We start from the raw sequence: 115343 nt of genomic DNA on the forward strand, positions 1-115343 counted from the left end.
TATAGATGGTACAGAAGATACTAAAACCTTAGTAAAACACTTCTTAGACCCAACAAGACCTTTAATTGTAACGACTATTCAAAAATTAAATGTTGCCATAAAAAAAACAGCATTTAAAAATCAAATTGAAAAAATTAAAGACGATAAAACCATTTTTATCTTTGATGAATGTCACCGTTCGCAATTTGGTAAAACACACCAAGAAATCACAAAATTCTTTACAAATCATCAGTTATTCGGATTTACCGGTACACCAATTTTTGAAGAAAATGCATTAAGTGTAAAGAGTATAAAGCAAACAACAGCAAACCTATTTCACGACTGCCTACATAAGTACGTTATTACTGATGCTATTAGAGATGAAAATGTATTAAAATTTTCAATAGAATACTACAATGTATTTAAAAAGAAAATTCAAGATGAAGAAGATACTAAAGTAGAAGCTATAGATACGCAAGAGGTTTATGAAAGTGACGCATATTTAGAAACCATTACCAATTACATACTTAAAAATCACGCTAACAAAACCAATAATAGGCAGTTTACTGCAATGTTTTGTGTAAGTAGTGTAGATATATTAATTAAATATTACGAACTGTTTAAAGCTAAAAAAGAAGCAGGAGAACACAATTATAAAATAGCAACAATATTTTCGTATGCTGCAAATCCAGAAGTAGAAACGATAGATGGTAATATTTCAGAAGAAGATGTAACAGATGATGCACCAGTAAACCAATCGGTAAGAGATAAATTAGACGAGTTTATTGTAGATTATAATACTATGTTTAACGAAGCACATTCGGCTAATGATGCTAAAGCCTTCTTAAACTATAAAACCAATATATCTAAAAGAGTACGTGATAAAGAAATAGATATTTTATTAGTAGTAAATATGTTTTTAACAGGGTTCGATAGTAAAACATTAAATACCCTGTATGTAGATAAAAACCTTAAATATCACGGTTTAATACAAGCCTATTCACGTACCAATAGAATATTAAACGATAATAAGTCACAAGGTAATATTGTAACCTTCCGTAACTTAAAAAAGAATACAGACGATGCAGTACGTTTGTTTTCTAATCTTTCAGCAAAAGAAACCATCACTATAGCACCATATAAAGAGCAGCTAACGTTTTTTGAAGAAGCATACGCAAGATTAATGGCATTAACACCTACACCAAATAGCGTAAATGAGTTAGTAACAGAAGAAGATGAATTAGAATTTGCGAAAGCATTTAGGGCTATAATGCGTTTAAAAAACATATTAGATTCTTTTACAGAATTTACTTTTGATGATGTACCAATGACAGCTCAAGAGTTTCAAGATTTTTCATCTAAATACTTAGAGTTAAACGATAAAATTAGGTTCAATACTCAAAAACAAAAAGTATCTATATTAAACGAAATAGATTTTGAAATAGAGTTACTTCACAAAGACGAGATTAATGTTACTTATATTATGAAGCTATTGGCACAATTAAAAGATGCCAAACCAAAAGACCAAGAAAAACAAAAAAAGCAAATTTTAGATTTATTAGCTGGAGATGTTACTTTACGTAGTAAACGTGAATTAATAGAACAATTTATAGAAAATAACTTACCTAAAATAAGTAATAGCGAAACCATAGAAAGTGAATTTAAAGACTATTGGAAAGTAGAAACTAAAAAAGCTTTGAATAATTTAAGTAAAGCAGAAGCATTAAAACCAGATAAAGTAGAAAATATAATAAACGATTTTCTTTTTACAGGTAGAATGGCAACCGAAGATGAGGTAATTGAAGCATTAGAAAAACAACCAAGTGTCTTACAAAGAGAAACTATAAGTAATAGAATAACCGAAAAAATAAAAGATTTTGTAAAAACCTTTATTAATGGAGTTGATAGTTAAACAAATAAATACATATTTTTTGTATTTTAAAGGTAGTATCTTTTTATTTTAAAATTAAAGGTCTCTTATAAAATCTATAGCCTGTTACCCTAGCTTGTTAAAAATTAATGGTGGCATTAAATATTTTCTAAAAACCTTGTTTTTTCTTTATTACTAATTTCAAAAGGTGTTTTACAATAATATAATTCTAGGTTACGACTGTCTATATTTCTAATGTAATTGGTATTAATTAAGGTACTTTGATTGATTTTTCTAAAACCAAACTTATAAAGATTTAATTCCAAATCATTAATCGTTATTCTTATAGATTCAAATTCGATTTTATCATTTTTTCCATAAAAATGTACATGATTACTTTGTGGTTTTTCTGCCTTTACTTTTTTATTGTCTATTATTTTATGCCCAGAACTTATTAAAGCAGAACTAATAAAATAGATTTCTTCTGGGTAGATACCAATATTTTTGTTTTTAGAGATGGCTAGCATAACCAAATCGCCTTTTTTATACGGTTTTTGGTTGTTTACTTTACCAAGAATCTTCTCTTTTAAAATGGCTTCAAATTCTTCTATTTCAAAAGGTTTGCTTAAGAAACCAGAAATATCTAAACGGTTAATTACTTTTTGCTCATTGTTAATGGTAGAGGTTAAAAATATTACTTTTTTATGAGTAGCTACTTTTTTAGCCAATTCTAAACCATTATACACAGGCATATCAAAATCTACAATCAACAAATCAAAATCATGTTCGTTTATATCTTCAAAAGCCTTTCTAGAACTATCATAGCTTTTAACGTGTTGTAGGGCGTAATCCTTAGCAATAATGTCAATTTTTTCTCGAACTCTTTCTAAAGTTTGTGGGTCGTCATCCACCAAAATATAACGTATCATTTAATGCAGGCTTAGTGTTAATTCAGAGAGATATTGGTTGTTAGGTAGTGCTTTATGTTCTAATTTACTTTTTGGGTAATAAGCGTTTAACAATTGTTGCAAGGCATTTAAACCAAAGCTAGTTGGTGTTGTAACTTCTGTAGTATAATTTAATCGTTGCTCTGCACTATTTACCAAACAATAGCTTAATTGTTTGTGTTCGTTTTCTTTTAAAATAATACTAATAAAAGAATGCTTATTATTTAAGTTACCATGTTTTAATGCATTTTCTACAAACGGAAAAAAGAGTGTGGGTTTAATTTTAATAGTGTTGTTTTGCTCTCTTTTTAATGTATTGTTAAACTGAATGTTTGTATTTGGTTTTAAGTATTTAATTAGGTCTAAAAACATGTGTATGTGTTCTAGTTCTTCTTTTAAAGAAGTGTTTTCTTTGTGTAAAGCAGTAACATTATAATCTAATAATTTAAAGATGTTTTTTAAAGCCTTAATTGGGGGTATTTTTCTTTTGGTATTTTTAACACTAAAGCTAATGCCTAAAAAGGTTTTGTAACTTTTTTCTGTTTGCTCTATATCATCATATATCTGGCTAATAACATTTTTAATAAAATGTGCACCCAATCTAGTGTTGTTTGCTTCTACTGTTTTAAAATTAACATATCTTTCATACGTTCTTTTTTGATGCGTATTGGTTTCTTTATGTTTTGCTATTTCTTGTTCTTTTTTGTTTAAACTTTCAAAATAAATCTTTTTCGTTTCAGTAAGTTCTTGTTTTACTTTTAATAATTCATTTTTATTTGTAAGACTTTCTTTTTCTAAATGCTCATAGCTCTTAAGCTTTTGCTGGTTTAAGTTTTTTTCTTCTTGTAACTTGTTATTTAAGTTTTCTAATTCGGTATTTTCACTTTTATAATATCTTTTAATAATGTAGTTGTAAAGGTTACGAAGTATTAATAATGCTAAAATAATTAAGAAAAAAGGGGCATTATCCATAAGATATTCAAGTTCATTTAAGAACTTATCATAAAGCTTTTTCATTAGGGTGTGTTTCAATTTTTTGGAAAACTAAAATACTAATATTTGTAGAAGTTTAATTAGAAATCACAAAAAAGATAGCTTTTATCACAAATAATAGTACTTCGTCACAAACAAGAAATATTAACTATAATCTTATGCATCTTTGAAGTGTAAAAGGAAGTAAAGTACTTCTTAAAACTTTAAATAAATTATTATGAGTAAATCAAAATCAATGTCAAGTGCAGCAGCTTCAAGAATTCAAAGTAGTACTGCAGGAGCATCAAAATCTGGAGGTGTAACTAAGGGGGGTTTTGCAGCAAGAGCACAAAGTGCAGCCGCAAAGAATTCTAAAAAGTAATTATTGGTAATACCTCGACTTTATTTTAAAGGCGAGGTATTACTAAATTGTAGTGAAAGGTAAAAAATAAGGTTTTGTAGGCACAGTATCTACATCACTTTACTAGCCAAGTACTTTTGTACTTCGTACACATTAATGCTTTTGTTAAACTTTTTGCTTACGGAAGGGATGTTTTCACTCGAAATCCAAATTTTTAATTCGGCATCCAAATCAAAAGTACCAGAAGTTTCTAAAGAAAATCTAGAGATGCTTTTGTAAGGCAACGATTTGTATTCAACTTTACTACCGGTAATGCCTTGTATGTCTACTAAAATTAGGCGTTTGTTGGTAAACATAAACGTATCTCTTAACAATTTAAAACCAAGTTCTATTTGTTCGTTATCGACCAACAATTGTTGGTACTTGTCTGTTAGTTTTTCGGTAGAAATTTCGCTGGCATTGCCTAGTATTTTATTAAATAATCCCATGGGTTGCTATTCAAGTTTAAAAACTGAAAGTTACTAAATCTCTATGAAGTCGCCATAAGCTTAAGTACTAAAATCTTAAAACAGTATTTAAACAAGTTAAGTTTTATCAGTTCTAAGAAACCCACTATCTTTATAGAAACAAACTTTATATAGATAACTATGGATATCAAACTAGCAGTATTAATAGACGGAGATAACATACCTTCTGCCTACGTTAAAGAAATGATGGAGGAAATTGCCAAATATGGTAACCCAACCATCAAACGTATTTATGGAGATTGGACCAAGCCACACTTGTCTAAATGGAAAAACATGTTGCTAGAAAATGCCATTACACCTATTCAGCAATATGGCTATACTACCGGTAAAAATGCCACAGATTCTGCCATGATTATCGATGCTATGGATATTTTATATTCAGAAAAAGTAGATGGTTTTTGTTTGGTGTCTAGTGATAGCGATTTTACACGTTTGGCAACACGTTTAAGAGAAGCTGGCATGAAAGTATATGGTTTGGGAGAAAAGAAAACACCGAACCCGTTTATTGTAGCCTGCGATAAATTTATTTACATCGAAATCTTAAAGCAAGAAAACGAAGACAACGAAGATAACGAGCAAGAGACAACAACAACGGCTCGCGTACCAAAAAACAAGTACGATACCATTACCCAAAAAGAAATACGATTTATAGCAAGTACCATAGACGATGTTGCCGATGATGATGGTTGGGCATTTTTAGGAGATGTTGGTGGTTTGTTGCAAAAGAAACAACCTAATTTTGATTCTAGAAATTACGGTTTTCAAAAATTAACCCCTTTGATAAAATCGATACCAGCTTTTGAAATTGAAAGAAGAGATACGGCAAACGGACGCTTAAAATTAATTTATGTACGCATTAAAGAAGTAAAAGTAGCGATAAAGTCGAAAAAGAAAACATCGATGTAACAGTTGCAATATACAGGTAATGCTTCTACTGTAAACCATAGTTTGTATTGATAGTTGTATTGCAAGAATTAACAGATTCTTAGCGCCAACAACTAAAAAGGTTCTGTAACTTTGCGGTCCCCTAAAAAGTAACAAAGAGTTATTTACAGATAAACGCTTACATATAATGAACGCTAAGAATACCTTATATTCGATATTAGATTTGGCTTTGATATCGCAAAATGCCACCTTAAAAGACACCTTTGCAAATATTGTTGCATTAGCACAAAGTGCAGAAAAAGCAGGTTTTACAAGATATTGGTTGGCAGAGCACCACAACTCAGAACACATAGGTTCTAGTGCCACAGCAATTTTAATAGGGCACGCTGCACAGGCAACCAACACCTTACGTATTGGTTCTGGCGGAATTATGTTGCCCAATCATTCGCCTTTAATTGTGGCAGAACAATTTGGTACATTGGCAGCATTGCACCCCAACAGAATCGATTTAGGGTTGGGTAGAGCACCAGGAACGGATAGGGCAACAGCGGCAGCGATTCGTTCAGACTTTATGTCGGCAGCCCAAGATTTTCCTAGAGAAGTTGCTAAAATTCAGCAATATTTTTCGAAAGACAATAGGAATACCGCAGTAAGAGCGCCAGTGGCAGAAGGGGCTGCAGTACCTATTTATATTTTAGGATCTAGTACAGATAGCGCACATTTAGCCGCCAAAAAAGGCTTACCGTATGCATTCGCAAGTCATTTTGCAACCACCTATTTAGCAACAGCCATAAAAATTTATAGAGAAGAATTTCAGCCTTCGGATGCCTTAGAAAAACCCTATGTAATGGCAGGTGTAAATATTATCATAGCAGATACAGATGAAGAAGCAAAGCGAATTGCAACCTCTTTAATACAATTAATTGTAGGCTTGCTTACAGGTAAGAGAAGTGGTGTAAAACCACCCACAACATTTACAGAAGAGCATCAAGAAATTTTAGAACATCCGCAAGTACATCAAATGTTAAAGTATTCTTTTATAGGAAGCAAAGCTACTGTAAAAGCACAAGTAAAAACGTTTTTAGAAGAAACCCAAGCAGATGAATTGATTGCGGTAACCAATATTTATGACATCGAAGACCGCATTAAATCGTACCAATTATTTGCAGAAATTATGCAAGAACTACATACAGCATCCTAAAGATGTTATACTTAAAAACCCCAAACATTTGTTTGGGGTTTTTAATTGAAAAGCGAAGTGTTTTGAATACTATTTTTTTAGAATTTTCATAATTTTATGAAACACCTCGTTGTTTTCATAAACTCCCTGAAATTCGTGAGACATTGGCCCGTAAGCAAAAATAGGTACCATAATAGCCGTGTGGTCATACGAAGCAAAATAACCTTCTATTTGGTGTTTTTTTACATTACCCTGCGGAATGCTAAAGCCAGAAGTTTCGTGGTCTGCGGTAATAATTACCAAAGTATCTGGATGCGTATCTGCAAACTTTAAAGCCTCTGTAATGGCTTTGTCAAAATCGATTGATTCGGCTAAAATACCGGCGGTATCATTTGCATGACCTGCATGGTCTATTTTGGCAGCTTCTACCATTAAAAAGAAGGGTTTGTTTTTTTTATGCAAAAAGTCTAAGCCTTTTTTTGTAGCGTTGGCAAGTAGGTTTCCTCTACCGTTCATAACGGTTTTTAAACCATGTGCAGCTGTAAATATACCCACTTTATCTGCCGTTGTATTTTCTAAATTGTCTAAAGAAGGCAAAATGGTAAAATTACTAGCCAAAGAGGTGTTTTTAAAATTAGCACCGCCACCACCAATAAATAAGTTGAGCTTGCTATTGATAAGATGCTTAGAAATGATAGCATCATCAGACCTGTCGATGGCATGTGCATAAAAAGAAGCAGGGGTAGCCCCGATAATATTGTCTGTTGTTATGCAAGCCGTAGAAAAGTTAGAACTGCTTAAAATTTCTGTAATATTCTGAATCGGTTTTCTAAACGGATCTGTACCAATGGCTCTGTTATTTGTTTTGATACCCGTAGCCAAAGCTGTACCTGCAGCAGCAGAATCTGTTGTAAAATCATCTGCAGCTTGTGTTTTTATAAAACCAATACTTTTTAGTTGCGTTAAAGATAACTTGCCATTATTTGCCAAAGTTGTGGCAGATATTTGAGCCAAACCATTGCCATCACCAATTAATAGAATAATATTTTTTACTGGTAAATCTTTTTGATCTGCACTGTAAGATGGTTGGTATACCTTAGAAAACGTTGTTGCCGTAATAGCTCTATTTGGCAAAGATTTAAAGTAAGAGGCACATAAAAATGGCTTGTCTGTATTTATAATGTCTACCCCCATATCAGCCAAAGTTCTCCAAGCTCTTTTAGAATCTGGACTTGCCCAAAAACGAAAAGGCTTTTTAGTTTTTTTTGCTTTTGCTATGATGTTTTTAACTTTGGTAGCATCATCGTGCGTCAATCTTCCTTTACCGTTCCATTCAGAAAAACGCTTAAAACTTAAACTTACCATTCCTATTTTATCCCATGCTTTTTTTGATACCTCTGTACCTAATTCTTGATAATCAAAATATATATAAGAAGGGTAAGTGTTGTAGGTGTTTGCAGGAGGTCTGTTACCAGAAATTACAATTTTGATGTTGTTACTATTGTGTATGCTAGGATATTTTTTTAGTACAGAAATTACTTTGTTTAATGTAGATACCGCTTCTGATTTGATATCGATTAAAAGCAAAAGTTTTTTACCTTCTTGATATTGTAAGTTTAAAACAGTTTTTAGCGGCTTTGCATACAGTGTTTCAAAAGTGTTTTTAGGTTGTATTTCTGATTGCGTATGCGCCACAAAAAGTTGCTTGTCTTTTAAAAAAACATCGGCTTCAAAAGAAGTAGCGCCGTTAGAAAAAGCGTTCCAGAAAGGAACAGATTGTAAGTAATCATTATGAGAATGAATGATGGGCTTTTGTTGCCCAAAAAGCGTGCAATGCACTACCAAAGTAAGTAGGAACAAAACGCGTGTTATTTTAGAGTTGTATTTCATTATTTTTATTTGTTGTGAATGGCTTTTAAAATTTTATGATAAATTTCATTGTTTTCATAAATGCCTTTAAAAAGTGGTGCGCCTGGACCTTTTGCAAAAACAGGGATTAAAGTACCGCTATGTTGGTCGTTGTTAAAGTTGATAGAAACATTAGTTACTTCTTCTTGTTTCTCGCCTGTAGCTTCATCAATAACATACGATTTCCCAATACTTACGCCTCCTGTTTCGTGGTCTGCAGTAACTACCAAAAGTGTGTTTGGGTGTTTTTTTATGTAGTTTAAAACAACCCCTAAAGTTTTATCAAAATCTAAAACTTCTTGTTTTAATAATTCGGCATCCATGGCGTGTCCGCCCCAATCGATATAAGAACCTTCAATCATTAAAAAGAAAGGTTTCTCTTTTTCTGTTAAATAGTCTAAACCCAGTTGTGTAGCATCTTGAAAAAAGCTTTTTCTACCTTCTAATTTAGATGGCAAACCATCATTTGCTAATAAATACCCATTTCTTTTGTGAATATTATAAGGAGATAATGCTACAGAATCTAGTTGGTAATTTTTAGCTAGCAATGCAGCATACAAATCTTTCTTATCTTTTCTGCGTTTTAAATATTTTAAACCACCACCTGCAAAAAAATCGATATTCGCATCGATAAGGTCTAAAGCGATTTCTTCGTGCGAATCTCTATCTTTTACATGGGCATAAAAAGCCCCAGGTGTAGCATGGGTTATGGGTGTTAAGCTTACCAAACCAGATTGATAACCTTTTTGTTGCAAGGTCTCTATTATGGTAGGTATAGGCAAACTGTCTTTAGAAACACCAATGGCTCTTTTATATGTTTTTTGACCTGTTGCAAATGCAGTTGCACCTGCGGCAGAGTCTGTAATTGTGTGGCTTGTACTTTGTGTTTTTATAAAACCGATTTCTTTAAATTGCTCGAAATTTGGTGCGTTTTTTCCGAAATAAAATGCTGTAGAAACTTGGGCAAGACCCATACCGTCTCCTATCATCAAAATAACATTTAAAGGTTTTTTAGATGTTTCTTTTTTACAACCTATGTACAAAATAGATAGCAAAACCAATAGTGCGTTTTTCAAAATGTTTTTCATGCTATACTTTTAGTGAATCTGATAAAAAAAGGGAGCCCTCTTATTAAGAAAGGCCCCCATACATCAAACATAAAATCTAATATCCTTTATTTTGTTCTAAGTAACCTGGTGTGTTAGAAGCACCATCGATGGCAACTTGTGGTATTGGAAACAACCTGTTATTTACATTGGCATCTGTTTTTTCTGTCCACGAATCTTCGTAATGACTAAAACGGATTTGGTTTGTTCTTCTTAAACCTTCCCAATAGAACTCGAAACCTAACTCTCTGTATAAAATATCTAAATTGATACTGTTTAAAGCAGTTGGTATTGGTGCACGTGCAGTTCTAGACGTTCTTACAATGTTTACATCTGCTAAGGCAGCCGCATTGTCTCCTTTTCTTAGTTTAGCTTCTGCACGCATCATGTAAATTTCTGCATAACGCATTAATACTAAATCTACGCTACTAAAGTTGTTTCCGTTAGGAGAGGCGCGACTAAATTGATATTTAGACACACGAAAACCTGTATGATGCGCTCTACCTTCGTTGGTAAAATCTACTTTTTCTGTAAGGTTTACATAGGCTACATTTTTATCTTTTCCGTTTCCTTTTATTTGTTTTACCGGGTAAATTCTGTATCCATCGCTACAAGTATAAAATGCACCATTTTCATCTTTTCTTGCAGCCCAAGGCACACCTCTTAAAATACCTCTATCAATTTCGAAGTCTTTGGCAGCTACGCAGTAATAGTTATTCTCGTCGTTTAAAGGAGAAAGACCTGTAAGATCTGCTACACCATTGGCAGCTTCTTGTGTGTTTTTTTGTAAAAACCTAGGATCTGCATCTGCTGGGTCTACACTACCATACGCAGCTACCCAAGTTTGATAAAAATCTGATGTAATTGCTGGCCCATCTGTACCGTCTGCACTTAAGTGCTCTGGTCTTGGGTACATAGAACCAGGAATAGACCAATACGCCCAACGACTGTGTTCTCTTTTTAAGACACCACGTTGGTCTAAAGCAAATATCAACTCTGCATTACTATTGTTATCATCATTAAACAAGTCGAAATATTCTGGTGATAAAGAAAATTGCCCTGAATTGATAATGTTATTGGTATATGTAATAACCTTATCCATATCTTCTGTCGTAAAATTTGGTGTTCCGTAAGGATCTCTATACACAGCAGCATTTAAGTGTAATCTTGCTAAAAATCCCCAAACCGCAGCTTGTGTCATTCTACCCGGACCTTTATTATTATTTATAAGGTCTACAACAGATAATAATTCGCTTTCTATATAATCTACAGCCTCTTGATTTCTTAAGATTTCTGAATCTTGACTAGACAATTCTTTTTTAAACACCAAGCCCCAACTGTCTAATGTTAACATATTTAAATAGGCTCTTAGCGCAATCATCTCGTACAAAGCACCTGCCGCCTCTGTATTACCTGCATCTGCTAAAGGTCTTAAAACTTCGATGGCACTTACGGTTCTAGAGATATTGATAGTTAGTTCTGTCCAAGCACTCTTAACCAAATCATTTGTAGGAGTGATAGAGTGCGTATGTGCAGCTAAAAATTTACCACCATCATACCAGTCTGTACCACCTCTGTAAGGTAAAATAGCCTCATCACTAGGTATCAATTGCAAACCGTAGTAGTTTGTGTGTCTCCAAGTCCAAGAAACTTGCCCGTATGCCGGTGCAATAGCACCACTTATGGCTTCTGCTTGCCCGCTACCAGTTAAAGATTCATCTAAAACCTCTTCATTTAAATCGCTACAGCTACAGATACATAAGAAGCTGAATGCTATGAGTGTACTTTTTATTATATTTTTCATTATTTTTTTATTAAAATTCTACGTTTAAGCTTAAAAGAATTGTTTTACTTTTTGGGTAACTAAAGTAATCGATACCAAAAGTTTGGATACCACCTAAAGGACTACCTGTATTAATTTCTGGATCGAAACCGCTGTAATCTGTTATTACAAATAGGTTTTGACCTGTAACTGATAAGCGTAAATTTTTAATGCTTTCGCCAAAACCGATACTTTGTGGAGATAAATTATACCCGATGGTTGCATTGTTTAATCTTAAGAAACTACCATTTTCTAAGTACCTTGTAGAGACTAGGTTAGAGTTTGTGGCAGCTTCATCTAAAAACTCGACAGCTCTGTTTGTCGTATTAAAAGAGTTGGCTAGGTTACCTTTGTTAAAAGAAGACATGGCTACATGGTTGTATATTTTGTTTCCGCCAGCACCGTTAAAATTAAAGCCTAAATCGAAGTTTTTGTAAGTAAAGTTTAAGTAAAAAGCATATACATAATCGGGTAGGGCATTGCCAACTACAGCTCTGTCATCATCTAAAATTTCACCATCATTATTAGAATCTTTAAATTGATTTAAGCCATCTGCACCAATACCTGTAAACTCTTGCATGTAAAAAGCACCAATAGATTCGCCATTTAAAACTCCGTTAATAGTAGCACCTGTTTGTCCTGCACCTCGAGCAGCTCCTGTGGTTAAAATTTTGTAAGGGGAGTTGTTTACAGTGTTTTTTGTAAAAGAAATATTACCTCCAAAATTATAAGTAAAACGATCGTTTACATAGTCTTTATAATCTAAAGCGATTTCTACACCATTGTTTTCGATTTCCATATTCGGAATGTTCGTCCAGTAAGTAGAAACAGGAACAATAGGATCTGTAGGAGCAACTTCTAATAAAATGTTGTCTGTAACTTTATTAAAATAATCGATAGTACCTGTTAATTTATAATTAAGTAAACTAAAGTCTAAACCAATGTTGGTTTGTGTAGCAACTTCCCACTGAATATTTGGATTGGCTAAACGTGTAAAAATAGAACCGTAAGGGTAACCACTTAAATCTGTAGCACCACTATCTAAAGGATATGTGTCGTTATTAGAGTTGCTTTCTGTATAACTTGCTTTGGTAATTTTAGAAGGTATTTCTTGACTACCTGTTTGTCCCCAACTTGCTCTTAATTTTAAGTTGTTAATTGCAGTAGAATTTGCTAAAAAGTTTTCGTTGCTTATATTCCAACCCAATGCAACCGAAGGAAAATATCCATATCTGTTATTCTTACCAAACTTAGAAGAACCATCTGCACGCATTGTTGCTGTTACTAAGTATTTATCGTCGTAAGTATAATTAAGTCTTCCGAAGAAAGATTGTAACTCGTTTTTAGTTGCAAAAGCCGATTGCGTTGTTTGTTGATTTGCAGTTTCTAATTGATACCTTGGTTCTACACCATTGTCTGGAAAACCTTCTAAGAAAAATTGTTTTTGACTAACTTCTGTTTGCTGGTAAGTATGACCTGCTAAAAATGTAAAACTACTTTTATCACCATACAAATTGTAAGTTAACGTGTTTTCTACAAGTGTATTGCTGTTTTTTGTAGTAGCTGTATTTACACTACCCAATGTTGTATTGGTTTCTGTAGCATATGGTAAGTTTTGCACATCTCTTTCTGTGATAGAGTAGTCTACACCCATGTTTAACTTATAAGTTAACCCTTTTGTGATTTTATAAGAAGGTGCAATGTTTGCTAGAATACGATTGTTATTTGTAAAGTCTCCGTAAAGTGATTCTGCAATAAACGGATTTAAAATATCGTTGCTTAAATTCCCTTTTAACGTACCGTTTTCATAAGGTGTATCCGTAGGATTTAAACTTAGCATATTACCAACAACTGCATTAGAATTTGGTCTTGTGTTGTCTAATTTGGTAGCCGTTAAATTAAAAGTTACGTTTAATTTATCGTTTATTGCTTTTTGTGATAAATTTAAACGACCAGAATAGCGTTTTAAATTACTGTTTCTTAAAATTCCTTCTTGGTCATCTAAACCAATAGAAGCAGCATAAGAAGAATTTTCTGTACCACCACTCATAGAAAAGTTAATGTTATTAGAAATGGCAGCTCTTGTAAGTTCTTTTTGCCAATCTGTAGCACCACCACCATCTGCCAAAGTACCGTTTACGGCATTTACATTAGCTCTAAACTCATCAGCAGAAAAAACGGCTATTTTATTAGCAATCGTAGCATAACCACTAGAAAGTGTTAGGTTTATTTTTGTTTTTCCTTTTTTTCCTTTTTTAGTAGTAATTACAATAACACCATTGGCAGCTCTAGAACCATAAATTGCTGCAGAAGATGCATCTTTTAAAACTTCTATACTTTCGATGTCTTGAGGATTGATAAAGTTTAATGGGTTAGAAGCAACACCATTATTTGTGTTGTCTAAAGCAAAACCATCTACAATGTAAAGTGGTGTTGTACCAGATCTTAAACTACCAACTCCTCTAATAATTACATCTTGTGTAGCACCAGGTTCACCACTATTAGAGGATACATTTACACCGGCAACTTTACCTTGTAATAATTGTCCTGCATTGGCAACAACCCCTTTGTTAAAGTTTTCGCTTTTTACAGAAGATATTGCACCAGTAACATCTGATCTTTTTTGAGAACCGTAACCAACAATTACAATTTCGTCTAAAGAACTTGAAGTTTCTTTTAAAGTTACCTTTAAAACTTGATTACCGTTAAAAGCCATTTCTTTTGTTTCGTAGCCTAAAGAAGAAAATACTAAAGTACCTGTTTGATTGTTTAGAGATAATTTAAAATTTCCGTCAAAATCTGTAGCAGTTCCTTTACTGTTATTCCCCTTAACAGTAATAGATACATTTGGTATAGGGAGGTTGTCTGTATTGGAAACTACACTCCCTGTTACCTTTACTTGTGCGCCGGTATATGCTATACACCCAAAGACAAGAATTAATAATAAGTAAAAATTTTTCATTTAAATTGTGTTTTTAGTTTTGATAAAAGTAGTTGGGCAAAATGCTCGGTAGGTGTAAAATTGTTTCTAAGAGGAGTATAAATCGTTCAAATTGGTATATAAAAGATACAGATTGGGTGTAGTTTTGTTACAGTAACAATTCTCTAACATTTAGAAAATCCTACAGTAACAATACTTTTAACAAAACTGTTGTTTAAATTCTTTAGGACTTTTACCATAATGCTTCTTAAAAGCTTTGGCAAAATATTTAGGATCGTTATAACCACACTCAAAACTTATTTCTGATATATTTAGTTTTTGCGTTTTTAACAATGCTTCTGCTTTTTGCAGTCTTAAAGACATGATTACATCTGATGGCGATTGTTTTAAACGCTCTTTAAATAATCGATAACATTTTACCCTAGAAATATCTAAAGTATCTACCAACATTTCTACATTAAAATTGGGGTTGTGAATTTCACTTTTAATAATATGTAAACTCTTTTTTAAGAGCTTGTCATTTGCTGTTTGCAATTGCTCTTTATCCGTTAAAATATCAAATATTTGTTGTTGAAATTTATGGTCTAAGGGTGCGTTGCTTTTAGTGTTTATTAAAGAGGCTATCTTTTTTTGTACAAACGAGGTACTTGCTGGTAATTGAATTATAGTATCGATACCAAACTCTACAGACTGTTCTCTTAATTGTGTATTAAAATCTTCTGATATATAGATAAGCGGAATTTTTCTATTTTTAATTTCATCAGAATTTTTAAGAAAGTACAAGAGTTCTTTAGAAAAAGCAACGTCATATAATACAATGCTATGTATTGTAAGTTGTTTTGTAGCTGCATTTAAATTACTAGCGGTATTTTCGAAAATTAAATTATAGTTGTTTTCTAATACAATTTGATTTGCAGCGCTAGTGTTTTCTCTATCACAAAAAACCAATACATTTTTTTTGTCTGATGCGAGGTTGTCTTGTTCGTTAAAATGTTTCCAAGAGATGGTTTCTATTTGTGCATCTTTGGTATTAATTTGGGGTATGGGTATTTGTAATGATACTTTAAAAGAACTTTCTAAGTTAAAGTTGTAAAACTCGCCATTTAAATCTTTTATTAAAGTTTGAAACGCTTTAAAATAAGGACTGTAATGCATTACACGATGCCAACTATTTAAAAGTAAACTACTGTTAGAGGCAATTTGTACATTAAAATTACCTGCGTTGTATTTAATTTGTAATTCTAATTGACTGCCTTTATCAGAATATTTTTGAATATCATTAAATAAATATTGAAGCATTAAACGAAAACGTAAAACATCTACTTCTACCCAATTTGGTGTTTTGTTAATGTGAAAACTAAAATCTACTTTGTGCTGTTGCAATGCGTTTTCTAGTTTGTTAACACTATTTTTTACGATAGGTAATAAATCTACTACCGAGGTTTTTATTGCGCCAATATCTTTAATTTGACTTAAATAATTCCACTCAGAAATTACTGTAATTAGTTTGTTGGCTTGTGAAAGAATACTTTTTTTGTTTTCTGAATTTTCTGATAAATCGCTTGCTTTTTTTATGATATTAGAAACAGGTTCTTGAAATTCTGATAGCACAAAGGTTTTAAATTTTTCGATTTCAAAATCTTCGTTCTTCAATTGATTGTGTAATTCTAATAGTTTTTCTTTTTGAAGCAGTATTTTTTTATTCTTTTCATCGAGTTTAGAGTTGATGTCTTCTAAATCCTTTTTTTGATTTTCGATAACTTTGGTTCTTGCAATTATTTTTTCTTCTAATTTTTTCTGTTGTCTAATTGCAGCTTTATTTTTGATGTAAATAAAGACAACGGCGCTCATTAAAATGAGCGCAATTACTATTATAAAAAACAGAAAGGTTTGGTAAAAAGGTTTTTTAATTTCTAAATTAAAAAGTAGTTTTTGATTGCTGTTTTTACCTTCTTTAACTAAAAAAGTATACTTACCAGGTACAAGGTTGCTATAACTTATTTTGTTGTTAAGATTTAGTAAAATCCATTCTTTGTCTTTGCCTTCTAATTTGTAATAAATATTTTTTTCTACTTTTATAGGAAATCGAATAGGAATCAAATCGATATCGATGTGGTTTTGGTTGTGCGTTTTTACAATATTTTTTGTGTAGTTTTCATTATAATCTACCCATAATTTAAGTTTTACTTCTGTGTTATTAAATTGAATATTATCAGGATTAAAATAGTTTAGGCCGTTTATACCTCCAAAATATAAATCGCCTTTCGCGTCTTGATAATAAGCACCTTCAGAAAACTCAGAAACCTGCCAACCACCCTTTGGATAAAAAGGTTTTACAGAGAAATTAGTTTTATTAATAATTGCAATTCCTTTGGTTGTGCTTATCCAAACATCATTTTTATTGGTTAAAATACCATATACAAGCTGACTTGGTAAACCTTCTTTTTCAGTAATATTTTTAATAATGCCTTTTTCCTTATCAAAAATGGTCAATCCGCCTAAAGTTGCTACCCAATAATACCCTGTTTTTAAATCTTTATAAACGGCATAGGTACTGTTGCTTAAGATTCCGTTTTTGGTAGTTATCGTTTGTAGTTCACCATTTTTTAAATCCAATAATTTTATATGGTTACTACCAGAAGTAACACTTTTATCTTCTTTATGAAAATTAGAAAGACCTTTTTTAACAGGAATGGTTTGTAGCTTTTCTTTATGCACATCAAACAAGCGTAAACCATTATTTTCTGTAGCTAAGATTAACTCGTTGTCTATAAAAATTACATCTCTAACATGGTACTTTTCTAATAAATGTTGCCCTTTGTAGCTTTCAAATTTATTTGAATTTAAATTAAATTTGGCAACACCACCCCAACATGCAATCCATAAGTGTTTGTTGGTATCTTCATAAATGCTATAATTTCTATTGTTAGGGAAATTAGCGGTTTTTGTAGCATCATATAAAATGTAATCTCCGTTTTTCTTTATTCTGATAATTCCGGCATAAGTTCCTGCCCATATTGTACCATCAGATGCTGTAAATAGTGTGCGAATGCGTTTCCAATCTGGTTGTTCTTTTGCTTCTTTAATTGCAAACTTTTTATAATTTTTACTATCAGCATTATAAGAATACAAGCCTTTGGTATAATAGCCCAACCAAAGTTTACCGTGAATATCTTTGGTGATTGCGCGTAGCGTTTCGTTTGGGATATTAGGGGTATCTATAGGATGCGGAGCTATAGAGAGAATTTTATCAGAATTTGTATAAGCCATACTTATACCACCATCTTTAGCACCCAACCAAATATTACCAAAGACATCTTCATGCAAGGTTTCTATTTCGTTACTATTAAAACTTGTTAGAGAATAAGGATCTTTAAGATAGTTTTCTATATGGTATTTATTAGATTTATTTAGTTTGTTTCTTATGATAAACAAACCATTTTTACGTGTAGCATACCAAATATTACCTGTTTTGTCTTTTAAAACATCATTAATAACTAGGTTTGGATATTTAGTGAGTAAGATATTTTTTAATCTTACATTTTTATCGTTGGGTAAGTGTGTTGGTCTGTTTTTAAATTGGCCTTCAATAAATTCATAACAATTATTTTTGGTGTAAATAATGATGTTTTCTTTATTCGATATTGAAATGTCTATAGGTTTTTCTTTAAAAGAGTAATTTTTAAACTTTTTATTACCGATGTATCTGCTTACTTTAAAATCTTCGGTAAGTATCCAAATACGACCCTTGCCATCCTTTTTAATTTTAGATATAAAATTACCTGCAATCGTATTTTTATCATCGATATCATTTTTAAAAATTTTAAAGCTGTAGCCGTCAAAATAATTTAAACCATCCCATGTAGCTACCCATAAACCACCATTATTGTCATTTTCGATATCTTTAACAGAATTGTTAGATAAGCCATTGTTAACAGAAAAGTTTTCGAATTTTACTTCTTGACCTAGGGTTTGTAATAAAATAAAAAAAGCAAAGAAAGTGACTCTAGTCATGTTGTAAATTTAAACTTACAAGCATATAACTATAAGATTATTTAAACGTGAATAGTGTGTTAAGTAAAAGCAAAAAAGAGAGGCTAATTGTTATTTAAAGTTGTTGAATTTTAAAGAATAAATAATATTTTATATAAGCAAAAAGAGAATATTTTTAGGTATGCCATACGGCTCTCTAAAGATATCCTCTTTTAAGTATTCTAAAGGATGCGTTTATAATTCTTTAACCACTTCTTTAAAAATAGTAATCATCTTAGGTTCTGCAGCACCAGCAATGGCAATAATTTCTGCAATATCTACAGGTTGTAAATTCTTAGGATCACACTCATCTGTTAATACAGAAATTGCAGCACATGGCAGGTTTAATTGTTTGGCAACAATTACCTCTGGCACAGTACTCATACCAACGGCATCAGCTTCTAAAATTTGCAACATTCTATATTCTGCCCTCGTTTCTAACTGTGGACCAAGAACACTTGCGTACATACCTTGATGTAATTGAATTTTATGCGCTTTTGCGATGTCTTTTATTTTTATATTGATTGCTTTTGAATACGGTTCTAGCATATCGGCAAAAATATTACCAAAGGCATTTGCACCGTTAAAAGCTAATGGCGAACTACCTTGAAGATTGATGTGGTCTTCTATCAACATTAAATCTCCTTTTTTATAATCTAGGTTAATAGCACCCGCAGCATTAGAAATTAATAGATTTTGAATGCCCAAACCGTGCATCGCTCTAATGCCGTAAGTTACTTCCCATGGCGTATAACCTTCGTATAAATGAAATCTACCCGCCATTACGATAACTTTTTTACCAGACAAATCACCATAAATTAATTTTCCAGAATGAAACTCTACAGTAGCTACCGGAAAGTTAGGAATGTCTGCATACGGAATTTCTTTTTCGATGGTAATTTCATCTACCAACTTACCCAAACCTGTACCTAAAACAATACCTGTAGCAGGATTTGTAATACCTTTTGCTTTTAAAAAATCGATGGTTTCTTGTAATTGCTGTTGTTTCATAATTTTAGTTTGGTCTATTTTTATAATAAATGTTCAAAAGCAGGATGGTTTGCTATATCTTCATAAACATCTACATCATTCAATTCGTGTAACAAATGTACTTTTTTATCTTGTAAATCTTTTAAAGTTGCGGCTCTAACCGTTTCTGTGCCCCATTCTTTGTTTTGAAACACTTTTTCGTGCAAGCGATTCATCCCTAACAAATAATAACCACCATCTTCTGCAGGCCCAATAACTGCATCATTAGTATCTAATTGATGAAAAGCATGGTCTACCGTTTCTGGTGTTAAATCGTACAAATCGCTACCAATAATTAAAACCTTGTTATAGCCGGCTGTAAAACCATTGTAAAAAGCATTTTGCATTCGAATACCTAAATCTTCGCCAACTTGTTGGTGTTTTTGAAAAACATTAGCATCCCAAAGATCGTTTTCTCTAATTTTAACGGAATAGTACACCGCTTTGTCGGCGTTTACTTGGCTTGCAATAGTTCTTGTTCTATCTAATAGAAACTTGTAAATTTCTAAAGCTTTTTCGTCGCCAACTGTTTTTGCTAAACGTGTTTTTGCTTTTCCTAATTCTGGATTTCTAGTGAAAACAAGCAATAGGTTTTTATGATTTTTAGCCATCGTTTTTTATGAGTTTATTCGTAAACTTTTGTTCCTTTATGCAACCACTTGCCCCAGTTTTTGCTGAAAGCATGAACTTTTTCTGTGGGTTTGCCTAAGGTATCTACTACTTTAAAATTATTGTTTTTCCATTCGAAAATACCACCATATAAATTGTAAACATTGGTATAACCTTCTTGAATTAATTTGTGCGCAATGGTTTCTGAACGGATGCCTAAAGAACAATACACTACAATTTTAGCGTCTTTATCTTTGGGCAATTTTGGAAGTGTTTCTTCGAGTTGAAATTTATCGTATCCAACGTAAATGGCTTTTTTTAAATGGCTTACCTCAAACTCTGCTTTTTCTCTAGCATCTAATAAAATAGCATTGGTTTTTGGCAATGCTAAGGTTTCTACGGATATATAAGGTACGTTTCTAGTATTCCATTTATTTAATAGTTTGTCTAGTTTTTTTTGTGCAAATGCAGTAGAACTGATTACTAAAAAAAGGATGCAAAGTTTTTTCATTATTTGAGGTTTTATATCATTTTAATGCTTTTAAAAAATAGCAGCTAAAAGCTTCTATTAACAACAGCCGCCACCATCGTAGTGATATGTAGATTCTGAAAAGAAAATATCATCTCTACCCAATGCTTTTAAGGCAGCCGCAGTTTTATCGCAAATTGCCAACGGTTGATTTTTTAATAAAGTGTGGCCAGCCCCATCGTCAAAAAAGTCCTCATCACCATAATAAATGGCTGCTTTACCCGTAAAAATACAAGGACCATCTGCTGGCATTGGATCTTTAATTGCGGCAACTTCTATCGATTCTATATAAATTAACTCTTCTGTTGGATAATTTTTAGGGTCTAAAATTCGATACGGCTTTCTAGCTCTAATTTCTATCGTTCCAAAGCCAGCATCTGTTAAGGCTTTTACGTAATCTGCAATCGACAAACTTCCACTTAAACATAAGGCACGTAAACGCTCATCATTACGTAATTCGTTATTCATTTCTTGCTCGCAAGTTGGGTCGCTCATTACCAATTTACCATGCGGTTTTAATACTCGGTACATTTCTGCAATGGCTTTCTTTAAATCATCTGACTTAAAAATATTAAACAAACAGTTTTGTGCAGCAACATCAATAGAATTATCTTCTACTGGCAATGCCATAGCATCTCCTTTTCTTAAATCGACAAAATCACTTTGAAACCAATCGTTTTGAGCTTCTGCCTCTTTAAAGTTTTTACGAGATGCTTCTAACATTTCATCTACAACATCTAAACCAATAACACCACCTTTGTTTCTGTTAAAATACGCAAATTGTAGCAACTCCATTCCACCACCAACGCCAACATATAGCATTTTTGGGTTGTTGGTTAAATCTCTAGCATGCACAGTAGAACCACAACCGTAGTTCATTTCTTGCATAATTCTTGGTATTTTTAAACCAGGAAGTTCCCAAATAGGGTTGGTAGTACAACACAAACCAACGTCTGGTGTTAATGCTGCTTCTTTGTATACATTGTGTGTTGTTTCTAAATAGCTCATTTTTTCTTTTTTTATGTTATAATTGAATTCCTAATCCTTGTAAACCTGTTTCTATGGCAGGTAATATTTCTGTATTGTCCCAAATACCCGTAACAATAGTTCTAGAGTATTCTTCTGGCAGCAAACCGTTTTGCATTAATTTGCTTGTTAATTTATAATTATAATTTAAAGTATGATGTGTATAATTAAAATTTTCTTTGGCATCGTCTAAAATTGCATACCAAACACTTGGGTTACCATCATTTGCGGGCATGCCAATTACACCAGGATTTAGCCATAGTTGCCCATTTTGTTGATCTTGAAATGGCAAACCACAATGGCCCGCAACAATTACATCGCTATTGGTAGCAGTAAAATTTGGTGCTTTTTTAGACCAATCGGTAGATTTAAATATAAATTCTGATACATTAAAATAAGAACCATGGACTACAGTTGCCTTTTTTGAAGCATACTCAAACTGAATTGTATTGGGCAAAGTTTTTAAAAATTCTAAAGAGTTGCTAGATAATTTGCTTTGTGCATACGGATACCAAAGTTGCGAAAAACCATCGCATCTAGAGCCTTCTCTAAAATCGCAACCACAATCTGCTGCATTTTCACGCAACTGAATTTCTACGTTGCCTACAATACTTTTTGCGCCCCACAATTTAAATAATTGCACCGTTTCTTCTGGTTGTGCACAATAACCAACAATATCGCCTGTACAAATACAGTTTTCTGGCGGAATGCCTTCTTTTTCGGCAATTTGTTTTAGCGCTTCTATAGCTTGTAAATTGCTATAAACACCACCAAAAAGCAGTGTCTTACCAGATAGTTTGCCTAAATTTTCTATTTTCTGATCCATGATGGTATAAAGTATAATAAAATACAACTTAAAATGCCCCAAACATTTACCCAAAGTAAATCGGCATATTTTCCTGTTGTAAAAATGAGTGTTTCTGGAAAAGCATTAAATAGTAGCAAAAACCCAAAGAGCAAACCACAAGATACGCTTAGGTAGTAACTAATTTTAGGTACTTGCGCTTTCCAACAAATAAAAACAGGAGTCAAACCAATAACCATTGTACCCGATATAGTGGTTGCAGATAAGATTTCTGCATTTAAAAATACAGGAATCGTACCTAAAACGGCTACGGTAATCATCGTAATTCTTCCAAAAGAAACCGACTTTCCTAAATTTAAATCAATTGCTAAAAGTTTAGAAAAAGAAGAAAATGTAGAGTCTAAAGTTGAGGCTGCAGAGGTAATCATTATAAAATTGATAACTAACAATAATACAATACCTAAGGCTTTACCTACTTCTACAGCTGCTTGCCCAGACATTCCTTTGGTTTGTGCATAGACACCAATTAAACTGAATAAGACAATACAAATTGCACCTAAAATACTTGCCCATAAAAAACTTTTACGCGTTACTTTTGGTGATGAAATAAAGCCTCTATCAGTTAAAACAGGGTCGTGAAATGGATAACTAAACGATTGCAATAACGCCGCAAAAAAGAGGTTTAAACCCAATTCGAAACTCCATGTTCCAGAACTTATAATTTCTTCGGATGAAAAATCATCCGTAGTAAAAATGGTGCCTAAGATAATTAGCAATAAAACCGAGAAAAGCACCATTTGAATTACGTCTGTAAAAATAGAACTGCTTAAACCGCCTTTTAATGCGTAGGCAAGTGTTAGTAATGTAAATACAATTATTGCGGTAAAATAAGGTGTGCTACCTTGTGCGCCGAAATAGCTTCCAATTACCATGGTGTTGCTCCATACTTCATTAAAAAGTCGAAAAGCAATTAAAATCGAAAAGATTGCCATGGCTTTTTTACCAAATTTTGATATTAGAAATTGATGAATACTTGTAAAACCACCAACAGTTCTTAATTGATAAATAATAATACCAGCAATGGCAAAAGAAAGGTAATAACCTGCGTACGCAACACCACCAACCAAACCAAAAGCCAAACCTAAGTTGGCTGCATTGGTAATGCTTTTCGCAAAAATCCAAGAAATGATTAAACTACCTGTTAATACAGCTGTATTTGGCGCTTTCTTTTTATGGACTGCTTTAAAAAACTGCGACGTTGTTTTTGCATACGGCGATAATAAGAACAAGATAAGACTTGAACTTATAACCAATAACCATTGCCAATGTATTACATCCATACTTTATTCGTTCCACCAAACTTTAGCATCCAAACTGTTGCCGTTTGTAGCCGCTGCTGCTTTGTTATAATTTTCTGAATTTAAACTTGCTGCTTCTGCAGGATACGGCATTCGTACCGGAATTAAACCTGCGTTTAAACTTGCAGACACATCTTTTAATACCGGAAAACCAGTACGTCTATATTCTATCCAACCTTCGTAACCATTTATTAGTGATGCAATCCATTTTTGGGTAATTATTTGGTTTAACGGCGTGCTGTTTGCTGCGTTGTAATTTGCATTTGTTGCTAAATAAGTTGCAGGTAAATCGGTGTTCCAAAACTCAAAAGCTTGCGTTACACCTCTGTTGTACAACGTTTCTGCATCAGCATTTATAAATCCTTTTGCTGCAGCTTCGGCTAATAAAAAGTTGGTCTCCCAAGCAGTCATAAAATTAGCATCTAAACTAGATGTGTCTTCTCTAAAAGCAGTACCAGCCAAAGAATAATCTGACAAAGCAACCGATGTTGAGGATGCATCAATACCGTTTATCAATCCGTTATAATCATTACCCGTTGCGTTTGCAAAAGGTCTAAAAAAGGTATTGATTCTGGTGTCTTCTAAATCGGTTAACACTTCTTCCATCGTTTCCGAAAGTACAAAGTTGTTAAAATCTCCAACTCTTAATTGCGCCAATCTAAAACTGTTTGGTTCTGAATTTGTGAAATCGAAAACAGCATTTTCTGAATTGGATTGAATGTAGTTACCATTGTTAAACAAAGCTTGTAATTGTGCAGCTACATCTACTTTTGCAGAAATACGGATGAGGTATTTTATTTTTAGCGAGTTTGCAAACTGAATCCATCGATTTAAATTACCATTGTATATAATATCACCTTCTAAAGGTATTGAACCTGTATACGCATTTATTGCTGCGACTCCTTTGTCTAAATTGTCTAAAATTCCGTTTTCATTTTGATAAATGTCTTCTTGTAAATCGTAAACAGGGGTTACCGTTCCTTCGATACCATTAAAAGCTTCAAAATAAGGCACATCGCCAAATAAGTCTGTTAATCCGGCAGCCATATATGCTTTTAAAATTAAAGCAGGACCTTCATAAACCGCAAAGGCAGGTGTTTCTTTGGATTGTTTTAAAATGATTTCGTTGTCGCGTAAATTGGTGTAAAAAATACTCCAAGGATTACCACCTAATTGCGGACTTTTTAAATCGTGTCTATCAAACAAATTAAAATCTAAAGCTGTACGGTGTTGTGCCAGTAAATCTCCCGCAACAAAACCTTCGTAACTCATGTTTTCGCCAAAATTATAAAGTACTTGTCTTAACAAGAGGTTTGGCTGTACCGCAACTGGTGCGTTTGGATTGGTATTTATTTCTTCAAAATCTGTGGTGCAACTTGCAAAGATTATCGCAAAAATTGCAAGGATGTATATGTGTTTTTTCATGGTGCTTTCTTAAAAATTAAATCCTACTTTAAAACCGAAACTTCTACTTGTAGCATAACTCATGTCTTCTACACCGCTTACAAAACCATTGCCTTGAACTGCCAATTGTTCTGGATCGAAATGCGGATTTTCTGTAATAACAAATATGTTGTTACCGATAAAAGAAAAGTTCATGGTAGAAGTGTCTTTTAAACCTAAAAAGCCTTCTGCTAAATTTAAAGTATAACCAATAGAAAACTGACGAAGTTTTAAATAAGAAGCATCGTATACATTGTTTTCTTCATGATTTCTATCATAATATTGTCTGTAATAACTTTCTGCAGAAACAGCAACAGTGTTTGGTTGGCCAGTATTTACATTAACACCTTGCGCCACAATACCTGCATCTGGTCTAAAAGAAGTTTCTGCCAATTGGCCACCAACATTACCCAAAGCGCTAGTTCTAGACACAATTTCGCCACCTTGTCTCCAATCAAATAAGAAATTGGCATTCCAGTTTTTATATGCAAAACTATTGTTCCAACCCAAAGTAAAATCAGGATTGTAGTTTCCTAATTTTATCAACTCGTTATTGGCTATGTAACGCCCATTATCATCAATTAAAAACTCACCATTTTCATTTTTCTGATAACCCGTACCGTATAAATCTCCTACTTGTCCGCCTTCTTCTACTTGAAACCATACGGTTTGGTTGGCACTATTGTAAATTCTACTATACGCCAATGTTAGTCTACCTTCATCTTGTGGCAAATCTTTAATGGTAGATTTGTTTGTAGCAAAGTTGAAAGTGGTATTCCATTTAAAATTGGCTGTTTTAATTGGGGTTCCGCCTAAGATAATTTCGATTCCTTTGGTGTTTACTTTTCCGCCATTGATTACTTGTTGATTGTAACCTGAAGAAATTGCAATCGGTAAAGAAATAATTTGGTCTTTGGTAGTTGCGTTGTAATATGTAAAATCAAAATTTAAACGATCTCTAAAAAAACGGATGTCTGCACCAATTTCATAAGACGTAGTTAATTCTGGTTTTAAGTTTGCGTTTGGTATAAAATCTTGATTGCTAAAAGTAGGTTGCCCATTAAAAGTAGTCTGCGACACAAAAGCACCAGAAGTTTGGTATGGATTGGTATCATTACCAACCTGTGCAACACTAGCTCTTAGTTTTGCAAACGAAATACTTTCTGGTAATTCTGTATAATTCGAAAGTATAAAACTAGAGGATACAGAAGGATAAAAGAAAGAAGTACCATCTACAGAAAAAGGAGTTGCCAATGCGCTAGACCAATCATTTCTACCTGTAATATCTAAGTATAAAAAGTTCTTATAACCAAATTTTGCAATTCCGTATAACGAATTAATTCTCTTTTTAGAATCAAATTGAAACACTTCTATCGGAGAAGCGGCATTGTTTAAACTAAAAATACCAGGTTGTGCCAAATTGGTTGTTTGCGATTGTTTTGTTGATGCCGTTTGATCTAATCTGTTACCACCAAAAGAAGCATCAAAAGTAAAATTACCAAAGGTGTTTTTGTAGTTTATTAAAAAATCGGTATTAATTTCTCGATAAAAAACATCATGTTTTGCATACGCTCCGTTTTTAAAACGATTAGAACTAAAATTACGTTTAAATTGTCTTTTTTCTGATGAATAATCCATTCCAGAACGCAAAGAAACACTTAAGTTCTCTGTAAAATTATGGTTGATGGTGACATTACCAAAAACACGATCTCTGTTAAAAGAATTGGTATTTTCTTTTAAAATAAAATACGGATTATCGAAATAGGTATAGTTAAATGAATATTGTTGCACGCCTTCTAAACCTGGTTGCCAATAATTTTTTAAACTGTTGATGTCTAGAGAACGAGGTCCCCAAGCTACTAAAGAATAATTTACGTTTTCACTACCGTAACCATTAGCTGGTCTATTATCACTGCTAGAATTTACATAATTTACACTACTCGTAATTTTTGTATTTTCTGTTGGACGAAAGGTCATTTTTAACGCTGCCGTTTTTCGTTCTAAATTTACACCAGGTATAATAGATTCGCTATCTAAATCGGTTAGTGATAATCTATAAGAACCTGTATCAAAAGTATTGGTTATAGCAACATTATTTACGGTTGTAATCCCTGTTTGATAAAAGTCTTTTAAATTATCTGGGTTCGATTTAAATAACGTAGGCGTTATATTTTCGCTAGAATACAGCGATGTATCTCCACCTCGCACAACAGTTCCGTCTTGTAAAGTTACAGGCGAATCGAACTGAGCTATAAAATTACCAGCATCTAATCGAGGTCCCCAAGAGTAGGTGATTAAATCGTTAGTACCGCCACCTAAGCCATCTACATATTCGAAGTTGCCAGCATTTCCTTGACCATATTCATTTTGAAAATCTGGCAAACGAAAAGCATTATCAAAAGTAATAGAAGAGTTAATGCTTACGCCCAAACCTTTCTTTTTGCTACCATCTTTTGTCTTGATCACAATAACACCGTTAGAAGCTCTTGTACCATATAATGCTGCGGCACTTGGCCCTTTTAAAACGGTTACAGATGCAATGTCATCCGCATTTACTTCCATAGCACCATTTCCGAAATCTATTTCTTGGAATCCGGCAGCGGCTTCATTGGTAAAATTGAAAACAGTATTGTTGTTAATTGGCGTTCCGTCTACCACGAATAACGGATTGTTGTTAGAAAAAGAAGCCTCACCACGAATGGTAATTTTAGAAGAAGAACCAACGCCAGTTGCGCCTTGTGATACCGTAACACCTGCTAATTTACCAGATAAATTGTCTAAAAAGTTAGGTGTTTTTACTTCGTTAATATCCTTAGATTTGATTTCTTGAACCACATAACCTAATTCTTTGGTTTGCCTGTTTACACCTAAAGCAGTTACAACAACTTCATTTAAACTAGTTGCAAGTTCTTCTAAAGCGATATCTATTGCAGTGTTATTATTAATGGCTACTTTTTTAGGTTGGTAACCTAAGTAGCTAAATGTTAAAAATTGGGTGTTTTTAGAAATAGTTATGGTATAATTACCATTTAAATCTGAAGTTGTTCCGTTTGTATTTATAGCTTTAATGCTAACGTATGGTAACACTTCGCCAGAACTTTTATCAGTAATAGTTCCTGTAATTTTTTGTTGTGCAAAACTTATGCTTGTAACAAGCATAAGTATACACATAGTAATGTATTTCATCGAGTGAATTTTTGTGTAAAATAAGGTTGATTTGTATTGTTAAACAATACTAAAATTATAGATACGCAAAAAATAGGGGAGAACCCTTGTTGTAGTTTTTAGTAAATGAAGAGGTTTTATAAAACGAAACCTTGCTAATATTGTATATTTTAATAGCAAAAATTGTTTTCTTTAAAAGTAGTAAAACATCTAAAGAAAGTGTTTTAAAACTTTGTAAAATCGTTTTAATATCTTCTTGCGCATCAATGTCTATTAACAACTCTAAAAAAGAGATTTGTTCTTTTTTAATTGTCGAAATCGCACCAATAGACGCTTGTAGTTTATTAGTTTGCCATGGTAATTTTAAAAAGGTTTCTTTATTAAAATGTGCCTTTTTAAGTCCCATTAAATAAAATCCACCATCTTTAGAAGGCCCTATAACAAGTTGTTTTTTTGTTAAAGATGTATTCGCATCTAATAAATGCTTTGTTTTTAAATGAGGTGTATCATTACCAATGGTAATAACATTATCAAACCCTTTTTTAAAAATTAAATCGATAGCATTGGTAAAACGTTCACCAAAAGAAGCTCCTGTTTGTTCTTTTTCTGAAATAACAAAATAAGGGAGTTTCGATTTTTTAGCCGTTTTTAAAGTCTGCTTGTTTAAAGCACTAAAAATCTCTGCAGATAGAAATTCTTTTCTTTCTACTTCTTTAGCTGCTGAATTTGCAAAAATTAATAAGGCGGTTTTTTGATTCATAGATTACGCTACAACTCCTTGGCAACTACTTCCTGCACCGGCGGTACAACCATAACAATGCTGATTGATAATAATATTTCTATTTTGTAATAATTCTTCGTTATAATCAGAAACGTGCTTTACTTTACTAGCAACTTTTAAATTTAGCATTTGGTTAAAATCACAATCATACAACCAACCGTCCCAACTTATAGAAATTGTGTTTGTACACATTACATTTTCTACAGCCGCAGGATTGTAAGCATCTAATAAAGAATGCATATAATCTTCGTAATTATCTGAAGCAATTAAGTAATCTAAAAAACGACTAATTGGTAAATTTGTAATGGCAAACAAACTATGAAAATCAATGTCAAAATCGGCTTTTAAAGCTTTCTTAAAATCGTTTTCTAATGCCATTTGATCTCCTGGTAAAAAGGCTCCTGATGGATTGTAAACCAAATCTAACTTTAAATTAGAACCCGGCATACCATAACCTACAGCATTTAATTCTTGTAAAGCTTTAATTGATTTATCAAAAACACCATCACCACGTTGCTTATCTGTTTTTCCACGCGTCCAATGTGGCATCGAAGAAACAACATGTACATTGTGTTTTTTGAAAAACTCTGGTAAATCGTAGTACTTTTTATTAGCTCTAATAATTGTTAAGTTAGAACGCACAATAAAATCTTTAATTCCGGCTTTAGAAGCTTCTTCTACAAACCATCTAAAATTAGGATTCATTTCTGGTGCACCACCAGTTAAATCTAGCGTATGTGCTTCTGTTTTTTTAATAACATCTAAACACTGTTGCATGGTTTCTACCGTCATGATTTCTTTACGATCTGGACCAGCATCTACATGACAATGCTCGCAAACTTGGTTACACATATAACCTAAGTTTATTTGTAAAATTTCTAATTTTTTAGGACGTAAAGGAAACTGATTTGTTTCTTTAATTTTAGCAGCAAAAGTTGGTAATTCTCCGTTAGCAAATATGCCGCTAGAAAGAATTTCCATTTGACGAGACGTATTAGCAATATCGTTATTTCTTGCTTTTAATGATTTTGTAGCCATTTATTTTTTAATATTCTTTAGCAGTTGCAGTTTTCAGTTGGTTTTTGGTTACCTTTATCTGTAAACCGTTTGCATGTTTCGCTTTATTTTAAATAAAAAATTGTTCGTAGTATTTACGAAGAAATTTGTTTTTCGGTTTTAGATTGATAAAATATAAATGTTTTTAGATGCATGCTTGCGCGGAAATAAGCAATTCACACAAAAACGAATGAACATTTTTGGCACTCTATTTACATTTCTAATTTGTTTACTTTATTCATCATTTGCACACCGTGTACTAAAGTCGCACCACTTTTAATGGCAGCACCCACATGTATCGCTTCCATCATTTCGGGTTTTGTAATCCCACGTTGCAAACCATCTTTAGTGTAAGCATCTATACAATACGGACATTGTTCTGTATGTGCAACGGCTAAGGCAATTAAAGATTTTTCGCGAGCAGTTAACGCACCCTCTTCAAAAACTTTACCGTAATAATCAAAAAATTTATTTCCTAATTCTTCGCTCCATTCCGTTATTTTTCCGAATTTTCTTAAATCTGATGCGTCGTAATATGTTTTTGACATTCTTTGTTTTTTTGAATTGAAATTGAAAGATACAAATAGTTTTCAAACAAAAATAGCATTTTAGAAATGCTATTTTTCGTTCAAGCTCCAATCGTAATTTAAGTAACTGATTTTTGCTTTTTTATTGATTTTGATATCAGCATATTTATTTAAATAATCGATAACAGACCCTTCTTTTGTAAAATCATCTTTAAACCAATTAAATATTGAAGAAATTTTTACTTTTTTTTCTGATAACTTGTTTCTAGAGCTATCATTTACAAACGCTGTCATTAATTTTTCTAAAGCGGAATCAATATTTTGCTCCGTAAAAGCCATATTTGCTAATTTAGGACAAGAGCCCGATGCACAATTAACACCCACATGAATTCTTGGGTCGAATAAATTTTTACGTAAAATTTCGTGTTCTATATGGTCTAAAGTATAGGTCTTTCCACCAACTTTGGCAAAGGGAATTTTCCAAGCAGTTTTTCCATCTTCTTTAATATCGGTAATACTTTTTAATGGGTAATTGTCTAAAATTATTTTTAAAGTATAAGCATTATAGGCATTTATCCAAAAAGCTTTTTGTTTAGCAACAGACCAAGAAGAAGTTGGTTTTGTTTTTTCTAAGTAAGAAATGTATGTATTTAATTTTGCCTCGTCTGCTTTAAAGTTTTTATAATTTACCAAACCTTGTTTAGAAACGTGTGTTTCTAATAAATTATTAAAAATAGAAGTTTGTGCTTGTAATTGCATAAAGCTAAAAGATACGAAAAGGAAGAATGCTAGTTTTTTCATTTTTATAAATTGTTTGTACTCTTTTAGACGTAGTAATTTTAATTCAATTACAAAATTTCTTCTCCAATTTTTAAATGAAACCTTTTTCGAAATAAATAAACCAAGCCATATAAAATCGGAGTATCTAATGCTGCTACAATAACTTTGAATAAAAAGCCACTAATTAGTAAGCTAGTAAATATAGACCACGGTAAAATTTTAAAAGAAGATAATAAAAATAGTACTGTAAAAGTGTCTATAAATTGCGAGGCAAAAGTAGAAAAGTTATTGCGTAACCAAAGATGTTTGCCGTTGGTTTTCTTTTTCCAGAAATGAAAAATTTTGATGTCTACAAATTGCGCACACAAATAAGCCATCATCGAAGCAAAAACAGCAAGCGGAGAGAGACCAAACACTTTATGAAATTCATTATTATTAATAGGAGAGTTCTCTATTGCAGGTGCAAAATCTGCTACTAAAATAATTAGCATCGAAAAAAAGGAAGCGAAAATACCAGCAATTACCACTTGATTCGCTTTCTTTTTACCATAAATTTCTGATAAAATATCTGTAATTAAAAAAGTAATAGGATACGGCAAGATACCAACAGAAACCTCAAATTTATAAAGACCAAAGGGTTCCCAATAAAAGAATTTTTGAAAAATCAAATTAGAAGCAACCAAAGAAGCAATAAATAATGCCGCCAACGTAAGGTATATTGTATCTGCTAATTGTCTGTCTTTTTCTCTCATAAGAACGAAGGTACTAAATATTAGTTTTGTTTCATGAAAAAACTAATGTATTAAACAAAGTTAATTTAGTACATGAATAATTATATGCTTTTTTTGATAAAAATAGTAGTTTTACAGTCTCTAATAAAAAGGTTATTTTTGCGCCACAAACAACAAAAAAAGAATAAAAATGAAAGCATATATTTTTCCGGGACAAGGAGCACAGTTTACAGGAATGGGATTGGATTTGTATGAGAAATCTGCATTAGCCCAAGAATATTTCGAAAAAGCAAATGATATATTGGGGTTTTCTATTACTGATATTATGTTCGAAGGTACTGCAGAGCAATTAAAAGAAACAAAAGTTACACAGCCTGCTATTTTTTTACATTCGGTAATTTTAGCAAAAGTTTTAGGAGATTCTTTTAAACCAGAAATGGTTGCAGGACATTCTTTAGGGGAATTATCTGCTTTAGTTGCTAACGGAGTTTTATCTTTTGAAGACGGATTGACATTGGTTTCTAAAAGAGCTTTAGCAATGCAAAAAGCCTGTGAAATTGCACCGTCTACAATGGCAGCAGTTTTAGGGTTAGCAGATGAGGTTGTAGAAGATACTTGTGCAGCTATAGATGGAGTAGTAGTTGCTGCAAATTACAATTGTCCGGGACAATTAGTTATTTCTGGAGAAATAGAAGCAGTAGAAAAAGCCTGTGAGGTTTTAACAGAAAAAGGAGCAAGAAGAGCATTGTTGTTACCTGTTGGTGGTGCATTCCATTCACCAATGATGGAGCCTGCAAGAGAAGAATTAGCAGCAGCAATTAAAGCAACTACTTTTAGTGAGCCAACCTGTGCTGTATATCAAAATGTAGTAGCAAAAGCAGTTACTAATCCAGAAGAAATTAAAGAGAATTTAATAGCACAACTAACGGCACCAGTAAAATGGACGCAATGTGTACAAGCAATGATTGCTGATGGAGGAACAGAGTTTATAGAAGTAGGGCCAGGTAAAGTATTACAAGGATTAATGCGTAAAATAGATAGATCTGTTACTGCAAGTGGAGCTGTTTTAGCAGAATAAATAAAGGAATTTTCAAATAATAAAAATCCCAATTTCAATACTTTTGAAATTGGGATTTTTTATTCTAATAAATTAAGACTTTAATTCTTAATTTTCTTTTGTCTTTCGTTCAATAAAATAGGTTCACCATACCCTAATTCTTTCATACGATTTAATTGTGTTTCTGCATCACCAACAATTAACCAAATCATTTTATTAGGATTTACATATGTGTTTGCCAATTCAGAAATTCTTTCTTTGGTCATGTTATTCACGGTTTCTTCTCGATCGCTTATATAATCTGCTTTCATACCGTAATTTGCAATATTAGATAACATTCTTAATTTAGCACCAGCAGTTTCGAAAGCTCTGGCATTACTTTTAATTAAGAAACCTTTGGTTGTTTCTAAATCTTTATCAGAAAATGTTGTAGGATACTCTTCTAAAATTTTCTTAACTGCTTGTGCAGATTCTAAAGTAACATTAGATCTTACACCACTAGAAATTGTAAAAGTTCCTTTTGCTTTTGTTCCTGAAAAACCAGAACGAATACCGTAAGTATAACCTTTTCCTTCTCTTAATTCTTGCGTTAAACGAGACGCAAAACCACCACCACCAAGAATATAATTCATAACAGAAGCAGCGTAGTAATCTTTATCTGTTGCCGCTAACGCTGGTGCGCCAAATTGTAAAACAGATTGTTTTGCATTTGGTATATCATAAAAATAAACAACAGGTTTGTTAGGAGCATCTGGTGTTTTATATTCCGGAATTGTAACAGCTTTTGAGTGCCAGTTTGTGTTTAAAGAAGCCAGAGAATTTACCACAGTTTCTTCTGTAATGTCACCAACAACTAACATTTTTGCAACAGAAGGAGAAATGTAGTTGTTATAGTATTCTTTTAAATCTTCTATAGAGATATTTTCTACTGATGAAATTGTACCCAATGTGTTTTTAGATCGGATGTTGTCTTCACCATAAATTAGAGTTTTGTATGCATTTCTTGCAACCGAGTTTGGACTTGCTTCTTGTTGTCTTAAATTAGAAATAGTCGCTTTTTTAAGTAATGCAAATTCTGTTTCATCAAATCTTGGTTCTAACAACATTTCCTGCGCTAAAGCCAAAGTTTTGGTATAGTTTTTAGCTAAAGTTGTTCCGCTTAAAGTAATGTTTTCTTTAGTTGCGTAAATGTAGATAGAAGCACCTAATTCTTGAATAGCTTCTTCTAATTGTTGTACGCTTTTGTTTTTAGTTCCTTTATTTAACAAGTCCGCAGTTAAATTAGCGACACCCAATTTATCTAAAGATTCTAATAACTGTCCACCATCAATAGTCAAGTTAAAACGCACTAATGGAACTTCGTTATTTTCGATCCCGTAAATTTTTAAACCATTTTCTAAACCTGCTTCGTAAACTTTTGGCACTGCTAATGAGGGTGCTTTACCATATTCTGGTTCTATACTTCTATCGAAAGAAGATGGAGTTTTCTTATAGGTAGCTGCAATTTTAGGGTCAAAAGTTTCTTCTGCGCCATTAACAATTTTTTCTTCTATAACATTTGCCAAAGTAGAACCTTTAAGGGCAAGTTCTGCGCTGTTTTTAGGAACAAAACTAGTAGCAATGTAATTTTTATCTTTAATATACGTATTGTAAACACGCATTACATCGTCTTTAGTAACTGCCAGTGTTTTTTTGATATCTTCTGTAGCAAAACCAGGATTTCCTAAATATGTATTATTAGAAGCTAAGTTAGATCCTTTCCCTAAAACACTCGATAAACCTAAATAAAATTGAGTTTCTTGTCCTGCTTTTATTCTTTGTAAATCTTTATCAGAAATACCTTCAGATTCAAACTTTGCAAAACCCTTTTCGATACCTGCTTTTACTTCATCTAAATTTTTACCGTTAAAAGCTCTAACAATTAATTGAGTTTCACCAGCCAATTCAGATGCGTAATTATACATCACTGTGTTAGATGTTAATTTTAAATCGTCTACTAAAACAGTGTTAAGTGGTGCAGATTTTCCGTCTGATAAATACTGAGTTAAAACTTCTAAAGCATAAGAATCTTCGTGATACATTTCTACACTTGGCCAAACCATTGTTAATTGTGGTACTCTGGCAAAATTGTCTTCGTAATATAAAAACTTTGTTTCTTTAACTTCACCCGGTTTTTTCTCTAAAGCCGGAATTTCTTCTCCTTTAGGAATTTCATCAAAATATTTATGAACCCATTTTGTTGCTTCTTCGATATTAATATCTCCAGAAAGTACTAAAGTAGCATTATTTGGCACATACCATTTCTTGTAAAAATCTTTTACATCTTGTAAAGTTGCATTTTGTAAATCTTCTAAAGAACCAATTACTTGCCAATTGTAAGGATGATTTTTTGGGTACAAGTTTTTACCGATTACGTATTGATTGTGTCCGTATGGTCGGTTATCTACACTTTGTCTTTTTTCGTTTTTTACAACTTGTTTTTCTTTTGCTAAAACAGGTTCTGTAACCGTATTTATAAAATACCCAAGTTTGTCTGCCTCTGCCCAAATCATTTTTTCTAAAGCATCTTTTGGTACTGTTTGTAAGTAGTTTGTTCTGTCTCTAGAAGTAGAACCATTAGCCCCAGAACCACCAATTCTTGCACTCATTTTATCTAAACCACCTTTTCCTAAGTTTTCTGATTCTAGAAATAGTAAGTGTTCAAATAAATGAGCAAAACCTGTTCTACCTTCTTTTTCTCTTGCAGAACCAACATGAACCATTAGTTCTACTGCAACAACAGGATCTGATTTGTCTACATGAAAAATTACATCTAAACCATTGTCTAATTCGATTTTTTTGTAATTAACACGAAGCTCTTTTGTTTTTTCTTTGGAAGAATTGTTACAAGCTATAAAACTTGCAATTGCTATAAAAGCAATACATATTTTTTTCATTTTAGTTGATTTTAAGACTTTAAAGTTACTAAAATAGAAAGTGAAGATTTATTGTTTTGCTGTTAAATTATAACTAAAAAAAAATCTCAAAACATTTGTTTTGAGATTTGAACTTTTATTTAGCTAAAATACAATCGCTACAATCTTTTATTTGACCGTAATATGTTTCTCTATATTTATGTACCGTTTTAATAGGTATTACATTTAGAATTGTTTTTTTAATGTAAGTTACGTTTGTGTGAAGTCTACCCATTTTTGGTGTGTAACGCTTTTCTAAACGTGTTTTTCTTTTAATTTTAATCAGTTTCATGTTTTCTAGTATCATTGTAATTAATATGCTGCAAAGTTAGAGCGATAAAAAAGCGATGTCAATTTATAAGTGTTAAAACCCTAAGATAAACGCTAGAAATAAGAATCTGAAAATAGAAGTTGGTTGCAATTGTAAATATGATAATGCTAGCGGAATATAATTGTCATATAAAAACTCATTTTTGGTTAATTTTTGATAAAAAACACAAAAAATCACCATAAATTAACATAAAATACGTCAATTTATAGTGATTTCTTCTAGAATTTGTTTTTTTAAAAAAGCTATTTATTTTGTTGCTGTTGCCATTTCCAGGCAGATGCTAATGCTTCTTCTAAAGATTTTTCTGTCTGCCAATTTAATTCTTTATTGGCAATAGTTGTATCTGCATAAGCAGCTGTTATATCGCCTTCTCTTCTGCCAACAATTTTATAATTTAAAGATTTTTTAGCGGCTTTTTCAAAAGCTTTAATTACTTCTAAAACAGAGCTTCCAGTACCTGTACCAACATTAAAATACTCAAATTTTTCTTTGTTGATTTTCTCTAACAGACGTTGTAATGCTGCAATATGTGCTTTGGCTAAGTCAACCACATGAATATAATCTCTTACTGCTGTACCATCTGTTGTATTGTAATCATCACCAAAAACTGATAATTCTTTTCTTATTCCTGCTGCGGTTTGTGTAACATACGGAATTAAATTTTGAGGAACACCAATAGGTAACTCACCAATTTTAATACTTTCGTGCGCACCAATAGGATTAAAATAACGCAAAGCAATTGCATTTATGCCATGTGCTTTACAGGTTTCTTGTATAATTTCTTCTCCTATTTGTTTGGTATTTCCGTAAGTAGATTCAGCTTTTTTAACAGGTGCATTTTCGGTAATTGGTAATTCATCTGCTTGCCCATATACAGTACAAGAAGAAGAAAAGATAAAGTTATCGATATTTCTATCTCGCATTTCTTGCAAAATGTAAACCAAACTACCAATGTTGTTTTCGTAATAATCTAAAGGATTTTGAACACTTTCTCCAACAGCTTTAAAAGCTGCGAAATGGATAATTCCGTCAACTTTATTGTTTTTAAAGAAATTATTTACATCACTTTTAATACGTAAATCAATTTGATGAAACTCTGGTTTAGTACCAGTTATATCAGCAATATTATCTAAAACACTAAGCGTAGTGTTCGATAAGTCGTCTATAATAACTACTTCAAAACCTTTTTCTTGAAGTTCTACAACTGTATGCGAACCAATAAAACCTAAACCACCTGTAACCAATATCTTTTTCATAGAAAGTTGTTATTTAATAAAGTTATTTATTGTATTTGTTATAAATTCTAATTGCTCTGTATCTAATTCTGTGTGCATTGGTAAAGAAATTACCGTTTGAATTAGCTTGTTAGTAACAGGAAAATCCGTTTCATTATATCTATCGTCTTTATATGCTTTTTGTGCGTGTAAAGCAACAGGGTAATAAATTGCATTAGGAATACCGTTGTCTAACAAGTGCTTGTGTAGTTCATCTCTTTTGCCATTTGTAATTTGCAATGTGTATTGATGAAAAACATGACAATCACAAACATCACAAATTTCACCGCAACTGTTAGTCGCGTTTGATTTTGTGGTTGGTGTAATAATATTAGGATTGTTTGCAAATGCTTTGTTGTAAAACCTAGCAGCATTTCTTCTTGCATTACAATAACTATCTAAAAGCGGTAATTTTGCTTTTAAAACACCAGCTTGTATAGAATCTAATCTAGAGTTTACGCCAACAACATCATGGTAATAACGTGTGTACATTCCGTGATTTACAATTCCTCTAATTGTATGTGCAAGTGCATCATCATTTGTAAAAATAGCACCACCATCTCCGTAACAACCTAAGTTTTTAGAAGGAAAAAATGAGGTTGTACCTACATTACCAATAGTACCAGCTTTTTGTTTTTTACCGTTTTTAAAAGTATAATTAGCACCAATTGCTTGTGCATTATCTTCAATAACAAACAAATTATGTTCTTTTGCAATTTCCATTACTGCATCCATATTGGCAACTTGTCCAAATAAATGAACTGGCACAATAGCTTTTGTTTTTGGTGTAATTGCTTTTTTTAGTGCATCAATATTAATATTAAAAGTATCTTCATCTACATCAACTAAAACTGGTGTTAGTTTTAATAGTGCAATTACTTCTACAGTTGCAGCAAACGTAAAATCTGCAGTTATAACTTCATCACCTTGTTCTAAACCTAAGCCCATCATTGCTATTTGCAATGCATCTGTACCATTTGCACAAGGTATTACGTGTTTAACACCTAAATATTTTTCTAAATCTGCTTGAAATTCATGAACCAAAGGACCATTAATATAAGCCGATGTATTTAGTACTTGTTCTATAGAATTATTTACAGAGTCTTTAATTTTTGCATACTGACCTTGAAGGTCTACCATTTGAATTTTTTTCATGAAGTATGATTTAATAATCAGTTTCAAAAATACAACTTAAATCTATTATCTTTGGATTTATGAAACACATTTCGATGAAAATTATCAAAAAAATCGCAGCTATTTTAATTGTTATAGTAATAAGTTTAGGAATAGCAAGTTGGATTTATTTTAATAGTTTAAAACCAACATACAATGGTGAAATACAATTAAAAAATACAACAAAAGATGTAGCGGTTTATTTTGATGAAATAGGTGTACCACACATAACTGCAGAAAACCAAAAAGATGCTTACTTGGCTTTAGGTTATGTGCATGCGCAAGATAGATTGTGGCAAATGGAACTGATAAGAAGAATTGCTGCCGGAAGGTTGGCTGAAATTTTCGGAGAAAAGTTAATTCGAACAGACAAACTATTTTCTGGTTTAGGAATCGAAGAAGCATCAGAAAAAACAATACAAAATTTAGATAAGAATTCTGAAGCTTATAAAATGGCTACGGCTTATTTAGACGGTATAAATCAATATATAGAAAACGGAACAACACCGATAGAATATCGATTGGTTGGTGTAAAAAAAGAAAAATATACGCTAAAAGATATGTATAATGTTTTTGGTTATATGGCTTTTAGTTTTGCGATTGCGCATAAAACAGATCCAATGCTTAATGAAATTAAAGAAAAATTAGGCAGTACATATTTTAATGAATTGATTGGAGTAGAAGATAAAAACTTAACACTAATTCCTAACGAAAAGAATGCAGAAATTACAGGTGCTTTTTCAGAAGCAATGCAAAATCTTACAGCAGTATTGCCAATAGCTCCTTTTATTGGAAGTAATTCTTGGGTTATTGGCGCAGATAAAACAAAAAACGGAAAGGTAATTTTCGCAAACGATCCTCATATTGGTTATTCGCAACCTTCTGTTTGGTATCAAGCACATATTAAAACTCCAAATTATGAAATGTATGGTTTTCATTTGGCATTAGTTCCTTTTCCTCTTTTAGGACATAATAAAGATTACGCATATGGTTTAACAATGTTCGAGAACGATGATATCGATTTTTATGTAGAACAGAATAATCCAGAAAATGAAAACCAATATTTGTATAAAAATGAAGTCCTAAACTACAAGAAAATTGAAAAAAGATTAAAAGTTAAAGACGCTAAAGATTCTTTATATACAATAAAAGTTAGTAAACATGGGCCGTTAATGAACGGAATTATAGACCAATTACAAACAGAAAAACCAATAGCAATGCAATGGATTTATACCAAGTTAGAAAACCAAATAATGGATGTTGCTTATGAAATTTCTCATGCAAAATCTTTATTAGATTTTAAAAAAGGTGCAAGTAAACTGCATGCGCCTGGTTTAAATATGATGTACGGAGATGCTAAAAATAATATTGCATGGTTTGCTTCTGGTAAATTGTATAATTACAGAGATTCTTTGTACACAAAAACATTTTTAAACGGATCTTCTGGTACAGATGAGATTTTAAATTATATAGATTTTGATGATAATCCGCAAGCCATTAACCCTATAAGTAATTATGTATATTCTGCAAATAATCAACCAGATTCTATTCAGAATAAATTATATCCTGGTTATTATTTAGTAGAAGATAGAGCCAAAAGAATAGAAAATTTGTTAACTCCTAAAAACGATTGGTCTAAAGAAGATGTGGCAAAAATGCTTATGGATGTTACATCGCCTGTTATACCAGAAATTTCTAAGGATTTAATAGCGGCATTAGATCAACGTGATTTTTCTGCAAGTGAAAAAACAGCAGTAGTTATTTTAAAAGAATGGCAAGGTAATTTTGACAAAGAAGAAGTTGCGCCTACAATTTATAATAGATTTATTTACGAGTTTCAAAAAAATACTTTTGCAGACGAAATGCAAAAAGGATATTTTCAATTTATTAACACGCCTTTTGTAGAAAAAGTGTTGCCCGTTCAAGCAAAAAGAGAAAATTCTGTTTGGTGGGATAATGTGAATACTGTTAATAAAATAGAAACCAAGCAAGAGATAGTAACTACATCATTTAAAAAAGCATTTCAGTTTTTAGAAAATCAATTAGGAGCCAATGTTGCTGGCTGGAAATGGGAAAGAGTACTAACCGTAGAACACAAACATGCTGTTGGCGAAGTAGCTTTGCTTAGAAAATACTTTAATGTTGGCCCGTTTACAACCAATGGAGGAGACCAAGTAATAAACAATCAAATTTACGATATCGATTCTACAGGATATTATAAAGTAAAAGCAGGACCATCTACAAGAAGAGTTGTCGATTTTTCTGATGTAGAAAATAGTTTATCTATTATACCCACAGGTCAATCTGGTCGTGTATTTAGCAAGCATTATAAAGACCAAGCTCAAAAATACCTAAATGGCGAGTACGTAAAAATGATGCTAAATCAAACGGAAATTAAAAACAGTAAAAATCTTTTAATCTTAAAAGCGCAGAAGTAATTAGTATAACTAATTTTAAAATGTACTTTTGCTGCATAAAAAATAAATAATGAGTTTACAACAAGAATTAGAAAGCAGAAGCGGTAACAAATGCGAATTATGTGCTGCAACAAATAATTTATCAATTTACGAAGTAAAACCAACTTCTACAGGTGGTGTAGATGGTAGTTTGTTAGCTTGCGAAACTTGTATAACTCAAATAGAAAATCCAGAAGCTACAGATGCCAATCATTGGCGTTGTTTAAATGATTCTATGTGGTCTGAACACAGAGCTGTAAAAGTTGTCGCTTGGAGAATGTTGTCTCGCTTAAAAAACGAAGGTTGGCCACAAGATTTGTTAGATATGATGTATTTAGAAGATGACGATTTACGTTACGCTAAAGAATCTGGAGATCATTTAGACGAAAGTGAAAAAATTATTCATAGAGATGCCAACGGTGCTATTTTGCAAGCCGGAGATTCTGTTGTTTTAATTAAAGACTTAAAAGTAAAAGGTTCTAGTATGGTTGCCAAACAAGGTACAGCAGTTCGTAGAATTTCTTTAGATCATGAAAATGCAAAATATATAGAAGGCAAAGTAGGACCAACTCAAATTGTAATTATTACAGATTACGTTAAAAAAATGGCAGAAAAAGAGTAAACAGCTTCGAGTAAATTTCTTAAAGAAAATTATATCGAGAAGTTGGGCGTTACCTTTCAGGTCGCGCTTTACACTATATCTTTTTTTCGTACCTCAAAAAAGGATGCCGTTGCAATCGCTAACGCAACTACCTGCCAACAAATAGCATTACAACATTTTTTGTTGCTTTTTATAAAAAGAATCGGCTTGCAATTTCATTAAATCGCGAGCCATTTTTTGTTTGTATTTATACAATTCTTCTTCTTCGGCCATATCTTTATAGACTTTATTGTTCAAGTCTATATCAGTAGCCAACATTACTTCTCTTTGGTGTACTTGTTGTTGCACCCAAGTTTTAATAGCAGATTCTTGTTCTTCTAGTTTAAAATCATATTCACCTTTCGGAGCAATTAACTTTGCAAAAATAGGAGATGTTTCTATGGCTAAAAACAACAAGAAAATAAAAAAGGATGGCAACCAAGGCAATTTGTTTAATGCATTTACTCGAGCCATTAAACCGTCAAAATTTGCAATGATAGGTTGTGTTTTAGTCTCATTTAATTTCTTATTTTCAATTAAAGCGGCAATTGCTAATTCTTTGGTTTCTATTTTTGCAGCATTGTCTTTTTTAAGTTGGTTTAATTCAGCCAAAGCAATATCGTGTTTTTCTCTCTTTTCTTTATACACAGGTCCTTTACCTAATAGTTTGGTTCCTTTTCTTCCTTCTGCTTCGGCAATATAAGTGTCATATAACGCATTAGTAGTAATTTCTTTTTCGACGATTTCAGTTTTTAAAGCATCGATTTCGTTATTAATTTTAGCGATTTCCGGATTAAATTGTGCGGCTATTTGAGTTTTGTTATCTAAAGTCATCTGATTTTTTTCTGTTAACAAAACCTGATTGATCTCTTTTTCGAATAACTTTAACTCTAATGGTTTAGAAATAACTATTGCAATAATAATTGCCAATATAATTCTTGGTGATGCTTGTAAAAACTCTTTCCATTTAGAATCTCTTTTTTTAATTGTAGCTACTATAAATCTGTCTAAATTAAAAATTAGCAAACCCCAAACTAATCCAAAAATAAGAGCAGTAAAAATAGTATCGAAAACAGTATATAACGCATAACTTGCAGAAATTGTAGCCATAATTGCTGTAAAAAATACAGTTGCACCAATACCAACATATTTATTTTGTTCTCCGTCGGCACAATTATTTAGAAGATTTTTATCTGCACCAGAGCAAATAATAAAGAATTTTTTAAGCATAAGATGCAATTTAGTTGTTGATGGAAAATTTTTATCAATTTTTTTCTCGTTGTCGTAAACCATCAACGCTAGAAAAATGAATTTATTTTACTTTTTAGAAACTTTTAGTCTGTAACAAAGAGTGTTAGATGTCGTCTTCTTAGTATAAATCAATAAAACCAAATACCATGAAATATTTACAATCAACTACCGTATTAGAAAGAGGAATTTTAACTTCTAGTTATAAGAAAGAAATAAAAAATAGTATTTCTAGAGAAAAAGGAAAGTCTATTTCTAAAATAAAAAGCTTTGTTTTTAATCATCAAACAAGACAAGAAAGTCAAACTGCAGTTATTTTACAAGTTTCTTTATTTGTATTTGCATTGGTTATGATTTCTATTTAATAACTTATTTAAAATAGTTGGCAAGTATGCATGCGTGAAGGATTGCAGCATTTGTTTGAGCTCTTTTGTGAAGTATGAACAAAAAGCGAGTGCAAAAGCCTGACCTGAAAGGGCACGCTAAAACAAAAAAAATCCATCTTAAAACAAGATGGATTTTTAAATAATTTATGTTTTGCTTTTAACTTAAAGCTTCTTTAATTCTTTTAATTGCTTCTCTTAACTGCAATTCTGATGCTGCATAAGACATTCTAATACAATTTGGCGCACCAAAGGCTTCACCAGTTACTGTTGCAACATTTGCTTTTTCTAGAATAAATAAAGAAAAATCACTTGCATTTTCAATGGTAACACCGTCTATTGTTTTGCCAAAAAATGCAGAAATATCTGGGAAAACGTAAAAAGCACCTTCTGGTACATTTACTTTAAAACCTTCTATTTCTCTTAACAGACCAACAACAAGATCTCTACGAGTTCTAAACTCGTCTACCATATATTGTATTTTAGAAACTGGCGCTAATACAGCTGTAATTGCAGCTCTTTGCGCAATACAGTTTGTACCAGAAGTAACTTGTCCTTGCATTTTAGTACACGCTTTTGCAATCCATTCTGGGGCACCAATATAACCGATTCTCCAACCTGTCATGGCAAATGCTTTTGCTAAACCATTTACAGTTATTGTTCTATCGTACATGCTTTCTATGGCAGCAAAACTAAAAGGCTTTGCACCGTAGTTGATGTGTTCGTAGATTTCATCTGATAATATATAAACTTGCGGATGATTTTCTAATACAGCTGCTAAAGCTCTGTATTCTTCTTCGCTGTACATAGAACCACTTGGATTGTTTGGCGAATTAAAGAAAATCATTTTTGTTTTTGGCGTAATTGCACGTTCTAATTGTGCTGGCGTAATTTTAAAATCGTCGTCTATTGAAGACGGAATTTCAACAAATTTAGCCTGACTTAATATAGATATTGCAGAATAACTAACCCAATATGGTGCAGGTAATAAAACTTCGTCACCTGGGTTTAACAATACTTGAGCAACATTTGCAATAGACTGTTTTGCACCTGTAGAAACTACAATTTGACTTGGTTTGTAATTAATATTGTTATCACGTTCAAATTTTGTGCAAATTGCTTCTTTTAACTCTAAATAACCGTCTACCGGCGTGTAAGAATTATAGTTTTGATTTACAGCTTCTATTGCCGCTTCTTTTATAAAGTCTGGAGTGTTAAAATCTGGTTCTCCTAAACTTAAACTTATAATATCTTTTCCTTCTGCCTTTAACTCTCTGGCTTTAGCAGCCATTGCTAATGTTTGCGAAACAGGTAAACTGTTAATTCTGTCCGATAATGGATGTTTCATTGTGTACTACTGTTAGTTGTGTGTTTTTGTTATGCTATTTCTGGGTTTTTTCCTAAAACTCCTAAGTGTCTAAAATGTTCTATAATTGCTTTACGCATAGTATCGTATTCATTATAAGGTAAATTAAACTCACTTGCAGTTTCTTTTACAATTTTAGCTAATTTATTATAATGTACATGAGAAATATGCGGAAAAATATGATGTTCAACTTGATGATTTAAACCACCCGTATAGAAGTTTACCAACCAATTGCTAGGAGCAAAGTTAGATGTGGTATATAATTGATGGACTGCCCAAGTGTGTTCTAAATTACCGTCTTTATCTGGTAACGGCATGTCTGTATTTGGTACAATGTGTGCTAATTGAAAAACCAAACTCAAAATCATACCAGCAGTATAATGCATTACAAAAAAGCCAATAATTACTTTCCACCAAGAAATATCTAATACTAAAATTGGTAAAGCAATCCATAGTGCATAATAGGCTATTTTAGAGATTACTAATTTTGTCCATTCTTTTGTAGGATTCGGAAATTTACCATAAGATAATTTTCTTTTTAAATACCTACGCATTTGTTTTACATCTGTAGTTATTGCCCAGTTTATTGTTAACAAACCGTACAAGAAAATAGAATAATATTTTTGAAATTTATGAATGTTAAACCATTTAGAATGTTGTGAGAAACGTATTATTCTACCCGCATCAATGTCTTCGTCATGACCTTCTACGTTTGTAAATGTATGGTGTAAAACATTGTGTTGCACTTTCCAGTTATACACGTTACCAGCTAAAATATAAATGCTGCTACCCATTAGTTTATTTACCCATTTTCTTTTAGAGAAAGATTCGTGGTTCGCATCGTGCATAACATTCATTCCAACGCCTGCCATACCAACACCTGTTAAAACCATTAATAAAGCCATTGCCCATTGTGGCATTGATACAGTTAAAACTAGTATAAAAGGAATTAAAAATAGAGAAAACATAATAATTGCCTTTGAGTACAATTTCCAGTTTCCGGTTCTTTTGATGTTATTTTCTTTAAAATAAGTATTTACTCTTTTATTTAGAGTTCTAAAAAATTTAGCTTTATCGACTCTAGAGAAAGTTATTGTTTTCATTCAGTGTTTTAATATTGATTTGCAAAAATAATCTTTTTGAAATTGCTTTTTATGATAAACGTCAGGTTTTGTTACTAATTGTTTGTTAACAATAACTATTTTTGCAATTCAAACATTACAAAGATGGATATCATTCACAAATATTTTAAAAATTTATCAGAAACACAAATAGCACAATTTAGCAAGTTGCAAGAATTGTACAAAGATTGGAATTTAAAAATTAATGTTGTTTCTAGAAAAGATATAGACGAGTTGTATTTACGTCACGTTTTACATTCTTTAGGTATTGCAAAAGTTATGCAGTTTAAACCAGGTTCTAAAGTTATGGATGTTGGTACTGGTGGTGGTTTTCCTGGAATTCCGTTAGCAATTTTATTTCCAGAAACTCAATTTCATTTAGTAGATTCTATTGGTAAAAAGATTAAAGTTGTAAATGAAGTTAAAGAAGGCTTAGGTTTAGAAAACGTAAAAACTTCGAATTGTAGAGTAGAAGAAATTAACGACACCTACGATTTTATTGTAAGTAGAGCAGTAGCACAAATGGAAACTTTTGTTGGTTGGACAAAAGGTAAAATTGCTAAAAAGCAAAATCACGATTTAAAAAACGGAATTTTATATTTAAAAGGAGGTGATTTGTCTGAAGAGCTTAAATTATATACTTCTGCAACAATTTATGATTTGCCAGATTATTTTGAAGAAGATTTTTTCGAAACAAAAAAAGTAGTGCATTTAGGCATGAAGTTTAAAGGCTAATCACCTAACAAATCATTAGTAAACGAGTTTGCCCTTTTTCTTTTGGCGCTCTGTGTATACAAGGTAAAACTTTGCTTGTAGGATGATCTACAGCTAATTTCCAGAAATTTCCAATGCCCAAATTTGTAATTTGTGCGTTGGGATTTGCTTGGTAATGCAAATCAAAATAAAAGTCTGATAAAAAAGTTTCAAAACCTTCTTCTTTACCGTTGTGTAATTTTAATAATTCTTTTCGTATTTCCGGAATCAAGATTTTTTGTGTTGCTTCAGAGTTCGAAACAATTTCACTTGCTTCGCCGAAATAAGTACAAAGATAAGTTGCCGTTGGTATCGGCGATTTGTCTACGTGAAAAGAATAAACATCCGTAGGAAAAAAAGGGTAACTATCATCTGCATCATAATTTTTTATGATATTTAAAACGGGTGCAGCTCCTTTTTCTTCTAACATTTTCATGTCATTTAAAAGCAATTCTCTGGCTATATTTCCCTTTTTAGTCAATTTTAAAGCTGCTAAATCTTTTGCACTGATTACTGTAATTTTATCAATACAAATTATTTTATCTATTATTTCAGCAAAATTACCCTGTAAAGAACGTTGCAAACAAATTGCATTTACATCATCTTTAAAAGTAGTTTCTAAAAAAGAATCAAAACTAAAAACTTCTTTAACGTTTTTGTTAATTTTTAAAGATGTACTCATAGAAATTTAAATATGTATTAGTACTGTTAAAAAATAGAAGAAGCTGTTTTTGTTGTAAAATTTTCTAAAAATAACATTCCTTTAAAAGAATTTCCTTTTTCATTTAATTTAGGGCTCCAAACAGCAATACAATATTTATCTGGATGAATCGCTACAATACCACCACCAACACCAGATTTACCTGGCAAACCAACACGAAAAGAAAACTCACCAGATTCATCATAAAAACCACATGTAAGCATTATTGCATTAATTCTTTTTGTTTGGCTTTCAGTAATAATCGAATTACCTTTATGAGTTGTGTAATTATCTTCTGTTAAGTACATAAAGATTTCTGTTAACTCTTTACAAGTTAGCTCTAAAGAACAGATATGAAAATAGAAATCTAAAACATCATCTACATTGTTTTTAATGTTACCAAAAGATTTTATAAAATTACAAAGTGCAACATTTCTAAAACCAGTTCTTTTTTCTGATTCAGCAACTTTTTCGTTGTAATTAATATCGTAATTGTTTGCAATTTCTCTACAAAAATCTAAAAAATCTTCTTTCGGATTTTTTAAATGACCAATTAATACATCGCAAACTACAATTGCACCAGCATTTATAAACGGATTTCTTGGTATACCTTTATCAGATTCTAATTGTTGTAAAGAATTAAATGGATTTCCAGAAGGCTCTACATCTACACGTTGCCACAAGTTTTCTCCTTCTAATTGATAAGCTAGTGTTAATGATAAGATTTTTGAAATACTTTGGATAGAAAACTTTTTTTCAAAATCACCAACACCATAATTTTGTTTTTCAATAGTTGTAATGCTAATACCAAAATTTTCATCAGAAATACAACCTAACTCTGGTATGTAGTTGGCAACTTTACCTTCGTCTTTAATGTCTTTTATTTCAGCATAAATATTGTCAATTATGGTTGGATATTTTTTCATCTATTGTATTATATTTTTGTGAGACCAAACTTAGCTAAAATGAAAGTTACAATACCTATTAAGACCAATAATATAATTACTAATAGTAATAAACCAATTAAAAATCTAAAAAATTTTAAAACCGATTTACCTACAGAAAGGTTGTATAATTTTTTAAAAGCATATAAATAATATAGAATGTATGCAATTACACTATAAAAGTAAATTGAAGGATGAATTAACATCGCAGCAATAAAAGCAATGATAGAAAAGTAAGTTGTTAAACCATATAAATAAGAATTCATTACAATATGTTCACCAAAATTATGTGGTTTTCTATAAGTCCATTTACTTAACAATGCATAAAATGGTAAAAACAAAAAGGTTAAGAGGTTGTAATAATGAAGCATAAACTGCATCATGTTTTCTGAAACCTCTAATTGTTTCTGAGCCATTTTCTTATTTGTCTCCATTTTTTGAAGTTCTTCTTTAGATACGTTTTTAAATGCAGATACATCTAAATTTGCAGTTTCTTTAAGTTTACTTATATCTTCTGATCTAAAGTTACTTTGCATGTTTATAAAGTCGTCTGCAAAATAATTAAATATAATAAGAGATAAACCAGCACCAATAGCTAAAAAAGCAAACGGATTCACGTATTTTTTACGAACACCTGTAAGGTATTCTGTTAGAACTTCATCTGGGCTAGTAATCATTTTTTTAAGAGTCAAGAAAAACTTACTATCAATACCAAATACATTAATAACTAACTCTGTAACAAGTTGTTTAAACGTAATTCTATTAACAATAACTTTGGCGCCACAATTATCACAAAACTGGGCATCGTTTTCTAGCTTTTCTTCACAATTTTTACATATCATAAATCAAATATAAATAAAAAAGGAACTACATTTCTGTAGTTCCTTTTTAAAATTTTATGTTTAATTAGAAGTTTTATAAAGCTTCTACAAACAAACCTTCGTCTGTTTTGCTCACTTTTGCAACTTCTTTTTTAGTTAAGCCTTTAATTGTTTTATCCCATTTTTTATTAGATAAGCCAGATTGTGCTTTTAAATCGTTTAAATCTATTTTTCCTGCTTTTTCAATCATAGCTAAAACCGCTTTTTCTTCGTCGTTTAATTCTATAGAAGGCGCTTTTTTCTCTGGTCTCATTTGAGGAAAGAAAAGTACTTCTTGTATCGATTGATTGTTTGTTAAAAACATAATTAACCTGTCCATACCAATTCCCATACCAGAAGTAGGTGGCATACCATATTCTAAAGAACGTAAGAAATCATGATCTATAAACTCTGTAGCTTCATCGTCTCCTTTTTGTGCCAATTTAAGCTGATGTTCGAAACGTTCTCTTTGATCAATTGGGTCGTTTAATTCTGAATATGCATTTGCAATTTCTTTACCGCAAACCATTAATTCGAAACGTTCTGTTAATTCAGGATTGTCTCTATGTTCTTTACAAAGCGGCGACATTTCTTTAGGATAATCTGTAATAAATGTTGGCTGAATGTAGTTTCCTTCACATTTTTCACCAAAAATTTCATCAATTAATTTTCCTTTACCCATTGTTTCATCAACAGGAATATTCATGCCTTTAGCAGCTTCTCTAATTTCATCTTCTGTTTTTCCTGTAATGTCGAAACCAGTAAAATGCTTAATAGAATCTGCCATTGTAACTCTAGCATACGGTGCTTTAAAATCAATTTTATGTTCACCAAAAGTAGCTTCAGAAGTACCGTTAACCGCAATAGCACAATGTTCTAATAATTTCTCACAGAAATCCATCATCCAGTTGTAATCTTTGTAAGAAACATAGATTTCCATAGCTGTAAATTCAGGATTGTGTGTTCTGTCCATTCCTTCATTTCTAAAGTTTTTAGAAAACTCATAAACACCATCAAAACCACCAACAATAAGTCTTTTTAAATATAACTCATTTGCAATTCTCATGTATAACGGTATATCTAAAGAATTGTGATGTGTAATAAATGGTCTTGCCGCAGCACCACCAGGAATGGGTTGTAAAACTGGCGTTTCAACTTCAAAATAACCAGCATCATTAAAGAAAGAACGCATTGCATTAAACAATTTTGTTCTTTTAATAAAAACTTCTTTTACATGTGGGTTTACAACTAAATCTGCATAACGCTGTCTGTAACGCATCTCTGGATCTGTAAACGCATCATAAGTAACACCGTCTTTTACTTTTGGCATTGGTAAAGGCTTTAAAGCTTTAGATAATAACTTAAAATCTTTAACCATAACGGTTTTTTCACCAACTTTGGTTGTAAAAAGTGTTCCGGTAATTCCTACAAAATCTCCTAAATCTAATAATTTCTTAAAGACATTATTGTATAAAGATTTGTCTTCGCCAGTACAAATTTCATCTCTATTAAAATAAAGCTGAATTCTACCTTCACCATCTTGTAACTGTGCAAAAGAGGCTTTACCTTGTATATTAATTACCATTAATCTACCTGCAATAACCACCTGTTTATCTTCCGCAAAGTTCTCTTTAATCTCTTTCGAATTGGTATCTACCGGAAATAATTCTGCAGGATAAGGGTTGATACCCAAATCTCTTAATTTTGTAAGCTTTTCTCTACGTACAACTTCTTGTTCTGATAATTGCATTTCTTATATATTAATGATAAATTTTTAAAGACTGCAAAGATACAATCTTTCAAGAATTTAACAATTGTAGATTTCAAGAAAATAATAAATATTTCTTGTAGATATCATAAAACGTTGTATATTTGCCCGCTACTTTTTGTTGAAGTAGCATTTAGTTGTGTTGTTTGGCACTTTATAAAAAGTGTCGTGGTTTTGTTAACCAATGGAAAGCTTCCCTTAAATGGGACGCTTTTTTTTTGCTCTAAACTCAACAAAATTTCTTTTTTTGAAGCTATTCCTGCTTTACGCACTCGCTTTTTTTTATTCAGAAAAAGAATAAAAAAAGAGCTCAAACAATGCTGCAATCAGGGCTAAGTGTATTTGTAAGCTTTTAAAGAACTCTAATTTATGTCGTAATTTTTTATAAACTTCTATCTTTTATCAAAATTAGAATTAGAAAAAAGAAGCTTTGTATTCCCAAAATTTCATCAGAAATAGAATTACAAAAACAAAAGATACCGAAAACTTTATAGTTGCAGAAGCTAAAATTCCTATAAATGAACCGAAAGAAGCCTTTAAAGCTCTGTTTGTATCTTTACTATCATACATAAGTTCGCCAATTAATGCGCCAAAAAAAGCACCAATTAACAAACCAAAAGGAATCGGAATAAAAAACAAACCTATAAATAAACCTATTGTTGTGCCATAAACACCATTTTTACTGCCACCAAAACGTTTGGTTCCTATTGCCGGAATTATATAATCTAATACCCAAATTAGAATTGCAATTGCCAATGTAATTCCTAAGAAAGTCCAATTAGTTGCTATTACAGATGTAAAATGTAAGATTAACAAACCCAACCAACCTGTTAAAGGACCAGGTAAAACAGGTAAAAATGAACCTACAATTCCTAAAAGAACCAGTAAGAAACCTATTATTAGTAAGAAAATATCCATAAGTACTTTTATTGTAAGACGAAGTTATAAAGCGTTTGTTACATCAATTTATAACTAAAAAATTAGTTTAAACTAATTTTTTAGTTATATTTGTATTATTGAACTAAAAACTTAGTTATAATATGAGTAAACAATTAACAAAAGCAGAAGAGCAAATAATGCAAGTATTGTGGGATTTAAATGAAGCCTCTGTAAAAGAAATTATAGCTGTTTTACCAGAACCTAAACCAGCATACAATACTGTTTCTACAATAGTAAGAATTTTAGAAAATAAAGAATTTGTAGCGCACAAACCGTTAGGTAGAGGTTTTATGTATTACCCAATAATAGACAAAGAAACTTATAGCAACCAGAGTTTACATAAATTAATGAATGGTTATTTTAATGGGTCTTTTAAAAGTATGGTTTCTTTTTTTGTAAAAGAAAACAAAATGGATGTTAAAGAGTTAGAGTCTATTTTAAAAGAAGTTAATAAGAAAGAATAAAAAATTAAATGCTATGATTAATTATATAATTCAAGTAATCTTATTTCAAATATTGTTTTTAACTATTTATGATTTCTTTTTAAGTAAAGAAACCTTTTTCACTAAAAACAGATGGTATTTGTTAAGCACACCAATACTGTCCTTTTTATTACCATTAATAAAAATACCAACATTTCAAAAAGCGGTTCCGCAAGAATATATTGTGTACTTACCAGAAGTCGTTATTTCTCCAGAAACTGTTATTCAAAAATCAACGTGGTATCAATCTTTAAATTATATCGATATCATATTTGCCATTGGTGTTATTGTTTTTACAGTGGTTTTTTTATCAAAATTAATACAGATATTCAAGCTTATAAATTCTTATAAACTTGTAAGAAAAGTAGGGTATACTTTGGTTTTAATTCCGAATCAATCAAAAGCATTTTCGTTTTTTAATTATATTTTTTTAGGAGAAGAAATTCCAGAAGATCAAAAAGAACAAATAATTGCGCATGAGTTAGTACATAGCACTCAAAAGCACTCTTTAGATTTATTATTGTTTGAGTTTTTAAAAATTATAATGTGGTTTAATCCGATGATTTTTATTTACCAAAAAAGAATTACGCTAGTGCACGAATATATTTCTGATGAAGTTGCCACCAAAAATGAACCCAAAGAAAATTACATAAATAAATTGCTATCAAGTTTTTTTCAGGTTGAAGATATTGCATTTATCAACCAATTTTACAAACAAACATTAATTAAAAAAAGAATTATTATGATGAAGAAAAAACAATCTAAAAAAATGAATCAGTTAAAGTATTTGGTATTGATTCCGGTATTAATGAGTATGCTTTTTTATACTTCTTGTTCTGAAAATGAACTAAAAGAAATTTCAATTTCTAAAAAAGAAGTACAAACAATGTATCGAAATCAAGAAGGGGTTCTTGTAAGTAAAAAAGGAAAGGAAGAAACATATTTAGATAATTTTATAGGAAGAGAAGCACCAATAGGAGCAAAGAAAATTTCAATAAATGATTTATCTAACAATGAAAGAGAAGAATATGAAATAATGAAAAATATAATTGACGAAAGAGGAAAAGATAGACCTGAGTTTGCTGAAATATTTAGTTTTCATCTTTATAAAATGCCAAACGGAAGAAATGCTAGTGCAATGTTAATGAAATTGGATAGGACAACAAAAAAGACTGAAAAGCGAAGTTCTAAAGATAGTTCTGTAAATATTTTAAAAATAGAAAAGGCTCCAACTTTTCCTGGGTGTGAGGAAGGAGATAAAAATTGTCTTCATAAAAGTATTAAACAACATTTTAGTAAAAATTTTGATACAAACTTACCAGATAATTTGGGCTTATCATCAGGTAAAAAAAGAGTTTTTGTTGGTTTTAAAATTGATAAAGAAGGGAATATCGTAAATGTTAAGGCAAGAGCTCCGCATCCAAAAATTAAAGATGAAGTTATCCGTGTAATGAAAACTTTACCTAAAATGATTCCGGGTGAAAATAAAGACGGAAAAGTTGTGGTTAGTTACAATGTACCATTTACTATTTTGGTAAACTAATTTAAAATAAATGAAAAAGAGAATTTTAATTGTATTACTATTTGTGGTAGTAAAAGTCGGGGCGCAAACCTCGGCTTTTTCTGCGATAGATAGTTTATCAGATAATGGTAGATATCATTTAGCATTAAAAAAACTAAAAGCGATAAAAGATCAATCGTTTTTGTCAAACTATAAAACTGCTGTTATTTACGAATCTATCGATAACTATAAAGAAACAGCGAATTACTTAGAAAAAGCTTTAGATTTTAAAGAAGACAAAAAAGCGAGTTTAAAATTGGCAAAAGCATATCAAAAGTTAAGTAAATCGAATCAATCAATTGCTATTTATGAGAAATTATTGGCAAAAGATTCTTTAAACTTAATTTTAGAATATCAATTGGGTAAATTGTATTTACAGTATAGAAAAAGCAAAAAAGCCATTTCTTTATTTAAAGATTTAATAGAAAAAGATAGTACAAATGCTCATTATTCTTATCAATTAGGTTTAGCATATGCGTACACTAAAGATAGAGATCGTATGATAAATAGCTTTATCAAAACTTATAAAAAGGATAGTTTACATGTAAAGTCAATTTCAAAATTGGCTCTTAGTTTTTTTAAGTTAAGAGAAAAGGATTCTACTTATTTGTTTATTAATAAAGGTTTAGCAGTTGCACCAAACCATATCAATATAAATAAGGTGAAGGTAAATCAATTTTACAGAGAGAAAAAGTATAAAGAGATTGTACCCATTTTGTTAAAGCTAGATAGTATAAAACCTATGGATTTGTTTACAAACACAATGTTAGGTAAAGTGTATTACAATTTAGAAGGTTTTGACAATGCAAAAGTAAGATTTGAAAATGCAGCAGAAATAGATGCAACTAATTTTAAGACTTTTACCTATTTAGGCCATATAGGTATTAAAAAAGAAAATTTTTCTAAAGCAATGTTTAATTACTTAAGAGCAGCAACTATTGGTAAAGAAAAACGAGACGAAGAATATTATGGTTTGGCATCTGCATATTATAAAATGAAACGACCTAAAATGGCTTTGCGTTTTTATGAAAAAGCATTTGAAGAAAACCGTAAAAATCACAATGCAAAATTTCAGGTAGCTAAAATAACAGACGATCTTTATAAGGATAAAAAAATGGCTTACAAACAATATAAAAGCTATAATGAACTTTTTAAAAATTTAGATAAAGTAGAAAGCGAATATGTACAAAAAAGAATATCTGAAATTAAAAAAGACTACTTTATGAGAGGAGAGAAGTTAGAAGAGTAATTCATTAAATTTTAGTAGTTTTACAATGCAAATAAAACATTGTTTCAATTACTCCTAAAAAATGAGATTACTACTAACATTATTATTACTAATATTTTCTTTTTCTATACAAGCACAAGATAATAAAGACTTGGCAAGAGTTTATTTTAATAAAGCGCTTAAAAGTTTTGAGACGTTAGATTTAGAAAAAACAACCAAATATTTACAAAAAAATAGAGAATTAAATAACGGAATTACTCAAGAGAAAATAGCCATTTTTGGCTCTAAATTTTTTTATGATTTAGGAGATTACATAAAAGCAGAAGAATATTTTAAAGCTTTTTTTAAGTTGAATAAAAACAAATCTTCACAAAGCTATAAAGATATGCTTGTGGCATATACTAATAACTTAGATGCTAAAGATTCTCCTAATAAATCGGTAAATAAATTAAAAGTTTTAAAACAAAAAAAGGAAAAGCAAGATGCTTTAGATAATGCAAAAAATCTAGCATTAAAAAAACAAGAAATTGCACGGTTAAAAAAGGCTATCTTATCTTTAGAAAAATCCCTTTCTTATGTATCTAATAAAAATTCTGATCAATATAAAAAGATGAAGTCCTCTTTAGATAAAATGAAAGAAAACTTAAACTCTTTAGGCGGAACATTAAATACTTCTGATACAAATGTTTCAAAAAACAAAACTGTTGATACAAGTAATATTTTTACAGAATTAACTAAAAAATCATCAAAACCAGTATCTTTTACTATTATAGAAACACCGCCAATTTTTCCTGGTTGTGAAAAAGGTTCTTCAAAAGAAATTAAAAATTGCTTTAGTTTAGGTGTTAAAAGACATTTTGTGAAAAATTTTGACGCAAATCTTCCAAGTAAATTAGGATTAACTGTTGGTTTAAAAAAGATTATTATACTTTTTAAAGTAGATGAAAAAGGTAATGTAATTAATATTGATGCAAGAGCGCCGCATCCTAAAATTAAGGAAGAAGCTATAAGAATTGCGACTTCTTTACCTAAAATGACACCAGCAACTCAAAGAGGTAAAACCGTTAAGGTTGCTTATAGTTTTCCGTTTTCTATAATGGTAGAATAAAAATTATTATTTATTTAAATTACGTTAACTTTATATAATGGTATTTCGAACAGTTTTTCTGATGCTTTTTATTGCAGTATTTGCTTCTTGTACTAATTTTTCTTTTGGTACAAAAAAGCAAACACAGGCATTAGATACAATTGTTAATTTTTCTTCGGTAGATACTTCGCCTTCTTTTAAAGTTTGTGATTCTCTAATAGCTAAAGAAGAAAAATCGAATTGTTTTAGAAATACAATTCATAATAAAATAGGAGAGGAGTTACTAAAACATGAGTTTGCTGTAGATAAGGCTGTTTCAGAAATAGTTTTTGTGGACTTAGTAATAGATTCTAAAGGAACTATTTTATTAAAAGACATAGAATCATCCGAAGCAATTAAAAACAGTTTACCACAGTTAGATAGTATTATACTACTTTCTGTAAATAAAATACCTAAAATATATCCTGCTATTAAAAGAGGAATTCCTGTAACAACAAAATATAGGCTGCCCATTTTAATAGAATTAAAAGAATAAAAAAGCCATTTTAGAAAATATAGATTCTCTAAAATGGCTTTTTAAATTTGTTTTAAAACTGATTTTTTTAATTCAGCATTTTCCAAAGTTTGTCTTTTAATTCTTGTAAACCTTTTTGAGTAACCGAAGAAATAAAGATAGCTTCTACACCTTTTGGTAATTCGGCTTTAATTTCTGCTTGTAACTCTTCATCTAACATATCTGTTTTAGAAATAGCTAACAATCTATCCTTATCTAACAACTCTGGATTGTGTTTTTTAAGCTCGTTTAAAAGAATTTCATATTCTTTATTAATGTCATCACTATCTGCAGGAACTAAGAATAATAACGCAGAGTTTCTTTCGATATGACGTAAAAAACGATGACCTAAACCTTTACCTTCTGCAGCACCTTCTATAATACCAGGAATATCTGCAATTACAAAAGATTGATGATTTCTATATTCTACAATACCTAAATTTGGTTTTAGTGTTGTAAAAGCATAGTCTGCAATTTTTGGTTTTGCAGCAGTTAAAACAGATAGTAAAGTAGATTTACCTGCATTAGGAAAACCAACCAAACCAACATCTGCTAATAATTTTAATTCGATTCTAAACCAACCGTCTTGACCATCGATACCAGGTTGAGCGTATCTTGGTGTTTGGTTTGTAGAAGATTTAAAATTCCAGTTTCCAAGTCCGCCTTTACCACCAGGTAATAAGATTACTTCTTTTTGATCTTCTGTGATTTCATGCAAAATTTCATCCGTATCTGCATCTCTAATAATTGTACCCAAAGGTACATCGATATAGATATCTTCTGCATCCTTACCAGTACTTCTACTTGCACTTCCTGCTCCACCACCTTCTGCTCTAAAATGACGTTTAAACTTTAAGTGAAATAATGTCCACATGTTTTTATCTCCACGCAAAATTATGTGTCCTCCACGGCCACCATCACCACCATCAGGTCCTCCTTTGGTAATGAATTTTTCTCTGTGTAAATGCACAGAACCTTGACCTCCTTTACCAGAAGATGCGTAAATCTTTATATAATCGACAAAATTTCCTTCAGTCATGTTTTCTAATTAAATATAAAATTAAATGCTTAATTACATTTAATTTAAAAATTTATAAAGTATCAAATACTTTAGAAATTCTTTGTGTTATTTCTTCTATAGAACCAACACCATTAATTCCGTAATATTTATTTTGAGCTTCAAAATAATCTTTAAGAATTGCAGTTTTTGTGTTGTATTCATTAAAGCGGTTTCTAATTTTACCTTCGTCGGTATCGTCTGTTCTTCCGCTTGTTTTACCTCTTTCTAATAAACGAGTAACTAATACGTCTTCTGGCACTTCTAAAGCAACCATACCATTTATTTGTTCTCCTTTTTCCGCTAAAAATGCATCTAAAGCTTCTGCTTGAGATTCTGTTCTTGGAAAACCATCAAAAATAAAACCTTTAGCATCTGTATTTTTTTCTACTTCTGCTTTTAGCATGTTAATAGTAACCTCATCTGGTACTAAATTTCCATCATCCATATATTTTTTAGCCAACATACCAAGTTCTGTTTGGTTTTTGATGTTAAAACGGAATACGTCTCCAGTAGAAATGTGTACTAAATTATACATTTCCTTTAAATACTCTGCTTGTGTTCCTTTTCCAGCTCCTGGAGGGCCAAATAATACGATGTTTTTCATTTGTGGTGTTGTTGATAATTGATATATTTCTGGGTAATTTCTTCCTAAACCATTATAATCTAAACCATAACCAACAATAAATTTATCTTCGATACTTTGACCGATATAATCTATGGGTAGTTCTTTTCTAAAAACATCTGGTTTAAAAAATAATGTAGCTACTTTTAGTTGCTTTACATTTTTATCTTTAAAGATATTATAAATTTCTTGAAGCGTTGTACCTGTATCTATAATGTCTTCTAAGATGATAACGGTTCTGCCAGTTAAATCTTCGTTAATACCAACTAACTGTTTAACATTATCTGTACTACTTGTGCCATTGTAAGAAGCTAGCTTAACAAAAGATACTTCACAATCGCCTTGATATTCTCTAATAAAATCTGCTGCAAATAAAAAGCATCCGTTTAAAATTCCTACAAAAATAGGAACTTCATCTTTTGGTAAATCTGCTTTTACAGCTGTTGCTAAATACTTTACAATTGCCGAAATTTTATCCTTGTTAATATAAGGTTTAAAATAAAGGTCTTGAAGTTTTATAATACTCATAAGTTTGCAAATATAACTGCTATTAATGAAATGAAAAAACCGTTTTCTTATGTTTAAGCACAAGAAAACGGTTTTTGTTAAGTTAAGTTAGAACTATTTGTTCTTTTCTTCTTTTTTTGAGGTATCAAACATTATTGGTGTTGCCACAAATAAAGATGAATATGTACCAACAGCTACACCTACAATTAAGGCAAACATAAATCCTTTAATAGAATCTCCACCAAATAAGAAGATTGCTAACATTACTAATAATGTTGTTAAAGAAGTGTTGATTGTTCTTCCTAAAGTAGAACTTAATGCTTTGTCTACAACTTCGCTGTATTTCCAGTTAGAATGGATACCTGCGAATTCTCTAATTCTATCGAATATTACCACGGTATCATTTAGCGAATAACCAACAACGGTTAATATTGCCGCAATAAAAGATTGACCAATTTCCATGTCAAAAGGCATAAAGCTATAAGTAATAGAGAATACACCTAATACGATTAATACATCATGGAAAACTGCAATTACAGCACCAATAGAGAAAGATACTTTTCTAAAACGTAATAAAATGTATAAGAATACTACTAATAAAGAACCGAATACTGCATATAATGCTGATGTTTTAATATCATCTGCAATTGTTGGTTCTACTTTAATATAACTCATTACACCAGCACTTTCTTTTTCGAAACCTGGTTTAAAGTTTTCGTAAGAAGTTTCACCTAAATAAGATTGTAAACCTGTAAATAAAGTACTTTGTACTTCTTCGTCTACTTCTTGTCCTTCGTCTTCTATTTTATAAACTGTTGTAATTTTTAATTGATTTGGCGTACCATAAGTTTTTACTTCTGGTGCAGTACCAAATGCTCCTTTTAAAGTTTCTGCAACTTCTGTAGCATTCATGTCTTGATCAAAACGAACAACATAAGATCTACCACCTTTAAAATCTACACCTTGCTTTAATCCGATAGAAAAAATAGAGATTAAACCTCCAATAATAATTGCACCAGAAATTACATAAGCAATTTTACGTTTCTTTAAGAATTCTACATTAATATTTTGGAACCATCCTTTAGAGAAAGAAGTGTTAAATGTTAATTTAGAATTTTTATTTACAGCACCGTCAATTAATAAACGTGTAATAAATACTGCAGTAAATAAAGATGTTGCAATACCAATCATTAATGTTAAAGCAAAACCTTTAATTGGTCCTGTACCAAAAACATATAAAATAATACCTGTTAATAATGTAGTAATGTTTGCATCAATAATTGCAGATAATGCTCCTTTTACAGAGAATCCTTCTTCTACAGATTGCTTTAAACCTTTCTTTTTAGATAAACTTTCTTTAATTCTTTCGAATATAATTACGTTGGCATCTACAGACATACCTATTGTTAAGATAATACCAGCAATACCAGGTAAAGTTAATACAGCATTAAATGATGCTAAAATACCGAAGATAAATAAAATGTTTACTGCTAATGCAATATCTGCATATAAACCAGCTTTACCATAGTATAAAACCATCCAGATTAAAACTAATAAAATAGCTAAACCAAATGAGTTGATAGAAGCGTTGATAGATTCTTGACCTAAAGAAGGCCCAACAACTTCTGCTTGAATAATTCTTGCAGCAGCTGGTAATTTACCTGCCTTTAATACTGTAGCAATATCTTCTGCTTCTGCAACAGTCATGCTTCCACCAGAAATAGAAGTGCTACCACCTGTAATTGCATTATTTACTGTTGGTGCTGTGTAAACGTTATCATCTAATACTACAGCAATAAATTTGTTTGGTTGTGCAGCTAAATCTGTTGTTAATTTTGCCCAAGCTTTTGTTGCACCACTATTCATTGTCATGCTTACTTCTGGCTTGTTTAATTGACTGTATACTTGAGACGCATCTAAAATTACATCACCTTCTAAAGGAGCAACATCATTTCTGTTAGATTTTATAGCGTATAAAGCAACAATTTCATCAGCTTCAAACTCATCATCTGAAGTTGCATTTCTTTCTGTAGAAAAAGATTTATAATCCCATAAGAATTTTACATAACGTAACTCGTTTGGTAATAAATCTCTAATTTCTTTTCTCTTTAATAAATCATTTACTTTTGCAGTATCAATTACTTTAGAATAACCAATTGTAGAGCTTATTTGTGCTTGCATTGGGCTTAAGTAAGAGAAAAGCATTTTTTGATTTACTTGTGTAGAATCGATAGATTCTCCTAATAAATCATCAATATCATCTTTTTTAGTAGTGTCCTTTACTTTTTCAGTTACAGATGTATCTTTTAATAACTCGATAGACTTAGAGTTTGCTATAGATAAATATTGTAAAACCTCTGCATTTGTGTAAACTTCCCAAAACTGTAATTCTGCTTTACTTGTAATTAAAGAAGTTACACGTTCGATGTCTTTAGCACCAGGTAATTCAATTTGAATTCTACCAGAATTACCAATTCTTTGAATGTTTGGAGAAGAAACTCCAAATTTATCAATTCTACTTCTTAATACTTCAAAAGCAGTACCAATAGAACTGTTTATTTCTTTTTGTAAAGTTTCTCTAACAGAAATATTGTTTTCGTTAAAAGAGATTTTATCACTTAATGCTTTCGTACCAAAAATTGATGGATCGCTTAATTTAGTATCTCCAGCAAGTAATTCGAATTCTTCGAAAAATAAATCTAAATAGTTAGAATTACTACTTTTTTGCTTCTCGTCTGCAATTTCTAAAGCCTTGTTAAAAGCTTCGTTTTTAGAATCGTTAGATAAATTCTTTAAAACTTCTTTTACAGAAACTTGTAAGATTGCATTAATACCACCTTTTAAATCAAGACCAAGATTCATTTCTTTGTCTCTTACATCGTTATAAGTGTATTCTGCAATACCTAAATCTACAATGTTTTTATTAGCAACACTGTCTAAATATTTTTTTTCTGTTGTTGCTTTTAATCTAGCATCATTATCCGTTACTTTTTCTTCTGCATATACTTTTGCATCATCTTCTACCTTATTGGCTAAAAATGTAAATGATAGTTGATATAAACTCACTATTCCGAAAAGGATAGCGAATACTTTAATAAGTCCTTTGTTTTGCATGTTTTTTATTTTATTGTCTGCTTTTTTTTGTTAAAAACGAGCAAATATATAGTTTCTCGAATTATCAGACAATTAATTTTTTTGTATGTTTTTTAGCTTATGAGTATGGTTCTCATAAAATTGAAGTGTATTCTTAAAAAGTGTTTAAAAATACTTTTGTTAAGATAGATAAGACTTTGGGCCAGCCCTAACTTCTGGTTCTTTACAAGAAGCTTTATCTTTTGTAAAAGGATTGTCCTTATTTACTTTGTAAGCAGTTTTATACAATTGTTCTGCTGTACTACTTTCTAAGTTTTTAATTAAAGCACTATAGTTAACAGTAGTAAAACGATCTGAATTGTATTTAATTTCGAATACAAACTTTTTATCTACATTAGATAATTGTGTTGCATCATTTAGTTCGTAAACATCAAAATTATAATTTGTTGAGTTCTTATAAGGAGAATTTGTATTTAAAAGTAATTTATTCTCTTTAGAAAGAATTTCTCTTATGTTTTTAATATCAACCTTACTAAAATAAGAGATCTTTAATGTGCTAGTTTCAGATTTATGAATTACAATATTTGTAATCCCAACTTTTAATAGTTTTTCTTTAACTTCTGCAATAGAGTTTTCAATATCTTTTTCATTAATATTTGCATCAACAAATTCTAGAACAATTTCTTGGTTTGGTAAAGAAACTTGCTCTTGGAATGCGCCAAAGTATATAAATATTAAAAAGAAAGTACTAAAGTACCATTTTGCTTGCATGCGCCAAATATATAAAAAAATGTTGTTTTACTTTCTAAATATATAATCTTATTTAAATGAGTTTGTTAGAGTGAAAATTATTTATATGTTAAAGTTTGTTTCGATTCTGATTATCGTTTTATAGAATATGAAATTTAACTATATTTATTTTTCAAAAATGATAAAATAATACTCAGATTATATAAAAATGAAACACCAAACAGATATTGCAATTGCTCAAGCAAAAAAGTTGTTACATATAAGAGAAATTGCAGCAAAAATAAATGTGAAAGAAGACGATTTAGAAATGTATGGTAAATACAAAGCTAAATTGCCATTACATTTAATAGATGAAACCAAAGTGAAAGAAAATAATTTGGTTTTGGTAACTGCATTAACTCCAACTCCTGCCGGAGAAGGAAAAACAACAGTTTCCATAGGATTAACTGAAGGATTGAATAAGATTGGGAAACAAGCGACAGTGGTTTTGAGAGAACCTTCTTTAGGGCCTGTTTTCGGAATTAAAGGTGGTGCAGCTGGCGGTGGATATTCTCAAGTTGTGCCAATGGAAGACATTAACCTGCATTTTACAGGAGATTTTAATGCAATCGAAAAAGCCAATAACTTACTATCTGCTTTGATTGATAATAACCTTCAAAGTAAAACAAATAACTTAAACATCGATCCTAGAACTATTCTTTGGAAACGTGTTATAGATATGAATGATAGAGCTCTTAGAGATGTAACTATTGGTTTGGGAGGAACAGCAAACGGAATACCTAGACAAGATGGCTTTAATATTACTCCGGCATCAGAAGTTATGGCAATTCTTTGTATGGCTTCTGATTTAGAAAATTTAAAAGAACGATTGGGTAACATTTTTATTGGTTTTACTTTCGATAAAAAGCCAGTATTTGCAAGAGATTTGAAAGCCGAAAATGCGATGGCAATTTTATTAAAAGATGCTATTAAACCAAATTTGGTACAAACTTTAGAAGAAAATCCTGCAATTATTCATGGCGGACCATTTGCAAACATTGCACAAGGTACTAACACTATTATTGCAACTAAAATGGGACTTTCTTTGTCTAATTATGTTGTTACAGAAGCTGGTTTTGGAGCAGATTTAGGTGCTGAAAAATTTCTAAATATTAAATCTCAGTTTGCAGATTTAAATCCTAAATGTGTAGTTTTAGTAGCTACAATTAGAGCTTTACGTCATCACGGTGGCGCGTTAAAAGATGCTTATGATACTGCAGATTTGGTAAAAGTAAAAAAAGGTTTTGCTAATTTAGAGAAGCATATAGAAAATATTAGAAAGTTTAATATAGAACCTGTAGTTGCAATAAATTTTTTTATTTCTGATTCTGAAGAAGAAGTTAATTTTTTAATTGAAAGTTGTGCAAAATTAGGTGTAAAAGCGGTTCTCTCTAAAGGATGGGCTAACGGAGGAGAAGGTACAAGTGATCTAGCAAAAGCTGTTGTAGAAGTGGTAGAAACAAAAGCAACACAATACAAGCCTTTGTATAATTGGCAATCTCCTATAAAAGATAAAATAGAAATAATTGCTAAAGAAATTTATGGTGCAGATAAGGTTGTTTACGATAACAAAGCGCTATTAAATCTAAAAAGAATTGATAGGTTAGGTTTTAATGATTTTGCTGTTTGTATGGCGAAAACACAAAAATCATTTTCTGATAATGATAAATTAATAGGTAGGCCTAAAAACTTTGTAATTACAGTTCGTGAAATTGAGATAGCAGCCGGTGCACAATTTGTTATTCCTATTCTTGGTAAAATGATGAGAATGCCTGGGTTGCCTTCAAAACCTGCATCAGAAAATATGTTTATCGATAAAAACGGAGTTATTTCTGGATTGTCATAATTTAAAAGTTTTAAATTATAGTAATAAAAAAAAGTCTAGCTTTTTAAAGCTAGACTTTTTAATTATAATTTAAATAAGAATTTCTTATAATTCTAATAAACTGTTTGTTTTAGAAACACCCGCAGCAGATTCTTCTAAATGAGATTTTTCTGCATCGCTTAAGTTGATTTCTACAATGCTTTCAATTCCGTTTTTACCTAAAACAACAGGAACTCCGATACATAAATCGTTTAAACCAAATTCTCCTTCTAATAAAGTAGAACATGGAAAGATTTTTTTAGTATCACAAGCAATTGCTTGTACCATACCAGAAACTGCAGCACCAGGAGCATACCAAGCAGAAGTTCCTAATAAACCAGTTAATGTTGCACCACCAACTTTAGTATCTTGTTTTACTTGTTCTAATCTTTCTTCTGAAATAAATTCTGAAACAGGAACAGAGTTTCTAGTAGCTAATCTAGTTAAAGGAACCATTCCTTTATCTGAATGCCCACCAATTACCATTCCGTCAACATCAGAAATAGGAGCACCTAAAGCTTCTGCTAATCTATATTTAAAACGAGCCGAGTCTAATGCACCACCCATTCCGATAATTCTATTTTTAGGTAATCCTGTAGTTTTATGAACTAAATACGTCATAGTATCCATAGGATTCGAAACTACAATGATAATTGTGTTTGGAGAATGCTCGATTAAACTAGCAGAAACCATTTTTACAATTCCGGCATTAATACCAATTAATTCTTCACGAGTCATCCCTGGTTTTCTAGGAATACCAGAAGTAATTACACAAACATCAGAATTTGCAGTTTTAGTATAATCATTTGTGCTTCCAGTAATTTTAGTATCAAAACCATTTAAAGAAGCTGTTTGCATTAAATCCATTGCTTTACCTTCTGCAAAACCTTCTTTAATGTCTAAAATAACAACTTCAGAAGCAAAATTTTTAATAGCAATGTATTCTGCACAACTAGCACCTACTGCACCTGCACCAACAACTGTAACTTTCATATTTATATGTTTTTTATTTGTTTAAAATATATCCCGCTAAAATACAATTTTTTAGGCGAATTTTTAACTATTTTAAACCAAAAAAGACATCTTAACGAGATGTCTTTTTTTTGTTGAATATTTAAATAAAAATTATCTAATGCTAATTGCAATACCTAAATTAGCAGTGTTATATTCTTGTAGTGTATAACTACCAAATATTTTAAAGAACCCTAAGCTTAATCTTGTACCAAGTGTTGTTCTAAATCCGCTAGCGTTAAATTCAGAATCTATAGGATCTGTAATAGTTCTTGTTTGTCCACCGTAAGATAATTCATAGTCTCCTAACATTTTTAACGTAGAGCTACCAGAACCGTAACCAAAACCACCATATAAATTAATAAAAGGGAAGTTTAATGAAGCTATAGCTTCTACATTGTATGAGTTTAATTTAAATTGAGCAATTCCATCAGTTACATCTACAGCGTTACTGTCTTCAATGTTATAATCAACATTCATAGTTGTATATGCGGCTAAAATAGAAACATGTAAAGGTGTTTTGTCTAAAGGGCCAAACCAGTTTGTGATTTCTTTTTTTAATCCAATACCAAATAAATCTCCTTTTACATTGTCAGAACCAACTTTAGGAACCAACCTTAAGCTAACTTCAAATTTAGCAGGTAAACCTAAGTTTAATTGAACTGCAGGTGCAGGAACAGCATTAAGAGGTAAGCTTTCTTTTACACCACCTGGTGCTTCAAAAGATGTTGTATAAGTTATTGCAGGATTATTTGGGTCTTGAAAACTAACAGCTGTTAATGGAGTAAAGTCTTCTGAACCAGCAACAGTTGCAGCAGATATAGAACCAGTATTTATAGAGTTTAAACCAGATAAGGTAAACATTTCATCTTCTTCTGGAACTAAAGAGGCATTTAAACCAATAGAAAGGTCGAATCCGAAAGGGCTATGAACTTTTGCTGTGTGGTACCAACCATTATTCATACTATGTATTAATCCTTTCATTGCAGGATTTATATAAGCATTTATTAATTTACCACGATCTTGATCACTTGCTAATAAGTAGCCTTCAAAACCGTCTTGAGCATTGGTGTTAAAGGCCAATGCAATGGCTCCTAAGAAAATTAAAATAGATTTTTTCATGTTTAGTTATGTTTTAGTTATGTTTCTATAATTAACGGGGAAACTTAAGCGAATATATAAAATTATGTTAATAGACTGCTAAAATATTAACCGTTTTGCTACAAAAAAGGGGAAAATACCTAAAGATAGGTACAAAAAAAGCCTCAACAAATAGTTGAGGCTTTTACTTTTAAATTCAATGTTTTTTAAACATCAATTTTAGCATATTTTGCATTACGTTCAATAAAGTCTCTACGTGGTGGTACTTCGTCTCCCATTAACATAGAGAAAACTCTATCTGCTTCTGTAGGACTATCAATTACAACTTTACGTAAAGTTCTAAATTCTGGATTCATTGTTGTATCCCATAATTGTTCTGCATTCATCTCTCCAAGACCCTTATATCTTTGGATGTTTACACCGCCACCTAATTTCTGAGCAATCAAATCACGTTGATTATCATCCCAAGCGTATTCTCTTTTTTGACCTTTTTTAACTAAATATAAAGGTGGTGTTGCAATATAAATATATCCTTGCTCTACCATTTCTCTCATATATCTAAAGAAGAATGTTAAAATTAAAGTTGCAATATGCGATCCATCTACATCGGCATCACACATAATAACTACTTTATGATATCTAACTTTAGATAAGTTTAAGGCTCTAGGATCTTCTTCTGTACCAATAGAAACACCTAAAGCAGTAAACATATTTTTGATTTCTTCGTTTTCAAAAACTTTATGTTGCATTGCTTTTTCAACATTCAAGATTTTTCCACGAAGTGGTAAAATTGCTTGAAAGTTTCTGTCTCTACCTTGTTTTGCTGTTCCACCGGCAGAATCTCCCTCAACTAAAAATATTTCACACTGAGCAGGATCAGTTTCAGAACAGTCAGATAATTTACCAGGCAAACCACCAATACTCATTACAGTTTTACGTTGCACCATTTCTCTGGCTTTACGTGCTGCATGTCTTGCGGTTGCTGCTAAAATTACTTTTTGTACAATTGTTTTAGCATCGTTAGGGTTTTCTTCTAAATAATCGGTAAGCATTTCTGAAACCGCTTGAGAAACTGCAGAAGTAACTTCTCTGTTACCTAACTTAGTTTTAGTCTGTCCTTCAAATTGAGGTTCTGCAACTTTAACAGAAACGATTGCGGTTAATCCTTCTCTAAAATCGTCTCCTGCAATTTCAAACTTTACATTTTTTAATAAACCAGATTCATCTGCATATTTTTTAAGCGTACTTGTTAAACCACGTCTAAAACCAGATAAATGTGTTCCACCTTCATGCGTATTGATATTATTTACATAAGAATGTAGGTTTTCTGCGTAAGAAGTATTGTAAACCATAGCAACTTCAACCGGAATTCCGTTTTTCTCACCTTCCATAGAAATCACAGAAGCTGTTAGTTGCTCTCTTGTAGAATCTAAATACTTTATAAATTCTGGTAAACCTTCATCAGAATGAAAAGTTTCAGAAACAAAGTTGCCTTCATCATCTGTATTTCTTTTATCTGTTAAAGTAATTGTAATTCCTTTATTAAGATACGCTAGTTCACGCAAACGTGTAGCTAAAGTTTCGTAGTTGTATTCTGTAGATTGCTGAAAAATTGACTTGTCTGGTAAAAAAGTTACAATGGTACCAGTAAAGTCTGTTTCGCCAATCGTTTTTACAGGATATAAAGCTTTACCTCTTTCGTATTCTTGCTGCCAAATTTTACCTTCTTTGTGTACAGTAGCAGTTAAATGGTCTGATAATGCGTTAACACAACTTACACCAACACCATGCAATCCTCCAGAAACTTTATAAGAATCTTTATCGAATTTACCACCAGCCCCAATTTTTGTCATTACAACTTGTAATGCAGAAACACCTTCTTTTTTGTGAATTCCTACAGGAATACCACGACCATTATCTTTTGTTGTAATAGAATTGTCTTCGTTAATTGTAACATGTATAGTGTCACAATGTCCTCCCATTGCTTCATCAATAGAGTTATCTACAACTTCGTATACTAAATGGTGTAAACCACGCACACCTACATCACCGATATACATAGAAGGACGCATTCTTACATGCTCCATACCTTCTAATGCCTGAATACTATCGGCAGAATAATTATGTTTTTTTTCTTCGCTCATTATATATAAAGTGAATTGTTAATTTTAATTTTTGATGAAAATCGCAATTATAACTACGAATTTCACTAAACTCAAATTTACAATTTTCAGTCTAATTTTCAATAGTTTTTAGCGATTTGGTATGAAAATTATCAACATTTGTTGATTTCTTAAAAGTGTCTTAAATCGCTTAAAAATGGCTTTATTTTTAATTTTGCTGATTTTTAATTCTATTTTAAAAATAAAATTATCAAAATAAGCTTAAAACTGATGTTTTGTAAGGATGAAACAATCGTGGTTTTAGTTTTTTAAGAAAATTAAAGCTTTTTAGAGGTGAGTTTATGGTTAGATGTTAATTAAAATAAATAGATAAAAAAGTATTAAAAACAAACTTAGATTTCTTAATAATTTGTTTATCAATTGATAGCTCTTTACGAATTAGTAATTAGTATATCTAAGGTTTAATAGTGTGAAAATTTGATGTTATAGTATTGTAAATTATATGTAAAAAAAGACTTTTTATTTTTGAAATAGTAACCATTGTATCATTTTAGGTTAACATCTTTATGGCTGATAGGAAATAAATTTGCCGTCTAATTTAACCTAAAAATAAAAATAAATGTACTTTAAATCTTTACTCACTTTTTTAATGCTTTTTACTATCGTTAATATAAATTCACAAAATGTTGGAGCCTTAAAAGGAGTTGTAACTTCTGATAATGGAGAGGCTATTATGGGAGCAAATGTTCACATCAAAAAGTTGTCTAAAGGAACAACTTCTGATGAAAACGGAAAATTTATGTTAAGTAAAATTGCTTATGCAACTTATATCGTAGAAGTATCATATTTAGGGTATAATACGGTTTCAAAAAAAGTTGAAATAAGTAATATGGTCACCACTCAAAATTTTGTTTTAAAAGAGAGCTCTTTTATGTTAGAAGGGGTTGTAATTACTTCACAAAAAAGAGAACAAAAAAACAAAGATGTACCAATTGCTATTACATCTTATGGTACAGATTTTATAGAAAATCAAGGAACATTTGAATATGATGCCTTGTCGGAATATGTACCGGGTTTTCAAGTACAAATTCAAAGTGTTAACAATCCTGGAATTGTTATTAGAGGTATTACAAGTGATAGCGGAGACTCTAGAGTAGAGCCAAGAGTTTCTATTTTTCAAGATGGTGTATCAATTAGTAAATCTAGAGGTTCTGTTGTAGAACTTTATGATATAGAACGTGTAGAGGTACTTAAAGGTCCGCAAGGAACATTATTTGGTAGGGGCGCTCAAATTGGTGCAATGCACATTATTCAAAACAAAGCAAAAAACGAAACATCTGGTTCTTTAAAGTTAGGTTATGGTAATTTTAATCAGTTTTTAGCAACAGGTCATTTCAATGCGCCTTTAGTAGAAGATAAGTTATTTTTTAGAGCTGCTGCCATTTATAATAAAAGAGATGGTTTTATAGAAAATATTTCTGGAGGAGATTTAAATGGGAAAGAAACACTTGCTTTTAGAACGTCTTTTAAATATTTATTAAATAACGATACAACTTTAGATTTTATTGCTAATTGGCAACAAGATACACCTCCTGGAACATCTTTTAAAAGTGGAACGTTTGCGCCTGTAGGAGGAGATACAAATCCGAACACTTTTGCAGATTTAGAAAGAGGAGAAGAATTAGGTTTAGATAGAACTGTTTGGGGTGCTACTGCAATTTTAAAACATAGTTTTAATGATATTTGGGATTTAACATCTACAACTGCTTATAGAGAGTTTGATTCTAATGAGGCTTTTGATGCAGATGGAACTGTTGCACCAGCATTATTTTTTAGTGAAATATCTAAAGGGAAACAATTTAGTCAAGAATTTAGATTTAATTTTGATACCGATGATAAATTTAGAGGTTTCTTTGGTGCAAACTTCTTTTATGAAGATGGTTCGCAAAATGTACCGTGGGAGTATGATGAAAGAAGTGTTGCAATGTTACTTTTAAATTCAGATTTTTTAGTTTCTAACGGAGTAGCGATTTTAGCACCTTCTTTACCAAATGATCCTAATGTATTTGGTGCACTTGCTGGTGCTCCTTTAAATTCTTTTAATAAAGAAACTTATACAAATTTTGGAGAAAATTACTCTGGAGATCTTTTTGTAGATGCTTCTTATGATGTTTCAGAAAAATTGTCTGTTACAATGGGGTTAAGAGCAACATTAGAAGAAATAAACGCAGGCTTTCAGGTAATAGATTCAGAAAATCCATCAGTCTTAGGATATTTGTCAGGAAATTTTCCAAATGTATTATTTGCTTCAACTAATCAAGAAAAAATAGAAGCTAATGAAAGTTTTTTATCTGCAGTTGGTCGTTTTGCAGTAAATTATGATTTAAATGATAATATTACGCTATTTGGTACAACCTCTAGAGGAAGAAGACCAAATGTTATTAGAGTTACAGCAACAGAAACAACAGTTTTATCAGACGAAATTGTTTGGTCTTATGAAGTAGGTGGAAAATCATTATTTTTTAATAATAGTTTACAATTTGATGCCAATGCTTATGTGTATGATTATTCTAATTTTCAAACAACAATCACAAAGTTTGAAAACGGTGTTTTAACTTCTGTGCCAGAAGATAGTGGTAACGCTAGTTCTTTTGGTTTTGAATTAGCTATGCAATATGCGTTTTCTAAAACATCTAGTTTTTTTGCTAATTATGGTTACATAGATACGTCTTTCGATGATAAAGACTCAAACGGAAATGATCAAATACTTGCAGGAAACACTTTTAGATTAACTCCTAAAAACTCTTTTTCTGCCGGATTTAATTTTAATGTGGATGTTAATGAAAATTTAGGATATTTTTTTAGACCAACTTACACATATAAATCTAAAGTGTTTTTTGAAGAAACTAATTTGCCAAACATATCGCAAGATGCGTACGGTATTTTAAACTTTAAAACAGGTTTGGTAATTAACAAAGATTATGAACTTACATTTTTTATGAATAATGCATTGGATAAAGAGTATATTATCGATGCGGGTAATACTGGTGGTGCTTTTGGTATACCAACTTTTATAGCCGGTGCTCCTCGATTTTTTGGTGTTCAATTAAAAGCAAGCTTTTAATTACTTAAACAATAATCAAAGGTTTCTAAGATGTCTTAGAAACCTTTTTAAATATTTACAATGAAAAAAAATATATTAACGTTTTTTTTATTAATTTTCTATGTAGCTATTTTTAATTCTCAAGAAGTTTTCGATTTAGCTAGTTTAGAAAATAGTATTAAGAATAAAGAAGTAAGTGTGAAAGGAATGAAACCTGGTAATGAAGCTAGAATTATCTGGTCTAATAAGTATAAAGAAAAACAATCTCCAATTGCATTTGTGTATTTACATGGTTTTGGTGCAAGTGGTAGAGAAGGAGAGCCTGTAATGAGTATGCTTTCAAAAAAATACGATGCAAATGTTTACTTATCTCGTTTAAAAGAGCATGGTTTAGATAGAGATGATAGTTTTATTAATTTAACACCAGAAAATTATATAGCATCTGCAAAAGAAGCTTTAGAAATAGGAAAAAAAATTGGTAAAAAGGTTGTTATAGTTAGTACGTCAACAGGAGGTACATTGAGTTTAAAACTAGCATCAGAAGATACTTCTGTTTTAGGGTTGGTAATGTATTCTCCGTTTATCGGTTTAAAAAATCCTGCATTTAGAACAATTTTAACTCCCGAAGGAAAAGCAGGTTTTGTAAAAATGAATGGTAGTGAAATTATAAAACAAAAAAGGCCTGCAGAGCAAGCGAAATATTGGTCTACAAAATATCACGTTAACGGTTACGAGGCTTTAATAAAAATGCTTACGAATAATATGACCCTAGAAACTTTTGCAAAAGTTAAGATTCCTGTTTTTGTTGGTTATTATTATAAAAATGAAAAAGAACAAGATCAAGTGGTTTCTGTAGCTGCAATTCTAGAGATGTATAATAATTTAGGTACTTCTTTTGATAAAAAGAAAAAAGTAGCTTTTCCAGAAGCTGGTAATCATGTAATTGCTTGTGATTTAAGGTCGAATGATTGGGAAGGTGTATACAATGAAACTGTATCTTTTATTGATCAAATAATTTTAGAGAAAAACAATCAATATAATTTTGAATTACAAGGGCATAGAGGCGCTAGAGGTTTATCACCAGAAAATACAATACAAGCTTTTGAAAAAGCATTAAAGTTAGGTGTAAACACATTAGAATTAGATGTTGTAGTTAGTAAAGATCACAAAGTAGTTGTTTCTCATGAACCTTGGTTGAATAACGATATTACTTTAGATGTAGATGGAAATCGTTTAAGTAGAGAAAATGCTATTGCTTTTAATATTTATAAAAACAAGTATAAAAACATAAAGAAATACGATGTTGGTTCTTTAGGGAATTCTAAATTTCCTGAGCAAGAAAAAGTTGCTGCTTATAAACCTTTATTATCTGAAGTAATTTCTTTTGCAGAGCAAAAAAACGCTAATATTCTTTATAATGTTGAAATTAAAAGCACACCAACAGATGAGAAAAATGGATATCAGCCATCTGTAAAAGAGTTTTCAGATTTAGTGGTTAACACATTAAAAAAGACTAAGGTGTCTTTAAATAGAATTGTGATACAAAGTTTTGATCTTAGAGTTTTAGAGTATATCCACGCTACATATCCTGCTTATAAATTAGCTTTTTTAACTTATAAGGATGATTTTAAAACAAACATGAAAATGTTAAGTTTTATGCCAGAAATTTATAGTCCGTACTTTTTATTACTGAATAAAGAAGAGGTAAAAAATATTCAGAAGAATAATATGAGAGTTATTCCTTGGACAGTTAATAAAAAACAAGATATGATTAATTTATTAGAAATGGGAGTAGATGGCTTAATTACAGATTATCCTAATATCGCAATTCCCTTAAGAAAATAGTTTTATCAAAAATTTCGAATTTTTAATGTTACAGCTTTCTTTTAATCTTTTAAAAAGTAATTTTTATTTAAATACGCTTTGTTTTTTTGTCATATCGGTAATTAAACATCAATATATTGTAGATTATGTAAAGGCTAGATAAAATGATAAAAAAGAAGGTTTTGTAACATAAATTCTACGTATATTTGTCAATATCAATAGATAATATGACAATTAATAACAATAATCGTAATTTCAATAATCCTAATATATAGGAAAGGAAGGTTGTTGTCAAAAAAAAATATATAAAGCCTTCCAAATTTTTGGAAGGTTTTTTTTTGAATCTAAATTTAAAGAGATGAGTAAAATAATGACGGTAGACATTTTGTCTAGTATTAAAGGAGCAAAACCATCAGAATCGGTTAATAAATTATTCGACGTAATTAAAAATGCCAATAATAATACTACCAATGTCAATTATAATAATGTTGTGTCTTTAGATGATTTAAGAGAAGACGTTGTTATAGAGAGTTCATTAACAGAAAAAGAAATAATTAAAGAAAACTTTCCGAAAGAAAAAGATGGTTTTTTAGTAGTTGCTAAAGTGATAGAAGATTAATATGAGTTCGCAAATAAAAAAAATACATCAGCAATTGGTGTCTAAAGAAATTACTTGTACAGCTTTTGTACAAGCAAAGTTAGATTTGTTAAAGCAGAATTCTCATAATACTGTAAATGCGCTATTAGATGATATTGCTTTAGGTTTAGCAAAAAATGTAGATGATAAGATTGCAAAAGGAGAAAAGATAGGTCTTTTAGAAGGAATTCCGTTTGGTATAAAAGATGTTTATATGTTGCAAGGAACCTATACAACGGCGAGTTCTAATTTGCTTAAAAAATACAAATCGTCTTACACAGCAACTGCAATTCAGAAATTGTTAGACGCAGGTGCAATACCTTTAGTTAAAGAAAATTGTGATTCTTTTGGGCATGGATCGTCATCAGAAAATACGATTTTCGGAGCAGTAAAAAACGCTGTAAATCCTGATTTAGTTGGTGGAGGTTCTAGCGGAGGTTCTGCAGTAAATGTTGCAAAAGATTATACAGTTTTTTCTATTGGAGGCGATACAGGTGGTTCTATTAGACAACCTGCCGGTTACAATAAAGTATATGGTTTAAAACCTACGTATGGCAGAATTTCTCGATACGGTTTAATGGCTTATGCGTCCTCTACAGATTGTGTTGGCCCGATTGCAAAATCAATAGAAGATATCAAAATTATTCTTAATGAAATTAGTGGTAAAGATGTAAAAGATCAAACTACTTATACATCAGAATTAATTTCTGATGAAACCAAAAATGATGTAAAATCTGTTGGTTATTTTAAGAGTTTTATTGAAACAGATGCAATCTCTAAAGAAATAAAAGATGATTTCTTAGCTACTTTAGATAAAATAAAATCGAAAGGAATTGAAGTTAAAGAATTAGATTTTTTTGATGCAGATATTTTAGTTTCTACATATTATACGCTTGCAATGGCAGAAACCGCATCTAATTTATCTAGATTAGATGGTACAAATTATGGAGATAGAGTAGAAGGAGAAAATTTAAAAGATACGTATTCGATTACCCGTTCAGAAAAATTTTCTGAAGAAACAAAAAGAAGAATTGTTGGTGGTAATCAAGTTTTATCACAAGGTTTTTCTGATGAAATTTACTTAAAAGCACAAAATTTAAGAGATCAAATTTCAGCAAGATTTAGCAAAGATTTCGAAGCTGTAGATATTATTTTATCGCCAGTAACACCTCAAGATCCGCCTAAAATTGGCGATAGTTTAAACAATCCTTTGGCAATGTATTTGTCTGATGCTTATACGGTTGGTTTTAGTTTAGGAGAATTGCCAACACTAACAATACCAAAAGGCACAAATACAGGTTTACAAATTACAGCAGATAAAAAAAATGATGCAGAAGTATTACATTTTGCGAACTTCTTAAACGATATTTTATAATGGAACTAGCGCAATTAAATGATGCTTTAAAAGCACACGATTTAGAATTGATAATTGGTTTAGAAACACACGTTCGTTTAAACACAAAGACAAAATTATTTTGTTCTTGTCCTAATGAAGAAACAGAAATACCAAATACCAATATTTGCTCTGTTTGTACAGGTCAAATGGGTGTTTTACCAGCAATTAATAAAGAGGCTATTACAAAAGCGATTTATTTTGGTAAAGCTGTAAACTCTACATTTTCTAATGAAGTTATTTCTTGGGATAGAAAACATTATGAATATCCAGACAATCCTAAAAATATACAAATAACTCAATTTCATAATCCTGTTATACCAAATGGACAAGTTTCTTGTTTTAGAAACGATGGTTCAGAATTTACAGTAGATTTAACACAAGTGCATATCGAAGAAGATGCTGCAAAATTAATGCACGAAAAGAAAGTTTCTTTGGTAGATTTTAACAAAGCTGGTGTGCCGTTAATAGAAATTGTTACAGAACCTTGTATTAGAAATATAGAAGATGCCTCTACCTACGCGCAATATATTCAAAGAATTGTGCAGAATATAGGTGTTTCTGAAGCCAACTTAGAAAAAGGAGAGTTTAAATCTGATGTTTCTGTTTCGTTAAGAAAAAAAGGAACGACTATTTTAAATCCTAGAACCGAAATTAAAAACTTAAATTCTTTTAAGTTTATGGTAGAGGCTTTAAAAGAAGAAATTGAAAAACAACTTAATTATTTTACAGAGAATAAAACGTTTAGACCAGATCAAACCACGGTTTTATGGGATGCAGATTTAAAGCAAACCAAAACAATGCGTAAAAAGGAATTTGAAGCAGATTATCGTTTTATATCAGAACCAGATTTACCTTTTGTAAGTATTAAACAAGTAATAGAAAGTATAAATGTAGATATTAGTTCTTTACCTTTTGCTGTAGAATCTATTTTGATCAAAGGCGGAGTTTTACCGCAGGATGCTAAGTTTTTTACGGCAGATTCTTTGCGTTCTAAAACATTTGTATCTCTTAATAATGCTATTAAAGATCCTTCTTTTGTTGCTAAAACCTTAGTAAATAATATTGCTGCAGATGAATACGAAAACATTCATGATGTAAATGATTTAATAGAAATTTTTAAACTTTTTAAAGAAGATAAAATCACTTCTGTTTTAGTGCAAAATGGAATTTCATCTTATTTAAAAGATGCAAGTTTTGATTATAAAACCTATTTTGAAAACAATACAATTTCAGAAGATAAAATTAAAGCTGCTGTTTTAACAGTAATATCAGAAAACGAAGCAATTGCAAATGATATTAAAAACGGAAACAAAGGAAAAGCTGGAATTTTAGTTGGTAAAGTAATTGCAATTATTGGTAAAGGAGCTTCAGGAAAAGTAATTCGTGAAGAGATTCTTAACGCTGTTAGCGAAAATTCAGCCCTTAGCAATTCGCCTTTAGCAGTTAGCGAAAAGCTAAAGGCTAAAAGTCAACAGCCAACTGCTAAAAGCGAGGAAGAGTTGCAGAAAACTCCTATTATAATTAAAGAAGAATACAGAACACATAAAATATCAGATTTATCAGAAGCAACTATTTCAGAAAATGTAGTTTTATCTGGTTGGGTAGCAAGTGTTAGAGATCACGGTGAGTTAATGTTTATTGATTTACGTGATTCTAGTTATCAAATTTTTCAAGTTCGTTTAAGTAGAGAGACTTTTCCTAATTTAGATGAATTGGTAAAATTAAAACCAGAAACGGTAATTTCTGTTGGAGGTGTAGTTGTAAAAAGAAATGAAGATGATTATAATGCTGGTTTAAGAACCGGTAAGTTAGAGTTAGAAACTGCAACTTTAGAGATTTTAAACTTATCAAAAACATTACCTTTTGAAATTAAAAGAGCAGCAAAGAGTAATGAAAAAGTTCGTTTTGAATACAAGTTTTTAGATCATAGAAATGATGAAGTTCGTAAAGCAATAGTAAATAGACATAAAGTAATTAAGTTACTTAGAGATATTTTAGATGAAGAAGAATTCTTAGAAATTGAAACGCCAATTTTAACTGCGGGTACAGATGAAGGAGCTAGAGAATTTATTGTACCTACTAGAAAACAGGCGGGTTCATTTTATACATTGCCACAAGCACCACAACAATTTAAACAAATGTTAATGGTTGGTGGTTTTGAGAAATATTTTCAAATAGCACGTTGTTTTAGAGATGAAGATTCTCGTGGAGATAGACAACCAGAATTTACGCAATTAGATATAGAAATGGCATACGCAAGTATGCAGCAAATTATCGATTTAAATACTAAGATGTTTAATGAAGTTGTGAGAAAAATTTATGGTAAAAAATGGATTTTACATCCTTTTGAAGTAATAACTTACAAAGATGCGATGGATAAATATGGTTGTGATAGACCCGATTTGCGTTACGGTTTGCAAATGCAAGATATTACCGAAATTGTAAAAGACACAACTTTTCAGGTTTTTAGTAAGCCAATAGAAGAAGGCGGAATTGTAAAATGCATTAAAGTTTCTGCAAAAGAGCAAGGTAATAAACGTATGTCTAAAGGGCAAATTGAAAACTTAACTGCCATTGCACAACAAAATGGTTTAGGTGGTTTAGCGTATATTATTGTTAATGAAAACGATTTACAATCTCCAATAATTAAGTTTTTAGGAGAAGAAATAGCTGCAAAGATAATAAACACTACAAAGGCTAAAGTTGGTGATATTGTATTTTTCTCTGCAGCAGATTATGCCACAGCAAATAAAGCCTTAGACGCTGTTCGTCAAGAAATGGCAAAAATATTAAGATTGATTAATCCGAAGGAATTAAGACCAGCTTGGGTTGTAGATTTTCCGATGTTTGAAAAAACAGATGAAGGAAGATGGACATTTACACACAATCCTTTTTCGATGCCAGCAATTTATGATTTAGAAAAGCATATGAACGGAGAAGGTGAAGAAATAGGAACAATTATTGCCCAACAATACGATTTAATTTTAAATGGTTATGAAATTGGCGGAGGTTCTGTACGTGCACACAAATCTGAAATTTTAGAAGCAACTTATAAAAATATGGGTTACAATAAAGAAGAAATGATGAAAAGCGTTGGAACAATGTATAAAGCTTTTCAATATGGTGCACCACCACACGGTGGAATTGCATGGGGTGTTGATCGATTAATGATGATTTTAGAGAAAAAAGCTTCTATTAGGGAAGTGATGGCTTTTCCTAAAACTGGTACATCAGAAGATTTATTGTTTAATGCGCCATCAATTTTATCAGATAAAAAGGTAGAAGAAATGAATGTGAAAATTATGAGATAATAAGATTTTGGTTTTTCTAGAATCGTTATTGTATTCATTTATTAATAGTTGCAAAAACATTAAAAAAAATAGTAAAATAACTTCATTTTGTTTAGCTTTTTTTGCGTATATTTAAACATAATTAACAGTTTTAAATAAAGCCCGTAAAAACAGTTGTCTATGAAAAAAATAGTAGCATTAATTTTTTTGTTTTTAAGCATACATTCATTTTCTCAAGAAATCATTCGTAAGAATATTAAAGGAAAGATTATTGTTGAAGGAAATGATTTAGAAGGAATAACGATTTTTAATTCTTCAACTAAGAAAGGTGCAGTTTCAAATGAAATAGGTGAATTTGATTTATTAGTTGGAGAAAACGATAGCATAAAAGTTAGAGCTCTAGAATATCAAGATTTCGATTTTACTATTAATTCAGATATTTTAACATCAAGAAAAGTTACTATTTTTTTGTTAGAAGAAATTAATAAATTGGATGAGATTGTAGTTTCTACTAGAAAATTAACCGGTAACTTTCAAACGGATGTAGAGATTACGAATAGGTTTATAGAGAAAAAAGATGTTATTTATTTTGGCGCGAAAAGAAATGCAGAATTAACTACAATAAAGAATGTTGAGGTAGATAAAATGCATTATCCTAAACAAACACTTGTAGATGGATTGAATATTGTAAACGTTGTAGATCAATTATTAATCCCTTTATTTAGATCAGAAGTAAAAAATAAAAAAGAAGCTGGTATACCAGAGGTTCCTGTAAAAGCTATAAAATATTATTTAGCCTCTAATTTTTTAATAAATAATTTTAACATTCCAGAACATAGGGTAGAAGAGTTTGTAAGGTTTGTAGAAGATGATACATTTGATTTTAAACTATTAAATTATGGAAATGAAATAGAATTACTAGAAATCTTAAACCAAAAAAGTAAAACATTCTTAAAAAAAATATAGAGTAATAAGCTTTAGGTTTCGTAAGAAAAACAAAAACATAATAAAGGTTGCTTATTTTAAAATTCTATCTTATTTTTGTTGCAAGTATGAAAAATAACACAAACAATACATGGTGGTGGAACTCTCTTATCTAATAAGTGAGAAGAAACCTATATGTATATAACATAAAAAAAAGGCTTATCTCACGATAAGCCTTTTCGCTTTTTATTAAGCATCATTTCGAGAAGTTAATGAAACATTTATTTCTCTTTAAACAAACAAATTGTTACCGTAAATTTTACGAGACAATTACATATTATCAATATGAAGAAAATACAATTTAAGACTACTTTTAAGACAAAAATTGCAGATACAATAACACCTGTAGGTTTGTATTTACGTTTTAGAGATACATACGCAAATACACTTTTATTAGAAAGTTCAGATTATCATAGTAAAGAAGAAAGTTTTTCTTTTATAGCTATAGAACCTGTTGTAACGATTAAAGCAGAGAATCATCATTTAAAATTTTCTCATAAAGGAGAAGAATTGGCTAACCAAGAAATTGGTAGAGATTTTAATGCGATTTTTGAGAATTATAGCAAAGCAATCGATTTAGATTGTCCGGCAGAATTAAAATCATTTAATGGTTTATATGGTTATACAACTTACGACTCTGTACAATATTTCGAAAACATAGATTTAAGTGTTAAAGAAGCGCCATCTGCAATACCATTAATGCAATATAGTTTTTACAGATTTATTATTGCAATCAATCATTTTAATGATGAAATGACATTGATTGAAAATATTGAAGAAGGTTCTGAGTCTAGAATAAAAGAAATTCAAACAATTATAGATGCACAAACTTTTAATACACAAAGTTTCGAAATTGTTGGAGACGAAACTTCGAATGTAAAAGGCGAAGAATTTATAGAGTATGTTAAAAAAGCAAAATCTCATTGTAAAAGAGGAGACGTTTTTCAATTAGTTTTATCACGTCAATTTCAACAAAAATTTAAAGGAGACGAGTTTAATGTGTATAGAGCTTTACGTTCTATCAATCCGTCGCCATATTTATTTTATTTTGATTATGGTTCTTTTAAATTGATGGGATCTTCACCAGAAGCGCAAATTAAAATTTCTGCGGGTAAAGCAACCATTAATCCAATAGCCGGTACGTTTAGAAGAACTGGCGACATGGCAAAAGATATTCAATTAGGTAAAAAATTATCTGCAGATAAAAAAGAAACTGCAGAGCACGTTATGTTGGTAGATTTGGCACGTAACGATTTAAGTAAGCATGCAGATAAAGTTGAAGTAGAGGTTTTTAAAGAAGTACAGTATTTTAGTCACGTTATTCATTTAGTTTCTACAGTTTCTGGACAATTAAAAGGAAACCCTATAGAAATTGTGGGCGATACTTTTCCGGCAGGAACTTTAAGTGGCGCACCAAAATACAAAGCAATGCAGTTAATAGACACTTATGAGAATCAATCTCGTGGATTTTATGGTGGTGCAGTTGGTATTATAGGTTTAGACGGTTCTGTAAATTTGGCAATTGCAATTCGTAGTTTTGTAAGTAAAAACAATGTGTTGTATTACCAAGCAGGTGCAGGAATCGTAATTCATTCAGATGAAGAAAAAGAGTTACAAGAAGTTAATAATAAATTAGCAGCGTTAAAGAAAGCGTTGTTTTTAGCAGAAAATATATAATTGGCTGTTCGCTTTTTGCTTTTAGCTATTTGCTGAAAGCCAAGAGCCAAGAGCTAAAAGCTTTAATTATGAAAATATTAATATTAGACAATTACGATTCGTTTACCTATAACTTGGTTCACATGGTAGAAAAAATTACAGGAAATTTTCCTGCAGTTTTTAGAAACGATGAAATAAGTATTGCAGATGTTGCAAATTATGATATGATTATGCTATCTCCAGGACCAGGAATTCCTGATGAAGCTGGTATTTTAAAAGAAGTAATTAAAACATATGCTGGTGTAAAACCAATTTTTGGAGTTTGTTTAGGTTTACAAGCAATAACCGAGGTTTTTGGCGGTAAAATTATCAACCTTAATGATGTTTTTCATGGCGTAGCAACAGAAATGAATGTAACAGATAAAAATGCGACTATTTTTAAAGATGTCTCAGAAACATTTTTAGCAGCACGTTATCATTCTTGGGCAGCAACAGATGAAGGTTTTCCAGAAGAATTAAAAGTAACTGCTAGAGATGAAGATGGCTTAATACAAGCAATTGAACATGCTGTATATCCTATTTCTGCTGTACAATTTCATCCAGAATCTATTTTAACAGATGTTGGCGAGCAGTTGGTTACTAATTTTATCAATGCAAATTCGTAATGAAAGCAATTTTAAACAAATTATACAATCACGAGAGATTGTCTAAATCTGAAGCCAAACAAATTCTGATAGATATTGCATCAGAAAAATATAATGATGCCCATTTGGCTTCATTCATGACGGTTTTTATGATGCGACCAATTACCGTAAACGAATTATCGGGTTTTAGAGATGCATTAAAAGAATTGTCTATTAAAGTAGATTTTTCTGACTTTAATACGATTGATATTGTTGGTACAGGCGGAGATGGAAAAGATACATTTAATATATCAACTTTAACATCATTTATAGTTGCAGGTACAGGACAAAAAGTAGCAAAACATGGTAATTATTCGGTTTCTTCTCAATCTGGTTCTTCAGATATGTTAGAAAGTTTTGGTTATAATTTTACAAATGATGAAAATGTTTTAAAAGAACATTTAGAAAAAGCAAATATATGTTTTTTACATGCACCTAAATTTCATCCAGCAATGAAAGCTGTTGGACCAACAAGAAAGGCGTTAAAATTAAAAACGTTTTTTAATATGTTAGGGCCTTTGGTAAATCCGAGTTCACCAAAAAACCACATGTTGGGTACATTTAATTTAGAAGTTGCACGTTTGTATAATTATATTTTACAAGAAGAAAATATCAATTACGGTATTATTCATGCACTAGATGGTTATGATGAAATATCATTAACTAGCGGATTTAAATTGTTTACTAAAAACGGAGAGCAATTAATTAATCCAGAAGATTTAGGTCAGAAAAGAATACAACAGTCAGAAATATTTGGAGGGAATTCTGTTGCAGATGCAGCAAAAATATTTAAAACTATTTTAGAGGGAAACGGAACTGAATCTCAAAACAACGTAGTTTTAACAAACGCAGCATTTGCTTTAACAATTGTTGATGAAACTAAATCATTTGAAACAGCTTTTGAAGAAGCCAAACAATCATTATTTGGTTTAAAAGCAAAACAAACATTAGAAAAATTAATTAGTATTTAGCATTTATATTTTTAATAAAAATAATGGCAAAAAAGAAAAAGAACTTATTTCTAATTATACCTGGTTTTCTATTTATTGGTTTGGCAATAGGTATTCAGACAAAAGAATTATTTAAGCAAGCAGCTGTTGGGTTAATTGTTGGATTAATTGTTTATTTTTTTCTTAGATATAGAAATAATTTGAATAAGTAATTATTAATTACGAGTTAGAAATTACGACTGATGAAAAAGGACAATATAATTCAAATCAAAAGCTATAATTTCGCAATTAGAATTGTTAAACTATACAAACATTTATCTCAAGAAAAAAAAGAGTTTGTGTTGAGTAAACAGTTGTTACGATCAGGAACATCAATTGGCGCAAATATAGAAGAAGCAATTGGAGGCCAAAGCAGAAAAGACTTTTTTGCTAAACTATCAATAGCTTATAAAGAAGCAAGAGAGTCTCATTATTGGATTCGTTTATTAAAAGATACAGATTTTTTAACACAACAAGAATCAGAATCATTATTAAAGGATATTGAAGAAATTTTAAAAATAATCGGAAGTATTCAAAAAACAATTAGAAACACAAATTCATAATTCTTAATTTAGAATTCATAATTATAAATATGACAATTTTAGATAAAATAATCGCATTTAAAAAGAAGGAAATTGCTAAGATAAAAGCAGAAATTCCAGTAAAGAAATTAGTAGAAAGTCCTAATTTTGGTAGAACTGTTTTTTCATTAAAAAAATCGTTATTAGAAGTTGGTTCTACAGGTATTATTGCAGAGTACAAACGTCAATCTCCGTCAAAAGGAATTATAAACGATAAAGCCACAATTGCAGAGGTTACCAATGGGTATTTAGATGCAAATGTAGCAGCACAATCTATCTTAACAGACACTTCTTTTTTTGGTGGTACGATGGCAGATTTAATGGAGGCAAGAGTAATCAATCAGCAAAAACCTATTCTTAGAAAAGATTTTATTGTTGATGGTTTTCAAATTGTCGAGGCGAAAGCAATTGGTGCAGATGTAATTCTTTTAATAGCTTCTTGTTTAACTGCAACAGAACTAAAAAACTACGGAAATTTAGCAACAGATTTAGGATTGGAAGTTTTATATGAAGTACATACACAAGAAGATTTAGATAAAATTAACGATTTAGACAATAAAATTATAGGTATTAATAACAGAAATTTAAAGACGTTTGAAGTAGATTTAGATCACTCAATTAAACTTTCTAGCCAAATACCAGATACTTGTTTAAAAGTTTCTGAAAGCGGAATTTCTGATCCAAAAATTATTACAGGATTAAAAGAATTTGGTTTTCAAGGTTTTTTGATTGGAGAAAATTTCATGAAAACAGAAAATCCAGGAGAAGCTTGTCAAGAATTTATCAGTCAAATTAGATAGGTATGAAACTGAAAGTTTGTGGAATGAAGTTTACAGAAAATATTCAGCAATTGGCTGATGTAAATCCAGATTACATGGGTTTTATTTTCTATGAAAAATCAAAAAGAAATTTTGAAGGTATTATTCCCGAATTTTCTAATTCTATAAAAAAAACAGGTGTTTTTGTAAATGAATATATCGAGATTGTAATTTCTTTGGTAGAAGAATATCGATTAGATGCAGTTCAATTACATGGTGATGAATCCGTAGATTATATTACCGAATTAAAAAAACAATTAGCAGAAAGAAGGCTGTTGTTTATTGATGAAAATAAGCAGATTAAAAAGAAAAAAAATCAGCATTATATTTCAAAAAATGAAGTTGAAATTATAAAAGTTTTCGGAATTAAAGACACTTTTGATTTTGATGTTTTAAAACCATATTTAGACGTTGTAGATTTCTTTTTATTTGATACAAAAGGAAAAGAAAGAGGTGGTAATGGTACAAAATTTGATTGGTCTGTTTTAGAAAAATATCCTTTTGATAAGCCTTTCTTTTTAAGCGGTGGTATTGGTTTAAATGATTTAGAACAAGTACAAATAATAGCAAAGTCTAATTTACCTATTTATGGCTTAGATGTAAATAGTAAATTTGAAATAGAACCAGGATTAAAAAATATTAATGAAGTTAAAAGCTTCAAGAACAAAATATAATATGAAATCAAAATTTCAACCAGATAAAAACGGATATTTCGGACAGTTTGGAGGTGCATTTATACCAGAATTGTTGTATCCTAATGTAAAGGAATTAGAAGATAATTATATTCAAATTATCGAATCTAAAGAGTTTCAAGACGAATATAAATCTTTACTTAAAGATTATGTTGGTAGACCGACGCCTTTGTATTATGCTAAACGTTTATCAGAAAAATATGCAGCTCATATTTATTTAAAAAGAGAAGATTTAAACCATACGGGTGCTCATAAAGTAAATAATACAATTGGTCAAATTTTAATTGCACAAAAATTAGGTAAAACTAAAATTATTGCAGAAACTGGTGCCGGACAACATGGTGTTGCAACAGCAACTGTCTGTGCTTTAATGGGGTTAGATTGTACAGTTTTTATGGGCGAAAAAGATATCGAAAGGCAAGCGCCAAATGTTGCTAGAATGAAAATGTTAGGTGCCAAAGTTGTGGCAGCAACTAGCGGAAGTAAAACGCTAAAAGATGCAACCAATGAAGCAATAAGATATTGGATTCAGAATCCAGAAACATTTTATTTAATTGGATCTGTGGTTGGTCCGCATCCACATCCAGACATGGTTGCACGTTTACAAGCTGTAATTTCAGAAGAAATGAAATGGCAATTAAAAGAAAAAACAGGTAAAGAAAATCCTGATACAATTATTGCTTGTGTTGGTGGTGGTTCTAATGCTGCCGGAGCATTTTACCATTATATGGATGAAAACGAAGTAGAATTAATTGCTGTAGAAGCTGCTGGTTTAGGTATTAATTCTGGTGAAAGTGCTGCTACTTCTCAACTTGGTGAAGTAGGTATTATTCACGGAAGTAAAACTATTTTAATGCAAGATGATTATGGGCAAATTGTAGAGCCATATTCGATTTCGGCAGGTTTAGATTATCCGGGAGTTGGGCCATTACATGCTTTTTTATATGAAAGTAAAAGAGCTAAATTTATGAATGCTACAGATGCAGAAGCGTTAGAAGCAGCATATGAATTGACAAAAATTGAAGGAATTATTCCTGCTTTAGAAACGGCACATGCTTTGGCAGTTTTACCAAAAATTGAGTTTAAAGAAAATCAAGTTGTAGTAATTAATTTATCTGGAAGAGGAGATAAAGATTTAGAAACTTATATAAAACATTTAAAAGAATAATGAATTCTAATTTAAAGTTTATAGAAACAGAATTAATGCCCTTAAGAATTAAATTAAGAGAGCACGATTTATATAAAACACTTAGTTCTTTAGAAGATATTAAGTTTTTTATGGAAAGCCATGTTTTTGCTGTTTGGGATTTTATGTCGCTTTTAAAAGCTTTACAAATTAATTTAACTTCTGTTTCTTTACCGTGGTTACCAAAAAAGAACACCAATCTTGTTCGTTTTATAAATGAAATTACATTAGCAGAAGAGAGCGATGTAAATAAAGATGGTGTTCTTAAAAGTCATTTTGAAATGTATGTTGATGCTATGAAAGAATTGAGAGCAGATACATCTCTTATAAAAACATTCTTACAAAGTATTCAAGAAGGTACAACTGTAAACAAATGCTTAGAACTAGTTTCTGTATCAGATGCTGTAAAAGAGTTTGTAAATTTTACTTTTGATATTATCAACTCTAAAGAAACACATAAAATTGCTGCTGCTTTTACTTATGGTAGAGAAGATATTATACCAGATATGTTCTTAAAAATAGTGGAAGAAACTTCTTCAAAAGAAAATATTACTTTTGATAATTTTACATATTACTTAGAAAGACATATAGAGTTAGATGGTGATGAACACGGACCGTTGTCTTTGCAAATGATAGAAGAATTATGTGGAGACGATAAAACAAAATGGCAAGATGTTTTAGATGTTGCAAAAAGAGCCTTACAGGTAAGAATTAATTTATGGACGGCAGTGAAGCAAAAATTAGAAAGTAAAAATGAACCAATTTTAGCATGAAAAATTTAGAAAGTATTTTAGAAGAAAAAGATAATTTATTATCTATTTATTTTACATGCGGTTATCCGAAATTAGATGATACAACGCAGGTAATTTCAGAATTAGAAAAAAGTGGTGTAGATTTTATTGAGGTAGGTTTGCCTTATTCAGATCCGCTTGCAGACGGGCCAACGATTCAAGATAGTAGCCAGAAAGCTTTAGCAAATGGTGTAAATTTAGACATTGTTTTTGATCAATTAATGTCTATTAAAGATTCAAACAAAACTCCATTGGTTTTAATGGGATATTTGAATCAGATGCTAAAATATGGTGAAGATAAATTTTGTCAGAAAGTAATAGATTGTGGTATTAATACGGTTATTTTACCAGATTTACCTATGGTAGAATTCGAAAATCATTACAAAGATTTATTTGATAAATACGGAATTACAAACGTATTTTTAATAACTCCTCACACATCAGAAGAAAGAATTCATAAAATAGATAATTACACAAAGTCTTTTATTTATGTAGTTGCTTCTGCTTCTATTACGGGTGCAAAAGGAGAGATTTCTAATAATCAAATAGCTTATTTCGAAAGAATAAAAAATATGAATTTGAAAAGTAAGCTGATTGTAGGTTTTGGTATTTCTGATAAACAAACATTTAATACGGCTTGTAATTATGCAAACGGTGCTATTATAGGTTCTGCATTTATAAAGAACTTAGGTGCTAATGGTGTCTCTGGAATTAAGGATTTTATATCACCAATTATATCATAAAAAAAAAGCGAAACTATTAAGTTTCGCTTTTTTTTTAATTTACACTTATCAATTTAATATCAAAAATTAAAACAGCACCACCAGGTATTCCTGGTCTACCATTTAAACCGTAACCTAAATTATAGGGTACTAGTAATTTTCCTTCTCCGCCTTCTTTAAAATACGTAATTCCTTCTGTCCATCCTAGAATTACTTGATTCAAACCAAAAGAGATACCTTCAGAACTACTTTCATCAAAAGTTTCACCATCTAAAAAATATCCTTTGTAAGCCACGGTAACATTAGAACTATTAGTTGGTCTAGCACCAGAGCCTTCTTTAGATATAACGTAATACAAACCAGTATTGCTTCTATTTGCATTTAAATCATTAGCTTCAATATATTTAATAATGTCTTCTTCTGTTTGCGGTTTAAAATTAATTTCGTCACTTACACAAGAAAAAAGTGAACATATTGTTACAAAAAGAACTAAGTATTTTTTCATTTTTATGATATAATTTTAAACAAATATAAGTTGAATTATTTAGATACTTTAAAATCTAAAGCAAGTATAATTTGGAACTACTTATCCAATCATTTAGAACTTACAAAAGTGTATATATTTCTGTATTAATATTTTAAATTGTGTGTGATTCGTTAAATAAAACTTAAAAAAGTCTTAAACAATTTTCAAATTATCAGAATCATTACCAATAAAGGCTAACTTAGGTGTTTTAAATTCAAATAATATGACTAAAAAAACGATTCTAATTATTGCATTTCTATGTAATTTAACTCTTTTAAATGCACAAAACACGTTAATAAGAACCCCAACAATTAGTCCTGATGCATCTAAAATGGCATTTGGTTATCATGGTGATATTTGGGTGTTAGACTTAAATACAAATCAAAAAAACAGATTAACCATAAATCAGGCTTACGAAAGTAATCCTATTTGGAATTCTAAAAGCAATGAAATTGTTTTTATGTCGAATAGAAAAGGAAGTCGAAACATTTTTAAAACGGATTTAAATGGAGGTGTACCAAATCAATTAACTTTTTATCCAACGACAGACACACCAAGCCAATGGCGAGAAAATGGTGAGATTATTTTTTCTAGTAATAGGATTTTTAAAGGTACAGAAAGAGAATCATCTATCTATAAAATTAACGAAAAAGGAGAAACACCAACTCGTTTTATGACTGCTTTAGGTAGTCAGGCTTCTGTTTCACCAAACGGAAAATTGGTAGCTTTTGTAAAAGGAACATGTAGAGTTTCTAGAGAAGATTATAATGGTCCTGCACAAAGAGATGTTTGGATTTATAATATTAAAACGAAAGAATATCATCAAATTACAACTAGTAAAAAGAACGATCATACACCACTTTGGGACGCAAATAACAACTTATATTACATAAGTGCGCAAAGTGGTAGATACAATATTTACAAAACGACTTTAAATGAAAATGGAAGTAAATTAGGAGTTGAAAATCAACTAACAAATTTAAAAGTTGATGGGGTTTTATCTTTTTCTGTTAGCAACAATGGTACAATTATTTATAATAGCGGAATTGAAGTTTTTAAAATGTTGAATGGAAAAACAACAAAAATCAATTTAAATTTAGCTACTGATAATCGATTTAATATAGAAGAAACTAAAACAGTTACAGACGGAATTAGAGATTTAAGTGTTTCTCCAAACGGAAAGTTAATCGCTTTGAGTATTAACGGAGAAATCTTTGTGAAAGAAAATAATAAGGATAAAACTAAAACGAATAATGTAAGCAATCATCCTTATAAAGATGACAATCCTTTTTGGATAGATAATAATACTTTAGGATTTTTATCAGATAGAAGTGGTCAAAATGAATTATATAAAGTTGTTTCTACGGATGAAAATGTGAATTTACAGAGAAGTTTAAAGACCAAAGTAACACAACTTACAAATAGTAAAATTGATGTTTTTGAACCAATTTTATCTCCCAATAGAAAGAAGTTGGCATATAGAATTGGTAGAGGTCAATTGGTTATTGCAGATGTAAATAATGGCAAATTAAGTAAACCAAAAAGTTATTCTGATACTTGGGCAGCAGCAAATAGTGTTGCGTGGAGTCCAGATAGTAAATACATTGCTTATTCTCAATCAGATTTAAATTTTGATAGCGAAATTTATATTCAATCTGTCGAAAATCCTTCGAAAAAGATGAATGTTTCTATGCATCCAAGGTCAGATTCTAATCCAGTTTGGAGTCCTGACGGTAAAAAACTTTCATTTGTTTCTAATAGAGCAGGAGATAGAGGCGGTATCAATTATGATACTTGGATGGTTTGGTTGCAAAAATTAGATTGGGAAAAAACAAAATCTGATTATAAAGAAGGAGACTATTATCAACCAAAAACAGCAAAAAAGAAAGATAAAAAAGAAGTTGTTGTAAAAATAGACGAAGATAAAATTTACGACAGATTGGTTCAGTTAACTAGTTGGGCAGGTAATGAATACGGAGCAATCTTTAGTACAGACAGTAAAAGTATTTATATTTCTGCTACAAATCCAGCAACTAGAAAAAATGGTTATTATAAAGTTGATTTATTAGGAGGAACACCTAAAGAAATTAAAGGAGTTACTTATGTTGGCGGTAATAGTTTAAACAAAGAAACATTATACTATTCATCTAGAGGAAAGTTAAAATCTTTAAACTTAAAGACAGATAAAGTTTCTTCTTTTTCACATATTGCAACTTATACAGTTGATAATTATAAATTAAATGAACAAGTTTTTTATGAAGGTGTAAGAGCAATAACCGCTGGATTTTATGATCCTCAATATCATGGTTATAATTGGGATAAAATAGTCAAAAGATACACACCTTGGGTTTTATCTGCAGCCACAAAACAAGATTATACTTTTATGTACAATAATATGTTAGGGCAGTTAAATGCAAGCCACATGGGTTATAGAGGTAGTTCGCCAGAAGAAGTTTCTAGCGATAGAGTTGGCCTTTTAGGTTTGGCAGTTTCTAATGTTAATAATGGTGTTAAAATCGATTATATTTTACCAAATTCAGCCGCTACAAAAACGAATGTTTCTTTGAATACTGGCGATGTAATTACTGCTGTAAATGGAAAGAAAATTAATATAAACACTAACTTTTACAGTCTTTTAAGAAATACATCTGGTAACGAAATTCTTTTAACTTTAGCTGATAAAAAAGAAGTTGTTGTAAGAACAGAATCTACAAGAACCATAAGTGGTTTGCGTTATGAAGAATGGATAAATTCTCGTAAAAAGTTAGTAGAAAAATATTCTAATGGGCAATTAGGATATATTCATATACAAGGAATGAATTTACCAAGTTTTGAACGTTTTGAACGAGAATTAAAAGCTAGTGGTTATGGTAAAAAAGGGATTGTTATTGATGTGAGAAATAATGGTGGTGGTTGGACCACAGATCGTTTGTTAGCAGTGTTAACGTATCAGCAACACGCATATACCGTGCCACGAGATGCTACAGATAATCTACAGAAGAACAATTTAAAATACAAAGAAAATTATCCTTTTAATGAGAGAGCAGTTTTATCTGTAAATACGAAACCATTAGTTGCTTTGTCTAATCAAAGTAGCTATTCTAATGCAGAGATTTTTGCACACGCATTTAAGAGTTTAAAATTAGGTAAATTAGTAGGGCAACCAACATTTGGAGCTGTAATATCTACCGGTAGTTATCGTTTGCAAGATGGTGCTATAAGAATGCCGTATAGAGCTTGGTATGTAAAAGAATCTGGTTTAAATATGGAACATGGTCCTGCAGTGCCAGATGTTTTAGTAGAAAACAAACCTGGTTGGAAAGCAAGAAATGAAGATGATCAATTAAAAAAAGCTGTAGAGGTTCTATTGCAAGATCTTAAATAGTATATAAAAAAAAGGGTTGATGAAATGTATTACTTCATCAACCCTTTTTTTATTTCTCTAGTTTTATTTATTCAGAATATACTTTTTCTCCATTTAAATAGGTTGCTAAAACTTTTGTTTTAGGAATTTTTTCTCCTTCAATTTGCATAATATCTTGATTTAAAATTACAAAATCAGCAAATTTACCTACTTCAATAGAACCTTTTTCTTCTTCTTCGAAATTAGAGTATGCAGCCCAAATAGTCATACCTTTTAGAGTTTCTTCTCTTGTTAGTGCATTTTCCATTTGAAAACCTTCTTCAGGATAATTTTCTAAATCTTTTCTTATAGTAGCAGCATAAAAAGTTAAAAACGGATTTACTTGTTCTACCGGAAAATCTGTACCTAAAGTAATTTTACCGTATTTATTTAGTAAATCTTTAAAAGCGTAAGCTCCTTTCATTCTTTTTTCTCCGATTCTATCTTCTGCCCAATACATATCAGAAGTTGCATGTGTTGGTTGCACAGACGGAATTATATTTTCAAAATAAGAGAAATCATCTTCAGAAATTATTTGCGCATGTTCAATTCTCCAACGTCTATTTTTAGCATCTTTTAAAACTTCTTTATAGGTTTTAAGCATCCAAGTATTGGCAGAATCACCAATTGCATGTGTGTTCATTTGATAATCTGAAGCAGCAATTTGTATTGCTATTTCTTGATATCTTTCAGGTGAATAAATTAAAGCTCCAAAATGATTTTCTCTATCAGAATAAGATGTTCTCATAGCTGCTCCTCTAGAGCCTAAAGCACCGTCACCATACACTTTAAACGAACGAACGTTTAATTTTTCTGTTTTAATAATTCCTTTATTTATATAATAATCTATTTGCTCTTGCTTGTCGCCAGATACCATTGCATAAACACGCATTTTAAGCGTATTTTCTTTTTGAAGACTGTCTATTAACTCGATAGTGCTTTTATCTAAACCAGCGTCGTCAACAGTAGTTAAACCATATGAAAAAGATATTTTTTGAGCATCTAATAAACCTTGTGTTGCTTCTTCTAATGATGTTGATGGGAATTTAATAAAATCCATAGCTGCGTCAATTAAAACCCCCGTCATTTTACCATCTTTTATTATAATTTCTCCACCAGAAACTTTTGTGTCTTTTGTAATACCTGCTAAATCGATGGCTGCTTGGTTTACTAACAATGCATGACCATCAACTCTGCCGACTGCAACAGGTGTTTCTGGAAATAAAGCATCTAATTTTTCTTTTGTAGGAAACTCTTTTATATCCCAATCGTTTTGATCCCAACCACGACCAGTAATAAAACTTGTGTTTTTTTCTTTCTGAAAAGCAACAATTTTCTCTAAAACTTCGTCATAACTTTTTGTGCCTTCTAAAGAAACTTTTTGTTGTTGTAAACCCATTCTAAAAAAATGACAATGTGCATCAATTAAACCAGGAACAATTGTTTGGCTCTGCGCATCAACTATGTTTTTAGATTCATATTTACCTTTAATTTCGTTGTTATTACCAACGGCAACAAACAAACCGTCTTTAATAGCAAACGCTTCTGCTTTATTAAAATCGTTATTTACAGTATAAGTGTTAGAATTTAAAACAATTAAATCTACTTGCTCTTTTTTACAAGAGAAAATTGAAATTAGGGTTAAAATTAAGATTAAATTTTTATTCATTTTTTAATAATTTATATAGATTAAATAGATGCAATACATTAATAGAAATTGTAGCGGAATTCTAACATATGCAATTTTTTTTGATCCTATAGCAGGTCTAATTTTGGTGGCATCCCAAATATGAATTGGTAAAAAGATTACCAATAATATAAAAATTCCTACAGATGCATTTTTTACACTACTAGTAAAAAATAAACCTAAGCCAAGAAAAAACTCTAAGGCACCAAAAACATAATTTATTAATAATTTTGGTAGAAATTCAGGTATAAAATGTTTGAAAATTTTGGGTTTTATAATGTGCATTATTCCTGCAAAGCAAAATAAAATTCCGAAGAAAATTCTTAAAATAAGTACAGTCGTTTCCATTATTATGGTTTCACAATTTGGTTGTTGTACAAGTACTTATCCATTAGGTAAACAATACTAGCCATAGATGCGCTACCTAATTCTAGTTCTCTTTTATTTACTTTATCAAACGTGTCTCTACTTGTATGATGATAATCAAAGTAACGCTGGCTATCTGGCCTGTAACCAACCAAAGTAACGTTTTCTGCTTGAAGCGGTGCAATATCTGCACCAGAACCACCTTTGTCTAAATCATGCAATCCGTAAGGAGATAGTAATTTTTTCCAGCTTTGTACCAATGCTGTATTCGAGTTGTTTGCTTGTATAGAAAAACCTCTAGGTGTATGACCGCCTGCATCAGACTCTAAACCACCAATATGCTTTTCTTTGTTAAATTTAGCTAGTTCTGCATATTTTTTTGCACCACGTGTTCCGTTTTCTTCATTCATATAAAACACAATTCGTATTGTGTTTTTTGGTTTGATGTTGTTTTTCTTAAATAAATAAGCAACCTCTAGAGATTGTACAATTCCGGTTCCATCATCATGAGCACCTTCACCTAAATCCCAAGAATCTAAATGACCACCAACAACAAAAATATTTTCTGGTGTTTCTGTTCCTTTAATTTCTCCGACTACATTAAAAGAAGGAGCGTTTGGTAAGGTTTTACAACTTTGCCTAAAGTAGAATTTTAAATTTGGATTTGTTTGTAAATCTTTACTTAGAATATTTGCAGATTTGCTACTAATTGCAGCAGCCGGAATATGTTTTTCTTTTGGCAAATCATTATAAGTCATTGTTCCTGTATGCGGATAATCATCTACAGAATTTGTCATTGAACGAACAATAACACCTTTTGCACCAAATTTACCACATACTGCAGCACCTTGCACTCTTTGATCTACGCAACCGCCATAAGCGCCAAATGTGTTTATTAAAGTATTATCAAAAGGTCTGTTAAAAAATACAATTTTACCTTTCATTTTATCGCCTAATTTTTCTGCATCCTCTAAAGATTTTACTTCTAAAACTTCTGCTAACACGCCAGTTTTAGGAGTCGCAACAGAAAAACCTAATGCACAAATAGCAACATTTTTTTGAACTCCGTTAGTTGTATAAGTGGCAATTTCTTTTTCTCCTCTAATCCAATGTGGTACCATTACTGGTTGCAACCAAACCGAATCTAAACCTACTTCTTTCATTAGTTTTTCTCCCCAAATTACTGCTTGTGCAGCTTCTTTAGAACCAGATAATCTACCACCAATATTTTGCGTTAAATCTCTTAACCATTCATAAGATTTACCTTGGGTTAATGCGCTATTAAAAAGTGTTTTTATTTTAGTAGAATCTATTTTTTCTTCTGATGAGAGTCCGTTATTAATTTGTTTTTCTTGCTTATTATTACAAGAAATAATTAATAAAGATAATGTAAGTAGAAATAATGTTTTTTTCATGTTTGTAGAATAATTTTAGAATTGTTAAAGCTACAAAAATGAATTGAGAAAATTATTTTTTTATAATTTGATACTGTTTCTTTATATTATTGAATGTAATGTTTTAAAAATCAAACTTATAGGTAAAACCGGCTAAGGCTTGAAACCCTTGTGTATTAAAATTTGCAAATCTTTGATAATTAGTATTTAGTACATTATTTAATTTAAGAAAAGCAGAGAATTTATCGTTAAAATGATAACCACCATCTAAATTTACATCAACAAAAGAATTTAAAGTTTGAATACCACTTAGACTAGAAGGAAATTCTGCGTTGTATAAAGCATCCATTCTTTCATCAACATAAAATATATTTGCGGTCGCATACCATTTCGTTTTTTTATATTTTGCTAAAAAAGCACCTTCTAAGCTTGGTAAATTCCAACTTTCTAAAGCATTTAATGTTGTGTAGTTTTTTGCTTCTACTTGAGTAGAGAAAGTAAGGTTTTTGTTAAAAAGATATTCAAATTCGGCAAAAATAGTATTCGATTTAACATCATCATAATAAATGCTGAAAGAATTGCCGTATTCATAACCTTTCAATTCTTCGCCGTTAAACGAGGTACTATTTCCGTTAGATTTTGTATTGTTTCTTAAAAAAAGAGGTTTATCTTCTTCTTTAACAACACTAGCTTTAATATTGTAGCTAATACTTTTAGTTAAATTTCCTTTTAAACCTAAAAAAATATTCGAAGATTCTGCTGTTTGAGTAATAAATAAACTTGGAGAAACATAAGGGTTTACTTCTGTGAACTTTTTATAAGTATTGGTTTCTAAATTACCAGTTAAACCTGTATAAATATTTACATATTGTTTATATATTGGGGTTTGTAAAAACAAATCTGGAAACATAAAAAAGTTTGTAATATCATTTTCTGTATCAACAGAAACAAATGTTCTTAAACTAGCTTTTAGAAGTAAATTCCCAAACTCATGTTTATACTCTGGGATTAATTTTGCCGTAATTATATTGTAATTTATTCCGTCAGAATTGTCATAGTTTTCAGTAAAATTTCCGTTTAAAACTTCTACGCCCGCATCAAAAGAAATCGTATTTAAATTGTAATTTATAAAGTCTAACGGAAAATCTAATTTTGTATTAAAACTTGCATAAATTTCCGAACTGTTGTATTTATCAGTAAAATATGAAGCTGTAATATTACCATAATCGATATAAGAATCATGAAACTTAAAATGGCCAGTAGTTTTAAAGTATGTGTAATTTTGATCTTCTTCTATACCATTAATAACTGCTTCGCTATAAAGAATATCTGTAGGTAAACCATACCAATTATAATGGTTTCTTTCGACGTCTAAACCAACTTTCCAATCGAAATACCTTTCTTCTTTTTTAAAATATGCCGAAGATTTAAAATTTAAAAATGTACTATTTAATTTAGTGTCTTTAATGTTTTCTTCTGATGAATTAAATTTAGCATGTACACCATATTCATCATTAAATCTTGTGTTGTGATAAATAAATAACTCTGCATACGGACTTATGTAATTCCCGATTCCGGCTGCAAAATAATTGTTATAAACTCTTTCTTTAACACCAACATTAATACCTTTTACAACACCCGTTTTAGGAATAAAAGTAGAGGCAACAGGTGCAGAAAATATAGAATATTTCAATTTTTTCTTATCACTTTTTTTAAGTAATTGAATTGTAGGATTGTTTTTAATTTTTTTTACATCAGCAATTTTAGGGTTATATTTTGTAACAACATTTACAACCTCTGTTTCTACTACAGTATCTTTCTTTTTCTCTTGCGAATTAGCAGAGAAAACAACCAATAAAACTATAATTAATAAAAAGCCTTTTCTCATTAGTTCTTCTTTTCTGGTGTTACTGAATTATTTGTTTTGGCTTCGTTTTCTCGTATTGTATTTAATTCTAATTCTGCATCTTTAACAATATCATCAAACTGTTTAAAGTTTTTAATTACATTTTCTAAAACAAACGTTGCTTGGTAAACATCATTTAATCCGTAATAATTTTTACCCATTATTACATAACTTTTTACAGCCCAGTATTTGTAATTTGCATATTTGGCAATTAACTTTTGCACTACTTTATTAGATTCTTTAAATAGTTTTTGCTGATTTTTAAAGTAAGCATTGTAAAAAAGAGCTTCTGCTTTTATCTCGCCAATAGCTGTAGCTTCTATCTCTTTATAATATTTTTCTGCAGTAATAAAATCGTTACTTTTAAAAGAAGATCTTGCAATTATTTTTTTTGCATCATTGCTAATAGTTGCATCAAGTTTGTCTTTTTGCAAGATTTTTTTAGCATACTCTGTTGCAAAATCATAGGCTTCTGTTTCGTAATATCCTTTCATTAAATTACTCTGTGCATAAATAATGTTTTCTGTAACATAAGCTTCTTCTTCTAATCGATCTAGAAGTGGTAATGCAGTGTTAAAATCGTCTTGATTTAAATAAATTTGAGATAATTTATTTAGTGAATCTTCTGTAAAATCAGATGTGTCTTCGTTAATAACAAACTCGAAATAAGGAATCGATTTTTTAAATTCTTTAACTTGAAATAATACATCTGCTAAATAATAATTGGCTTTTATTTTATGAGTTCCTTTAGGGAATTTTCTAATGTAATTCTGAAGACTATTTATAATATCTTCTCCTTTTTTAGATTCTAAATATTTTTTTTCGGCAACGGCAAAAGTAGTATTGTCTAATTCTGAATTTGTAATATTTATAAATTTTAATGTAGCAACCCAATTTACATAATCTTCTAAATTTCCTTCTTCAATATACACATTTCTTGCGTTTGCAACGGCTTCTAGCGCATCTGGTGAATTTGGAAATTTTGCAGCAACATCTTTATATTTCATTAAAGATTGCATGTTAGAGTTGTCATTAAAATACAATAAACCTTGTCGCAGTAAAGCTCTAGAAACAAAGGTGCTTTTCGGATGTTTTTCAATCAAACGGTCATACGCAATATGAGCATTTTTATGATCCTTTATTTTAGAATATGTGTTTCCTAATTGGTATAAAGCATCGTCCTTTAAATTAGAAACTTGGTAGTTATTTATTACGTTTTTTAAAGCTGTAATTTTTTCTTCATTTTTATCTATAAAACCATAACTCATACCTATTTGATACTGCGCATAATCTGCACCAAGACCAAAATTATCAGTAACATTTTTATATGTAGAAATTGCTTTTGTGTAATTTGTAGTGGCAAAGTAACTGTCTGCTAACCTAATTAAAGCATCGTATTTTAAATTGTCTGAAATGCTATCCTTTTTCAGGAAATTTTTAAAATAATTACCAGCGTTTTCATATTGTTTTAGTTTAAAATAACTGTAACCAATATTATAATTTAATCTAGAAAATTCATTGATGTTTACTGATTTTGAAGCGTTATTAATAGCTATAAATTTAGACAATGCATCTTTGTAGTTTTCTAAAAGATATAAGCTTTCTGCTTCCCAATATTTAGCTCTCTGATTAATTTGGTTAATTTTAGATTTCTTTGCTTCTATGAAAAATGGAACCGATTCGGATAACTTATTTTCGTTGAACAATTGAATTCCTCTATATAAAGAGACCTCATATGTTAGCGTAATATTTTCTTCGGATTTTTTTTCTGATAAAAATGCCAAAGCACCTTTGTAATCTTGCTGGTTTAAGAAAGAAGAAACTACTAATTCGTTAATTTCTTGATACGCTTTAGATTTCGGATATTCTTTTAAATATTTTTGTAAAACTTCTGCTACGGGTTCAAAAGGGTTTCCTTCTTCGTAGCTAAGTTTTGCATAATTTAATGCTGCGTCTTGTTTTATGTTTTTGTCAAAATTCATTAAAGAAGCCGATTTAAATGCGTTTAAAGCAGCACTTTTATTCTCTAATTTCATGTAACATTCACCTAAATGATAATATGCATTTTGAGAAACTGAATTTTTTTGATCGATAATTTTATTAAAGTTATTTACAGCATTTTCAAAATCGTTTTGTTTGTAATACGCATATCCTAATTGGTAAAAATCGGTGTTATTCCATTTTCCTTTTGTGCCTTTGTAGGCTTTTAAATAAGGAATAGATTCTGCATATTTATTTAAATTAAAATAACTTTCTCCAATAATTTTAGCAACATCAGATTTTAATTTTCTTTCTATTGTTGGGTATAACTCTAAACCAACTTTAATACATCGTTTAAATTTACCTGCTTTAAAACTAATATCTAATAAATAATAAGTAATTTCTGCTCTGTAAGATTCGTCGTCTGCAATTTCTTTTAAGGTAGATTCTGCAATACCGTAATCTTCTAATTTGTAAGAAATAAATCCGAAGTAATATCTCGAATCATTACCATATTTTGCATCATTAATTAAAGGTAAAAATCGTGCTTTGGCTAATTGTAAATTATTTGTAGCTAAAAAGCAATAACCCATTTTAAAATTAAGTTCTTTTCTGTTTTCTTTAGAAAGATTATCTAAGTTTACTTTTTGAAACCATTTTAAAGCATAAGCTGCTTTTTTATTCGCAAAATAGTAGTTTGCTACATTGTAAAAAGCAATATTTTTTTTATTACTGTTTGGGTTTTCTTCTACAAAAGTTAATACTTTTTTATCTGCGTCTGCTCTATTTAATTTTATTGCAGACATTGCTTCGTAGTAACTTGCATCAGATTTTAAGTTAGAACCAACACTTGCGTCTTCTGCAACTTTACTAAAAGTTTTAAAAGCAGCAGCGTAAGCTTTAGAATTGTATAGTTTTAATGCATTGTTATACGTTGTTAAATTTGTTGCATCTGCAATTGTTTGTTGCGAAAAACAATGAATACTGCATAAAAAGATGCAAAAAGAAAGAATCAGTTTTGTTAAAAAACGATATTTCATAGAGTTATATTTATTCTCAAAATGTATAACGAATAATTTTTTACTTTGTTGGATTGGGGAAGAAATATTATTTTATTCAAAATCAAAAATAAGAATTGTTGTCAATTCATAGTTAAAAAATCAATAGAAACTTTTAAGTTTGTAGAAACTACTTATTCCTATGAAAAATCATGTTTTACAATTAGAAAATGCAGAAATTTACCAAAGAGATAATTTAGTGCTTTCTAAAGTTAATTTAACCATTAATAAAGGCGATTTCTATTATTTAATAGGAAAAACGGGTAGTGGTAAAAGTAGCTTAATGAAAACTTTGTACGGCGATTTGCAATTGCAAAAAGGTACAGGAAACATTGTAGATTTTGATTTAAAAACGTTAAAAGAGAAACAAATTCCGTTTTTAAGAAGAAAAATAGGAATTGTTTTTCAAGATTTTAAACTTTTAAATGATAGAAATGTTTTTGATAACCTGCAGTTTGTGCTAAAAGCAACAGGTTGGAAAGACAAAGAGCAAATGAAAGAAAAGATTCATGAAGTTTTAGATAAAGTTGGTTTAAAATCTAAATATTTTAAAAAACCTTACGAACTTTCTGGCGGTGAACAACAAAGAGTTGCCATTGCAAGAGCCCTTTTAAATGATCCGGAATTAATTTTAGCAGACGAGCCAACTGGAAATTTAGATCCTAAAACTTCTATGGAAGTGATGGAACTTTTAAACGAAATACATAAAAGTGGTAAAACAATTTTAATGGCAACTCACGATTATCAATTAATAGTAAAGTTTAAACAAAAAACTTTAAAATGTGAAGGTGGCGAGTTGTTTGAAGTTGCCCAACAAGCAAGTGCTTAATGCTATCTGTATTAATACCAACATATAATTACAATGCATTTTTATTAGTTAAAAATATTCAGAAACAATTAGTTTTAGAAAAAATACCTTTCGAAATTATTTGTTTTGATGATGGATCTAACTCTTCTATTAATATAAATAATGAAGAAATAAACACACTTTCTAACGCAACTTTTATCGCTTTTAAGAAGAATGTTGGTAGAAGTGCAATACGTAATTTGTTAGCTGAAAAAGCCACATTTAATTGGTTGCTTTTTTTAGATGCAGATGTTTTACCGGTAAGCAATAACTTTATTAAAAATTATATAAAGTATTTTAATTCTGATAAAATTGTTTTTTGTGGCGGAATTAAATATCAAGATTCAACCGAAAATCAAAAGTATTTAAGATACAAATACGGAAAAAAAAATGAAGAAATTTCTTTAAATAAAAGAATACAAAATCCTTCAAAATATTTTTTTACCTCTAATTTTTTAATTCAGAAAGCAGTTTTTTCAAAAATTAAATTCGAAGAAAAATTAGTTGATTATGGTAGAGAAGATTTACTTTTTTCTATGGATTTGATAAAAGAAGGTTACAAAATAGAACAAATAGCAAACGAGGTTTATCATTTGGGTATTGATGACAATGCACTTTTTATTAAAAAGACAAAAAAGGCAATGAAAAATTTAATTTTCTTAGAAAAAAGTAATTTGATTGATGCTGATAGTTTGCAACTATTAAAGCTAATCAATAAAATTTCTAAATTTAAGTTATTAAAAGCAGCTGCTTTTTTACAACCTGTTTTCGAGAATTTGGCAAAGAATAAATCATCAGTATTTTTTTTAAATTGCATGAAAGTAAGTTACCTCTGTCAACTAAAATTAAAGCATGAATAGAACCGAAATTGCTAATTTAATTTTAACGAATTTAAATGAAAATAAAGATGCTTTAAAAAAGCAATTTTTATCATCAAAAGATGAAATAGGTTATTTTTATCTGGATAATTTGTTACCAGAAACTTTGGCTTTAGAAATCTATCAGAATTTTCCAGACACAAAAGAAGCTGTTAAGAAAAAAAACTTAAGAGAGTTTAAATTTACAGCATATCAAATGAATAAATATGATGTGCTTTTAGAGGAAATTGTTTATGCTTTTCAAGATAAAAGAGTTGTAAAGTTAGTTGGTGAGATTTGCGAATTAAAAGATATAGAAGGTGATGAGAATCTGTATGCAGGAGGTTTGTCTTTAATGGAGAAAGACAATTTTTTGAATCCGCATTTAGATAATTCACATGACAAGGATAGAAATAAATGGCGCGTTTTAAACTTGCTTTATTATGTTTCACCAAATTGGAAACTAGAAAATGGTGGTAATTTAGAATTATGGCCAAAAGGTTTAAAAGAGTCACAAATAACCATTGTTAGTAAGTTTAACAGATTAGTTGTAATGTCTACACACAATAATTCTTGGCATTCTGTAAGTAAAGTTTTAAAGGATTATGTTAGAAATTGTGTTTCTAATTATTATTTTTCGAATGCTCCTTTTTTAACTTCAGATACTTTTCATGTGACTACTTTTAGAGGGAGATCGTCAGAAAAAATTAAAGATATTTTATTGCGATTAGACAATGGTTTTAGAGGAAGTTTGCGAAAAATCTTTAAGAAAGGAGTTCGAGAGAATCCACATCAATATAAGAAGTAGTTATTGTAAGTTTTCAAAGATTTTTAATAAATCAGTTTCTTGTTTTTCCCAAACTAATTCTCTTTTTGCAACTTTTAAAGATTCAGAATAACTTTTTGCAAACATCTGATTAATTTGTGATGCAATAATTGCTGGCTTTCTATTTTTTAGAACTTCACCAACATTATACTTTGTAATAACAGCTTTCATTTCTGGCAAATCGGCAGTCAAAACAGGCACGTTTGCTTGAATATAATCGAATATTTTATTAGGTAATGCGTATCTATAATTTAGCCCTAAATCTTCTTCAATACTAATACCTAAATCTGCTAACGGAGTTAATTTAGCTAATTCTTCGGGAGTTTTTCGACCTAATAAAAATACTTTTTTTTCTAATTTTTCTGATGCTACTTTTAATTTTAAATTCAGAAATTCATCACCGTCGCCAATAATAACAAAGCAACAATTATCTATAATTTTTACTGTCTCAATCATTAAATTTAATCCTCTACCAAGGTTTGTTGCGCCTTGATATAAGATTATTTTCTGATTTTTTGTATCAAAATTGAAATTCCCTTTTTTTAATTCTTTTTGAAAAGGTAAGTTTTTGATGGTTTTAAAATTAGTTTGATATTTATTTTTATAATGTTTAGCGATGCTATCACAAACTGTATAATTATTTTTTAATTTCGGAATAATTAAATCTTCTAAAATCATCCAAAAACTTTTAACTTTTGGTCTATTAACTAATTCTGGTATTTCAGAAAAGAGTTCGTGACTATCAAAAACTAATTTTTTATTTTGAAGTTTACTTACAAGAAAGTTTGGTAATAATGTATCTAAATCATTTGCTAATAAAATATCTTTTTTATGAAATAATAAGTAAATAAATAATCGAAGATTAAATTCGGCAAAAAATAGGAAGCCGTTATTAAAAAGCAGTTTAAATCTTTTGGTTGTATAATTTCTAGAAATATTTTTACTGTTTTTTAGTTTTCGACCAATTAATATTACTTCGTAATTATTGTTCGTTAACGTTTTACAAACCTTAGCAACTCTTTGGTCTGTAGATAAATCATTAGTAACAGAGATAAATACTCTTTTCAAAATTATTATAATTTCTTGCAAGATAAATTAAAAACAAATCAATTTAAATAATCAATTTACATTTTTACTTATAATATTGATTAACTGTAATTTGTTGTGAAAAGAATAAAATTTACATCTAAAAATTCATAAATTTTTAAGATAAATATATTTGAATTGTTAAAATAATAATTATATTTGAGATAATTGCTCATGATATTATAAGAAAAAGTGTTTTTATTAAAATAAAATTTAACCCCTAAAACACCCAATTTAATGTCAAAATGCCCCTCATGTAATTCTAATTACAGTAAAAGATCTACTAGAAACTTTTTTCAAAGGATTATACCAAAGTCAAAAGTTTTAAATGTTTTCATTGCAAAACAAAAGTTCTAAGAATACCTTATTTGTTTTCTGAATTTATTATTAAAAAAGGAAAGCAATTAGAAAGAGGTTTTCAAGTTACTAATTAAATAAGCATGTTTTTTATAGTTAATTTTTAAAAGACAATTATGAGTAAATGTCCTTCATGCAATTCAGGTTTTAGAAAAAGAATAACAAGAAATTCTTATTTGCGTTTATTTTTTAAAGCAAAAATTTATAAGTGTCATGAATGTAAAGTTAAATATATAAGAATTCCGTTTATTACAACATCGATAATTATTAAAAAAGGAAATAAGAAAAAATAATTATTTGCTAAACATGTTAAATTAAAAAAACCTCTAATTAAGTTAATTAGAGGTTTTTTTAATTTTGTGGAGACGCTGATACCCGAATCTTAATTTGTTTTGAATTTCATTATATCTCTTTGTTTTATTAAGACATTCAAAAAACGATTATTAATATAACCAAAGTATATGCTTAAACATACCCTTTGGTTTTTGATAAATTGTTAGTATTTGTTAATGACTTAGTAGTTTAATTGTTTTCTGACCTTTATCTGTTTTAATTTGAGCAATCCATAAACCTTTTTTTAGACAAAAATCAGTTATTGTTGCCGTGTTTATACTTTTAACTAAAGAGCCCGTTACATTGTAAATTTTAATTTGTGTACGACTAGCTACATCTGTAACATAAATTCTGTTATTATTTGCTCTCAATTTAGTTTTAACTAAATTTTCAACAGGGTTTACACTTAGAGTAGAAGCTCCAGAACCAGAAACTTCAATTTTGTATAAACTAAACGAATTTGAAGAGTATATTGAAATATTTTCGCCAGTACCATTGTAATCAGCTGTTATAGTGTAAGGATCTGTGTCAGAAACCTTAGTAACTGAATTTAAAACGCTTGTTTCATCAGAAATAAATAAAGATCGCTCAGAAGAACCTCCTGAACGATACCAGATTTTTATAGATACTGGACCTGAAAGAGGAAAATACATATAACTATGTGTTGGATTTAGGTTGTTATCATCAGGATTAGAACCTCCTTCTGTTTTAAAACGATTAATTGAAGTGTATTCGTTTTCTGTACCTGCATCCCATGTTTTTCCACCAGCGTTTTCTATTTTACCATATTTGTCTCCAGAGCTGTCACCCACTAGAAATAAGGCGTCCTTTTTTACAGTTGCTCCTTCAGGAGCATTAAAATCTGCTAGAGGCCACATAGCAATTTGTGCTGCGCTAGTATAACTGGCATCGCCTCCAAAATCCCAAATTTTTGTTTGTGCATTTTGAGTTAAACAAAATGTAACCAGAAATAGTGTTAGATAAAGTAGTTTTTTTTCATGATTAAAAGTTTTATAGCTAATCAATATAATCGATTACAATATTAGTTATTTTTTTTGACTTTCATCGGGAAATATTTTGTTAAACCTCAGGTAATCATTGGTGTAAAGTTTTGCTGTGCGATTTTTCTTAAATTAAATTATAATTATTTTAAAAAATTATGAAATGGTTTAATTTTTTCTTTTAATTCTTTTATAGCAAGTTTTGTAACTTCTGTAGCCCCTAAAATAGACAAATGCGTGTTGTCTATTTTTCCTTTTGGATAATAAGAAATTTCGTTAGGTGCATAATGTAGATGTAATTTTTTAGAAGCCTCAACACCATAAGATTCTTCAAGTTTTTCTGTTAAATATTGTAAGTCAATTAAAGGAATATTATATTCTTTTGCAATAAGTCTAACTTGTAGAGGATAGTTTCCGTGAGTATCTACTAAAGTACTATCCGAATTAAAATTTCGCCTAACTATGGAGGTAAATAAAACTGGATTAGCTTCCTTTTCTTGGGTTTCATTTATAAATTTAATTAAATTATTTCGATATGCTGTATTTGGATTGGTGTAACGTTTTGGAGATTTTTCTTTTTGATCATTATGGCCAAATTGTATAAAAACATAATCGCCTTTTTTGAGTTTGTTATGCACTTTTTGCCATCTTTTTTCAGTAATAAAACTACGTGTACTTCTGCCATTTACAGCATGGTTTTCTAGAGTTACCCTATCATTTAAAAACGAAGGTAAAATTTGACACCAACCACGTTCTGGGTTTACTTTAGGGTTTGGTTTGTCTGCCATTGTAGAATCTCCAATGCTATAAATTGTAACGTTTTTAATTTCAGTTCTTTCCTCTTTCAAAGTATTTTCTTTACAAGAAACTAGAGTAATTAAACAAATTGAAAAAAATATTTTAAAGTATTTCATACCATTCTTTTTTTGATGATTTTTTATGTTTTCCTAAAACGTTTTTTAATGTATATTTCTTTACATCTGAATCCTTTATTTGATAAGACCATTTTACTCTTTTTTTAGGTTGATAACCTTTTCCAGAGTTTTTAAATTCTGCATAAAATGTAGTCTTTTCAGCTTCTTTTTTAGACCAATTGTGCCAACCTTTAGGTTCAATATGTTTGTGTAGAATACAATTTATAAATACTGTTTTTGCATGAATACGCCATGGTCTTCCTAAATAAACTTTAGTCACATTTTTCTCAGCAGTTAATTTACAATTGCTAAAAACGTAACCAAATTTTGTTTCTTTATTTGTTGATGCTGCTGTAATATATGAATCTTTTTTACTATTAATTTGGCAGTTGTAAAAATATGCAGTAGCATTACCAAAGATAAAATCAGTGGTACCTTCTATAAAACAATCTTTATAAAATTGCTTGCCATTACCAGAGGTATATAACGTATCTTGATTGCCTAAAAGATTGCAGTTTATTACTGCAACTTCATTAGAGTTTATTGTTAATGCTATTGCTTGTCCAATATCTCCAGCTGTGTTTTTAATTGTTAAGTTTTTTAGAATTGTATTATCTGCTTCAACTAAAAGAGTCGATGTGTAAAATGTACTATTTCTACCAAGACCAATTTTACTAAAATAATCGTTGTTTGTAATAATGGTATTTTCTTTGCTTTCGCCTATTAAAGATATTTTTGGATTCCATTTATGGAGTTTTACTTTTTCAGAGTAAATTCCGTTTCTAATAAAAATAGTAATCCTTTTATCTGGAAAAGCTTTAGAATTATTGATGGCTTCTTGAATACTATAATAATCTCCACTACCATCTTTAGCTACAATCACATTAAAACTATCAGTAGGTTTGTCTTTTTTAATATGTTTTTTTTTCCAAGAAGGATATTTATCTAGTACTTCTTGAGGAAAAGTTTTATACCATGCATAACCATTTCTTCGTTCTTCGCCAATTTCAGCAAGTGTTGCTTTTTTTATTCCATCTCTATCACAGAAAAAAGGGGTATTATCATCTAGTTCCATAAAACGAGCCCAAATTGGAGGAGCATTTTTATCTAAAACCATTTTTTTACTGATTACTTTTCCTTTATCATTATAAATTCTATCTTCACGCAATCCAGTAATTTTTGTTTTTTTTAACCAAGAAACAGCACTTTTTATGGCTTGTTTTATCTCTTTGGTTGGTTTCTCAATACGCATTAATAATAAAACAATATTTGCAGATTCAGCACCGCTTAAAGAAGGTAATTCATACGCTCTGGCTTTTACTGGTAGTAAGGTGTTTCTATCATGTTGAGCACACCATGCTGTCAATACACCATTTTGTTTGTATTGGGTTTTTAAAATACATTCAATGCCTTTATTAAAGGCTATTTCAACTTTTTTAATAATATCTTTGGATGGTTGAATCGAAAAATAATTAGTGCTGTCTTTTATTTCTTTTAATACATTAAGAATGTTTACCATAGAATCATCATTATAGGTAATGTGTGTATAGTATCCTTTTTTTAAAGGATAAAATTGTGGCCAGCCTCCATTATTATATTGTGCTTTTAACAAATAGTTTAACCCTTTTAAAAACGCTTTTTTGTACCTTTCATCAGGTCGAAATCTATAGACCTTAGATAAGTATAGCATTTCTTGATAAGTAGCACCATTGTCTGTCGTTACATCCTTATTACTTTTTTTTAATAACAATAACTGCTCTTTTTTTTCTTTAGTAATTGGCTTTTGCATTTGTATATTTTTAGGCCAACCACCAATGTTTCTTTGATATATTAAAACATTTTCTGCAATTACTTTAGCTTCTTTAGTTCCAAACCAGTTGCTTTCTTTTTGGTTCACAATTTTTTCCCAAGATTTATCCATAATCTGGCCTTGAGTAGTGTTTTTTAAAAAAAAAAATAAAAATATAATTAAAAAAAGTCTCTTCATTTGGTAGTTAGTTTTTAAATGTTGTAATTAAATTTTACAAGAAAAGGTAAATCATAATAAAAAACATTCTGTTTTTTCTAAATATTTTAAAACCTATTTCTAATAGTTTAGAATAATTGTATATATTTGTGCAATCGATTACACAAATATAGAATATATATGTCAAATTACAAAACAAGATACGCGTCTAATCCGCAATCAGTAAAAAACTATAATACAGAAGAATTGCGAAGTGAATTCTTAATTGAAAATGTTCTAAAAGAAGACAATATAGAGTGGATATATTCTCATTACGATAGATTTATGGTGGCTGGTGTAGTACCAATTAAATCTACGGTAACATTAGAAACAATTGATCCTTTAAAGTCAACTTATTTTTTAGAAAGAAGAGAGTTGGGTATCATTAATATTGGTGGTACTGGTGCTGTTTATGTTGATGGAAAAAAAAACTCACTAGCTCATAAAGAAGCTTTATATGTAGGTCAAGGTAACAAAGAAATTGTTTTTGAGAGCGAAGATTCAAAAAAACCAGCTCAATTTTACTTAAACTCAACACCTGCTCATAAAGCATTTCCTGTTAAAAAAATAGGAGCTGATGATGTAGAAGTAATAGAATTAGGGTCGCCAGAAACTGCAAACGCTAGAACCTTAAGAAAATATATTGTAAATAGTGTTGTAGATGTTTGCCAATTACAAATGGGAATGACTACTATAAAAACAGGAAGTAGCTGGAACACTATGCCTGCTCACGTTCATGATAGACGTATGGAAGTTTATTTCTATTTTGAAGTGCCAAAAGACCAGGCAGTTTGTCATTTTATGGGGCAACCAAAAGAAACACGTCATATTTGGATGGCAGATGGCGAAGCTGTTATTTCTCCACCTTGGTCTATTCATTCAGGATCAGGAACTTCTAGCTATTCATTTATTTGGGGAATGGCAGGAGAAAACTTAGATTATGGAGATATGGATGTATGTAAAATAAACGAATTAAGATAGACTTAAAAATGTCAATAGATTTATTTGATTTAAAAGGCAAAGTAGCGCTAATTACTGGGGCAACTCATGGTTTAGGTATGGCCATGGCTAAAGGTTTAGGTCATGCAGGAGCTATATTGATAATTAATGGTGCTTCTTCTCAAGAAAAGTTAGACAATGCTGTTGCAGCCTATAAAACTAAAGGTTTAAATGCTTTTGGTTATTTATTTGATGTTACAGATGAAGCTAAAGTAATTGAGAATATTAAAAAAATAGAAACTGAAGTTGGTGTTATTGATATTCTAGTGAATAATGCTGGAATTATTAAAAGAACACCTTTAGAAGAAATGGAAGTTGTAGATTTTGAACAAGTATTAAAAGTAGATTTAGTGAGTCCTTTTATTGTGTCAAAACATGTTGTAAAAGGTATGATTGGCAGAAAAGCTGGTAAAATTATCAACATTTGCTCAATGATGAGTGAGTTAGGTAGAAATACTGTTGGTGCATATGCAGCAGCAAAAGGAGGCTTAAAAATGTTAACCAAAAACATGGCAACTGAATGGTCTAAATACAACATACAAGTAAATGGTATTGGACCTGGTTATTTTGCAACATCGCAAACAGCACCAATTCGTGTTGATGGGCATCCTTTTAATGATTTTATAGTTAGTAGAACTCCTGCTGGAAGATGGGGGAATCCAGAAGACTTACAGGGAGCAACCATATTTTTAGCCTCTAAAGCAAGTGATTTTGTAAGCGGGCAAATAGTTTATGTAGATGGAGGCATTTTAGCAACCATAGGAAAACCATCAAATGAAGATTAAATTTTAAACCAATTTATGAGTAAACATTTTATACACGATAATTTTCTACTAGAAAATAAATATGCTGAAGAGTTATATCATAATTACTCGAAGCAGCAACCTATTATAGATTATCACAATCACTTATCACCCCAATTAATTGCAGAAGATAAAGTGTTTGATAACTTAACCCAAGTATGGATCAATGGCGATCATTACAAATGGCGTGCAATGCGTACTTTAGGAATTAATGAAAAGTTTATTACAGGTGATGCATCAGATAAAGATAAATTTTTAAGTTGGTCGAAAACAGTGCCTTATACCATGCGTAATCCATTGTATCATTGGACCCATTTAGAATTGGCACGTTATTTTGGTGTATATGATTTATTAAATGAAAAATCAGCAGAAAAAATCTATGAAGAAGTTTCTGCAAAAGTAAAAACAAAAGCATACAGTACTCAAAATTTACTTAGAAAAGTAAATGCAGAATATGTTTGTACAACTGAAGACCCAACTGACACATTAGAATTTCATCAACAAATAAAAAAAGATAAATCAGATATTAAAGTTGGTACCTCTTTTAGACCTGATAAAGCCATTTTAATTTCTAATGATGGTTATAACGAGTATATTAATGAGCTTGGAAAAGTGGCAAATATCAGCATAAATACCTTTGATGATTTATGTGGTGCTTTAAAAAATAGAATCGACTTTTTTGATAAAAATGGATGTAGCGTTTGCGACCATGGTTTAGATCAAATTTATTTTGAAAAATTTACAGAGAATGAAGTAAAAGCTATCTTTAAAAAGAAAAGAGAAGGTAAGAATTTAACAAAAGAGGAAGCTTTAAAATTCCAAAGTGCTATTTTAATTTTCTTAGCAGAAACTTACCATCAATATGGCTGGGTACAACAATTTCATTTAGGCGCGTTAAGAAATAATAACAAAAGAATGTTAGATGTTTTAGGCCCTGATACAGGTTGGGATTCTATTGGAGATTACCCACAAGCCCATAAATTATCAGCATTTTTAAATGCATTAGATAGTAAAGATAAATTAACAAAAACAATTATATATAACCTAAATCCAGCTGATAATGAAGTAATGGCAACTATGATTGGTAACTTTAACGATGGTAGTGTAAGAGGTAAAGTACAATTTGGTTCTGGTTGGTGGTTTTTAGATCAAAAAGATGGAATGACCAAACAATTAAACGCCTTGTCTAACATGGGGTTAATTAGTTGTTTTATTGGAATGTTAACAGATTCTAGAAGTTTCTTATCTTTTCCAAGACATGAGTACTTTAGACGAATACTTTGTAACCTTTTAGGGGATGAAATTAAAAGAGGCGAATTGCCAAAAGAAGAAATGCAATGGATTGGTAATATGGTTGCAGATATAAGTTACAATAATGCCAAAGAGTATTTTAAAATATAAATCAATAAAACCATAATCATGCGATTTAAAATTATTTTACTAGTAATTCTATTTGCAAGTTTTGTCTCTTGTAAAAAATCAACTGATACAAAAGTGCTTTATTTAGCACATACTCTACCACAAACACATCCAGTTCATAAAGGGATTTTAGAATTTCAAAGGGTGTTGGAATTAAAATCAGATGGGAAATTAAAAGTTAAAATATTCCCAGATGGTCAGTTAGGGTCAGAAAGAGAAGCTTTAGAGTTGTTACAAATAGGAAGTGTTGCTGCCACAAAAGTTAGTGCAGCTATACTGTCTAATTTTGTGCCAGAATACAATGTTTTTGGAATTCCTTATTTATTTAAAGATAAAGAACATATGTTTAATGTTTTAGAAGGCCCAATAGGAAAATCAATTTTAGAGAAAGGATCTAAATTTTGGTTACGAGGTTTGTGTTATTACGATGCAGGAAGCAGAAGTTTTTACACGAGTACTAAAGCCATAAGAACACCAGAAGATTTAAAGGGACTTAAAATTAGAGTGCAGAATAATCAAATGGCGATAAATATGGTAAACTCTATGGGTGGAGCAGCTACACCTTTAGCTTATGGAGAATTATATGCAGCCATTCAACAAGGTGTTGTAGATGGTGCAGAAAACAATCCACCTTCGTTTGTTTCTTCAAACCATTATGAAATTAGCAAATATTACACATTAGATGAACACTCTTCTGTACCCGATGTTTTACTTATAGGAACCAAATACTGGAATAAATTATCTGAACAAGAAAGAATTTGGGTACAAGAAGCCGCAGACGAATCTGCACAAGCAGAAAAAAAATATTGGAAAGCATCTGTAGATAAATCTATGAAAATTGTAAAAGATTGGGGTGTAGAAATTATTAGACCAGAAAAATCATTGTTTGCAGAAGAATCTAAAAATGTAGTTGTAGAATTTGTAAAAGATTTTCCAGAAATGGAGGCTTTGGTAAATAATATAAAAAAGGATTAATATGAGTACATCTAAACTTATTTTTGATAAAGTTAACAAGACGCTTGAATGGTTTATGATTATCATTTTTGCATTGCTAGTCTTAGATGTTTTATTTCAAGTGTTTTCAAGATATCTTTTAGGTACTTCTTTTACTTGGACAGAAGAATTTGCAAGATTCTCTTTAATTTGGATGACCATTTTAGGAGCTGCTTATTTAAATGCAAAAAGAGAGCATCTCTCAATGGATTTTTTATACGATAAACTATCAATTTCAAATAAAAGAAAAGCCTCTATAGTTATAGAAGTTTTTATTTTTCTGTTTGCACTAATTGTAATGTTTTTGGGAGGTGCAAATTTGGTATATACAACCCTGCATTTAGATCAACTATCAGGCACATTACGCATCCCTTTAGGATACATTTATGCAGTATTACCTTTTAGCGGTTTTTTAATTATGTGTTTTTCTATATATCATATAGTAAATATTTATACCAATAAAAACAATCTTTAATTATGAGTATAGAAATTATAAGTATCATTGTTTTATTTGTAACCTTTTTTGCACTTTTATTAATGAAAGTGCCAGTAGCTTACAGTATTGGAATTTCCACAACCATTAGTTTACTATTAAATATTGATAAATTACCTGGCTTAACCACCATTGCTCAACGTATGACGACTGGTATAGATAGTTTTGCGTTGTTAGCCATTCCGTTTTTTGTCTTGGCAGGAGAAATTATGAAACAAGGAGGTATTGCTAACAGACTGATAAATTTTGCAAAGTCATTAGTAGCAAGTCTACCTGGTGGATTGGCCTACGTAAACGTTTTGGCATCCATGTTATTTGGTGCCATTTCAGGATCATCAGTAGCAGCAGCCTCAGCCATTGGTTCTATAATGACAGATAGAATGGAAGAAGAAGGCTACCCAAGAGCATTAAGTGCCTCTGTAAACATTACATCATCAACAACAGGCTTGTTAATTCCGCCAAGTAATATTTTAATTGTTTACGCATTAGCAAGTGGAGGTACAGCTTCAGTAGCAGCATTATTTATTGCAGGTTATTTACCAGGAATCTTATTAGGTTTTGCTATTATGGGTTATGTAGCTTTTTTAGCAATTAGTAGAGGTTACCCAAAAGGAAAACGTGCCACATTTTCAGAAATTTGGACATATTTTAGAAAAGCTTTTTTTAGTTTATTACTCTTAGTAGTTGTAGTTGGAGGTATTGTAGCAGGAATTTTCACAGCCACAGAAGCCTCTGTAATTGCAGTATTATATGCAACAGTATTGTCTTTAGTTTATGGCGATATGAAAGTAAAAAATTTCCCAAGTATTTTACTAACCAGTGCAAAAACAACCTCTGTAGTAATGTTTTTAATCTGTACATCTATGGCAATGTCTTGGTTGTTTTCTTTTGAAGGAATTCCAGAAATGATTAGTTCGTTTTTATTAGATTCTTTAAACAATAAATTTGCCATCTTTTTAGCAATTAATATTATTTTATTAATTGTAGGTACGTTTATGGATATGACACCAGCAGTATTAATATTTACTCCAATATTTTTACCAGTTGTAACAACATTAGGGATGCATCCTGTGCACTTTGGGATTATAATTGTACTGAATTTATGTATTGGAATTTGTACACCACCAGTAGGAACTTTACTCTTTGTAGGTAGTGGTGTTGCTAAAGTCTCTGTTACAAAAGTTATAAAGTCTTTAGTTCCTTTTTTATTAATTATGATAGCTGTACTAATGTTAATTAGTTTTATTCCAGAAATATCAATGTTTTTACCAACCTTATTTGAATTATAAAATTTAAGAAATGCAAGAATTAAAAGAAAAAA

The 115343-nt window shown here is 30.5% G+C and carries 92 protein-coding genes (2 of these 92 only partly in view); 42 read left to right on the forward strand and 50 right to left on the reverse strand.

The genetic code is table 11. The features are described 5' to 3' along the window. Positions 1–1891 carry the 3' portion of a type I restriction endonuclease subunit R gene (locus tag WG950_RS12535; protein WP_340932799.1) on the forward strand. It extends 956 nt beyond the left edge of the window, so 1891 of the gene's 2847 nt are visible here — the last part of the coding sequence; its start codon lies off the left edge, out of view; its stop codon occupies positions 1889–1891. A gap of 116 nt (positions 1892–2007) precedes the next feature. Here the strand turns inward: WG950_RS12535 and WG950_RS12540 are convergent, their stop codons facing one another. Together WG950_RS12540 and WG950_RS12545 are read right to left on the reverse strand one after the other, a co-directional pair. Continuing rightward, positions 2008–2778 (reverse strand): LytR/AlgR family response regulator transcription factor, encoded by a 771-nt coding sequence (locus tag WG950_RS12540; protein ID WP_340932800.1) that lies wholly within the window; start codon positions 2776–2778, stop codon positions 2008–2010. After that, a complete protein-coding gene (locus WG950_RS12545) occupies positions 2779–3813 on the reverse strand; it encodes a hypothetical protein (RefSeq protein WP_149025875.1) in 1035 nt (344 codons plus the stop codon). It lies immediately after the preceding gene. 193 nt (positions 3814–4006) lie between these two features. On the opposite strand from WG950_RS12545, the gene WG950_RS12550 reads away from it, so the two are divergent. Then, positions 4007–4150, forward strand: a complete 144-nt coding sequence (locus WG950_RS12550; protein WP_340932802.1) for a hypothetical protein — start codon at positions 4007–4009, stop codon at positions 4148–4150. An 89-nt stretch (positions 4151–4239) separates the two neighbouring features. Here WG950_RS12550 and WG950_RS12555 read toward each other — a convergent pair whose 3' ends face one another. After that, positions 4240–4617 (reverse strand): PH domain-containing protein, encoded by a 378-nt coding sequence (locus tag WG950_RS12555; RefSeq protein ID WP_079737138.1) that lies wholly within the window; start codon positions 4615–4617, stop codon positions 4240–4242. Positions 4618–4776: 159 nt separating this feature from the next. Between WG950_RS12555 and WG950_RS12560 the strand changes: the two genes are divergently transcribed. Together WG950_RS12560 and WG950_RS12565 are read left to right on the forward strand one after the other, a co-directional pair. Further along, positions 4777–5562, forward strand: a complete 786-nt coding sequence (locus tag WG950_RS12560; protein WP_340932803.1) for an NYN domain-containing protein — start codon at positions 4777–4779, stop codon at positions 5560–5562. Between the two features lie 166 nt (positions 5563–5728). After that, positions 5729–6742 (forward strand): LLM class flavin-dependent oxidoreductase, encoded by a 1014-nt coding sequence (locus WG950_RS12565; RefSeq protein WP_340932805.1) that lies wholly within the window; start codon positions 5729–5731, stop codon positions 6740–6742. 69 nt (positions 6743–6811) lie between these two features. Here WG950_RS12565 and WG950_RS12570 read toward each other — a convergent pair whose 3' ends face one another. The 18 genes from WG950_RS12570 to WG950_RS12655 form a co-directional block, all read right to left on the reverse strand. Next, positions 6812–8611: an alkaline phosphatase gene (locus tag WG950_RS12570; protein ID WP_340932807.1), complete on the reverse strand. Its 1800-nt coding sequence runs from the start codon at positions 8609–8611 to the stop codon at positions 6812–6814. Positions 8612–8616: 5 nt separating this feature from the next. Beyond that, on the reverse strand, positions 8617–9717 hold the full coding sequence (locus WG950_RS12575) for an alkaline phosphatase (RefSeq protein ID WP_340932809.1): 1101 nt from the start codon (positions 9715–9717) through the stop codon (positions 8617–8619). Between the two features lie 76 nt (positions 9718–9793). Next, positions 9794–11539: a RagB/SusD family nutrient uptake outer membrane protein gene (locus WG950_RS12580; RefSeq protein ID WP_340932810.1), complete on the reverse strand. Its 1746-nt coding sequence runs from the start codon at positions 11537–11539 to the stop codon at positions 9794–9796. 10 nt (positions 11540–11549) lie between these two features. After that, positions 11550–14519 (reverse strand): TonB-dependent receptor, encoded by a 2970-nt coding sequence (locus WG950_RS12585; RefSeq protein ID WP_340932813.1) that lies wholly within the window; start codon positions 14517–14519, stop codon positions 11550–11552. Between the two features lie 177 nt (positions 14520–14696). After that, complete coding sequence (locus WG950_RS12590) at positions 14697–18512, reverse strand: two-component regulator propeller domain-containing protein (RefSeq protein ID WP_340932814.1); 3816 nt, start codon at positions 18510–18512, stop codon at positions 14697–14699. Positions 18513–18725: 213 nt separating this feature from the next. Further along, positions 18726–19541: a purine-nucleoside phosphorylase gene (locus tag WG950_RS12595; RefSeq protein WP_340932816.1), complete on the reverse strand. Its 816-nt coding sequence runs from the start codon at positions 19539–19541 to the stop codon at positions 18726–18728. Positions 19542–19561: 20 nt separating this feature from the next. Further along, entirely contained in the window at positions 19562–20170 is a 609-nt protein-coding gene (locus WG950_RS12600) for a TIGR04282 family arsenosugar biosynthesis glycosyltransferase (protein ID WP_340932818.1), read from the reverse strand. A gap of 14 nt (positions 20171–20184) precedes the next feature. Continuing rightward, on the reverse strand, positions 20185–20679 hold the full coding sequence (locus tag WG950_RS12605) for a rhodanese-like domain-containing protein (protein ID WP_340932820.1): 495 nt from the start codon (positions 20677–20679) through the stop codon (positions 20185–20187). 57 nt (positions 20680–20736) lie between these two features. Beyond that, positions 20737–21705, reverse strand: coding sequence for an arsenosugar biosynthesis arsenite methyltransferase ArsM (gene arsM, locus WG950_RS12610; protein ID WP_340932821.1), 969 nt, complete (start codon positions 21703–21705; stop codon positions 20737–20739). Between the two features lie 16 nt (positions 21706–21721). Beyond that, complete coding sequence (locus WG950_RS12615) at positions 21722–22549, reverse strand: metallophosphoesterase family protein (RefSeq protein ID WP_340932822.1); 828 nt, start codon at positions 22547–22549, stop codon at positions 21722–21724. Beyond that, positions 22534–23868, reverse strand: coding sequence for a sodium:solute symporter family transporter (locus WG950_RS12620; RefSeq protein WP_340932825.1), 1335 nt, complete (start codon positions 23866–23868; stop codon positions 22534–22536). The genes WG950_RS12615 and WG950_RS12620 overlap by 16 nt, the downstream gene beginning before the upstream one ends. Positions 23869–23871: 3 nt before the next feature. Continuing rightward, complete coding sequence (locus WG950_RS12625) at positions 23872–25311, reverse strand: SusD/RagB family nutrient-binding outer membrane lipoprotein (protein WP_340932826.1); 1440 nt, start codon at positions 25309–25311, stop codon at positions 23872–23874. Between the two features lie 9 nt (positions 25312–25320). Beyond that, a complete protein-coding gene (locus tag WG950_RS12630; protein WP_340932828.1) occupies positions 25321–28515 on the reverse strand; it encodes a SusC/RagA family TonB-linked outer membrane protein in 3195 nt (1064 codons plus the stop codon). Positions 28516–28570: 55 nt separating this feature from the next. Beyond that, positions 28571–29254, reverse strand: coding sequence for a TIGR04282 family arsenosugar biosynthesis glycosyltransferase (locus tag WG950_RS12635; protein ID WP_340932830.1), 684 nt, complete (start codon positions 29252–29254; stop codon positions 28571–28573). A 3-nt stretch (positions 29255–29257) separates the two neighbouring features. Beyond that, positions 29258–30313: an arsenosugar biosynthesis radical SAM (seleno)protein ArsS gene (arsS, locus tag WG950_RS12640; protein WP_079737121.1), complete on the reverse strand. Its 1056-nt coding sequence runs from the start codon at positions 30311–30313 to the stop codon at positions 29258–29260. A 230-nt stretch (positions 30314–30543) separates the two neighbouring features. Further along, the gene (locus tag WG950_RS12645) at positions 30544–30879 is read right to left on the reverse strand and encodes an arsenosugar biosynthesis-associated peroxidase-like protein (RefSeq protein WP_077809920.1); all 336 of its coding nucleotides are present in this window, start codon (positions 30877–30879) and stop codon (positions 30544–30546) included. A gap of 69 nt (positions 30880–30948) precedes the next feature. Next, positions 30949–31659 carry a DUF547 domain-containing protein gene (locus WG950_RS12650; RefSeq protein WP_340932833.1) on the reverse strand — a complete coding sequence of 237 codons (711 nt, stop codon included), beginning with the start codon at positions 31657–31659 and terminating at the stop codon, positions 30949–30951. A gap of 47 nt (positions 31660–31706) precedes the next feature. Then, a complete protein-coding gene (locus WG950_RS12655; protein ID WP_340932834.1) occupies positions 31707–32390 on the reverse strand; it encodes a queuosine precursor transporter in 684 nt (227 codons plus the stop codon). A 169-nt stretch (positions 32391–32559) separates the two neighbouring features. Between WG950_RS12655 and fabD the strand changes: the two genes are divergently transcribed. Further along, positions 32560–33447 carry an ACP S-malonyltransferase gene (fabD, locus tag WG950_RS12660; protein WP_340932835.1) on the forward strand — a complete coding sequence of 296 codons (888 nt, stop codon included), beginning with the start codon at positions 32560–32562 and terminating at the stop codon, positions 33445–33447. An 80-nt stretch (positions 33448–33527) separates the two neighbouring features. Here the strand turns inward: fabD and WG950_RS12665 are convergent, their stop codons facing one another. From WG950_RS12665 to WG950_RS12680, 4 genes are all read right to left on the reverse strand, one after another. Next, entirely contained in the window at positions 33528–36362 is a 2835-nt protein-coding gene (locus tag WG950_RS12665) for a pitrilysin family protein (protein ID WP_340932837.1), read from the reverse strand. Between the two features lie 115 nt (positions 36363–36477). Further along, complete coding sequence (locus tag WG950_RS12670) at positions 36478–36672, reverse strand: hypothetical protein (RefSeq protein ID WP_340932839.1); 195 nt, start codon at positions 36670–36672, stop codon at positions 36478–36480. Between the two features lie 281 nt (positions 36673–36953). After that, positions 36954–37967, reverse strand: coding sequence for a UDP-glucose 4-epimerase GalE (galE, locus tag WG950_RS12675; protein ID WP_340932841.1), 1014 nt, complete (start codon positions 37965–37967; stop codon positions 36954–36956). Between the two features lie 9 nt (positions 37968–37976). Beyond that, positions 37977–39140: a DegT/DnrJ/EryC1/StrS family aminotransferase gene (locus WG950_RS12680; RefSeq protein ID WP_077809913.1), complete on the reverse strand. Its 1164-nt coding sequence runs from the start codon at positions 39138–39140 to the stop codon at positions 37977–37979. 74 nt (positions 39141–39214) lie between these two features. Here WG950_RS12680 and WG950_RS12685 point away from each other — a divergent pair, with 74 nt between their 5' ends. Together WG950_RS12685 and WG950_RS12690 are read left to right on the forward strand one after the other, a co-directional pair. Further along, positions 39215–41596 (forward strand): penicillin acylase family protein, encoded by a 2382-nt coding sequence (locus WG950_RS12685; protein ID WP_340932844.1) that lies wholly within the window; start codon positions 39215–39217, stop codon positions 41594–41596. 49 nt (positions 41597–41645) lie between these two features. Next, a complete protein-coding gene (locus WG950_RS12690) occupies positions 41646–42236 on the forward strand; it encodes a PhnA domain-containing protein (protein WP_340932846.1) in 591 nt (196 codons plus the stop codon). Positions 42237–42383: 147 nt separating this feature from the next. On the opposite strand, the gene WG950_RS12695 is transcribed toward WG950_RS12690, so the two are convergent. Next, positions 42384–43484 carry a DUF4407 domain-containing protein gene (locus WG950_RS12695; protein ID WP_340932848.1) on the reverse strand — a complete coding sequence of 367 codons (1101 nt, stop codon included), beginning with the start codon at positions 43482–43484 and terminating at the stop codon, positions 42384–42386. A gap of 167 nt (positions 43485–43651) precedes the next feature. Between WG950_RS12695 and WG950_RS12700 the strand changes: the two genes are divergently transcribed. Then, entirely contained in the window at positions 43652–43867 is a 216-nt protein-coding gene (locus WG950_RS12700; protein ID WP_340932852.1) for a hypothetical protein, read from the forward strand. Positions 43868–44045: 178 nt separating this feature from the next. Here the strand turns inward: WG950_RS12700 and WG950_RS12705 are convergent, their stop codons facing one another. Further along, positions 44046–45233 carry a pyridoxal phosphate-dependent aminotransferase gene (locus WG950_RS12705; protein ID WP_340932853.1) on the reverse strand — a complete coding sequence of 396 codons (1188 nt, stop codon included), beginning with the start codon at positions 45231–45233 and terminating at the stop codon, positions 44046–44048. A 29-nt stretch (positions 45234–45262) separates the two neighbouring features. Next, positions 45263–46354: a fatty acid desaturase family protein gene (locus WG950_RS12710; RefSeq protein ID WP_340932854.1), complete on the reverse strand. Its 1092-nt coding sequence runs from the start codon at positions 46352–46354 to the stop codon at positions 45263–45265. A gap of 123 nt (positions 46355–46477) precedes the next feature. Between WG950_RS12710 and rsmG the strand changes: the two genes are divergently transcribed. Beyond that, the gene (gene rsmG / locus WG950_RS12715; RefSeq protein WP_079737109.1) at positions 46478–47107 is read left to right on the forward strand and encodes a 16S rRNA (guanine(527)-N(7))-methyltransferase RsmG; all 630 of its coding nucleotides are present in this window, start codon (positions 46478–46480) and stop codon (positions 47105–47107) included. A gap of 4 nt (positions 47108–47111) precedes the next feature. Here the strand turns inward: rsmG and WG950_RS12720 are convergent, their stop codons facing one another. The 5 genes from WG950_RS12720 to WG950_RS12740 all read right to left on the reverse strand — a co-directional run bounded on the left by WG950_RS12720 (position 47112) and on the right by WG950_RS12740 (position 52315). Next, entirely contained in the window at positions 47112–47807 is a 696-nt protein-coding gene (locus WG950_RS12720) for a hypothetical protein (protein ID WP_340932855.1), read from the reverse strand. A gap of 26 nt (positions 47808–47833) precedes the next feature. After that, positions 47834–48751 (reverse strand): glutaminase, encoded by a 918-nt coding sequence (locus tag WG950_RS12725; protein ID WP_340932856.1) that lies wholly within the window; start codon positions 48749–48751, stop codon positions 47834–47836. An 8-nt stretch (positions 48752–48759) separates the two neighbouring features. Further along, the gene (locus WG950_RS12730) at positions 48760–49611 is read right to left on the reverse strand and encodes a DUF3667 domain-containing protein (RefSeq protein WP_340932858.1); all 852 of its coding nucleotides are present in this window, start codon (positions 49609–49611) and stop codon (positions 48760–48762) included. A 73-nt stretch (positions 49612–49684) separates the two neighbouring features. Next, the gene (gene lysS, locus WG950_RS12735) at positions 49685–51379 is read right to left on the reverse strand and encodes a lysine--tRNA ligase (protein ID WP_340932859.1); all 1695 of its coding nucleotides are present in this window, start codon (positions 51377–51379) and stop codon (positions 49685–49687) included. A gap of 432 nt (positions 51380–51811) precedes the next feature. Further along, on the reverse strand, positions 51812–52315 hold the full coding sequence (locus WG950_RS12740; RefSeq protein ID WP_079737104.1) for a DUF456 domain-containing protein: 504 nt from the start codon (positions 52313–52315) through the stop codon (positions 51812–51814). A 122-nt stretch (positions 52316–52437) separates the two neighbouring features. On the opposite strand from WG950_RS12740, the gene WG950_RS12745 reads away from it, so the two are divergent. From WG950_RS12745 to WG950_RS12765, 5 genes are all read left to right on the forward strand, one after another. Then, entirely contained in the window at positions 52438–52800 is a 363-nt protein-coding gene (locus WG950_RS12745; RefSeq protein WP_077809903.1) for a BlaI/MecI/CopY family transcriptional regulator, read from the forward strand. A 13-nt stretch (positions 52801–52813) separates the two neighbouring features. Then, complete coding sequence (locus WG950_RS12750; RefSeq protein ID WP_340932862.1) at positions 52814–54361, forward strand: M56 family metallopeptidase; 1548 nt, start codon at positions 52814–52816, stop codon at positions 54359–54361. Between the two features lie 10 nt (positions 54362–54371). Beyond that, complete coding sequence (locus WG950_RS12755; protein WP_340932863.1) at positions 54372–55628, forward strand: tetratricopeptide repeat protein; 1257 nt, start codon at positions 54372–54374, stop codon at positions 55626–55628. 61 nt (positions 55629–55689) lie between these two features. Then, positions 55690–56715, forward strand: coding sequence for a hypothetical protein (locus tag WG950_RS12760; protein ID WP_340932864.1), 1026 nt, complete (start codon positions 55690–55692; stop codon positions 56713–56715). Between the two features lie 61 nt (positions 56716–56776). Further along, entirely contained in the window at positions 56777–57229 is a 453-nt protein-coding gene (locus tag WG950_RS12765; protein ID WP_340932866.1) for a hypothetical protein, read from the forward strand. A gap of 67 nt (positions 57230–57296) precedes the next feature. On the opposite strand, the gene obgE is transcribed toward WG950_RS12765, so the two are convergent. The 4 genes from obgE to WG950_RS12785 form a co-directional block, all read right to left on the reverse strand. After that, positions 57297–58286, reverse strand: coding sequence for a GTPase ObgE (obgE, locus tag WG950_RS12770; RefSeq protein WP_340932869.1), 990 nt, complete (start codon positions 58284–58286; stop codon positions 57297–57299). 52 nt (positions 58287–58338) lie between these two features. Continuing rightward, positions 58339–59457: an adenylate kinase gene (locus WG950_RS12775; RefSeq protein ID WP_299064801.1), complete on the reverse strand. Its 1119-nt coding sequence runs from the start codon at positions 59455–59457 to the stop codon at positions 58339–58341. Between the two features lie 93 nt (positions 59458–59550). Further along, positions 59551–62550: a protein translocase subunit SecDF gene (secDF, locus tag WG950_RS12780; protein ID WP_340932872.1), complete on the reverse strand. Its 3000-nt coding sequence runs from the start codon at positions 62548–62550 to the stop codon at positions 59551–59553. A gap of 159 nt (positions 62551–62709) precedes the next feature. Then, positions 62710–63300 carry a hypothetical protein gene (locus WG950_RS12785; protein WP_340932873.1) on the reverse strand — a complete coding sequence of 197 codons (591 nt, stop codon included), beginning with the start codon at positions 63298–63300 and terminating at the stop codon, positions 62710–62712. A 187-nt stretch (positions 63301–63487) separates the two neighbouring features. Between WG950_RS12785 and WG950_RS12790 the strand changes: the two genes are divergently transcribed. Next, positions 63488–65164, forward strand: coding sequence for a formate--tetrahydrofolate ligase (locus WG950_RS12790; RefSeq protein ID WP_340932875.1), 1677 nt, complete (start codon positions 63488–63490; stop codon positions 65162–65164). A gap of 84 nt (positions 65165–65248) precedes the next feature. Here the strand turns inward: WG950_RS12790 and mdh are convergent, their stop codons facing one another. The 3 genes from mdh to gyrB all read right to left on the reverse strand — a co-directional run bounded on the left by mdh (position 65249) and on the right by gyrB (position 69438). Then, the gene (gene mdh, locus WG950_RS12795) at positions 65249–66175 is read right to left on the reverse strand and encodes a malate dehydrogenase (RefSeq protein ID WP_340932877.1); all 927 of its coding nucleotides are present in this window, start codon (positions 66173–66175) and stop codon (positions 65249–65251) included. Between the two features lie 132 nt (positions 66176–66307). Next, positions 66308–67315, reverse strand: coding sequence for a DUF6588 family protein (locus tag WG950_RS12800; RefSeq protein WP_079737094.1), 1008 nt, complete (start codon positions 67313–67315; stop codon positions 66308–66310). Between the two features lie 185 nt (positions 67316–67500). Further along, complete coding sequence (gyrB, locus tag WG950_RS12805) at positions 67501–69438, reverse strand: DNA topoisomerase (ATP-hydrolyzing) subunit B (RefSeq protein WP_079737093.1); 1938 nt, start codon at positions 69436–69438, stop codon at positions 67501–67503. A gap of 598 nt (positions 69439–70036) precedes the next feature. Between gyrB and WG950_RS12810 the strand changes: the two genes are divergently transcribed. The 16 genes from WG950_RS12810 to trpA all read left to right on the forward strand — a co-directional run bounded on the left by WG950_RS12810 (position 70037) and on the right by trpA (position 88790). After that, positions 70037–72541, forward strand: a complete 2505-nt coding sequence (locus WG950_RS12810; RefSeq protein WP_340932880.1) for a TonB-dependent receptor — start codon at positions 70037–70039, stop codon at positions 72539–72541. A gap of 60 nt (positions 72542–72601) precedes the next feature. Next, positions 72602–74365, forward strand: coding sequence for a glycerophosphodiester phosphodiesterase family protein (locus tag WG950_RS12815; protein ID WP_340932881.1), 1764 nt, complete (start codon positions 72602–72604; stop codon positions 74363–74365). Positions 74366–74702: 337 nt separating this feature from the next. After that, complete coding sequence (locus tag WG950_RS12820; RefSeq protein ID WP_340932883.1) at positions 74703–74963, forward strand: hypothetical protein; 261 nt, start codon at positions 74703–74705, stop codon at positions 74961–74963. A gap of 1 nt (position 74964) precedes the next feature. Next, positions 74965–76356 carry an amidase family protein gene (locus WG950_RS12825; RefSeq protein WP_340932885.1) on the forward strand — a complete coding sequence of 464 codons (1392 nt, stop codon included), beginning with the start codon at positions 74965–74967 and terminating at the stop codon, positions 76354–76356. Continuing rightward, complete coding sequence (gene gatB/aspS / locus WG950_RS12830) at positions 76356–79688, forward strand: bifunctional amidotransferase subunit GatB/aspartate--tRNA ligase AspS (protein WP_340932886.1); 3333 nt, start codon at positions 76356–76358, stop codon at positions 79686–79688. The genes WG950_RS12825 and gatB/aspS overlap by 1 nt, the downstream gene beginning before the upstream one ends. Positions 79689–79847: 159 nt before the next feature. Next, positions 79848–80633 carry a carboxypeptidase-like regulatory domain-containing protein gene (locus WG950_RS12835; protein ID WP_340932887.1) on the forward strand — a complete coding sequence of 262 codons (786 nt, stop codon included), beginning with the start codon at positions 79848–79850 and terminating at the stop codon, positions 80631–80633. A 303-nt stretch (positions 80634–80936) separates the two neighbouring features. Next, on the forward strand, positions 80937–82328 hold the full coding sequence (locus tag WG950_RS12840) for an anthranilate synthase component I family protein (RefSeq protein ID WP_340932888.1): 1392 nt from the start codon (positions 80937–80939) through the stop codon (positions 82326–82328). A gap of 68 nt (positions 82329–82396) precedes the next feature. Further along, positions 82397–82972, forward strand: coding sequence for an anthranilate synthase component II (locus WG950_RS12845; RefSeq protein ID WP_340932889.1), 576 nt, complete (start codon positions 82397–82399; stop codon positions 82970–82972). Continuing rightward, complete coding sequence (gene trpD, locus WG950_RS12850) at positions 82972–83961, forward strand: anthranilate phosphoribosyltransferase (protein ID WP_079737084.1); 990 nt, start codon at positions 82972–82974, stop codon at positions 83959–83961. Before WG950_RS12845 ends, trpD begins: the two co-directional genes overlap by 1 nt. Positions 83962–83984: 23 nt before the next feature. Continuing rightward, the gene (locus WG950_RS12855; RefSeq protein ID WP_340932891.1) at positions 83985–84152 is read left to right on the forward strand and encodes a hypothetical protein; all 168 of its coding nucleotides are present in this window, start codon (positions 83985–83987) and stop codon (positions 84150–84152) included. Positions 84153–84182: 30 nt separating this feature from the next. Then, positions 84183–84542, forward strand: coding sequence for a four helix bundle protein (locus WG950_RS12860; RefSeq protein WP_340932892.1), 360 nt, complete (start codon positions 84183–84185; stop codon positions 84540–84542). Positions 84543–84571: 29 nt separating this feature from the next. Next, positions 84572–85360, forward strand: coding sequence for an indole-3-glycerol phosphate synthase TrpC (gene trpC, locus WG950_RS12865; RefSeq protein ID WP_077809883.1), 789 nt, complete (start codon positions 84572–84574; stop codon positions 85358–85360). 2 nt (positions 85361–85362) lie between these two features. Continuing rightward, positions 85363–86052: a phosphoribosylanthranilate isomerase gene (locus WG950_RS12870; protein ID WP_079737083.1), complete on the forward strand. Its 690-nt coding sequence runs from the start codon at positions 85363–85365 to the stop codon at positions 86050–86052. Position 86053: 1 nt separating this feature from the next. Then, complete coding sequence (trpB, locus tag WG950_RS12875) at positions 86054–87238, forward strand: tryptophan synthase subunit beta (protein WP_340932896.1); 1185 nt, start codon at positions 86054–86056, stop codon at positions 87236–87238. After that, positions 87238–88029, forward strand: a complete 792-nt coding sequence (locus WG950_RS12880; RefSeq protein WP_340932897.1) for a DUF3050 domain-containing protein — start codon at positions 87238–87240, stop codon at positions 88027–88029. The genes trpB and WG950_RS12880 overlap by 1 nt, the downstream gene beginning before the upstream one ends. Further along, the gene (gene trpA, locus WG950_RS12885; RefSeq protein WP_079737081.1) at positions 88026–88790 is read left to right on the forward strand and encodes a tryptophan synthase subunit alpha; all 765 of its coding nucleotides are present in this window, start codon (positions 88026–88028) and stop codon (positions 88788–88790) included. The genes WG950_RS12880 and trpA overlap by 4 nt, the downstream gene beginning before the upstream one ends. Positions 88791–88824: 34 nt before the next feature. Here trpA and WG950_RS12890 read toward each other — a convergent pair whose 3' ends face one another. After that, a complete protein-coding gene (locus WG950_RS12890) occupies positions 88825–89274 on the reverse strand; it encodes an FKBP-type peptidyl-prolyl cis-trans isomerase (protein ID WP_340932899.1) in 450 nt (149 codons plus the stop codon). Between the two features lie 244 nt (positions 89275–89518). On the opposite strand from WG950_RS12890, the gene WG950_RS12895 reads away from it, so the two are divergent. Then, the gene (locus WG950_RS12895) at positions 89519–92680 is read left to right on the forward strand and encodes a S41 family peptidase (protein WP_340932900.1); all 3162 of its coding nucleotides are present in this window, start codon (positions 89519–89521) and stop codon (positions 92678–92680) included. A 67-nt stretch (positions 92681–92747) separates the two neighbouring features. Here the strand turns inward: WG950_RS12895 and WG950_RS12900 are convergent, their stop codons facing one another. The 5 genes from WG950_RS12900 to WG950_RS12920 form a co-directional block, all read right to left on the reverse strand. Next, positions 92748–94367, reverse strand: a complete 1620-nt coding sequence (locus WG950_RS12900) for an amidohydrolase (RefSeq protein WP_340932901.1) — start codon at positions 94365–94367, stop codon at positions 92748–92750. A 3-nt stretch (positions 94368–94370) separates the two neighbouring features. Beyond that, complete coding sequence (locus WG950_RS12905) at positions 94371–94733, reverse strand: DoxX family protein (protein ID WP_340932903.1); 363 nt, start codon at positions 94731–94733, stop codon at positions 94371–94373. A gap of 2 nt (positions 94734–94735) precedes the next feature. Next, on the reverse strand, positions 94736–96166 hold the full coding sequence (locus WG950_RS12910) for a M20/M25/M40 family metallo-hydrolase (RefSeq protein WP_340932904.1): 1431 nt from the start codon (positions 96164–96166) through the stop codon (positions 94736–94738). Between the two features lie 103 nt (positions 96167–96269). Then, positions 96270–98033 (reverse strand): TonB-dependent receptor, encoded by a 1764-nt coding sequence (locus tag WG950_RS12915; RefSeq protein ID WP_340932906.1) that lies wholly within the window; start codon positions 98031–98033, stop codon positions 96270–96272. Continuing rightward, a complete protein-coding gene (locus tag WG950_RS12920) occupies positions 98033–101071 on the reverse strand; it encodes a tetratricopeptide repeat protein (protein ID WP_340932908.1) in 3039 nt (1012 codons plus the stop codon). Before WG950_RS12920 ends, WG950_RS12915 begins: the two co-directional genes overlap by 1 nt. A 160-nt stretch (positions 101072–101231) precedes the next feature. Here WG950_RS12920 and WG950_RS12925 point away from each other — a divergent pair, with 160 nt between their 5' ends. The 3 genes from WG950_RS12925 to WG950_RS12935 are packed head-to-tail and all read left to right on the forward strand — an operon-like array spanning position 101232 to position 103601. Further along, positions 101232–101918, forward strand: a complete 687-nt coding sequence (locus WG950_RS12925; RefSeq protein WP_077809873.1) for a cell division ATP-binding protein FtsE — start codon at positions 101232–101234, stop codon at positions 101916–101918. Then, positions 101918–102796: a glycosyltransferase family 2 protein gene (locus WG950_RS12930; RefSeq protein ID WP_340932909.1), complete on the forward strand. Its 879-nt coding sequence runs from the start codon at positions 101918–101920 to the stop codon at positions 102794–102796. Before WG950_RS12925 ends, WG950_RS12930 begins: the two co-directional genes overlap by 1 nt. Continuing rightward, positions 102789–103601 (forward strand): 2OG-Fe(II) oxygenase, encoded by an 813-nt coding sequence (locus tag WG950_RS12935; RefSeq protein ID WP_340932910.1) that lies wholly within the window; start codon positions 102789–102791, stop codon positions 103599–103601. Before WG950_RS12930 ends, WG950_RS12935 begins: the two co-directional genes overlap by 8 nt. Here WG950_RS12935 and WG950_RS12940 read toward each other — a convergent pair whose 3' ends face one another. The 4 genes from WG950_RS12940 to pelA form a co-directional block, all read right to left on the reverse strand. Next, the gene (locus WG950_RS12940) at positions 103602–104687 is read right to left on the reverse strand and encodes a glycosyltransferase (protein WP_340932912.1); all 1086 of its coding nucleotides are present in this window, start codon (positions 104685–104687) and stop codon (positions 103602–103604) included. A gap of 881 nt (positions 104688–105568) precedes the next feature. Then, on the reverse strand, positions 105569–106420 hold the full coding sequence (locus WG950_RS12945) for a T9SS type A sorting domain-containing protein (protein ID WP_340932913.1): 852 nt from the start codon (positions 106418–106420) through the stop codon (positions 105569–105571). Positions 106421–106539: 119 nt separating this feature from the next. Continuing rightward, on the reverse strand, positions 106540–107244 hold the full coding sequence (locus tag WG950_RS12950; protein ID WP_340932916.1) for a rhamnogalacturonan acetylesterase: 705 nt from the start codon (positions 107242–107244) through the stop codon (positions 106540–106542). A 52-nt stretch (positions 107245–107296) separates the two neighbouring features. Further along, positions 107297–109231, reverse strand: a complete 1935-nt coding sequence (pelA, locus tag WG950_RS12955; RefSeq protein ID WP_340932918.1) for a pectate lyase — start codon at positions 109229–109231, stop codon at positions 107297–107299. Between the two features lie 225 nt (positions 109232–109456). Here pelA and kduI point away from each other — a divergent pair, with 225 nt between their 5' ends. The 7 genes in view from kduI to WG950_RS12990 are tightly spaced (at most 18 nt apart) and all read left to right on the forward strand, a layout consistent with a single transcriptional unit that may run on beyond the window. Next, positions 109457–110296 carry a 5-dehydro-4-deoxy-D-glucuronate isomerase gene (gene kduI / locus WG950_RS12960; RefSeq protein ID WP_340932920.1) on the forward strand — a complete coding sequence of 280 codons (840 nt, stop codon included), beginning with the start codon at positions 109457–109459 and terminating at the stop codon, positions 110294–110296. A gap of 8 nt (positions 110297–110304) precedes the next feature. Next, positions 110305–111099, forward strand: coding sequence for a gluconate 5-dehydrogenase (locus WG950_RS12965; protein ID WP_340932922.1), 795 nt, complete (start codon positions 110305–110307; stop codon positions 111097–111099). A gap of 15 nt (positions 111100–111114) precedes the next feature. Continuing rightward, a complete protein-coding gene (gene uxaC, locus WG950_RS12970) occupies positions 111115–112518 on the forward strand; it encodes a glucuronate isomerase (RefSeq protein WP_340932924.1) in 1404 nt (467 codons plus the stop codon). Between the two features lie 18 nt (positions 112519–112536). Beyond that, on the forward strand, positions 112537–113511 hold the full coding sequence (locus WG950_RS12975) for a TRAP transporter substrate-binding protein (protein ID WP_340932926.1): 975 nt from the start codon (positions 112537–112539) through the stop codon (positions 113509–113511). Between the two features lies 1 nt (position 113512). After that, complete coding sequence (locus WG950_RS12980) at positions 113513–114004, forward strand: TRAP transporter small permease (protein WP_340932928.1); 492 nt, start codon at positions 113513–113515, stop codon at positions 114002–114004. A gap of 2 nt (positions 114005–114006) precedes the next feature. Then, positions 114007–115311, forward strand: a complete 1305-nt coding sequence (locus tag WG950_RS12985) for a TRAP transporter large permease subunit (RefSeq protein WP_340932929.1) — start codon at positions 114007–114009, stop codon at positions 115309–115311. A 10-nt stretch (positions 115312–115321) separates the two neighbouring features. Continuing rightward, positions 115322–115343, forward strand: partial view of a tagaturonate reductase gene (locus WG950_RS12990; protein ID WP_340932931.1) — the start only. It continues 1442 nt past the right edge of the window; 22 of the gene's 1464 nt are visible here — the first part of the coding sequence; its start codon is at positions 115322–115324; its stop codon lies beyond the right edge, outside the window.

The organism is Polaribacter marinaquae, assembly GCF_038019025.1.
GTDB lineage: Bacteria > Bacteroidota > Bacteroidia > Flavobacteriales > Flavobacteriaceae > Polaribacter > Polaribacter marinaquae.

Excerpts from the sequence above, each read along its gene's own strand:
- WG950_RS12540 (WP_340932800.1), bottom strand. The coding sequence starts at position 2,778 with ATGATACGTTATATTTTGGTGGATGACGACCCACAAACTTTAGAAAGA.
- WG950_RS12545 (WP_149025875.1), bottom strand. The coding sequence starts at position 3,813 with ATGAAAAAGCTTTATGATAAGTTCTTAAATGAACTTGAATATCTTATG.
- WG950_RS12550 (WP_340932802.1), top strand. The coding sequence starts at position 4,007 with ATGAGTAAATCAAAATCAATGTCAAGTGCAGCAGCTTCAAGAATTCAA.
- WG950_RS12555 (WP_079737138.1), bottom strand. The coding sequence starts at position 4,617 with ATGGGATTATTTAATAAAATACTAGGCAATGCCAGCGAAATTTCTACC.
- WG950_RS12560 (WP_340932803.1), top strand. The coding sequence starts at position 4,777 with ATGGATATCAAACTAGCAGTATTAATAGACGGAGATAACATACCTTCT.
- WG950_RS12565 (WP_340932805.1), top strand. The coding sequence starts at position 5,729 with ATGAACGCTAAGAATACCTTATATTCGATATTAGATTTGGCTTTGATA.
- WG950_RS12570 (WP_340932807.1), bottom strand. The coding sequence starts at position 8,611 with ATGAAATACAACTCTAAAATAACACGCGTTTTGTTCCTACTTACTTTG.
- WG950_RS12575 (WP_340932809.1), bottom strand. The coding sequence starts at position 9,717 with ATGAAAAACATTTTGAAAAACGCACTATTGGTTTTGCTATCTATTTTG.
- WG950_RS12580 (WP_340932810.1), bottom strand. The coding sequence starts at position 11,539 with ATGAAAAATATAATAAAAAGTACACTCATAGCATTCAGCTTCTTATGT.
- WG950_RS12585 (WP_340932813.1), bottom strand. The coding sequence starts at position 14,519 with ATGAAAAATTTTTACTTATTATTAATTCTTGTCTTTGGGTGTATAGCA.
- WG950_RS12590 (WP_340932814.1), bottom strand. The coding sequence starts at position 18,512 with ATGACTAGAGTCACTTTCTTTGCTTTTTTTATTTTATTACAAACCCTA.
- WG950_RS12595 (WP_340932816.1), bottom strand. The coding sequence starts at position 19,541 with ATGAAACAACAGCAATTACAAGAAACCATCGATTTTTTAAAAGCAAAA.
- WG950_RS12600 (WP_340932818.1), bottom strand. The coding sequence starts at position 20,170 with ATGGCTAAAAATCATAAAAACCTATTGCTTGTTTTCACTAGAAATCCA.
- WG950_RS12605 (WP_340932820.1), bottom strand. The coding sequence starts at position 20,679 with ATGAAAAAACTTTGCATCCTTTTTTTAGTAATCAGTTCTACTGCATTT.
- arsM (WP_340932821.1), bottom strand. The coding sequence starts at position 21,705 with ATGAGCTATTTAGAAACAACACACAATGTATACAAAGAAGCAGCATTA.
- WG950_RS12615 (WP_340932822.1), bottom strand. The coding sequence starts at position 22,549 with ATGGATCAGAAAATAGAAAATTTAGGCAAACTATCTGGTAAGACACTG.
- WG950_RS12620 (WP_340932825.1), bottom strand. The coding sequence starts at position 23,868 with ATGGATGTAATACATTGGCAATGGTTATTGGTTATAAGTTCAAGTCTT.
- WG950_RS12625 (WP_340932826.1), bottom strand. The coding sequence starts at position 25,311 with ATGAAAAAACACATATACATCCTTGCAATTTTTGCGATAATCTTTGCA.
- WG950_RS12630 (WP_340932828.1), bottom strand. The coding sequence starts at position 28,515 with ATGAAATACATTACTATGTGTATACTTATGCTTGTTACAAGCATAAGT.
- WG950_RS12635 (WP_340932830.1), bottom strand. The coding sequence starts at position 29,254 with ATGAATCAAAAAACCGCCTTATTAATTTTTGCAAATTCAGCAGCTAAA.
- arsS (WP_079737121.1), bottom strand. The coding sequence starts at position 30,313 with ATGGCTACAAAATCATTAAAAGCAAGAAATAACGATATTGCTAATACG.
- WG950_RS12645 (WP_077809920.1), bottom strand. The coding sequence starts at position 30,879 with ATGTCAAAAACATATTACGACGCATCAGATTTAAGAAAATTCGGAAAA.
- WG950_RS12650 (WP_340932833.1), bottom strand. The coding sequence starts at position 31,659 with ATGAAAAAACTAGCATTCTTCCTTTTCGTATCTTTTAGCTTTATGCAA.
- WG950_RS12655 (WP_340932834.1), bottom strand. The coding sequence starts at position 32,390 with ATGAGAGAAAAAGACAGACAATTAGCAGATACAATATACCTTACGTTG.
- fabD (WP_340932835.1), top strand. The coding sequence starts at position 32,560 with ATGAAAGCATATATTTTTCCGGGACAAGGAGCACAGTTTACAGGAATG.
- WG950_RS12665 (WP_340932837.1), bottom strand. The coding sequence starts at position 36,362 with ATGAAAAAAATATGTATTGCTTTTATAGCAATTGCAAGTTTTATAGCT.
- WG950_RS12670 (WP_340932839.1), bottom strand. The coding sequence starts at position 36,672 with ATGAAACTGATTAAAATTAAAAGAAAAACACGTTTAGAAAAGCGTTAC.
- galE (WP_340932841.1), bottom strand. The coding sequence starts at position 37,967 with ATGAAAAAGATATTGGTTACAGGTGGTTTAGGTTTTATTGGTTCGCAT.
- WG950_RS12680 (WP_077809913.1), bottom strand. The coding sequence starts at position 39,140 with ATGAAAAAAATTCAAATGGTAGACCTTCAAGGTCAGTATGCAAAAATT.
- WG950_RS12685 (WP_340932844.1), top strand. The coding sequence starts at position 39,215 with ATGAAAATTATCAAAAAAATCGCAGCTATTTTAATTGTTATAGTAATA.
- WG950_RS12690 (WP_340932846.1), top strand. The coding sequence starts at position 41,646 with ATGAGTTTACAACAAGAATTAGAAAGCAGAAGCGGTAACAAATGCGAA.
- WG950_RS12695 (WP_340932848.1), bottom strand. The coding sequence starts at position 43,484 with ATGCTTAAAAAATTCTTTATTATTTGCTCTGGTGCAGATAAAAATCTT.
- WG950_RS12700 (WP_340932852.1), top strand. The coding sequence starts at position 43,652 with ATGAAATATTTACAATCAACTACCGTATTAGAAAGAGGAATTTTAACT.
- WG950_RS12705 (WP_340932853.1), bottom strand. The coding sequence starts at position 45,233 with ATGAAACATCCATTATCGGACAGAATTAACAGTTTACCTGTTTCGCAA.
- WG950_RS12710 (WP_340932854.1), bottom strand. The coding sequence starts at position 46,354 with ATGAAAACAATAACTTTCTCTAGAGTCGATAAAGCTAAATTTTTTAGA.
- rsmG (WP_079737109.1), top strand. The coding sequence starts at position 46,478 with ATGGATATCATTCACAAATATTTTAAAAATTTATCAGAAACACAAATA.
- WG950_RS12720 (WP_340932855.1), bottom strand. The coding sequence starts at position 47,807 with ATGAGTACATCTTTAAAAATTAACAAAAACGTTAAAGAAGTTTTTAGT.
- WG950_RS12725 (WP_340932856.1), bottom strand. The coding sequence starts at position 48,751 with ATGAAAAAATATCCAACCATAATTGACAATATTTATGCTGAAATAAAA.
- WG950_RS12730 (WP_340932858.1), bottom strand. The coding sequence starts at position 49,611 with ATGATATGTAAAAATTGTGAAGAAAAGCTAGAAAACGATGCCCAGTTT.
- lysS (WP_340932859.1), bottom strand. The coding sequence starts at position 51,379 with ATGCAATTATCAGAACAAGAAGTTGTACGTAGAGAAAAGCTTACAAAA.
- WG950_RS12740 (WP_079737104.1), bottom strand. The coding sequence starts at position 52,315 with ATGGATATTTTCTTACTAATAATAGGTTTCTTACTGGTTCTTTTAGGA.
- WG950_RS12745 (WP_077809903.1), top strand. The coding sequence starts at position 52,438 with ATGAGTAAACAATTAACAAAAGCAGAAGAGCAAATAATGCAAGTATTG.
- WG950_RS12750 (WP_340932862.1), top strand. The coding sequence starts at position 52,814 with ATGATTAATTATATAATTCAAGTAATCTTATTTCAAATATTGTTTTTA.
- WG950_RS12755 (WP_340932863.1), top strand. The coding sequence starts at position 54,372 with ATGAAAAAGAGAATTTTAATTGTATTACTATTTGTGGTAGTAAAAGTC.
- WG950_RS12760 (WP_340932864.1), top strand. The coding sequence starts at position 55,690 with ATGAGATTACTACTAACATTATTATTACTAATATTTTCTTTTTCTATA.
- WG950_RS12765 (WP_340932866.1), top strand. The coding sequence starts at position 56,777 with ATGCTTTTTATTGCAGTATTTGCTTCTTGTACTAATTTTTCTTTTGGT.
- obgE (WP_340932869.1), bottom strand. The coding sequence starts at position 58,286 with ATGACTGAAGGAAATTTTGTCGATTATATAAAGATTTACGCATCTTCT.
- WG950_RS12775 (WP_299064801.1), bottom strand. The coding sequence starts at position 59,457 with ATGAGTATTATAAAACTTCAAGACCTTTATTTTAAACCTTATATTAAC.
- secDF (WP_340932872.1), bottom strand. The coding sequence starts at position 62,550 with ATGCAAAACAAAGGACTTATTAAAGTATTCGCTATCCTTTTCGGAATA.
- WG950_RS12785 (WP_340932873.1), bottom strand. The coding sequence starts at position 63,300 with ATGCAAGCAAAATGGTACTTTAGTACTTTCTTTTTAATATTTATATAC.
- WG950_RS12790 (WP_340932875.1), top strand. The coding sequence starts at position 63,488 with ATGAAACACCAAACAGATATTGCAATTGCTCAAGCAAAAAAGTTGTTA.
- mdh (WP_340932877.1), bottom strand. The coding sequence starts at position 66,175 with ATGAAAGTTACAGTTGTTGGTGCAGGTGCAGTAGGTGCTAGTTGTGCA.
- WG950_RS12800 (WP_079737094.1), bottom strand. The coding sequence starts at position 67,315 with ATGAAAAAATCTATTTTAATTTTCTTAGGAGCCATTGCATTGGCCTTT.
- gyrB (WP_079737093.1), bottom strand. The coding sequence starts at position 69,438 with ATGAGCGAAGAAAAAAAACATAATTATTCTGCCGATAGTATTCAGGCA.
- WG950_RS12810 (WP_340932880.1), top strand. The coding sequence starts at position 70,037 with ATGTACTTTAAATCTTTACTCACTTTTTTAATGCTTTTTACTATCGTT.
- WG950_RS12815 (WP_340932881.1), top strand. The coding sequence starts at position 72,602 with ATGAAAAAAAATATATTAACGTTTTTTTTATTAATTTTCTATGTAGCT.
- WG950_RS12820 (WP_340932883.1), top strand. The coding sequence starts at position 74,703 with ATGAGTAAAATAATGACGGTAGACATTTTGTCTAGTATTAAAGGAGCA.
- WG950_RS12825 (WP_340932885.1), top strand. The coding sequence starts at position 74,965 with ATGAGTTCGCAAATAAAAAAAATACATCAGCAATTGGTGTCTAAAGAA.
- gatB/aspS (WP_340932886.1), top strand. The coding sequence starts at position 76,356 with ATGGAACTAGCGCAATTAAATGATGCTTTAAAAGCACACGATTTAGAA.
- WG950_RS12835 (WP_340932887.1), top strand. The coding sequence starts at position 79,848 with ATGAAAAAAATAGTAGCATTAATTTTTTTGTTTTTAAGCATACATTCA.
- WG950_RS12840 (WP_340932888.1), top strand. The coding sequence starts at position 80,937 with ATGAAGAAAATACAATTTAAGACTACTTTTAAGACAAAAATTGCAGAT.
- WG950_RS12845 (WP_340932889.1), top strand. The coding sequence starts at position 82,397 with ATGAAAATATTAATATTAGACAATTACGATTCGTTTACCTATAACTTG.
- trpD (WP_079737084.1), top strand. The coding sequence starts at position 82,972 with ATGAAAGCAATTTTAAACAAATTATACAATCACGAGAGATTGTCTAAA.
- WG950_RS12855 (WP_340932891.1), top strand. The coding sequence starts at position 83,985 with ATGGCAAAAAAGAAAAAGAACTTATTTCTAATTATACCTGGTTTTCTA.
- WG950_RS12860 (WP_340932892.1), top strand. The coding sequence starts at position 84,183 with ATGAAAAAGGACAATATAATTCAAATCAAAAGCTATAATTTCGCAATT.
- trpC (WP_077809883.1), top strand. The coding sequence starts at position 84,572 with ATGACAATTTTAGATAAAATAATCGCATTTAAAAAGAAGGAAATTGCT.
- WG950_RS12870 (WP_079737083.1), top strand. The coding sequence starts at position 85,363 with ATGAAACTGAAAGTTTGTGGAATGAAGTTTACAGAAAATATTCAGCAA.
- trpB (WP_340932896.1), top strand. The coding sequence starts at position 86,054 with ATGAAATCAAAATTTCAACCAGATAAAAACGGATATTTCGGACAGTTT.
- WG950_RS12880 (WP_340932897.1), top strand. The coding sequence starts at position 87,238 with ATGAATTCTAATTTAAAGTTTATAGAAACAGAATTAATGCCCTTAAGA.
- trpA (WP_079737081.1), top strand. The coding sequence starts at position 88,026 with ATGAAAAATTTAGAAAGTATTTTAGAAGAAAAAGATAATTTATTATCT.
- WG950_RS12890 (WP_340932899.1), bottom strand. The coding sequence starts at position 89,274 with ATGAAAAAATACTTAGTTCTTTTTGTAACAATATGTTCACTTTTTTCT.
- WG950_RS12895 (WP_340932900.1), top strand. The coding sequence starts at position 89,519 with ATGACTAAAAAAACGATTCTAATTATTGCATTTCTATGTAATTTAACT.
- WG950_RS12900 (WP_340932901.1), bottom strand. The coding sequence starts at position 94,367 with ATGAATAAAAATTTAATCTTAATTTTAACCCTAATTTCAATTTTCTCT.
- WG950_RS12905 (WP_340932903.1), bottom strand. The coding sequence starts at position 94,733 with ATGGAAACGACTGTACTTATTTTAAGAATTTTCTTCGGAATTTTATTT.
- WG950_RS12910 (WP_340932904.1), bottom strand. The coding sequence starts at position 96,166 with ATGAAAAAAACATTATTTCTACTTACATTATCTTTATTAATTATTTCT.
- WG950_RS12915 (WP_340932906.1), bottom strand. The coding sequence starts at position 98,033 with ATGAGAAAAGGCTTTTTATTAATTATAGTTTTATTGGTTGTTTTCTCT.
- WG950_RS12920 (WP_340932908.1), bottom strand. The coding sequence starts at position 101,071 with ATGAAATATCGTTTTTTAACAAAACTGATTCTTTCTTTTTGCATCTTT.
- WG950_RS12925 (WP_077809873.1), top strand. The coding sequence starts at position 101,232 with ATGAAAAATCATGTTTTACAATTAGAAAATGCAGAAATTTACCAAAGA.
- WG950_RS12930 (WP_340932909.1), top strand. The coding sequence starts at position 101,918 with ATGCTATCTGTATTAATACCAACATATAATTACAATGCATTTTTATTA.
- WG950_RS12935 (WP_340932910.1), top strand. The coding sequence starts at position 102,789 with ATGAATAGAACCGAAATTGCTAATTTAATTTTAACGAATTTAAATGAA.
- pelA (WP_340932918.1), bottom strand. The coding sequence starts at position 109,231 with ATGGATAAATCTTGGGAAAAAATTGTGAACCAAAAAGAAAGCAACTGG.
- kduI (WP_340932920.1), top strand. The coding sequence starts at position 109,457 with ATGTCAAATTACAAAACAAGATACGCGTCTAATCCGCAATCAGTAAAA.
- WG950_RS12965 (WP_340932922.1), top strand. The coding sequence starts at position 110,305 with ATGTCAATAGATTTATTTGATTTAAAAGGCAAAGTAGCGCTAATTACT.
- uxaC (WP_340932924.1), top strand. The coding sequence starts at position 111,115 with ATGAGTAAACATTTTATACACGATAATTTTCTACTAGAAAATAAATAT.
- WG950_RS12975 (WP_340932926.1), top strand. The coding sequence starts at position 112,537 with ATGCGATTTAAAATTATTTTACTAGTAATTCTATTTGCAAGTTTTGTC.
- WG950_RS12980 (WP_340932928.1), top strand. The coding sequence starts at position 113,513 with ATGAGTACATCTAAACTTATTTTTGATAAAGTTAACAAGACGCTTGAA.
- WG950_RS12985 (WP_340932929.1), top strand. The coding sequence starts at position 114,007 with ATGAGTATAGAAATTATAAGTATCATTGTTTTATTTGTAACCTTTTTT.